Here is a 115,343-nt window from a genome sequence, read left to right as displayed (position 1 = left end):
CCGGACGGCCCGCAGACCGCCCGCGCACCGCCCCGGACACGGGCCGGGCCCGCCGGTGCCCTGTGCACCGGCGGGCCCGTCACCGGCCGGCGGCCGTCCGGCCGCGGTGTCCCGCGCCCGGCCGCCGTCGGCCGTCTGTCACCTCTGGACGGTCACTTCTGGACGAAGACCGCCACCGTCCGGGCCGGGACGGTGAAGGTGCCGTCCGCGGCGTCGAAGGACGCCCCCTTGACCACCGGGTCGGCGCCGCCGGCCTGCACCGGGTGCAGCGCCTGGTGCGTGCCCTTCAGGCCCGCCACGGTCTGCTTCTGGGCCTGCGGCGTGGCGTTGAAGACCACGGTGAGGCCCTTCTCGGCGCCGGCCAGCCCGGTGCCGTCCAGGTGCATCGTGATCACGCCGGGGGTCTCCCCCGCCGTGCCGGAGAGCGGGAAGGAGAGCCGCCGCTGGACCTGGGCCGCGGTGTCCAGCGCGAAGAGCGGCGAGGACTGGCGGATCTTCAGGAACTGCTGGTACTGCGCGCTCGCGCCCTCGATCGCGTCGCAGCCCGGCTTGAGCGCCGGGTTCGCGAGCAGGGACTTGGCGACCGGCCACATCGACTGGTTGTCGGCGGCCATCGGCAGGCCCCGGCCGAAGCCGTTGCCGTCCTTGCAGTCCCAGTGGATGGCGTTGAACCAGTCGCCGGAGTCGAAGGAGTTGGCGTCCAGCGACTTCGAGCGCATCAGGTCGCTGCCGGCCTGGGCGAAGCCCGGTCCCTGCGCGAAGGCCGTGGTGGCCAGCGCCAGCGCCTGCATCCGCGCCCGGTCGGCGGCCGGGGTGGCCGTCGGCAGCTTGTAGGCGAGGGCGTCGAACAGGTCGGCGTTGTCGTGGGCGTCCACGTACTCGACGGCCTCGCCCGGCTGGGCGGCGTAGCCGGTCGGCGAGCCGTTGTAGTCCACGCCGGCGCCGGTGGTCGCCTTTCCCGCGGTGTCGGTGAAGGAGTACCCGGCCAGGTTGCCGGTGAGGCCGACCTTCACCTGGTCCATCTGGTGCAGCAGGCGGGCCTTCTGCTCGGCGGGGGTGCCGTTGGCGTCGCTGCCGTTGGGGTCGGTGTAGAGGCCGGACGCGAAGCCCTGCTGCTGCGCCGAGGAGAGCATGAAGTTGCCGCCGCGGGCGGCGTCGCGGATGCGGTCGTTGAAGGTGGCGATGCCGGTGCCGGCCATGTTGGCCTGGGTGGCCTGCACGAACCGGGCGTCGTTGGCGACCGTGCCGAAGTTCCAGCCCTCGCCGTAGAGGAAGGAGTTCCGGCCGTCCACGCCGTCGCGGGCGGTGGTGAGCCCCGCCAGGCCGGCCTTGACGTCCAGCATGGTCTGCTTGGGGTCCAGGCCCATCAGGTCGAAGCGGAAGCCGTCCACCTTGTACTGCTTCGCCCAGGTGACGACCGAGTCCACGACGAGCTTGTTCATCATGGCGTGCTCGGGCGCGGTGTCGGCGCAGCAGGAGTCGGTGGTGACCTTGCCGGCGGCGGAGAGCCGCTGGTAGTAGCCGGGGACGACCTTGTCGAGCACCGAGTGGGCGTCCTGGCCGGAGGCGGCGGTGTGGTTGTAGACCACGTCCAGGACGACCCGCAGGCCGGCCCGGTGCAGGGCCTGCACCATCTGCCGGAACTGCACGGTGCGGGCGGTGCCGCTCGGGTCGGTGGCGTAGGAGCCCTCGGGGACCGTGTAGTGCAGCGGGTCGTAGCCCCAGTTGTAGGCGTCGTCGGCCTGGACGGCGGCCACGCACTCCTGCTGCTTGTCGCTGTCGGCGGCGAGCGCCCCCAGGTCGCAGGCGGGCAGCTTCTGGTCCGCGCGGTTCTCGCGGATGGTGGCGATGTCGAAGGTCGGCAGCAGGTGGACGGTGGTGACACCGGCCTTGGCGAGCGCCTTGAGGTGCTTCATGCCGGCCGACTGCGACCGGGTGAAGGCCAGGTAGGTGCCGCGCTCGGCCGCGGGGACGGTGGGGTCGGCCACCGAGAAGTCGCGGACGTGCAGCTCCTGGATCTGCTGCTGCGTGGGCTTGACGGCCTTCGGCGCCGGGGTGGTGTCCCAGCCGGCGGGCTTGAGGGCCCGGTCGGACAGGTCGGCGACGATGCTGCGGCCGGAGTCGGTGGTGAGGGCGACGGAGTAGGGGTCGGTGACGAGGTTGTCCACGACCTTCTGCACCGAGGGGGCCCAGACCTTGACCCGGTAGACGTAGGAGCGGCCCTTCCAGGACGCGGGGCCGGTCACCGACCAGACGCCAGTGGCGTCGTCGCGCTTCAGCGGCAGCACCTCCGGGGTGCCGCCCTTCGTGCCGTCGTACAGCTTGACGCTGACGGACTGCGCGGTGGGCGCCCAGAGCGAGAGGGTGGCCTTCCCGTCGTGGAGGACCGGGCCGAGCTGCGCCTTGGCGGCGGCGCCCGCGTACAGGTCGTCCAGGACGCCGGGGAGCTGCACGCCGGTGGCGGCGGCCAGGGCGCCGGAGGCGCTGTGCTGGGTGGCGACCACCTGGCCGCGCAGGGCGCGGGTGACGCGCCCGGCGTCGCGCGGGTCGACGGTGAAGGCGCTGTAGCCCTTGAGCTCGGGGTGCCTGGCGAGCTGGGCGTCGGTGAGGCCGCCGGCCTTGGGGAGCAGGCGGATCCAGTACCCGTCCTTGCTGAGGGCGCCGTCCTGGACGGTGAGGCCCCCGGCGGGGTCGTAGACGAGCTGGGCGCTGGCGCTCGCCGGGAGGTCGGTCTTCCAGGCGAGGGTGGAGGCGTCGATCCACTGGGCCTTGGCGGCGGTGACGTCGAGGTCGGCGCCCTTGGTGCCGATCTGCGGCAGGACGTAGCCGTCCTGGCCGCCGTTGATCCACACCTCGCGGCCGACGCCGTTCAGGTCCAGGGACTGGTCGGTGGGCAGGTCCTTGGTGTCGCCCTTGTGGATGATGTAGCTGAGCGAGGTCGCGCCGGCGGCGAGGGGGACCTCGAAGACGTCGCCGTAGGCGTCCTTGCGGACGGGCTGGAGCGGGCTGCCCCAGTCGGTGCCGGTGGCGGCGCCGGTCCAGACGTGCATGCCCCAGCCGGTGTAGTCGCCGTCGGCCCGGTGGTAGTGGATGACGGCCTTGGACGGGTCCGGGGCGACCGGGCCCGGGTTCTGGGTGGCGACGTCGCCGCTGCCCTGGGAGACCCAGACCTCGGGGCCCTTGGACAGGTCGATGCTGCGGTCGCCGTCCCAGTCCTTGGTGCCGTTCTTCTCCACGACGAAGCCGACGGAGGAGGCGCCGGGCTTGAGCTTGACGTACGCGAAGGCGCCGTAGGCGTCGCGGCCGGTGAACGGGTGGCCGTCGGGCCAGGTGGTGCCCTCGCCGTCGGCGATGTCGCCCCAGGTGTAGAGGTTCCAGCCGTCGTAGTCGCCGTCCTGGCGCTTGTAGTGGACGATCGCGTACGTGTAGGACGCGGCCGTGCCGCTGCCGCCGGTCTGCGGGGCGGGCGCACCGGTGGTGAAGCCGCCGGTGGCGGAGCGCAGGTGCCCGGCGGAGTCCTCGACGACGGCCTTGTAGCGCACGGGGGTGCCGGGCGCGACGGCGGAGAGGTCCTGGGTGACCTGGTAGGTCCCGTTGTCGGCGGTGCCGAGGGTCTGCCAGGCGCCGTCGCCGACCTGGGCGGCGAAGGTGACCCGGTTGAAGCCGCCGCCGGTGACGTCGGCGCCGACGGTGACGGTGCCGGTGGAGCCGTCGGCGGGGGCCCTGAGGGTGAGCGCGGGGGCGGCGGCGGGGGCGTCGGCCCTCCCGGCGGCCCGGTAGACCACGGCGGAGCCCGCCGGGACGGTCACGGTGAGCTTCCGGTCGGCGCCGCTGGTGGCGGTGGCGCCGGAGGCGGCCGGGTAGAGGGGGGCGAAGCCCATGCCGGCGGAGAAGGTGTCGAGGGTGACGGTCTTCTCGGTGGCGGCGTTGTTGACCGCGACGACGTACTCGACCTGCTGCTTCGCGTCGATGCGGGAGAAGGCGTAGACGCCGGGGCCGTCGGCGGCGTAGCGCTCGACCTGGGCGCCGTCGGCGAGGGCCGGGTTCTCCTTCCGCAGCTGGGCGAGCTTCGCGATGGCGGAGAAGAGGGGGCCGGAGGTGCCGTAGCGGTCCTCGGAGCCCTGGCCGCCGCCGAGCACGGTGTCGTCGTTGTAGGACGCCACCTTGGAGGCGAACATGTCCTGGCGGGCGTCCTTGTCGCCGCCGTCGCCGGTGAAGCCCTGCTCGTCGCCGTAGTAGACGACGGGCTGGCCGCGGGTGAGGAACTGCAGCTCGTTGGCGAGCCGGTCCTTCTTCAGCAGGTCCGCGGCGGAGGCGCCCTTGTCGTCGCCCTGCAGGAAGCTGCCGAACCGGCCCATGTCGTGGTTGCCGAGGAAGGTCGGCAGCTCGTAGGCGTCGGTGGCGGCGGTGGTGTACCGGTAGTCCTGCCCGTAGAGCTGGGAGAGCACCCGGGCGGAGCCGCCCTGGGAGACGTAGGTGCGGGCGGCGCTCTGGAAGGGGAAGTCCAGGGTGGCCTGCAGCCTGCCCTTGGTGACGTAGGGCGAGGTGACGGCGGTGTCGGCGGAGTAGACCTCGCCGAACATGAAGAACTTCTTGTTCCCCTGGCGGGTGGCGTACTCCTTGAGCGCGGTTGCCCACTGCTGCCAGAAGGCCATGTCGACGTGCTTGACCGTGTCGATGCGGAAGCCGTCGACGCCGGCCTCCTTGACCCAGTGCTCGTAGATCCGCTCCATGCCCTTGACGACCCGCGGGTTCTGGGTGTCGAGGTCGTCGAGGCCGGAGAAGTCGCCCTCGGTCGAGGACTCGCCGGCGAAGGTGGAGTCGCCGCGGTTGTGGTAGACCGTCGGGTCGTTGAGCCAGGACGGGGTCTTGGCCTTCGCGTCGGCGGCGGAGCCGTGGACCGGGGTGTAGGGGAACGAGTCCTTGGTGATCTTCGGCCAGGACGAGGTGCCGTGCGCCGCGTTGGCGTCGGCTATCGCGGTCTCGTCGACCGGGGCGCCGTCGGCGTCCAGGGTGGGGTAGGCGCCGCGGGAGCGGTAGGTGTAGGTCTTCTCGGCGTAGTCGACGACGTCGGCCGTGTGGTTGGTGATGACGTCGAAGAAGACCTTGATCCCGCGCGCGTGGGCTTTGCGGATCAGCTCCTTGAGCTGGTCGTTGGTGCCGAAGTGCGGGTCGACCTGGGTGAAGTCGGTGATCCAGTAGCCGTGGTAGCCGGCCGAGGCGTTGTCGCCGGTGCCCTGGACGGGGCGGTTCTTGAAGATCGGGGCCATCCAGATGGCGGTGGTGCCGAGCTTCTGGATGTAGTCGAGCCTGCCGATCAGGCCCTGGAGGTCGCCGCCGTGGTAGAAGCCCTTGTCGGCCGGGTCGTACCCGTGGTCGAGGCGGCCGCCGGTGATGCCGCCCTTGTCGTTGGCGGCGCTGCCGTTGGCGAAACGATCCGGCAGGACGAAGTAGAACTGCTCCCGGGTCAGGTCGTGCCGGGCGGCGGCGGCGGCCAGCGCGGCGTCCGACGGCGGGGCGGGCGGGGTGGCGGCGGGGGCCGCGGGGGCCGCCCATGCGGCGGGGACGGCGCCAACCGTGGAGGCGATCAGCGAGGCCGCCAGCAGCGCCGCGGCGCGTCCGGGTCTCCTGCGGGCGGTGGAACGGGGCTGCTGCGCGGGCGATGCGGCCACGGGTGGACTCCCTCTGAGGCGGATCGGTGGGAGGACCGTAGTGGCTTGCAATATGTTTCAGCAAGATGCAGAAAGTGTTGCAAACAAAGTCTTGACTCCCCCGCGCGGGAGGGGCAAGGTCGTCACAGCACCCTCCGCGACATCGCACCGCCGCAGGGCCTCCGGGCGCCCTGACCCCGCTCTGACCCGAGCGGCCCCGCGGCAGGCGGACGGGTGCACCACGCGGGTCCCCGGTGAGGGTCGGGGGCCGCGCGGAGAGATGGCCGCCCGTCGGATGCCCCCGAGGCTTCCGGCGGGCGTCGCTCGTTCCGGCCCGGTGCGCCCGGTGCCGATGCGCCCGGGTCAGGTGTGCCCGGGTCAGGTGTGCCCAGCTCCGGCACTCCCAGCTCCGGCACTCCCAGCTCCGGTGCTCTCAGGTCCGGTGCTCTCAGGTCCGGTGTGCCCGGGTCCGCTGCGGCGCCGCGGGCCCCCACGCCCCGGCCGCACCCGCCGGGAAGGCTCCTCACCAGGCACGACGGGACCCCGGCCGTCGGCAGAGCCGCCACCCCCGGATGAGAGGGCGGGGCCCGCGGGTGACAATGGTGCCCATGGCTTCCACCCCTTACCCCCTACCTGCGGCGGCGGCGCTCCCTGGCCCCAGAGGGGGACACCGGGTGAAGAATCCCCGACCGGAGGATGATCGGACGGCGGTGCGCCGTCTGGCAGACTACTCCCCCATGGGGGAGCCGACCGAGATCCACGCAGCGGGCGCACAGCGCACCGGAGCGGTGCGTCCGGACGGCTCCGTCGCCGGCCCGGACACCCCTGGAGGGGACCCTCGCGGAGGGGCCGGCCGTGACGGAGCCGGCCGCACCGCGGCGGCGCGCACCCTGCGGGAGCGCGTCGGCCACCAGCGGCGGTTCCCGGGCCGGCCCCGGCTCTGGTTCGAGCTGCTGCTGATCGGCGTCAGCTACTGGGTGTACTCGCTGGTCCGCAACGCCGTCCCCGAGCAGGCGCGCACCGCCCAGCGCAACGCCTCCCGGATCTGGGGCCTGGAGCACCACCTGGGCGTGGCGGTCGAACGGGGCTTCAACCACGCGGTCGACTCGGTGACCTGGCTGGTCACCGGCATGAACTACTACTACGCGACGCTGCACTTCATCGTGACCATCGCGGTGCTGGTCTGGGTCTTCCGGCTGCACCCCGGCCGGTACGCGGCGGTGCGCACCGCCCTGTTCACCACCACCGGCATCGCCCTGGTGGGCTTCTACTTCTTCCCGCTGGCGCCGCCCCGGCTGATGACGGGCGGCGGCTTCGTGGACACGGTGGCGGTGCACCACACGTGGGGGTCGATGGCCTCCGGCGACATGGCGCACGTCTCCAACCAGTACGCGGCGATGCCGTCGATGCACATCGGCTGGTCGCTGTGGTGCGGGCTGACGATCGCCTTCCTCACCCGGCACCGCTGGCTGCGGGTGCTCGGGCTGCTCTACCCGCTGGCCACCCTGACGGTCATCGTGGCGACCGCCAACCACTTCTTCATGGACGCGGTCGGCGGCGCCGCCTGCCTGGGCGTCGGGTTCACGGCCTCCCGGCTGCTGTACCACCGCTGGGCGTTCCGGCTGCCGCAGCTGCCGCACCACCGGCACGGCGCGGGCGCCGTGCTGCCCCGCCCGGCGGGCGAGGACGCGGAGCAGCCGAAGGTGCCCGCCGCCAGCCGCTGACCGCCGCCCGGCCCGTCATGGGCCGCGGACTGCCGCCGACCGCCGCCGGGCCCGCACGGACCCCGCCGTACCGGCCGGCCCGCCCGCGTGCACCACGGGGGCGGGCCCGGCCCGTCCACCCGGCCCGGGCCCGGCCCCGGCTCAGCCGTAGAAGACCCGCTCCACCACCGCCCGGGCCCGCCGCGTCGTCCGCCGGTAGTCGTCCACCATCTCCCCGGCGTGCCCGCCGCCGTAGCCCAGGTACCGGGCCACGCCGGCCAGCTCGCGCGCGTCGGCCGGGAAGCTGTCGCCGGGGCGCCCCCGCACCAGCATCACCGCGTTGCGCACCCGGGTCGCCAGCACCCAGGCGGCGTCCAGCACCGCGGCGTCCGCGGCGTCCACCAGCCCGGCGTCGCGGGCGGCGGCCAGGGCGGCCCTGGTCCGGGTGGTGCGCAGGGCGGGGAGCCGGTGGCCGTGCCGCAGCTGGAGGAGCTGCACCGTCCACTCGACATCGGCGAGGCCGCCCCGGCCGATCTTGGTGTGGGTGGTGGGGTCGGCTCCGCGCGGCAGCCGCTCGGACTCCACCCGCGCCTTGATCCGGCGGATCTCCCGCAGGTCGGCCTCCCCCACCCCCTCGGCCGGGTAGCGCAGCGGGTCGACCAGCTCCCGGAACCGCTCCCCCAGCCCGGTGTCGCCCGCGACCGGGTCGGCCCGCAGCAGGGCCTGGCTCTCCCAGGCGTGGGACCAGCGGCGGTAGTACGCGGCGTAGGAGGCGAGGGTGCGGACCAGCGGCCCCTGCCGGCCCTCGGGCCGCAGGTCCGCGTCGACCAGCAGCGGCGGCTCGGTGGAGGGGGCGGCGAGCAGGGTCCGCAGCTCGTTGCAGACGGCCTGGGCGGCGCGGGAGGCGGCCGCCTCGTCGGCGCCGGGCAGCGGGTCGTGGACGAAGAGGACGTCGGCGTCGGAGCCGTAGCCCAGCTCGCGGCCGCCGAAGCGGCCCATGGCGACGACCGCGATCCGGGTGGGCAGCGGCGCGCCGGACGCCGCCTCCCAGCCCGCCGCGGCGGCCTGCAGGGCGCCGGAGAGGGTCGCCGCGTTGAGGTCGGTGAGGGCCTGCCCGGCCGCGTCCACGACCGCGCCGGGGTCGTCGCCGAGCCGGCCCAGCACGTCGGCGGCGGCGGTGCGGAACAGCTCGCGGCGGCGCACCGACCGGGCCGCGGCGACCCCGTCGGCGGCGGTGGCGGCGCGGCCGACGGCGGCCGCCACCTCCTGCTGCAGGGCCTTGCGGCCGCGCGGCGCCAGTCCCTCGGGGTCGCCCAGCATGGCGACCGCCTCGGGGGCGCGCAGCAGCAGGTCCGGGGCCAGGCGGCCGGCGGAGAGGACCCGGGCGAGGTGCTCGGCGGTGGCCCCCTCGTCGCGCAGCAGCCGCAGGTACCAGGGGGTGGCGCCCAGGGCGTCGGAGACCCGGCGGAAGTTCAGCAGGCCCGCGTCCGGGTCGGCGGAGTCGGCGAACCAGCCGAGCAGCACCGGCAGCAGGGTCCGCTGGATGGCGGCCTTGCGGCTGACGCCGGAGGCCAGCGCGGTCAGGTGGCGCAGCGCCGCGGCGGGGTCGCTGTAGCCGAGCGCCTCCAGCCGGGCCCGGGCTGCCTGCGGGCTGAGGCCGGCCTCGCCGGGGGCGAGGCGGGCGACGGCGTCCAGGAGCGGCCGGTAGAAGAGCTTCTCGTGCAGGCGGCGGACCTCCATGGCGTGCCGCCGCCACGCCCGGTCCAGCTCCTTCACCGGGTCGGCGGGGCTGCTCCACCCGTAGTGCTGCGCCAGCGACCGGCCGAGGCGGCGCAGGTCCTCCTCGGCGCGGGGCAGCAGGTGGGTGCGGCGCAGCCGGTGCAGCTGGATGCGGTGCTCCAGGGTGCGCAGGAACCGGTACGCGTCGTCGAGGGCCGCGGCGTCGGCGCGGCCGACGTACCCGCCCGCGGAGAGGTCGGCGAGGGCCCGCAGGGTGTTGCCGCTGCGCAGGGAGGCGTCGGTGCGGCCGTGGACCAGCTGGAGCAGCTGCACGCAGAACTCCACGTCGCGCAGGCCGCCGGGGCCGAGCTTCAGCTCCCGGTCGACCTCGCCGCTGGGGATGGAGTCGACGACGCGGCGGCGCATCTGCTGCACGTCCGCGACGAAGTTCTCCCGGTCGGCGGCCTTCCAGACCAGGGGGGTGACGGCGTCGAGGTACTCCCGGCCCAGGTCGGGGTCGCCCGCGACCGGGCGGGCCTTGAGCAGGGCCTGGAACTCCCAGGTCTTGGCCCACCGCTGGTAGTACGCGAGGTGGCTGGCGAGGGTGCGGACCAGCGGGCCGTTGCGGCCCTCGGGGCGCAGGTTGGCGTCGACGGGCCAGATGGCGCCCTCGCGGGTGGTGTCGGCGCAGAGCCGGACCATGCGGGAGGCCAGGCGGGTGGCGGCCTTCAGCGCCTGGTGCTCGTCGGCCTCCCCCGCGGGCTCGGCCACGAAGATCACGTCGACGTCGGAGACGTAGTTGAGCTCGCGGCCGCCGCACTTGCCCATGCCGATCACGGCCAGCCGGCAGGCCCGGTCCGCCTCCGGGTCCTCCTCGGCGGCGATCTCCAGGGCGGTGCGGAGCGTGGCGCCGGCCAGGTCGGCGAGCTCCGCCGAGGTCTGCACCAGGTCGGCGGAGCCGGTGACGTCGCGGGCGGCGATGGTGAGCAGGCAGCGGCGGTAGGCGAGGCGGAGCGCGTCGGCGGCGTCGGCCGGGCCGCGGCGCGCGACGCCCTCGCGCAGCGCGGCGAGGAAGTCGTCGGGACCGGGGTGCATGTCGCGCACCTCGAAGGTGACCAGGGCGTGCCAGTCCCCGGGGTGCCGGGCCAGGTGGTCGCCGAAGGCGGCGGACGAGCCGAGGACGCCCAGCAGCCGGTCGCGCAGCGGCTTGCTGGTGGTGAGGGTGTCCAGCAGGCGGCGGCGCTCCCCGGGGCCGAGGGCCTCGGCGGTGCGGGACAGGCCCAGCAGCGCCAGGTCCGGGTCGGCGGTGGCGGCCAGGGCGTCCAGCAGGACGCTGTCGCCGGCCAGTCCGTTCAGGGCGGGCTCGCAGAGCAGCCGCAGGGCGGCCGCCGGGTCGGTGAAGCCCCGGCGCGCGAGGCGCACCTCGGGTCGGCTGATGCGGCTGTCACGCGGTGCTGCCGGGTTCTCCACGGGTGTTCGCCCCTCCGTTCCACCACCGTCCACGGGTCCGAGCGTAGGGCTTGCGGGGCCCTTTGCGCCGGTCGGGCGCGCGTCCGTCCGCGGGCCGGACCCGGCGCCGCGGTCCCGGAGGGGCCGGGGGCGGCGGGCGCGGGGGCCCGGACGCCCGGGTCCGGCCGGCTGCGGAGGGCCGGACCGGGACCGCCGGACCGGGACCGCCGGACCGGGACCGCCGGACCGGGACCGCCGGACCGGGACCGCCGGACCGGGACGGCCGGACGGCCGGCCGCGGTGCGCTCAGCGGTAGACGCCGAAGAAGCCCACCCGGAAGCGGAGCACCGCGTCGGGGTCCGGGCGGGGCAGGTACCGGCCGTCGTCCACGGAGAGGTTGATCACCGGGTGGGCCCGGAAGCCGCGGCCGACGCCCTTGCGGTCGGACCACACCGCCCGCATCCCGGCCCGCGAGGCCCCCGCGTACCAGGTCACGCTCCTCGCGCCCAGGTGCACGCCGAGCCAGAGCCAGGCGTTGGGCCGCACCAGGCGGTCCTTCCAGTAGTGGCCGGTGTTCGCGACGTGGTTGATGAACTCCAGCCGGTCCGGGTGCGCCGCGTGCCACTCGAAGAGGTCGAGCTCGTTCTTCCCGTCCCGCCACGACCACACGGCGGGCCAGCCGCCCTCGGGGCCGGGCAGCCTCACGTGGGCGACGACCAGGTCGCCGGTGCGCTCGGTGAAGCCGTTGCCGCCGCTGCCGCAGGAGTCGCCGGTGGTGAGCAGCCCCGTCTCCCACAGGCCGTCGTCCCGCTTGCGGGCGGTGATGTCCAGGACGCCGCCGTCGACGGAGACCGCGTCGGGCGAGAGGAGGTCGAGCTTGTGGTTCTTCTTGTTGCTGTCGCAGTCCGCGTACGCGCCGGACTGCCAGCCCCACCGTGCGCCCTCGCCGAGGCTGAGCCCGTCGAACTCGTCGCCGAACGCCGCGTGCCGGCCCGCCATCGGCAGGCCGGGCGCCTGCGGCCGCGCGGAGGCGGTGCCCTGCGCACAGACCGCCAGCGCCAGCAGCGGGCAGAGCAGCATTCCGGCGGTCCGGACAGGGCGGTGTCGCTTCCTCATGACTTCATGATTGCGGCGCCCGCCGGGGCCGCATCCCGGGTCGTCCATCCGTGACGGACCGTCGCCTGGCGGGCCGTCCGCCCGGCTCCGTGCCCTCGCCGCCCCGGGATCGTTCCGTCATGTGCGCATGCCGGTGCGGTGACCGGAGGCGTTCACCGGGCCAGGGGACGCTGCGGGTCGCGTTCCCGGGTCCGGGTGGCGACGGAACGGCCGCCGGGGGCGGGGCCGTGAAGGCCGAGCCGGTCCCGGCTCGACGGCCGGCCACGGCGTCCGCAGAGCAGGCGGGAAACTCCTTGAGAAAGTCCTCCGGGCGCGGCCGCGGAAACCCCTTTCCCGGCCTCTCGCGGGGGCGGGAGGGGCCCGGGGAGCCTGGGCGGGGCAGGGGCCCCGCCCGCTCCCCTCCAAGGCGTTCAGCGACGCCTCCAGGGGTTCCGCACCCATGCCCTGACCTGGTCCTTCTTGGATTCCGACACTATGCTCACGTCCTGTCGGAAGGGGGGGCCGGATGGACCGGACCGTACGCACCGTCGAGGATGTCCTTGCACTCCTGGACGGGCTGTTCACCCGTCAGGGCGGCCGGTGGACCACCGGCGACGGCGCGGACTTCTGGGACCGCTTCTACGCGGACCGGTCGAGGCCGGTCCCGTTCTTCGCGGCGAAGCCCGACGAGAGCCTGGCCGCCTACCTCGACCGGGGCCTGATCGCCCCGGGCCGGGCCCTGGATCTCGGTTGCGGACCGGGACGGAACGCCCTCTTCCTCGCGTCCCGGGGGTTCGAGGTGGACGCGGTCGACCTCGCCCCGGCCGCCCTCGCCTGGGCCGAGGACCGGGCGCACGAGGCCGGGGCCGATGTCCGCTTCGTCTGCGGTGACGCGTTCCGGCTCGCGGACACGGAGCTGACCGGCCCGTACGACCTGGTGGTCGACTCAGGATGCCTTCACCACCTGCCCCCGCACCGCCGGATCAGCTACCTGGCCCTCCTCGACCGGGTCCTGGCCCCCGGCGGCCACCTCGCGCTCACCTGCTTCGCCGCCGGCGCGATGGGCTCGGAACTCTCCGACGCGGACCTCTACCGCACACGTCAGTTGCAGGGCGGCCTCGCCTACACCCCGGAGTCGCTGCGCCGGATCTTCTCGGACCTGACCGAGGTCGAGCTGCGCCGGATGCGTGACGAGCCGCCCGAGTCGGCGCTGTTCGGTGAGGCGTTCCTGTGGACGGCGCTGTTCCGCCGGGACACGGAGGCGGGTTCCGGCTGACCGCTCCCAGGGGCGACGGCGGCCGCAGCGCCGGACCGGCGGCGCGGCCAGGAGCCGCGGGACCTGCCGCTACGGGGCGGTCAGCGCCGCCTCGACCGCCGGTCCGTTCCGCTCCAGCCAGGCCTCGCGCCGCCGGATCCGGTCGCCGGCGCCCTCCTGCCACATCCGCGCCCAGCCGCCGCCCAGCTCCTCGGCGGCCTGCCGCATCGAGAACCACGAGCGCCGGGCCCGCAGGACGGCCACCTCGACGAGCCGGGAGCGGTCCGTGTCCGACATGCCGTAGGCGTCGGCGAGGATCCGGCAGCGACGCGGGACGTCGACGCCCTGCAGCGGCGGGTCGGCGTCGGCCGGGTCGCCGAGCGGGGCCCAGTGGAGCATCGCGTTGTGCACCTCGTCGACCCGGGAGGCGGGCCGGGCCAGGTCGAAGTCGATGAGCGCGACGGCCTCGCCGCCGCGGAAGACCACGTTGTCCGGTGTGACGTCCATGTGGCCGACCAGGTCGGCCGGGTACGGGGGCGCGGGCGGCATGCCCGGCGGCGCGGTGAACCCCTGGGAGGGCCGGACCCCGTCGGGGAGGACGAAGCCGGCGGCCGCGTCGTCGTGGGCGCGCAGGAGGCGGCCGACGGAGGCGAGCCGCGTCTCGTCGGCGACCCAGGCGGGCTTCGGCCGGCCGGACACCTCGCCGGGGACGAACGTCAGCACCTCGCGCCCGGCCGCGTCGATCCCCAGGAACCGCGGGGCCCCCGGGAAGCCGACGTGCTCCAGGTGGCGGAGCAGCGCGTGGACGAGCGGGGCGTTGGGGCCGACCGGACGCCGGACCGTGGCGCCCACGCGCACGACGCCCTCGGTGACGTCGCCGCCGGGCAGCGGGACCTCGGGCCCGGCCCCGGCCGGTTCGGTGTACGTGGCGCGGCTCATCGCGTCCCCTCCCCGTGGGCAGGCTGCTGCACGCAGTGCACCGTACCGGCCGGGACCGACAGGCCGCGGCCGGTACGGCGGGTCCGCGGCGGGACGGGCTGACGGATCCCGGGACGGGCCTTCCGGGGCCGCCCGCCCGTCCTCCCCGGAGACGGCGGGCCGGGGCACGGCTCGGCGGCCGTTGTCAGTGCCCGGTGCTTCGATACGGGTACGGACGCCGGGCCGGTCCGACCCGGTCCGTGCAGTCGACCGCTCGAGCCTGCCCGCAGAAGGGACACCACCGCGATGACCACCCCTGTCAAAGGCCCCGCGAGCTACTTCCCCTCGATCGAGAAGAAGTACGGCCGCCCCGTCGCGGAGTGGAAGGACCTCGTCCGCTCCTCGCCGCTGACCCGGCACATGGAGCTGGTCGCCTGGCTCAAGGCCGAGCACGGCCTGGGCCACGGCCACGCCAACGCCCTGGTCGCCCACACCCTCGCCGAGGACAGCGCCGGGTGACCGTGCCCTGCCCCGCCGGGGACCGGTGACGGAACGGCAGGCCGGCAGCGCAGCCCGGAGGGGCCGCACAGGCCGGCGGGTCGCGACGGACCCGTACGGCGCGGGACGGGCGTCTCCGTCAGGGCGTTCCGACGGGCTGTCAGTGGCGTGGTCTACCGTCGGTGGACGCAGGACTCGGGAGCGGGCAACAAGGAGAGACCGTGACCACACTGGAGAACCGGCCGAACACCGCACTCCTCGTCGTCGACGTGCAGAACGACGTCGTCGCGGAGGCGCACGCACGTGACACGGTGGTGGCGAACATCGCCGACCTCGTCGGCAGGGCCCGGCGGGAGGGGGTGCCGGTCGTCTGGGTGCAGCACTCCGACGAGGATCTGCCGGAGGGGAGCGACGCCTGGCGGATCGTCCCCGAGCTCGTCCCGGGCGACGCCGAACCCGTCGTCGGCAAGCACTACGGCGACTCCTTCGAGGACACCGGTCTGGAGGAGGCACTGGCGCGGCTCGGCGTCGGGCGGCTGGTGGTCGTCGGCGCGGAGACCGACGCGTGCATCCGCTCGACGCTCCACGGCGCGTTCGCCCGCGGCTACGACGCGCTGCTCGTCCGCGACGCCCACACGACGGGCGACAAGACCGCGTGGGGCGCGCCCCCGCCGGACCAGGTGATCACCCACACGAACCTCTACTGGACCTACCAGTCCGCACCGGGCCGGACGGCCGGCACGGCCGAGACGAAGGACGTCGACTTCACTCCCGTGTCCTGAGCGGGCGGTGTCCTGGTCGGCCGGGGGCCGAGCATGGTCGGGGGGCCGCACCCCGGCCGCAGAACGGGCCGGCTCATGCCTGTCCGCGGCCAGGGCCTGTCCGGCGGATCCTGCCGGACAGGCCCTGGTCCCGAGGAGGGCTCAGCGCTTGAGCGTGAAGGTGAAGTCGCCGGAGAGCCGGCTGCTCAGCCGGACTGCCGAGACGAGCCTCCCCTCCGTGATCAGCCTCTCGACCTCGGCCCGCGAAAGACCGCAGCCCTCAGCGATCAGCCGCCCCGGCCGGACAGGGATCCGCGCGGCAAAGCGGACCGAGACGTCGACCACCTCGCGGTCCAGGCGGTCCGACCCGCCGGTGTCGAGGCGCCAGGCGTCGCCCCAGTCCAGGGCGATGCGGTTGCGGCGCCGCACGACCGGATCCTGGAGCAGCTCGGCCGTCAGGCCGGGGTCGTTGCCGTGCAGCCGGTCCAGCAGCTCGGGTCGCACGGAGCGCACGTTCGTCCGCTCCAGGACCGTGAGCTTTGCGGTTTCCCCGCAAGCGGTACAGAGCACGAGGAGCCAGGCGTCGATGAGCTTGTGGTTGGCATTGACGCGGAATTTGCCGCTCGCCCGGAAGCGCTCGGACGCGCACGTGTGGCAACGACGGAGAACGAGCGGCAGGCAGGTGGGTATGACCGCCCAGTTTTTGAGCACAGAAGTACACCGGTTCCAGTGAGAAGTCCGCAGCAGGAAGCAGCGCGGCGCACATGGGCGACGCGCGACGAATCAGCGCTCGGGAGGTCTCACAGGGTGTACAACGGCGTTTCCTTGCCTGGACGACTCGGTTCGGCAGCACGGTAGTGGCGCGCGGCGGCGCTGCTCCACCGGTTTTCGGGCGCCTCACCGCCGGGTTCCGTCCGGCGGATCACGGTCCGAGCCGTGGTCGTGCGGCTGCGAGGACCACGGTGCCGTGGAGGACGTGGGCCCGTTCGTCGTGGCGGGCGGCGACGGTACGGGCGTGACCGAGCCGGTGGATGGACCGGCCTTCCGGCCACCAGCGCCGCGCCCGGCCCGTCCTGGCGCACCAAGGCGGCGGCCGGTGCCTGACGGGCCCTGCCCGGCGGGAGCCGGGGTTCGGGACGTTCCCGGGCCGGGGCCGGGCGCACGGCTCGCTCCGGGCGCGGCGTCAGGGGCCCGGAGTGCGGGCGGCGCCCCGGTCCGCGAAGCGGTCGGCGCGGGTCGGCTCCCGCACCCGCTCGACCCCGGCTCGCAGCTCGGGCAGGCCGGCCGGGGTGGTGGGGACGCAGTCGCCGAGCAACCCGTCACGGTCCGGCCGATCTCGGCCGCAGGCCCGGCCGGACCGAAACCGCACTGCTTGCGGAGCCCGGCCGCCCGGGAACCGAACGCCCGGCGCTCCTCGGGTTCGTGCGGTCACCGGGTTCTTCCCCGGCAGGGCCTGGAGGAAGGCGGCCTGCATGCCTGACAGGTACTGCTCCCGCTCGGTCAGAACATGCCTGGTGTGCGGGGCTTCTGCGCGTGCGCGTCGCAGGCGGGGCGGTCCGGGGCCGACCGTGCGAACAGCCGGTCCCGGGCCGCTTCCCGCTGCGGCAACGTGCCTTCTGGCCTGCGGTTACAGGACCGGCAGGGACTTGCGCAGCTCGAAGGGGGTCACCTCGGAGCGGTACTCCTCCCACTCCTGGCGCTTGTTGCGCAGGAAGAAGTCGAAGACGTGCTCGCCGAGGGTCTCGGCGACGAGCTCGCTGCGCTCCATGAGGTCGATGGCCTCGCCGAGGTTCTGCGGCAGGGGCTCGATGCCCAGGGCGCGGCGCTCGGCGTCGGTGAGCGCCCAGACGTCGTCGTCGGCGCCGGCGGGGAGCTCGTAGCCCTCCTGGATGCCCTTGAGGCCGGCGGCGAGGACGACGGCGTAGGCGAGGTAGGGGTTGCACCCGGTGTCGAGGGAGCGGACCTCGATGCGGGTGGAGCCCTGCTTGCCGGGCTTGTACATCGGCACCCGGACCATGGCGGAGCGGTTGTTGTGGCCCCAGCAGATGTAGGAGGGGGCCTCGCCGCCGGCGCCGGCGGTGCGCTGGGAGCCGCCCCAGATGCGCTTGTAGGAGTTGACCCACTGGTTGGTGACGGCCGAGGTCTCGGCGGCGTGGCGCAGCAGGCCGGCGATGAAGGAGCGGCCGACCTTGGAGAGCTGGAACTCGGCGCCGGACTCGTGGAAGGCGTTGCGGTCGCCCTCGAAGAGGGAGACGTGGGTGTGCATGCCCGAGCCGGGGTGCTGGGAGAACGGCTTGGGCATGAAGGTCGCGTGGACGCCCTGCTCCAGCGCGACCTCCTTCATGACCAGCCGGAAGGTCATGATGTTGTCGGCGGTGGAGAGCGCGTCGGCGTACCGGAGGTCGATCTCCTGCTGTCCGGGGGCGCCCTCGTGGTGGGAGAACTCCACCGAGATGCCCATGGACTCCAGCATGGTGATGGCCTGACGGCGGAAGTCGTGGCCGACGCCGCGCGGGGTGTGGTCGAAGTAGCCGGACTGGTCGGCGGGGGTGGGCGCGGTGCCGTCGCCCGGGAGGTTCTTCAGCAGGAAGAACTCGATCTCGGGGTGGGTGTAGAAGGTGAAGCCGAGGTCGGACGCCTTCTCCAGGGTGCGCTTGAGGACGTACCGGGGGTCGGCGTACGACGGGGAGCCGTCGGGCATGAGGATGTCGCAGAACATCCGCGCGGTGCCCGGGGCCTCGGAGCGCCACGGGAGGATCTGGAACGTGGTCGGGTCCGGCTTGGCGATCATGTCGGACTCGTAGACGCGGGCGAAGCCCTCGATGGCCGAGCCGTCGAAGCCGATGCCCTCCTCGAAGGCCTGCTCCAGCTCGGCGGGCGCCACCGCCACCGACTTGAGGAAACCGAGCACGTCGGTGAACCACAGCCGGACGAATCGGATGTCACGCTCTTCGAGCGTCCGGAGCACGAACTCCTGCTGCTTGCCCATGAGGACAGTCTCACCTCTGCTCTTTACGTTCGTGTTACGCAAGGGAGGACCCCGGGTGGGTTCTGCCGGAAGCTCCACTCCCCATCATGGCGGACGCGACCGCCGCGCGGACGGGCCCATCATGGCGGACGCGACCGCCGCGCGGACGGGCCCATCATGGCGGATCGGCGCCGGTTCGCGGACACCCGGCCGACCCCCGGCCGACCCCCGGCCGGGACACGGCCGGGACACGGCCGGGACACGGCGCAGCCGCCCCGGCGCCGGGTCTGCGGCGGCGGGGCGGCGGTGTGCGGGGGCTGCGCCGGTCAGTAGCGCTGGGCCTTGGCGACCTTCGCGCTCAGCGGGGCCTTGAGCGACTCCTGGCTGACCACGACGAGCTGCTGGGACTGGCCGGCCGGCACGTTCTCCTTCAGGGCGTAGCCGGTGCCGACCTGCTTGCCGGAGCCGTCGAGGAACTGCACCTCGACCGCATAGTCGGCGGCCTGCGACTGCTTGTTGTCGATCTTCAGGCGGGCCGAGGCCCGGCCCCCGGCGGAGCGCGTGGAGACCGCCTCCACGGCGGCCTCGGCGGCGGCGTTCCCGGAGCCGCTGACGCCGGCCAGCTTGCTCTTGGCCGCGTCGGCCTGGGCCGCCGCCTTGGCACTGGCGCTGGCCGCGGCGCTCGACGCGGCCGAGGAGGCCTTGCCCGTCGCGCTCGCGACGGCGGACTTCGCCGCCGAGGCCGCCGACGTCGCGGCGGACTTCGCCGACTGGGCCGCGGAGGCCGCGGCGGTCGCCAGCGCACTGGCCTTGGAGGCGGCGGACGCGGCGGCCCCGGTCGCCTGGTTCACGGCCTGCTTGGTGCCGCTGCTGCACCCGGCGGTGCCCAGCGCGAGGGCGCACGCCGCCAGCACCGCCACCGCCGCTCCGACCGGCTTCTTCCGGCTGTCGCGCATCCGTCGTCCTCCGTTCAGGGATCGGGCGACACCTCTGCTGCGGCACCCGGTGCCTCCAGGCTGTCGCGGGGGCGTACCGCCCGCGATCCCTGCGCCGCCGGGCGGGTGAGAGGGCGGCGGGCGGGCGGCCGGGGGTCGCGGGCGGGCGCGCGAGGGGGCCGCTCCTCACGTCTCCCGACGTGCTGTCGCCACTCCGTCGCGGGCGGGCGCGCGAGGGGGCCGCACCCGGCCGGGCGCGGCCGGGCGGGGGCAGGCGCGGCCGGGGGGCCGGGCGAGGGCAGGCGGGCGGGCGGGGTCCGGACGGCCGGTGCGGCGCCGGGCCCGGCCGACATAGCGTCGAACAGACGATTAGGCTGGGGGCGTGCCTCATCTACGTCTCGCACTGAGCCAGATCGATCCCTACGTCGGCGACATCGCCCGCAACAGCGACGAGGTCGTGCGCTGGACCCGGCACGCCGCCGAGCGGGGCGCCCACCTGGTGGCTTTCCCCGAGATGGCGCTGACCGGCTATCCGGTGGAGGACCTGGCGCTGCGCCGGTCCTTCGTGGACGCCTCCCGCGCCGCCCTGGGGGAGCTGGCCGCGCGGCTGGCCGCCGAGGGCCTCGGCGAGGTCCCGGTGGTGGTCGGCTACCTGGGCCGCTCCGAGCAGGACTCCCCCCGGCTGGGCCGCCCGGCCGGTTCGCCGCAGAACTGCGCCGCGGTGCTGCACCGCGGCGCGGTGGCGACCCGCTTCGCCAAGCACCACCTGCCGAACTACGGCGTCTTCGACGAGTACCGCTGGTTCGTGCCCGGCGACCAGCTCTCCGTCGTGCGGCTGCACGGCACGGACGTGGCCCTCGCGATCTGTGAGGACATCTGGCAGGACGGCGGCCGCGTGGCGGCGGCCGGCGAGGCCCGCGCCGGTCTGCTGCTGGTGGTCAACGGCTCCCCCTACGAGCGGGAGAAGGACGACGTCCGGCTGGAGCTGGTGCGCCGCCGCGCCGCGGAGGCGGGCTGCGCGCTCGCGTACCTGAACATGGTGGGCGCCCAGGACGAGCTGGTCTTCGACGGCGACTCGATCGTGGTGGACGCGGACGGCGAGGTGCTGGCCCGCGCCCCGCAGTTCGAGGAGGGCTGCGTCCTGGTCGACCTGGAGCTGCCCGCCGTCCGGGAGGACGCCCCGGCCGAGGGCGCGGTCCTGGCCGACGGCCTGCGGCTGGTCCGCACCGACCTGGGCGGCGAGGTGCTGCCCGCGCCGGAGCAGCCCGTGGTGGCGGGCGTCGCGCCGCGGATGGGCGACGAGGAGGAGATCTACGCGGCGCTGGTGGCCGGCACCCGCGCCTACGTGCGCAAGAACGGCTTCCGCTCGGTGCTGATCGGCCTCTCCGGCGGCATCGACTCGGCGCTGGTCGCCGCCATCGCGGTGGACGCGGTGGGCGCCGAGAACGTGTACGGCGTCTCCATGCCGAGCGCGTACTCCTCGGAGCACTCGAAGGGCGACGCGGCCGAGCTGGCCCGCCGCACCGGGCTGAACCTCCGCACCGTGCCCATCGCCCCCATGTTCGACGCCTACATGGGGCAGCTGGGCCTGACCGGCCTCGCGGAGGAGAACCTGCAGTCGCGGCTGCGCGGCACGCTGCTGATGGCGGTCTCCAACCAGGAGGGGCACATCGTGCTCGCGCCCGGCAACAAGAGCGAGCTGGCGGTGGGCTACTCCACGCTGTACGGCGACTCGGTGGGCGCGTACGGGCCGATCAAGGACGTCTACAAGACCCTGATCTTCCGCCTCGCCCGCTGGCGCAACAAGGCGGCCGAGGAGCGCGGCGAGACCCCGCCGATCCCGGAGAACTCCATCGCCAAGCCGCCGAGCGCCGAGCTGCGCCCCGGCCAGGTGGACACCGACTCGCTGCCCGACTACGACCTGCTGGACGCGGTCCTCCAGGCGTACGTGGAGAACGACCAGGGGCGGGACGCCATCGTCGCGGCGGGCTTCGACCCGGCCGTGGTGGACCGGGTGGTGCGGCTGGTGGACACGGCCGAGTACAAGCGCCGCCAGTACCCGCCGGGTCCGAAGATCTCGGTGAAGGCCTTCGGGCGCGACCGCCGCCTGCCGATCACCAACCGCTGGCGCCGGGGCTGAGCCCCGCGGGGCCGCCCGCGCCAGGCCGGGCGCGGGCGGCCCCGCGCCCCTACAGCCGGACGCGGGCGGCGACGGGGAGGTGGTCGCTGCCGGTGGAGGGGAGGACCCAGGAGCTGACCGGGGTGACGCCCTTGGTCATGATCTGGTCGATGCGGGCCAGCGGGAAGGACGCGGGCCAGCTGAAGCCCATGCCGTCGCCCGCCGCGCCCTGGGCCGAGCGCATCTGCGAGGTGATGTCGGCGAGGCTGCGGTCGTTCATGGTGCCGTTGAGGTCGCCGAGCAGCACCACGCGCCCGAGCCGCTCGTCGGCGATGGCCTCGCCGAGCGCATCGGCGCTGTTGTCGCGCTGGTCCGCGGTGAACCCGGCGTCGAACTTCACCCGCACCGACGGCAGGTGGGCGACGTACACGGCCAGCGGGCCGCGCGGGGTGCGGACCTCGGTGCGCAGCGCCCTGACCCAGCCGATCTTGATGTCCACGGCCCGCGTCCCGGTGACGGGGTAGCGGGACCAGAGCGCCACGGTGCCCCGGACGGTGCGGTACGGGTAGGCGGCGGCCAGGGCCCGCTCGTACACCGGCAGTGCGGTGGCGGTCAGCTCCTCCAGCGCGACGACGTCCGCGTGCGAGGCGACGATGGCGCGGGCGGTGGCGGCCGGGTCGGCGTTCTGGGCGTCGACGTTGTGGCTGAGGACGGTGAGGTCGCCGCCGGCCGCGCTGCGGTCCGACAGCAGGCCGCCGAAGAGGTCCGCCCAGAGCAGCACCGGCAGCAGCAGGACCGCGAGGGCGAGGGCCGAGCGCCGCAGCAGGCCCCAGACGAGCAGGACGGGCAGGGCGAGGCCCAGCCACGGCAGGAAGGTCTCCAGCAGGCTGCCGAGGTTGCCGACCCGGTTGGGAACCTCGGCGTGGAGGACCAGCAGCACGGCGGTGGCCGCGGCGAGCAGCGCCGGGACGAGGCCGCGCCGCCAGGTGCCGCGGCCGCGCGCGTCCCGGCCCCAGCGGCCCCAGCGGCCCCGGCGGCCGGCGGCGGCGGAGGACCCGTCGGCGGAGCCCGCCGCCGGGGGGCCGTACGCCGTGGGCGGGCCGTACCCCGCGTGCGGGTCGTGCGGGTCGTGCGGGTCGTGCGCCGCGTGCGGGCCGCCGGGGACCCGGGGGTCGGGGGAGCCGTGCGGGGCGGACCCGCCGCCCAGGCGCGCCAGGCCGGGGAGCCCGGGCAACCCGGCCGGTCCGGACAGGCGGCGGGAGAGGCGGGACAGCCGGGGCCGGGGACCGCTCCGGTCCGGCTGCCCGCCGTCGGCCTGCGTCCGCGCCCTCGCCGCCTGTGCCATGCCCTGTTCCCTCGCGCCGTGCCGTGTGTCCGTACCGTGCCTGGCCGCGCGGCGGGCCGGGACCGGCCGCCCGCGGCTCCGCTGCTCGGCCCAGCGTATGCCGGGACAGACGTCCGGGACCGCGCCGGAGGTTCCGGGAGCCCGGGCGGCGCCGCGCTCCGGCGCGGGGAGGACCGCCGGGGGCCGGGCGGCGCGGCCCCCGCCCGACGGGCCCTCAGGATCCCCCGGCCGCCGCGGGTTCCGCCTCCCGCTCCCCCGGCCGGGGCCCGCCCTGCGCCGCGGCCGGGCGCCCCGGCATGAAGAGCAGGGCCACCAGGGCCCCGGCCAGCACCACCCCCGCGGACACCGCCGCCGCCACGTGCATGGCGTGCACGAACGCCTCGCGGGCGGGGACGGCGAGCGCGGCGCCGCGCGGGCCGAGGCGGGCGGCGGCCCCGAGGGTGGCCTCCACGGACTCGCCGGCCCGGTCGCGCAGGTCCGCGGGGAGGCCCGCCAGCCGCTCCGAGACGCCGGAGCGGTAGACGGTGGAGAGCAGCGCGCCGATCACGGCGACGCCGAGCGAGCCGCCGAGCTGGCGGAAGGTGTTGTTCAGCGCCGAGCCCGCCCCGGCCTTGCCGCGCGGCAGCGCGGACATGATGGTGACGGTCACCGGCGGCGACACGTGCGCCATGCCCGCGCCCATCACGAACCCCGCGGCGCCGGTCGCCCAGAGCGGCGTGGCGGTTCCGAGCAGCAGGTAGCCGAGGAAGGCCACGGCCATCAGGGCGAGGCCCGCCGCGCAGGTCGGTCCCGCGCCGATGCGGTCCACCACCAGGCGGGCCCGGGGGGCGAGCACCATCTGGGCCGCCGCGAGCGGCAGCATCACCAGGCCCGCCGCCAGGGGGCTGAGGCCGCGCACGCTCTGCAGGTAGAAGGCGGTGAAGAAGGTCACACCCATCAGGCCGAAGAAGACCGCGCAGCTGACCGCCATCGACGCGCCGAAGCGGGAGTCGCGGAACCAGGTGACGTCGAGCGCCGGGTGGTCGCTGCGCCGTTCGTGGAGGAGGAAGAGGCCGAGGACGGCAAGGCCCGCCAGGGAGGGCACCCAGGCGGCGGGGGCGGTGAGATCGGCCCGCTCGCCGGCCTCGATGATGCCGTAGACCAGCAGCACCAGGCCGACGACGGAGAGCAGCACGCCGGGGACGTCGGGGCGGCCGGGGTCCGGGTCGCGGGAGTCGGGGACGAGGAGCGCCATGCCGACCAGCGCGACGGCGACGACGGGGACGTTCACCAGGAAGACCGAGCCCCACCAGAAGTGCTCCAGCAGCACGCCTCCGGTGATCGGCCCGACCGCGATGGCGACGCCGGCCGCGCCCGCCCAGATGCCGATCGCCCGGGGCTGCTCGGCGCGGTCGAAGACGTGCATGACGACGGCGAGGGTGGCGGGCATCACCAGCGCGCCGCCGACGCCCATGACCGCCCGGAAGACGACGAGCTGGACGGGCGAGGAGGCCATCGCGGAGAGCAGCGACCCGGTGCCGAAGACCGCCATGCCCGCGAGGAGGGTCCGCTTGCGGCCGATGCGGTCGCCGAGGAGGCCCGCGGTGAAGAGCAGGCCGGCGAAGACCAGGGTGTAGGAGTTGATCGCCCACTCCAGGTCGCTCTGGCTCGCGCCGATGCCGGTGGGCGCGGGGGCGGCGATGGTCTTCATCGCGACGTTGAGGATGGAGTTGTCGAGGACGACGACCAGCAGGGCGCAGATCAGCACCCCGAGGATCGCCCAGCGGCGGCGGTGGACCGCGCCGGGCACCCTCTGCGGGTCGGCGGGCTGTCCGGCCTTCACGGCGGTGGACATGGTGCTCCCGTCGGTGGGGGCCGGGCGGGTCCCGGGGGGCGGGCGCCCGCGTCGGCCGGGTGGGGGTACGGGTCCGTCCCGTACGGCGGAGCCGCGGCAGAGCCCCGTGCGGGGCGGTTCGCATCCTGACCGGTACGCACCCGCCTCTTTGCGCACCGCGCGGGGCGTGTCAGCATGGGGGGTGATCCGGGGACGCCCGTACGGGCGCCACGAGACCGCACACCCACAGGAGCCTGTTCGATGAACGCTTCCTCTCCGCTCCCGCCTGTCCAGGACCAGGGGCAGGGCCAGGACCGCCCGGCGAACTCGCTGTACGGGGGCACCCGCAACCGCCGGGTGACCGTGCGCGACATCGCCGCCGCCAAGCAGCGCGGCGAGCGCTGGCCGATGCTCACCGCCTACGACGCGCTCACCGCCGGGGTCTTCGACGAGGCGGGGATCCCCGTCCTGCTCGTCGGCGACTCGGCGGGCAACTGCCACCTCGGCTACGACACGACCGTGCCGGTCACCATGGACCAGATGGTGATGCTCTCCGCCGCCGTGGTGCGGGGCACCGAGCGGGCGCTGGTCGTCGCCGACCTGCCCTTCGGCTCGTACCAGGAGTCGCCCTCCCAGGCGCTGCACAACGGCGTCCGCCTGCTGAAGGAGGCGGGCGCGGGCGCGGTGAAGCTGGAGGGCGGCGAGCGGGCGGCGCCCGCGATCGAGCTGCTGGTGCAGGCCGGCGTGCCGGTGATGGCGCACATCGGCCTGACCCCGCAGTCGGTGCACGCGCTGGGCGGCTACCCGGTGCAGGGCCGCGGCGAGGAGGCGGCCCACCAGCTGATGCGGGACGCCAAGGCGGTGCAGGCGGCCGGCGCGTTCGCGGTGGTGCTGGAGGCGGTGCCGGCCGAGCTGGCCGCGCAGGTGACCGCCTCGCTGGCGATCCCGACGGTGGGCATCGGCGCGGGCGTCGGCTGCGACGCGCAGGTGCTGGTGTGGACGGACATGGCCGGGATGACGGCCGGGCGGGTGCCGAGGTTCGTCAAGCAGTACGCGAACCTGCGGGCGGTGCTGGGCGACGCGGCCCGGGCCTTCGGCGAGGACGTGGCGTCGGGGGCCTTCCCCGGCGAGGAGCACTCCTTCCACTGAGGCGCGGGGCCCCGTGACGGGGCGCCGGGGCGGGCGGGTCGCGACCCGCCCGCCCCGGCGCTTTCCGGGGTCCGTCGGCGCTCCGCACCTGGGAGCGCTCCCATACATGCCCGCGGCGAGACGCACCGAAACGGCGCGGCGGGAATCGCCTCCGGCCGCGCCGGGCGGGCCGGGCGCGGCGGTCCGCGTTCAACAGGTGAAGCCGGTGCGGACCATTGACAGGCCAGGCCAGCGGTGGCTTCATGTGATCTGTCGCCGCGTCGCCCCCGCCCCGCACCATGTGCGGGCCCGGCAGCCGACGCCACCACGCATCGTGGTGCCCCCGACTCCCGACCTCTGCGGCCCCGTGGGCCGGCGCTCCGTGGGAGCGCTTCCACGAAGGGCCCGTCGGGACCGCCCGCCCGGCAGCATCAGCCGGAGGCGCCCCACCCCACCCCCGGCCGGCCGGCGACCACCCATCCCGGCCGGCGCCTCCCTCCCCTTAGGAGCCGACGTGACCACACCCCCAGCGCGCGGAGAGCGCCGCTCTCGCCTCCGCCGCAGCCTCGCCGCGCTGGGCGCACTGGCGCTGGCCTCCGGGCTCGGCGTCGCCGCGGGCGGCACGGCCCGGGCCGCGGCCGCCGCCCGCGTGGACAACCCGTTCGCGGGCGCCAGGATGTACGTGAACCCGGACTGGGCCGCCCACGCGGCGGCCGAACCGGGCGGCAGCGCCGTCGCCGGCCAGCCCACCGCGGTGTGGCTGGACCGCATCGCCGCCATCAACGGCACCGGGGGCGCCATGGGCCTCAGGGCCCACCTGGACAAGGCGCTCGCCCAGGGCGCGAACCTGGTCCAGTTCGTCATCTACGACCTCCCCGGCCGCGACTGCGCCGCCCTGGCCTCCAACGGCGAGCTCGGCCCCACGGACCTCGCCCGCTACCAGACCGAGTACATCGACCCCATCGCGGCGATCATGGGCGACCCCGCCTATGCGAACCTGCGCATCGTCAACGTCATCGAGCCCGACTCGCTGCCGAACCTGGTCACCAACGCGGGCGGCACCGCGGGCTCCACCGAGGCCTGCGCGACCATGAAGGCCAACGGCAACTACGAGAAGGGCGTCGGGTACGCGCTGCACAAGCTGGGCTCGCTCGGCAACACCTACAACTACGTCGACGCCGGCCACCACGGCTGGCTCGGCTGGGACTCCAACCTCGGCCCCTCCGCCCAGGAGCTGTACAAGGCCGCCACCAGCAACGGCGCCACCGTCGACGACGTGACCGGATTCATCGTCAACACGGCCAACTACAGCGCCACCGTGGAGAAGAACGTCAAGGTCACCGACTCGGTCAACGGCACCACCGTGCGCCAGTCCAAGTGGGTGGACTGGAACCAGTACGTCGACGAGCAGTCCTACGCGCTCGGCCTGCGCGACAAGCTCATCGCCACCGGCTTCCCGGCGAGCATCGGCATGCTGGTCGACACCTCCCGCAACGGCTGGGGCGGCAGCGCCCGGCCGAGCGGCCCCGGCCCGCTGACCTCCGTCGACGCGTACGTCGACGGCGGCCGCCTCGACCGCCGGATCCACGCCGGCAACTGGTGCAACCAGAGCGGCGCCGGCCTCGGCGAGCGGCCCGCCGCCTCCCCCGCCCCGAACATCGACGCCTACGTGTGGGTGAAGCCCCCGGGCGAGTCGGACGGCGCCAGCTCCGCCGTCGCCAACGACGAGGGCAAGGGCTTCGACCGGATGTGCGACCCGACGTACACGGGCAACGCACGCAACGGCAACAACCTCACCGGCGCCCTGCCGAACGCGCCGCTGGCGGGACACTGGTTCTCCGCCCAGTTCCAGGAGCTGCTGAAGAACGCCTACCCGCCGGTGACCGGCGGCGGGGGCGACACCCAGGCCCCGAGCGTGCCGACGGGCCTGAGGTCCACCGGCACCACCTCCTCCAGCGTCTCCCTCTCCTGGACCGCCTCCACCGACGACACCGGCGTCACCGCCTACGACGTCTACCGCGGCGGCACCAAGGTCGGCACCACCGCCGGCACCTCCTACACCGACACCGGCCTCACCGCCGCCACCGCCTACAGCTACACCGTCAAGGCCCGCGACGCGGCCGGCAACACCTCCGCCGCCTCCACGGCGCTCTCCGTCACCACCGCCCCGTCCGGCGGCGGCAGCGGCTGCACCGCGGCGTACACGGTGACCAACTCCTGGGGCACCGGCTTCACCGCCGACGTCACGGTGAAGGCGGGCGGCAGCGCCGTCACCTCCTGGAAGGTCACCTGGACGTTCGCCGGCGACCAGCGGATCACCAACGCCTGGAGCACCACCGCCACCCAGAGCGGCCAGGCGGTGAGCGCGGTCAACGTCGACTACAACGGCAGCCTCGCGGCCGGCGGCTCGACGACCTTCGGGTTCCAGGGCACCTACAGCGGCACCAACGCGGTCCCGACGCTCACCTGCACCGCGGGCTGAGCCGCCCGCACGACCCGCACCCCGCACGCACGCCCGGAGCGCCCGCCCCGGGACCGGCACCCGCCGGTCCCGGGGCGGTGCCGGTCCCGGGGCGGTGCCGGGCGGTGCGCCGCAGAGGTGACAGCGGTATGACGGCGGGACGGGAGCGGCGCGGCGGCGGTGACGGCGGGATGACGGCGGGACGGGAGCGGCGCCGGGGAGCGTGGGGGCATGACACCGACCACCACCGCCCCCGCAGCGCCGGGGCCCGCCGTCGACGTGCGCGGCATCGTCAAGCGCTACGGCGCCACCACCGCCCTGGACGGCGTCGACCTGCAGGTCCGCCAGGGCACCGTCCTCGGCGTCCTCGGCCCCAACGGCGCCGGCAAGACCACCCTCGTCCGGGTGCTCTCCACCCTGGTCCGGCCCGACGCGGGCACCGCCGTCGTCGCCGGGTACGACGTGGTGCGCCAGCCCCGGCAGCTGCGCCGCGCGATCGGGCTCACCGGCCAGTACGCCTCCGTGGACGAGGCGCTCTCCGGCTTCGAGAACCTCTACCTCATCGGCCGCCTCCTCGACCTGCCCCGCCGCACGGCGCGGGCCCGCGCCGAGGAGCTGCTGGAGCGCTTCTCGCTCACCGAGGCGGCCCGGCGCCCGGCCCGCACCTACTCCGGCGGCATGCGCCGCCGCCTGGACCTCGCAGCGAGCATGACCGGGCGCCCCCGCGTGCTCTACCTGGACGAGCCCACCACCGGGCTGGACCCCCGCACCCGCGGCGAGGTGTGGGGGGAGGTGCGGCACATGGTCGCCGAGGGCTCCACCGTGCTGCTGACGACCCAGTACATGGAGGAGGCCGAGCAGCTGGCCGACGAGCTGACCGTGATCGACCGCGGCCGGGTGATCGCCTCCGGCGGGATCGCCGAGCTGAAGGCGCGGGTCGGCGGCCGCACCCTGCGGGTGCGCCCCGCCCGGCCGGGGGACCTGCCGGAGATGGCGCGCTGCCTGGCCGCGGCCGGGGTGGCCGGCGCCGCCGCCGACCCCGCCGGGGGCGTGCTGTCCGTCCCGGTGGCGGGCGAGGAGCAGCTGACCGCGGTGGTCGGTGTGCTCGGCACCCGCGGCTTCCCCGTCGCCGACCTGGAGGTGCGCCTGCCCAGCCTGGACGACGTGTTCCTGGCCGTCACCGGGCGGCCGTCCGCCGCCGCCCCCGCGCAGGACCCCGTGCAGGACCCGGCCCAGGACAGCGCCGAGGACACCGCGCACCCGCAGCCCGCGAAGGAGTACGCAGCATGAGCACCGCCGTCCTCACCTCCCCGTACGACGACACCCCGTACGACGGCGCCCCGCCCGCGGGCGACGGCCGGATCGGGCCCCGCGCCCAGCTCCGCCACGTCGGGGCGCTGACCCGCCGCAACCTGCTGCGGATCAAGGCCGACCCGGAGTCGATGTTCGACGCCCTGCTGATGCCGGTCGTCTTCATCGTGCTCTTCGTCTACGTCTTCGGCGGCGCGATGTCCGGCGGCCGGGGCGACTACATCCAGTACCTGGTCCCCGGCCTGCTGGGCCAGACCGGCATCAACCTGGCGATGGCCGTCGGCACCGGCCTCAACTCCGACTTCGCCACCGGCGTGATGGACCGCTTCCGGACCCTGCCGATCGGCCGCGCCTCGGTGCTGGTCGCGAAGCTCCTGGCGGAGACGCTCCGCGGGCTGGTGTCGTTCACCGTCCTCATCGCCTTCGCGCTGCTGCTGGGGCTGGAGGTGCGGACCGGTCCGCTGCAGGTGCTGGCCGCGGTCGCGCTCTCGCTGCTCTTCGGCTCGGCGATGGTGTGGCTGTCCATGCTGCTCGGCATGTCGCTGCGCAGCGCCCAGGCGGTGCAGGGGGTCTCCGCGCTGGTGCTGATGCCGCTGCAGTTCGGCAGCTCGACCTTCGCCGACCCGGCGACCATGCCGGGCTGGCTGCGGGCGTTCACCCGGCTCAACCCGATGTCGGCGCTGGCCGACGCCTCCCGCGCCCTGTTCAACGGCGGGCCGCTGGCCCACCCGGTGCTCATGGTGCTGGCGTGGACGGCGGGGATCACGGCGGTCGCCGCACCGCTGGCGGTGGCCCGGTTCCGGAAGCGGACCTGATCAGCCCGCCTCCCCGCCCCACGGCTCCAGCAGGGCGGCGGCCCCGGCGATGCCGAGGCCGCCGCCCTCGGCGTGCGCGGCCGCGTACCCGGCGTCGCCGAGCACCCCGCGCAGCAGCCGCTCGTGGTCGGCGACCTCCTGCCGCGCCAGGTGGTTGCCGGGGTGCTCGCGGCCCAGGGCGGCGTGCGCCCCGAGGAGGGCGGCGCCGCGGCGGGCCGCCTCCCGCCGGTCCTGCTCCGGCTCCGCCGGGTGGACGGCGAGGCGGGCCAGCGCGCAGGCGGCCATCGACAGGAGCGCGACGGCCATGAGGTCGGCGAACCACCGCGCGGGGCCCGAGGCGCCCCGCATCCGCCGGACGCCGTCGCGGACCAGGGCCACCCCCCGGCGCGGGCGGCCGAAGCGGGCCTCCGACCAGCCGCGGGCGGCGTCGAGGATCCCGCGGAAGACGTCCTGCCCGGGGAACCCGACCTGGGAGAGGCCCTGCGCCAGCCTCCCGACCAGGGCGTCCGCGCCGTCACGGTCGCCCCGGCGGACCGCCAGCATCAGCAGGAGCAGCTCGCCGAAGAAGGCGGTGCCCGCGCCGTCCCGGCCGAGGGCGACCGCCTCCCGGACACCCTCCCGGACGAGCCGCTCCGCCTCCCCGGGGTCGCTGCCGAACAGCGCCTCGCCCCGGCGGACCAGCAGGCCGGGCACGTCGTGGCGGGCTCCCAGCTCCCGGGCGAGCCCCAGGGCGCGGGCGTAGCCGTCGGAGGCGAGGGCGGCGTCGCCGCGCCTGGCGGCGGCCTCGGCCAGGGCGGAGAGCGCCTCGGACAGGCCCCAGCGGTCGCCCAGCCGTTCGAAGGTGCGCAGCGCCTCCTCCGCGTCGGCGAGGGACTGCTCCGGGCCGCCGGGCCGGTCGTTGGCGAACTTGGCCCGGAACTGCAGGGCGAAGGCCAGGTCCCACGCGCCGCCGTGGCGGCGGCAGCCCTCCACCATCGCGTCCAGCACGGCCGGGACCGCGTCCAGGTCGCCCGCCACGAGGGCGGCGAAGACGCGCACCTGGGCCGGGAAGCGGGCCGAGCGGGGCAGTTCGGGCGGGTAGGCGGCCAGGACGCGGCGGCCGAGCTCGGCGGTGGCCTCCGGGGAGAGGGCGGCGAGGTCCTCCTCGACCCCGGCGACGAGCCGGTAGAGGAACGCCTGCCGCCTCGCCTCCCGCAGCACGGCGGGCGGCCAGGGCGGCGGGAGGTCCAGCGGCGCGGGGGCGGCGGCGGCCGCGTCGTGGAGGCCGCCGCCGTGCGGGTCGGCGTCGCGCAGGTCGGCGTCGTAGGGGTCCGCGTCCAGCGGGTCGGGGCCCAGGGCGGCGACGGCGTCGCACCAGGCACGGGCCTCGGCCCGGTCGTTGCGGACGGCCCAGAGCCAGCCCATGCCGAGGACCAGGCAGAGCGCCTCCTGCTCCTCCCCGGCGTCGACGGCGCGGCGCAGGGCGGCCCGGATGTCGTCCTTCTCGCGCTCCAGCAGGTCCAGCCGGCGCAGCTGCTCCCGGCCGCGCAGCAGCGGCTCGGTGCGGCGGACCAGTTCGCGGAAGAAGCGGAGGTGGCGCTGCCGCGCCCGGTGGAGTTCGGCGTCGCCGGCCTCCCGCAGCCGCTCGGCGGCGTACGCGTGGACGGTCTCCAGGAGCCGGTACCGGGCGCCGCCCTCGCCGCCGTCGAGGTCCGCGACCACCAGGGACCGGTCGACCAGGGAGAGCAGGAGGCCGGCGACGTCCTCCTCGGCCAGGTCCGCGCCGTCGGCGCAGACCTGTTCCGCGGCCTCCAGGGTGCAGCCCCCGGCGAAGACGGAGAGGCGGCGCAGGACGGCGCGCTCGCCGTCGCCGAGGAGGTCCCAGCTCCAGTCGACCACCGCGCGCAGCGTCTGCTGACGGGGCAGCAGGGTGCGGCTGCCGCCGTCCAGGAGCCGGAAGCGGCGGTCCAGCCGGTCCGCGACCTGGCGCAGTGTCATGCCGCGCAGGCGGGCCGCCGCCAGTTCGAGGGCGAGCGGCAGCCCGTCCAGGCGGCGGCAGACCTCGGCGGCGGCGGCCGGGTCCTCGGCGGGGTCGAAGCCGGGACGCGCCGCCGCCCCGCGTTCGGCGAGCAGCCGGAGCGCCTCCCGCTCCGGCAGGGGGTCGAGCGGCCGCACCGCCTCGCCGGGGACGCCGAGCGGCTCCCGGCTGGTGGCGAGGACGGCGACGCCGGGGCACTCGGCCAGCAGGCGGTCGGCCAGGTCGGCGCTCGCACCGACCAGGTGCTCGCAGTTGTCGAGGAGCAGCAGCATCCGCCGCCCGGCGCAGTGCTCGACCAGCCGGCGCACCGGGTCGGCGGACCGCGCCTCCAGGGCGTCGGCGACCTTGCCGTGGTGCAGCACCGTCTCGCGCAGGCCCAGCGCGGCGAGGACGGCGCCGGGGACGGCCGCGGGGTCGTCGAGCGGCGCGAGTTCGGCGAGCCAGACGCCGTCCGGCCAGGCGCCGGCGGCCTGCTGGGCGCGGGCCGCCTCCAGCGAGAGCCGGGTCTTGCCGGAGCCGCCCGGGCCGGTGAGGGTGACCAGCCGGGCGGAGGAGAGGGCGGCCGCCAGCCCGCGCAGCTCGTCCTCGCGGCCGACGAAGCTGGTGAGGCCGGACCGCAGGTTGCCGGGCGGGCGGGCGGGGGCGGCGGGCACGGCCGGGGGCGCGGGCGGGGCGGGGGCGCGGGCCGGATCCCCGGCGGGGGCCGGGTCCCCGGCAGGCGGCGGGGCGAGCAGCTCCCGGTGCAGCGCCCGCAGCTCCGGGCCCGGGTCGGCGCCCAGCCCGTCGGCCAGGGCGCGCCGCGCCTCCTCGTACGCCTGCAGCGCCTCGGCGGCGCGGCCCTCGGCGCGCAGGGCCCGGATCCGCAGCGCGTGCAGCGGCTCGTCCAGCGGGTGGTCGCGGACCAGCCCGGCGAGCTCGGGGACGAGCGGCGCGGTGCGGCAGAGGGCCAGGTCGGCGGCGATCCTGGCGCGCAGGGCGGCGAGCCGCTGCGCCTCGCAGCGGGCGGCGGGGGCCTCCCGGTCGGGGAGGTCCGCGAGGGCGGGCCCGCGCCACAGGTCCAGCGCCTCGCGCAGCAGCCCGGCGGCCTCCCCGGCCCGGCCGGCGGCCAGCGCCCGCTCCCCCTCGGCGGCGAGCCGCCGGAAGCGGCCGAGGTCCACCTCGTCGGCCCCGGCGCGCAGCCGGTAGCCCTCGGGGCCGGAGCCGACCGCGTCCCGGCCGAGGGACCGGCGCAGCCGGCCGACCAGGGTCTGGAGCGCACCGGTGCCGTCCTGCGGCGGGTCGCCGTCCCACACCTCACCGACCAGGACGGCGGCGGGCACCGGACGGCCCTCGCGCAGGGCGAGCGCGGCGAGCAGGGCGCGCAGCCGGGCACCGCCGAGGGGGACGGGGGTGCCGTCGTCGTGGTGGGCCAGGGTGGTGCCCAGGATGCCGTAGCGCACGGCCCCATTCTGGTGGAGGGCTGCCCGCGGCGGGGCGGGGGGCGGGACGGCGGCCGGAGGAGGGGCGTTCCGGACGGGGCCCGGGCGGGGCTCGGGCGGGGCTCGGGCGGGGCCGTGGAACGGCCGGGGCCGCGCATGCGTTCTCCCAGCGCCGCTTGTGGGTGCGATCCGCGGGCGGGCATGATCGGTCCCCCTGCCGTCCCGAGACCCCGGAGCCCTTCCGCCATGACGTTCGCCGAAGCCCAGCGCCCCCGCAGCGAGGAGCGCCGGATCAGCCCGGTCTTCTGGGTGCTGCTCGCCGTCCTCGGCACGTCCGCATGGGCGGTGTGGAGCGGCTTCGGGGAGAACGCCCGCTTCGGCGTCTTCCTCCTCGTGGTCTCGGGCTGGGTCGTCTCGCTCTGCCTGCACGAGTACGCGCACGCCCGCACCGCGCTGCACGGCGGCGACCTCACGGTGGGCGCCAAGGGCTACCTGACGCTCAACCCGTTCAAGTACGCCAACACGCTGCTCAGCGTCATCCTGCCGGTGGTCTTCGTGATCCTCGGCGGGATCGGCCTGCCGGGCGGCGCGGTCTTCATCGAGCGGCACCGGATCAGCGGCCGCTGGAAGCACAGCCTGATCTCGGCGGCGGGCCCGCTGGTGAACCTGGCGCTGGCGGTGGCGCTGCTCGCCCCCATCGGGGCGGGCCTGCTGGACGCGGCGCCGCCCGCGTTCACGGTGGCGCTGTCCTTCCTCGCGCTGCTGCAGATCACCGCGACGGTGCTCAACCTCATACCCGTGCCGGGCTTCGACGGCTACGGCATCATCGAGCCCTGGCTGTCGCTGAGGGCGCGGCGGGCGGTGGAGCCGTTCGCACCCTTCGGCATGCTGGCGGTCTTCGCCCTGCTGTGGCAGACGCCGGTGGGCGACTGGTTCTGGCGGCTGGCCTACCAGGTGATGGAGCTGCTGGACGTGCCGCCGGCCTACGCCGCGCTCGGGTACCAGGCCTTCCGGTTCTGGGAGGGCTGATCCCGGGCCGCGGGGGCCGGACGCCGGGGCTCAGCCCCGGGAGGCGCGCTGCCGGCGGATGTAGTACCAGGCCATGTTGCTGGTGACGGCGGCCAGCAGGACCCAGACGACGCCCAGCCAGTTGCCCTGGACGAACGAGACCACGGCGGCGGCGACCGCCAGCAGGCAGGCGACGAGGGCGAGGACGGCGTTGCGCGGCATGGCGGCGGGCTCCCGGCGGGCGGTGGCGGTGCGGTCGGACGCCTCCCATTGTCCCCGACGCCGGGGACGCGGCCCCGGCGGGGCCGCGTCCGGGCGGTTCAGACGTCGGTGACGCGCAGGCCGGCGTGGGCCTTGTAGCGGCGGTTGGCCGAGATGAGGTTGGCGGTCAGGGACTCCACCTGGTGCGCGTTGCGCAGCCGCCCGGCGTAGATGCCGCGCATGCCGGGGACGCGGCCGGCCAGGGCCTGCACGGTGTCGGTGGCGGCGCGGTCGTCGCCGAGGACCATCACGTCGGTGTCGATCCGCTCGACCGCCGGGTCCTGGAGGAGCACCGCGGACAGGTGGTGGAAGGCGGCGGTGACCCGGGAGTCGGGGAGCAGCGCGGCGGCCTGCTGGGCGGCGCTGCCCTCCTCGGGCCTCAGGGCGTAGGCGCCCTGCTTGTCGAAGCCGAGCGGGTTGACGCAGTCGACGACGATCTTGCCCGCGAGTTCGGCGCGCAGCGACTCCAGGGTGGCGCCGTGGCCGTCCCAGGGCACGGCGACGATCACGACGTCGGCCTCCCGGGCCGCGGTGGCGTTGTCCGCAGCGCGCACGCCGTGGCCGAGCTCGGCGGCGGCCTCCTCGGCGCGGTCGGCGCTGCGGGAGCCGAGGACGACCTGCTGGCCGGCGAGGGCCAGGCGGCGGGCCAGGCCCTTGCCCTGCGGGCCGGTGCCGCCGAGGACGCCGACGACCAGGCCGGAGACGTCGGGCAGGTCGTGCGGTCCGGGCTTCGGGGCGGCGGCGGGCGCGGCGGGTGTCACTGCATCGGGTGTAGTCATGCCGTGATCCTCCCAAAGCGGTCGGCGGCTGCGGCAGCATGGGGCCGCATGGACGCGATCCGGGTGTCGGCACTGCGCGAGGTCCTGACCGGCACGGGCTGGCTGGAGGCGACCAGGGACTTCGCCTGGGCGCTGCGCTCCAGCGTGTCGCGCGGTCCGGGCGGGCCCGGGGGCGCGGGCGGGCTCCTGCTGGTCGGGACGGAGGGGCAGGAGCCGTGGCACATGGCCGCCCACCTCGACGACGAGGCCGCCTGGTCGGCCCTGCCGCAGCTCTCCCCCACCCTGGTGCGCTGGCGGGTGCCGCCGGGCGCCCCCGGCCACCTGGCGGTGGACCTGCGGCGCCTGGAGCGGGCCCGGCGGGGCGAGACGCTGCTGGTGGTGGCGCCGGAGGCGGCCGGGGCGCCGCTGCTGGAGCGGGTGGACGGCGCCCGGCGGACGGGCGCGACGGTCCTCGCCCTGGAGACGGGCGACGCCGAGCTGCGGGGCCTGGCACACGAGGCGCTGACGGTGCCGGTGGACGGGGCCGCCGAGGAGGCGGCGCCCGCGTTCGACGTGGTGCAGCACCTGGTGACGGCGGCGGCGGGCGAGGAGCCGCCGCGCGGCCGCCGCCGAGTGGTCGACCGGATGGCCCGGCTGGCGGAGCGGCTGACGGCCCCGCCGCCGCTGCGCTGGTGAGGCCGGGGCCCGCGCACCGGTGCCGGCCCCGCCGCCGCTCCGGCGAGCGGCCGGATTAATCGTTTGTGCACCGCGGCACGGCGGCGCATCATCACCCTCCGTGCCACCCGAACAGCCCGCGCCGCCCGAACGGCCCGCCCCGCCCGCCCCTCCCGGGCAGCCCGCGCCGCCCGGCCGGCCCGCGTCCGCCCCTGCCGACCGCCTCCGCGCCCTCGCCCGCCGCGTCCGCCCCGACCTCGCGCCCTGGCGCTCCTCCCGCGACTTCCGCCTGCTGTGGAGCGCCGGACTGGTCACCACCTTCGGCAGCTTCCTCACGTACGTGTCGGTGCCGCTGCAGATCAAGGACCTCACCGGGTCGTCGCTCGCGGTCGGCCTGGTCGGCGCGGCGGAGCTGGTGCCGCTGGTCGTCTGCGGCCTGTGGGGCGGCGCGCTCGCCGACGCCCTGGACCGGCGGCGGATGGTCCTCGCCACCGAGGCCGGGCTGGGCCTGCTGTCGCTGCTGCTGCTGGCGAACGCCCTGCTGCCGCACCCGCTGCTGTGGCCGCTGTACGCCGTCGCCGCCCTCACCGCCGCACTGGACGGCCTCCAGCGGCCGTCGCTGGACGCGCTGACCCCCCGGATCGTCGCCCACGACCAGCTCACCGCGGCCGCCGCGCTCAACTCGCTGCGCTGGCAGGTCGGCGCGATCGCCGGGCCGTCGCTGGCCGGGGTGGTCGCGGCGACGGCGGGGGTGCAGGTGGCGTACGCGCTGGACGCGGCCACCTTCGCGGTCTCGCTGCTGCTGCTCGCCCGCATGCGGGCGGCGCCGCCGCCGACCGGGGCGGAGCGGCCCTCCCTGGCCGCGGTCGCCGAGGGGCTGCGGTACGCGTGGAGCCGCAAGGAGCTGCTGGGCACCTACGCGGTGGACGTCGTGGCGATGCTGTTCGCCTTCCCCAACGCGGTCTTCCCGTTCCTCGCCGACCGGCTGCACGCGCCCTGGGCGCTGGGCCTGATGTACGCCGCGTCCTCGGCGGGGGGCCTGGCGGTGTCGGCGACCAGCGGCTGGGCGTCCCGCGTGCACCGGCAGGGCCGGATGGTGGTCGCGGCGGCGGCGCTCTGGGGCGCGGCGGTCGCCTGCGCCGGGCTGGCCGGCCGGGTGTGGGCGGTGCTCCTCCTCCTGGCCCTGGCCGGGGGCGCCGACATGGTGAGCGGCCTGGGACGCTCCACGATGTGGAACCAGTCGATCCCGGACGCGCTGCGCGGGCGGCTCGCCGGGGTGGAGCTGCTCAGCTACTCGCTCGGCCCGCAGCTGGGGCAGGTCCGGGCGGGCGGCACGGCGGCGGCCTTCGGGGTGCGCACGTCGGTGTGGTCGGGCGGCCTGCTGTGCGTGGCCGGGGTGGCGGCGCTGGCCGCGTCGCTGCCGCGGCTGCTGGCGTACGACGACCGCACCGACCCGCACGCGGCGGCCGTACGGGCCGAGCGGGGGCGCCGGGCCGCGGCGGAGGCGGAGGCGGCCGAACCGGCCGCGGTGTAGCCGCGCCCCCGGCTCCCGCACGTGCGGGGGCCGGGGGCGCGGCGGCGGGCGCCGTCAGGCGCCGTCGTCGGCGGGGCGGTCGTGCCAGCGGGGGTCGGTGTCCCACGTCGCGTTGCGCTCGGCGGCGGTCTGCAGGGCGTGCTCGGCGTCGGCCCGGGTCGCGTAGGGGCCGAGACGGTCGCGGGCCGGGCACTCCGGGCCCTCCTCGACCTTGCGGTGCTGCACGCAGTAGAACCACTCGCCGGGCTTCCCCTGCGGCTTGCGTCCGAACGGCATCGGGCGGCCTCCTTCGTCCGGGGCCGTCGTCCTCGGCCCTCCCTGGGGGGATCATGCCCCGTGCCGGGGCGGGCACGCGGGGGAAGCCCGCCGCGGGCCGGGGGACGGCGGATAGACTGCCCGCCATGGCTCCCCTGGTTCCCGGCCGGCTCTCCCCGACCCGCAGCGTCCCGTCGCACATCGCCCGCCCCGAGTACGTGGGGAGGCCGGCGCCGCAGCCGTACACCGGCCCCGAGGTGCAGACCGCGGAGACGATCGAGAAGATGCGGGTGGCGGGCGCGCTGGCGGCCCGGGCCATGGACGAGGCGGCCCGGCACATCGCCCCCGGCGTGACCACCGACGAGCTCGACCGGGTCGCCCACGAGTACCTGTGCGACCACGGCGCCTACCCGTCGGACCTGGGCTACCGGGGCTTCCCCAAGTCGATCTGCACCTCGGTCAACGAGGTGATCTGCCACGGCATCCCGGACTCCACGGTGCTGCAGGACGGCGACATCGTGAACCTCGACGTCACCGCCTACATCCACGGCGTGCACGGCGACCTCAACGCCACCTACCCGGTGGGGGACGTCGACGAGGAGTCGAAGCTGCTGGTCGAGCGGACCCGCGAGTCGCTGAACCGGGCGATCAAGGCGGTGCGGCCGGGCCGGCAGATCAACGTCATCGGGCGGGTCATCGAGTCGTACGCCAAGCGGTTCGGCTACGGCGTGGTCCGCGACTTCACCGGACACGGCATCAACACGTCGTTCCACTCGGGCCTGGTCGTCCCGCACTACGACAGCCCGCGGGCCACCGAGGTCATGCAGCCGGGGATGACCTTCACCATCGAGCCCATGCTGACCCTGGGCACGTACGACTACGAGATCTGGCAGGACGGCTGGACGGTCGTCACCAAGGACCGGAAGCGGACCGCCCAGTTCGAGCACACCCTGGTGGTCACCGCCGACGGCGCGGAGATCCTGACGCTCCCGTAGGGGCGCCCCGGGCCCCGCGCCCCGGCCCGGCGGCGGCCGGGGCGGCCCGGCCGCCGGGCGGAACGGTTCCTCAGCCGATCCGCCACTGCTCCTCGGCGACCGCGCCGACCGTGCTGCAGGCGTCGGTGAGGACGTCGAGGACGCGCAGCGGGTCCGGCAGCGGGTGCTCCGGGCCGCGCACCCAGCGCACCGCGCCGCCGCCGGGCAGCGCGGACGGCGGCAGCAGGACGTAGGAGCCCCGGCAGTGCCAGCGCAGGCCGGGGTGCTCCTCCAGGGTGTCGGGGTGGCTGTCGAGCTCGCAGGGCCACCACTCGTCCTCGTCGGCCGGGGTGCCGCGGGTGGCGGTGAAGAAGAGGTAGCGGCCGTCGCCGGCGGCGACCGGGCCGGCCGCGTCCAGGCCGAGCAGCTGCTCCAGGGCGATCCGGCCGGCGTCCTCCGGGACGTCCAGCACGTCGTGGCTGCGGCCGGTGGCGGTGACGAAGTTGGCCAGCGGGTCGCGGGCGAGCCAGCGGGCGACCTGCTCGGTGTCGGTGGTGGCCTGGCTCTGCCAGGCGAAGGAGACCGGGTGGCGGGCGGGGGCCGGACAGCCGACGCGGTCGCAGGAGCAGCGGTAGCCGGCCGGGCGGGCGGCGGGCGCCACCGGGAGGCCGGCGCGGACGGCGCCGAGCAGCAGGTCGAGCCGGCCCGCGGCCGCCGCGTCCCGGGCGGCCGGGGCGTCGCCCGGGCGCGTCCGGCTCCGCCACCAGTCCGTCCACCTGCTGCCTCTGGCTTCCATCGAGCCCCTTCTTCGCACGTCCCTGCACCCGGTCCGGGGTCGCCGGCCGACTGCTGCCGAGGTCCACGGTACGGAGCGGCGGCGGCGCGGGGGGGCGGAAACCCCGTCAGGTCACCCCTGCGGGCCGCTCCCGCCGGGCGGATCGGGCCGGGCGCCGTGCGACCGGTCCGGCCGCGCCGGGCGCGCCCCTGCCGGGCATGCGGCGCTCCGGGCCGCGCGGTGAGGCGGGTCCCGGGCGTCCCGTGGGCGTACAGAGCAGGATAAGACCCCGCGGACCGTGCGGACGACCACGGGGCGGGAGCCGGCGGCGGGCCGGGCGCCGGGCGGGGCGGCGGGCCGGGCGCCGGGCGGGGTCCGGTGCCGGGCGCCCGGACCGGGGCGGCTCCGGGCCGGGGTGCCGCGGGCGGGGCCGGGGTGCGAAGCTTGCGGGTATGAGGAGTGCGGAGACCGAGTTCGTGGGCGGGCCCCTGGACGGCAGGGTGCTGCCGATCCCGGTGGGCCCGTTCAACGGCGTGCCGAAGACCTACCGGGTGCCGGTGCCCGCACACCTCGGCCGGCCCGCCTCCGTGCTGGTGTACCACCGGGCGAAGCAGTACGACGCCCGCGGCCGGTGGCGCTGGCGGTACGAGTACGCGGCGACCGACGGGGAGGCCGCCGCCGGATAGCGCGCCGCGTCCCGGCCGGGACCTGCGGCGACGCGCGGGACTGCAGGACCCGCGGGACTGCGGGACCCGACAGGACGGGCGAGACCTGCGAGACCTCAGGGAGGCACCGCCGTGGCACCAGCTCCCCGCGACCGCCGGGCCGTGACCGGGCAGGCCCGCGTCATGGCGTTCGTCACCCTCGCCTGCCTGGTCCTGGTGAGCCTGTACAGCGCGGTCCTCCGGTCGGAGCCGGGGCTGTGGCTGGCCTGGTCCGTGCTGGCGGCGGCCACCGGGGCGCTGCTGGTCCGGGCCCGCCGGACATGAGCGACGGCCCCCGGCGCGGGGCGCCGGGGGCCGTGCGGCCGTGGTGCGGTGGTGCCGGACGGGGTCACGCCGTCTCGGCGGCCATGCCCTCGCGGAGCCGCGCGAGGATGCGGGAGAGCAGCCGGGAGACGTGCATCTGGGAGATGCCGAGCTCCGCGCCGATCTCCGACTGGGTCATCTCGGCGCCGAAGCGCAGCGACAGGATCCGGCGGTCGCGGTCGGGCAGGGCGGCGATCAGCGGCTTGAGCGCCTCGTGGTCGAGGACGCCCTCCAGGCCGGTGTCCTCCTCGCCGAGGCGGTCGGCGATGGAGCCCTCGCTCTCCTCGTCGTCGCTCTGCGCGTCGAGGGAGTAGGCGGTGTAGCCGGCGGAGGCGACCAGGCCCTCGCGGACCTCGTTCTCCGGCATGTTCAGCTTCGCGGCCAGCTCGGCGGCGGTGGGCTCGCGGCCGAGGGTGAAGGCGAGCTCGTCGCTGGCCTTGGCCAGGTCCAGGCGCAGCTCCTGCAGGCGGCGCGGCACGTGGACGGCCCAGCTGGTGTCGCGGAAGAAGCGCTTGATCTCGCCGATGACGGTGGGCAGCGCGAAGGTGGGGAACTCCAGCCCGCGCTCCACGTCGAACCGGTCGATCGCCTTGATCAGGCCGATGGTGCCGACCTGGACGATGTCCTCCATGGGCTCGCTGCGGGTGCGGAAGCGCGAGGCGGCGAAGCGCACCAGGGCGAGGTTCAGCTCGACCAGCGTGTTGCGGACGTACGCGTACTCGTGCGTGCCCTCCTCCAGCTGCGCCATCCGGCGGAAGAGCACCTTGGACAGCGCGCGGGCGTCGTCGGTGTTGATCTCGTCGGCGCGGGGGATGGGGGGCAGGTCGGCGAGCGTGCCCGGCCGGTCGATCGCGGGCGCGCGGTGGTCGGCGGGCGCCGCCTCCGGCGCGGCGGGGGCATGGACTTCTGCTGCGGCTGCGACGTCGACCCTCACGGGTGGAATCCCTCCCTCGGATGTCCCGCGCCTCGGGGGTGGCGCGGGGCAGTGGCCACCGCCTACCCCGGCCGCACGACCTCATGCACGGCAAACGGGCGAATTTTTCGGCCCTCCGAGGATCCTGCGGGGATCGCGGATTTTTCCTGCTCATCGACCAATCCACCCGTTCGGGCGTACCGAATGACCTTCGTCTGTGTCGAGTCGGCCGCATCTGGAGCGGCCCGGGCAGGGAGGTGGCGTGGGGATCTCGGACGGTCGTCGCATGGCGGTGGTCGGCAGCGGGGTGTCGGGTCTGACGGCGGCGTGGGAGCTGCGGCGGGCCGGGTGCGAGGTGGTGCTGTACGAGGCCGACAAGCGGCTCGGCGGCCACGCCCACACCCAGGACGTCATCGCGGACGACGGGAGGCTGCTGCCGCTGGACACCGCGTTCCTCGTGCACAACGAGCGGACCTACCCGGAGCTGATCCGGCTCTTCGGCGAGCTGGGCGTGCGCACCCGCGACTCCGACATGTCGATGAGCGTGCGCTGCCGCGGCTGCGGCCTGGAGTACGCGGGGGCGCGCGGCCCGGTGGGCCTGTTCGCCCGGCCGTCGGCGCTGCTGCGCGGCCGGTACCTGCGGATGCTCACCGAGGTGCCGCTCTTCCACCGGCGGGCGCGGCGGCTGCTGGAGTCGCAGGACCCGGAGGCGGACGCGGTGACGCTGGGCCGCTTCCTGGACGAGGGCGGCTACTCGCCGTACTTCCGGTCGCACTTCGTCACCCCGCTGGTCTCCGCGGTGTGGTCCTGCGCCCCGCACCTGGTGGGCGAGTACCCGGCCCGCTACCTCTTCGCCTTCCTCGCCAACCACGGCTACCTCAGCGTCTCCGGCTCGCCGCAGTGGCGCACGGTGGTCGGCGGCTCCCGCACCTACGTGCAGGCCGTCGCGGAGCGGCTGACGGCCGTTCACACCGGCGCCCCGGTGCGCGCCGTGACCCGCTTCGGCGACCGGGTGGAGGTGACCGCCGACGACGGCGGGACCTCCGAGTACGACGGCGTCGTGGTGGCCACCCACCCGGACCAGGCACTGCGGCTGCTGGCCGACGCCACCCCGGCCGAGCGGGAGGTGCTGGGCGCGATCCCCTACTCGCGCAACCCCACCGTGCTGCACCGGGACGCGAGCGTGCTGCCGCGCGCCCGCGGCGCCCGCGCCTCCTGGAACTACCTGCTGCCGGCGTGCGGCTCGGACGCCGGGCAGGTGCGGGTCAGCTACCACCTCAACCGGCTGCTGGGCCTGGACACGGCCGAGGACTACCTGGTGACCCTGAACGAGGAGGAGGGCGACCGCCGCGTGCCCGAGGACCTGGTGGTCTCCCGCATGGTGTACGAGCACCCGCTGTACACCCGGGAGTCGGTGGCCGCCCAGCGGCGGCTGCCGGAGCTGTCGGCCGGCCGCACCGCGTTCGCCGGGGCGTACCACGGGTGGGGCTTCCACGAGGACGGCTGCCGCTCGGGGATCGCCGCGGCCGCGTCCCTGCTGGGCCTGCCGGCGCCGGCCGGGGCCTCCGGGGTGTCCGCGGGCGCGGGCGGCGGCGCGGGGGTGCCCGCAGCGTGAGCACGGCCGCCCTGTACGACTGCCGGGTCTCCCACGTGCGGACCCGGCCGCTGCGGCACTCCTTCTCCCACCGCACCTACCTGTGGCTGGTGGACCTGGACGAGCTGCCGCGGCTGCCCCGCTGGGCCCGCGCCCTGGCCCGCTTCGAGGCCCGCGACCACGTCGGCGACCCGGGCCGGACTCTGCGCGCCAACCTGGAGGGGTGGCTCGCGGAGCAGGGGGTGGAGCTGGGCGGCGGGCAGGTGCTCATGCTGGCCCACGCCCGGGTGCTCGGGTACGTCTTCAACCCGCTGACCGTCTACTGGTGCCGGTACGCCGACGGCACCCCGGCGTGCGTGGTCGCCGAGGTGCACAACACCTACGGCGGGCGGCACCGCTACCTGCTGCACCCGGACGCGGAGGGAAGGGCGGAGACCCGCAAGGAGTTCTACGTCTCGCCGTTCTTCCCCGTCGACGGCGGGTACCGCATGAGACTGCCGGAACCGGGGGCAGGGTTGAACCTGACCGTGCACCTGGAGAGGGACGGCGGACGGCCGTTCACCGCGACCGTGCGCGGCGTGCGCCGCCCGGCGACCACCGCCGGGCTGCTGCGCGCCGTGCTGCGGCACCCGTGGTCGACGGCTGCGGTGTCGGCGCACATCCGCCTGCAGGGCGTCCTGCTGTACCTGCGGGGGCTGCCCGTCGTCCCGAGGCAGACGCGGCACGCGGACCACGGAGGAGAGAAGTGAACCAGCGCATCGAAGAAGAGACGGCGGCCCGGGGAGCGGCGGACCGGGCGGCGCCCGCCGCAGGGTCCGTGCCGGACGGCCCCGGCCGGATCGACCCCGAGCAGTGGCCCGACGTCGCGCGGGTCCCGCGCTCGCGGGTGCGGGCCGCGCTCGCGCGGGTCCTGCTGCGGCAGGTCGCCCGCCGCACCGGCCTCGGCCTGCAGCTGCCCGGCGGGCCCGCCCCCGCCCCGGGCCTGCCCGTGCTGCGGGTGAACCGCCCCGACGCCTTCCACCGGCGGCTCGGGGTGGGCGGCCTGATCGGCTTCGGCGAGGCCTACCAGGCGGGCGACTGGGACGCCGACGACCTCGCCGGGGTCCTCACCGCCCTCGCCCGCTCCCCGCAGACCCTGGTGCCGCCGCGGCTGCAGTGGCTGCGGCGCCTCTACGTCCCCCGGCACCCCGTCTCCGAGCACAACACCCCGGACGGCGCCCGCGACAACATCCGGCGCCACTACGACCTGTCCAACGACCTCTTCGCGCTCTTCCTCGACCCGACGATGACGTACTCCTCGGCGCTCTTCGAGGAGGACGCCGCCGGCCGGCCCGTCGCGGAGTGGGGGCTGCTGGAGGCCGCCCAGCACCGCAAGATCGACCGGCTGCTGGACCTGGTCGGCGTCGGCGAGGGCACCCGCCTGCTGGAGATCGGCTCCGGCTGGGGCGAGCTGGCGCTGCGCGCCGCCCGCCGCGGCGCGACCGTCCTCACCCTGACCCTCTCCGAGGAGCAGCGCGACCTGGCCGTGGCCAAGCTCGACGCGGCCGGGGTCGGGGACCGGGTCGAGGTGCGGCTTCAGGACTACCGGGCGGTGGACGGGGAGTTCGACGCCGTGGTGAGCGTGGAGATGATCGAGGCCGTCGGCGCGCAGTACTGGCCGGCGTACTTCGCCACCATCGACCGGGTGCTGGCGCCCGGCGGGAAGGCCGCCGTCCAGGCCATCACCATGGCCCACGAGCGGGTGGAGGCCACCAAGGACACCTACACCTGGATCCACAAGTACATCTTCCCCGGCGGGATCATCCCGTCGCGGGAGGCCGTGGAGCAGGTGACCGCCGAGCACACGGGGCTGCGGGTGGTGCGCGCCGACCGCTTCGGGCAGCACTACGCGGAGACGCTTCGGCTGTGGCGGGAGCGGTTCGGCGCCCGGCGCGGCGAGGTCGCGGCCCTGGGCTTCGACGGCGTCTTCCGCCGCATGTGGGACCTGTACCTCGCGTACTCCGAGGCCGGGTTCCGCACGGGCTACCTGGACGTGCAGCAGCTGCTGCTCGCCCGCGGCTGACCCGGGCGCGCCCGGGCAGGACACCACCGACCAGGACACGCACGGCCCGGACCCGCGCGGTCCGGACGAGGCAGACGGGGCGCGGACGGCCGGACAGGACCGGCCGGGCGCGCCCCACCAGAGAGGGGAAAACACACCGTGACGTCCACCCGACCGCCGTCCGCCGCCCGCACCGCCACCGGGGCGGCGGGGCGGCTGGCCCCGCTGCTGGAGGAGCTCCTCGGCGGCGCACTCCCGATCCGCATCCGGGCCTGGGACGGCAGCGAGGCCGGCCCGGCGGACGCCCCCGCCGTCGTGCTGCGCTCCCGCCGCGCCCTGCGTCGGCTGCTGTGGTACCCGGGCGAGCTGGGCATCGCCGAGGCGTACATCACCGGCGAGCTGGACGTCGACGGCGACCTCGGCGAGGGCCTGAGCCGGGTCTGGCGGGCGGCGCGCGAGCGGGGGGTCGCGGGGCCGCCGCGCCTCGGCCCCCGCGAGCTGGCCCGGGCGGCGGGCACGGCGCTGCGCCTCGGCGCGGTCGGCCCCCGCCCGGCCTCCCCCTCCGGCCGGGCGGGCCTGACCGGCGCCCTGCACAGCAAGGCCCGCGACCGGGCGGCCATCAGCCACCACTACGACCTGTCCAACGACTTCTACGCGCTGCTGCTGGACCGGCACATGGCGTACTCCTGCGGCTACTGGACGCAGGAGGAGGGCCCCGGCTACGGACTGGAGGACGCCCAGCGCGACAAGCTCGACCTGGTCTGCCGCAAGCTCGGCCTGCGCGAGGGCATGCGCCTGCTGGACGTCGGCTGCGGCTGGGGCGCGCTCGTCGTGCACGCCGCCTCGGAGTACGGAGTGCGGGCGACGGGCGTGACGCTGTCGGCGCAGCAGCACGCGTACGTGTCCAAGCGCGTCGCGGACCTGGGGCTCGCCGACCGGGTCGAGGTGCGGCTGCAGGACTACCGGGACGTCTCCGACGGCCCCTACGACGCGGTGTCCACCATCGAGATGGGCGAGCACGTCGGCGACGCGCAGTACCCGGCGTTCGCCCGGCAGCTCGGCGGGCTGCTGCGGCCCGGCGGGCGGCTGCTGGTGCAGCAGATGTCGCGCGGGTCGCGGGCGCCGGGGGGCGGCGCGTTCATCGAGACGTACATCGCCCCCGACATGCACATGCGGCCGGTGGGCGACACGGTGGCGCTGCTGGAGGACGCCGGGCTGGAGGTCCGCGAGGTCCACGCGATGCGGGAGCACTACGTGCTCACCGTGGACGCCTGGCGGCGCACGCTGGAGGAGCGCTGGGCGGAGTTCGCGGCGCTGGTCGGCGAGGAGACCTGCCGGGTGTGGCGGCTCTACCTGGTCGGCGGGGCGCTGGCGTTCGCCGAGCGGCGGATGGGCGTGGACCAGATCCTCGCGGTGCGGCCGGCCGCGGACGGCACCAGCACCTTCCCGGCGACGCCGGGCGGCTGGCACGGCGCCGCGTACGGCGGCGGGCGGGGCTCCGGGGACGGGGCCGGGGACGGCAGCGGCAGCGGCAGCGGCACGGGCAGCGGCAACGGCACCGGGGAGGGCGCCGCGTGAGCGGGGTCGACGGCGGCGCGTTCGCCGTGAACGTGGCCGCGTCGGCCGGGGCCGCGCTCGTGGTGCTGCTGGGCGCCGCCGCGTTCGGTGTCCGCAAGGGCCTGCACCGGGTGGTGGACATCGCCTGGGGCCTGGGCTTCTGCGCGGTGGCGGGCGTCTCGTACGCGCTGTCCGCCGGGCACGGCGACGGCGGGCGGCGGCTCCTGGTCCTGGTGCTCGTCCTGGTCTGGGGGCTCCGGCTGTCGGGGCACATCGCGGCCCGCTCGCGCGGCCACGGCGAGGACCCCCGGTACGAGAAGCTGCTCTCCAAGGCGCCGCCGGAGCGGCGCACCGCGTACGCCCTGCGGATGGTCTACGGGCTCCAGGCGCTGCTGGTCTGGTTCGTCTCGCTGCCCGTGCAGTTCGCCTGCTACGTGCCGCACCCGCCGGGCGTCCTCGCCTGGACCGGCACGGCGGTCTGGGCGGTCGGGGTGTTCTTCGAGGCGGTGGGCGACTGGCAGCTGACCCGCTTCCGGTCCGACCCGGCCAACCGCGGCCAGGTCATGGACCGCGGCCTGTGGCGGTTCACCCGGCACCCCAACTACTTCGGCGACGCGTGCGTGTGGTGGGGCCTGTTCCTGCTCGCGGCGGACGCGCCGGCGGGGTGGGCCACCCTGCCCTCGGTGCTGGTGATGACGTACCTGCTGGTCAACGGCAGCGGCAAGCCGATGCTGGAGAAGCAGATGCACGCGACGAAGCCCGGCTACGCCGAGTACGTCGCCCGGACCAGCGGCTTCTTCCCCCTGCCGCCGCGCCGCGCCTGACCCGCGCCGCGCACCGCCGGTTCCCGGACCGTCCCGGACCGTCCCGGGCCGTTCCGGACCGTCGGCCCCCGCCACCACGGCGGGGGCCGACGCGTGTCCGGGTGCGGTCCGGAACGGCGGGGCGGACGCACCGGCCGGACCCGGCCCGCGCGCGCCCGCGCGCGCCCGGACGCGTGCGGGCGGGGCGGCGCAGGTATGGGATCAGGCGCATGGTCATGTCCCCCGCGCGCCTGCGCGCGGGCGGGGCGGCGGCCCGCCGGACGGCCCCGCCAACGGCGGCCCGCCCGTGCCCGGGCGCGCGCGGGCGGGCGGGTCGCCCCGGTCCGTGGCTGGTCGGGGCGTGGGGCCCGTGCCCGGGCGCGGGCGGGCCGCCGGGAGGGCGCCGGGCCTCCGGGGGCGCCGCCCCGGACACGCGTCGGCCGCCCCCGGGGGGAACCGGGGGCGGCCGGGTGGAGCGGGCGGGTCGGGCCGGCCGGGCGGGCGGGCGGGGCCGGTCGGCTCAGGTGAAGGGGAGCAGGAGCACCGGCTGGCCGCTCGGGCGGGCGGAGCCGCCGGACGGCTCCACGGTCACCCCGATCCCGGCGGCGCCGTCGACGGCGCCGTCCAGCATCCGGGCGGCGCCGCCCGGCGGCAGCAGACCGGCGGGCCGCATGGTGCCGGCGTCGTTGTACCAGAGCTCGTACACCTTGCCCTCGGGCAGGTGGGGCAGGCCGCTGGTCAGGAAGGCGGCGCGGTTGGCCCCCGCCGACCAGACGACGGCGGCGGACGCCGCGCCGGTGCGGGCGGTGGCGGTACGGGCGTCGGGGGCCGCCATCAGCCGGGCGAACTCGTCCTGCTGCTGCCGGGCGACGGCGGCCCGCCGGTCGGCGCGGTCCGCGTCCTGGTGGAACTGCCAGGCGAGGCCGCCCAGCACGGCGGCTCCGGCGACGGAGGCGGCGAGCGCCAGACGCGGCCACTGCCGGGCGAGGCGCGGCAGGACGCCGGACGGCCGCTCGTCGAGGCCGGTCTGCGGGACCTGCGGGGGCATCTGCCGCACGGTGGCGATCTCGGCGAGGACCCGGCGGCGCAGGTCCGGCGGCGGGGAGACGGCCTCGGCCTCGCCGAGGCGGGCGGCGGCGGCGCCGAGCTCGCGGACCTCCTGGGCGCAGGCCTCGCACCCGGCGAGGTGCTCCTCGAAGCGGGCGCGCTCCTCGGGGTCGAGGGCGTGCACGGCGTAGGCGCCGGTCAGGGTGTGCAGGTCGGGCGCGTGGTTCATGCGGTCACCCCCAGGCAGTCGCGGAGGCGGATGAGGCCGTCCCGCAGGCGGGTCTTGACGGTTCCGAGCGGCACCCCGAGGAGTTCGGCGACCTCCCGGTAGGTGCAGCCGCGGTAGTAGGCGAGGTTGACGGACTCGCGCTGGAGCTGGGTGAGGCCGCGCAGGCAGCGCCGGACCTGCTCGCGCTCCAGCCGGGACTCCACCTGCTCGGCGACCTCGTCGAAGGCGGTGGAGTGGCCGAGGGCCGCGGCCTTCTGCTCGCGGTCGGCGGCGGCCTGCGCGCTGCGGACCCGGTCGACGGCGCGGCGGTGGGCGAGGGTCATCACCCAGGCCATCACGGTGCCCTTGTCGCGGTCGTAGCGGGCGGCGGTGCGCCACAGCTCGACCATGACCTCCTGGGCGACCTCCTCGGACTGCGCCGGGTCGCGCAGGATGCGCCGGACCAGGCCGAGCACGGGGCCCACGACCGCGTCGTAGACCTGCTCGAAGGCCTGCTGGTCCCCACGGGAGACCCGCCCGACCAGCTCCTCCAGACCAGGCCCCCTGCGGCTGGGTCCGGCCAGGTGCACGACCTCGCTCACAGCGCGGCCTCCCCGCGGAGGCGGGGCGCGGTGCGCCGGGGGGCGGCGGACGGATGGGCCGGGCCGCCGGCGCGGCGCCGGGCGGGGTGGTGGCGGTGGGGCGGCATGCTGTCCCTCCGGGACGTCGGACCGGTCGGATGCGGGCAGGGGGCGCGGTGGCCGTGCCGTGGCACGGGCCCGCCGCTCCCTCTGTATTCGGGGCCGGTCCGCCTGCGGATTGGCCGCCCGCGGATCCCCGGGTCAGCCGCCCGAGGTGAGCTGGCCGGTCGACGGCACCTGGTCGGTGACGGTCGCCCCGGCGGACTGGCCGGCCTGCTTGAAACTGTCGATGACTCCCTGGAACTGGCCGGCGCCGCTCTCCGGGTCGCTGCCGTTGCGGATGTTCGCGGCGGCCTGCTTGAGCTTCTCCACCCCCCCGGTGAGCGGGGCGACGGCCTTGGACAGCAGGGGGTCGCCCTTGGCGTCGTTGATCGCCGCCTTCAGCCGGTTGTAGGTGAAGGCGCCGGCCAGGCCGGCCTTGACCAGGGCGAGCTTACGGCCGTCGGCGCCCTTCTTGAACTTCCCGGCCTTGTAGGGCTTGTACAGCCACTGGTAGGTGGCGCCGGCGGCCAGGCCCGCGTTGGCGACGAACTTGGCCTTGGCCAGCTTCACCTTCTCCTGGCTGCCGGTCGGCGAGGGGGAGGCGGGGTTGGCCGCGGAGGTGGCCCCGGGGCTGCTGCCCGACGACGACGAGCCGGAGCTGGAGCAGCCCGACACGAGGAGCAGCGCCGCGAGGAGCGGCGCCGCGACGAGGGCGGGCAGGCGGCGGGATCGGGGCATCGGATGTCCTCCCGGGACGGGCCGGCGCGGGGGTGCGCCCGGCGGGTGCACGACTCGGCCCCAACGTCGCACCGGGCGGACGCCGCCGCGACGCGGCGGCGTCCTTCGGGTGACCGGCACCCCGGCTCCCCGGGCCGCCCGCCGCCCGCCCGCCGCCTCCTGCCGTGCCGCGGCCTCCTGCCGTCCCTCCGGCTCCTGCCGCCCGGGCCCGGCGCCCCGGGCGGGCCGCTCCGCGCGGAGGCCCGTCAGCGGCCGCGCCAGTCGACGACGAGGACGACGGCGTCGTCGGCCGGGCCGCGGGCAGGCTCGGCCGCCTCGTGCGCGGCGACCTCGCGGACGATCAGCCGGGCGGCCTCGACCGGCGGCGCCATCCGGCTGCCGCTGATGGTGTTGAGGAGCACCCGGTCGCCGAAGACCTCCCCGCGGGGGGAGCGCGCGCCGTGCACGCCGTCGCTCACGACGACGAGCCGGTCCCCGGGGAGCACCGGCAGCTCCTGGGAGATGTAGGGCGTCTCCTCGAACATGCCGAGGGGCAGCTGCGCCTCCAGCTCCAGGACCTCCACCCGGCCGTCGCGCAGCCGCAGCAGCCGGGGCGAGCCGGCGTCCACCGCCGTCACCCGGCCCGTCGCCAGGTCGAACTGGATGAGCAGCGTGGAGACGTGGCTCTTGCCGCCGTGCATGCCGAAGATCGCCTGGTCGGCGAGGCTGGCCTGGTGGGCGATGGGGACGCGGGGGCCCAGCCGGCGGGCGTTGCGCAGGGCCCCGACGGCCAGGCCGGTGAGGGAGGCGGCGCGCTCGCCGCGGTCCATGCCGTTGGTGACCGCGACGACGAGCCGGTCGGCCTCCGCCGTCCAGTCGTAGTGGTCGCCGTGGACGCCGTAGGCGGGCTCCAGGTGGGCGCCGAGGCTGAACTCGGGGCGTTCGCAGGAGCGCGGGGGCAGGAGCTGCCACTGCATCTCGGCGGCGAGGGTGAGCCGCCTGCGGCGGCGGGTCCGCAGGTAGCGGTCGGTGTCCCGGTCGGCCACGACCAGGGCGTGGCCGAGGGCGGTCGCGGTCTCGGCGAGGTCGGCGAGGTCGGCGGCGCCGGGGAGCCGGGGCAGGCGCACCTCCAGGACCCCCTGCCGGTCGCCGCGGACGGTGACCGGCAGCAGCACGGTGTGCGCCGCAGGGCCGGCGGCCGGGTCCCGGAGGACCTCCGGCCGCTGGGAGGAGAAGACGCGGCCGGCCGGCGAGTCGTTGACCGGCTCGGCCCCCTCCGGCACGCCGCGGGACCCGGCCTCCTCGGGCGGGGGCGCGTCCTCGGCCCGGAGTCCCCGGCCGGGGGGGTCGCACGCGGCGGGGCCGCCGAGGAGGGTGCCGCCGTACGGGGCGCGGGGGTCGCCGGACCGTACGGGGCACAGGAGTGACATGCTGTGGTCGACGAGCAGCAGGCGGCTCCCGGCGGCCTGGTAGTGCTCCGCCAGTACGCCGTCGAGGGCGCCCGCCAGGGCGTCGGGCGCCGCGTCCTGCAGCGCGCGCCGGGCGGTGCAGACCCGGTTGTGGACGGTCATCGCCCCTCCCGGGCGGAGCGCGCTGCGGCGGTTGCCGCGGAGCGGTCGGACGGGTGAGGCACACTGTTGTGCAAAGCTCGGAGTTGGGAGGAGTGTTCCCGCATGACGTACCTGCGCCCCGGCTCACGGACCGCCCACCTGACGTCGCCGGACGAGGTGGCCGCCGCCATGCTGGCCGCGGTCGAGTCCCTGGTGGTGCTGTGGGGCAGGGCGCACGAGGCCCTGGGCACCACGGTCTCGACGTCGCAGATGCGCGCACTCATCGCCATCGACCGGCACCGCGGCATCCACCTGCGCAGGCTCGCGGAGGAGCTGGGCACCGCGGCCTCGGTGACGAGCCGGCTCTGCGACCGGCTGCAGGCGGCGGGGCTGATCGACCGGGACGCCGGGGAGTCGGACCGCCGGCAGGTGATCCTGCACCTGACCCGGGAGGGCGCCGAACTGCTGGCGGAGCTGCGGGAGCTGCGGCGCGAGGACCTGCGCGCCACCCTGGCCGGCATGCCGCCGTCCGCGCGGGCGTCGCTGCTGGTGGGGTTGGAGGAGTTCCACCGGGTGGCGGAGGGCGTCCCCGTCCCGGAGCCCGCCGCCGGCACCGACCGGGCCGTGGCGGACCGGGAACCCGCCTGAGCGCCACCGAGGGGCGCGCGGTGCGCCGCGCGCACCAGGAGGCGTCGGGCGCCCTGTGGGGCCCCGTGCAGCCTCGCTTCCTGACCAGCTGTGAACATGGGGGAAGGCTATAGTTTACCTAGGGCAACGGTCCAAGCGAGTCACTCCCGAACAGCAGGGCCGGGGCTCTCGCAATTAGTTGTCCTATGGCACGAATAGCGCGGCGGGACCCTCCCGCTCGGACGGCAGGCCGCGCCGCCGCTCCCGGGCCACGGCCCGGCCCTCAGGCGGTGACCTCGAAGCCGTGCGCCCGGCCGAGCCGGGTCAGGCTGTCCCGGCCCGGGATGCCGTCCGCGGCGGCGCCGCTGTAGCCGTACCGCCGCTGGAGCGCGGCGTACGCCGTCACCGTCCGGGTGCCGAAGCTGCCGTCCACCCAGGCCGCCGCCAGCAGCCCCTCCGCCCGCAGCGCCCGCTCCACCACCAGGACCTCGGCCCGGTGCGTGGTGTGCCCCTGTCCGGCCGCCGGGTCGCGCCGGGCCGCGTCCACGACGTGCGCCAGGCTCACCGAGGCGCCCCCGGCGCCGCCGCCGAGGATCTCCGCCGCGCGGGCGATGACCGCAGGACGCTGCGCCCGGCGCAGCGTCCCGGGGCAGCCGGGGTGGTTGCCCCAGGCCCGGCCGCCGGCGCCGTGGTAGGTGAAGCCGTGCTCGGTGGTGGAGTCCACGACGGCCAGCGGCCAGCCGAAGACGGAGTGGCCCCAGGCGTAGATGTGCGCCACCGCCTCCACCTGCGCGGCGGTGAGGGCGGTGTCGGGGTGGCCCTCGGTCTCCACCGAGGCGTAGTACGGGTTCCCCGCCCCCTGGGCCCAGGCGTAGTCGGTGCCGGTGTCGCAGTACTGCTCGACATGGCCGTCGCGGCGCACCCAGAAGTCGCTGCTGGCCTGCGACGCGGGGTTGTCGAACCAGCCGTACGGGCTCCCGGTGTCGTCCTGCACGTGCAGGACGAGGCCGCGGCGCTCGCGGACGCCGTCGGGGTGGACGTTGACGACGGGGCGCCACTGCGCTCCGGGCATGCGGACCATGGCTCGGTCCCTTCGCGTGGTGCTCGGCGGGGGAGCCGGGCCCGCGGCCCGGCACACGGAGATCGTTCCCCGCCACGGCCCGCCGACGACGCGGCGGGCCCGGCGCGCGGAAGCGGTGGTCCGTGCACGGAACGACGCGCGCGCCCCCCGGTCCGTTCGCGGGGAGGCCCGGCCGGCCCGGCGCCGCGGAGGGACGGACGGGCCGTTCGGGGGGCGCGTCACCGGATCGGGCGCCCTCGACCTGCCGCTCCCCCGGCCCCGGGGTAACAAGGGGGGAAAGCGCCGGTGCACGCCTTCCGGCGCTCCCCTCCCCGAGGAGGCATCCGCATGGATGCAGCACCTTCGACCCCGCCGGCCCCGGCCCCCGCGGCCTCCGGCGAGGAGGCCCCGATCCACATCCTCTGGATGAACGCGGGCCTGAGCTGCGACGGCGACTCGGTGTCGCTGACGGCGGCGACCCAGCCCAGCATCGAGGAGATCGCGCTGCGCGCCCTGCCCGGGCTGCCGCCGGTCGCCGTCCACTGGCCGCTGATCGACTTCGAGTCCGGCCCGGTGGGGGGCGCGGACACCTTCATCGAGTGGTTCTTCAAGGCCGAGCGCGGTGAGATCGACCCGTTCGTGCTGGTCGTCGAGGGGTCCATCCCCAACGAGGAGATCAAGTCCGAGGGGTACTGGAGCGGCTTCGGCGACGATCCGGAGACCGGGCAGCCCATCACCAGCAGCGCGTGGCTCGACCGCCTGGCGCCCAGGGCGCTGGCCGTGGTCGCCATCGGCACCTGCGCCACCTACGGCGGCATCCACGCCATGGAGGGCAACCCCACCGGAGCCATGGGCGTCCCCGACCACCTGGGCTGGAACTGGAGGTCCCGGGCGGGCATCCCGATCGTCTGCGTGCCGGGCTGCCCGGTCCAGCCGGACAACTTCGCCGAGACGCTGACCTACCTGCTGTACCAGGCCGCCGGGTCCGCCCCGATGATCCCGCTGGACGACAAGCTGCGCCCGACCTGGCTCTTCGGCGCCACCGTCCACGAGGGCTGCGACCGCGGCAGCTACTACGAGCAGGGGCAGTTCGCCGACGCGTACGACTCCCCCACCTGCCTGGTGAAGCTGGGCTGCTGGGGGCCGGTGGTGAAGTGCAACGTGCCCAAGCGCGGCTGGATGGACGGCATCGGCGGGTGCCCCAACGTGGGCGGCATCTGCATCGCCTGCACCATGCCTGGCTTCCCCGACAAGTTCATGCCCTTCATGGACGAGCCGCCGGGGGCCAAGGTCTCCAGCGCCCTGAGCGGCGCGTACGGGGCGGCGGTCCGCCGGCTGCGCGGGATCACGCTCGACACCGTGGACAAGGAGCCCAGGTGGCGGCGGACCGGCCGCCGGCTCACCACCGGCTACCGGCCGCCCTGGTGACGCTCCGCCGCACCTGACGGCCCGCCGGTTCGGGACCGGCGGGCCCGCGCCGCCGGCACCACCCCGCCGGCACCGGCCGCCGACGACGCCGACCACCGCCGGCACCGACCACGCCGCGCCGATCCGCCCGGCGCCGGCCGGCCCGGCACCGACCAGCCCAGTGGAAGCCCGCTCGACGAAGGACGAACAGCAGACATGACTCAGACGACGCGGCAGACGACGCCGCACGCGGGCGCCGACGGCCTCACCGAGATGTCCTGGGACCCCATCACCCGGATCGTGGGCAGCCTCGGCATCCACACGAAGATCGACTTCAAGCAGAAGCGGGTCGCCGAGTGCTGGAGCACCTCGTCGATCTTCCGCGGCTACAGCGTCTTCATGCGCGGCAAGGACCCCCGCGACGCGCACTTCATCACCAGCCGCATCTGCGGCATCTGCGGGGACAACCACGCCACCTGCTCGGTGTACGCGCAGAACATGGCCTACGGGGTGAAGCCGCCGCACCTCGGCGAGTGGATCATCAACCTGGGCGAGTCGGCCGAGTACATGTTCGACCACAACATCTACCAGGAGAACCTGGTGGGGGTCGACTACTGCGAGCGCATGGTCCGGGAGACCAACCCCGGCGTCCTGGAGCTGGCCGAGCGCACCGAGGCCCCGCACGCCGCCGAGCACGGGTACCGCACCATCGCGGACGTCATGCGGTCGCTGAACCCCCTGGAGGGCGCGTTCTACCGTGAGGCGCTGCAGGTCAGCCGGTACACGCGGGAGATGTTCTGCCTGATGGAGGGCCGCCACGTGCACCCCTCCACGCTCTACCCCGGCGGTGTCGGCACGGTGGCGTCCGTGCAGCTCTTCACGGACTACCTCAGCCGGCTGATGCGGTACGTGGAGTTCATGAAGCGCGTCGTGCCGCTCCACGACGACCTCTTCGACTTCTTCTACGAGGCGCTGCCCGGCTACGAGGAGGTCGGCCGCCGCCGGATCCTGCTCGGCTGCTGGGGCTCGCTCAACGACCCGGAGCACTGCGACTTCACGTACCGGAACATGTCCGACTGGGGACGGAGAATGTTCGTCACCCCGGGCGTGGTGGTCGACGGGAAGCTCGTCACCAACGACCTCACCGAGATCAACCTCGGCATCCGCATCCTGCTCGGCAGCTCCTACTACCAGGACTGGGAGGGCCAGGAGCTGTTCGTCACCCACGACCCGCTGGGCAACCCGGTCGACCCGCGCCACCCGTGGAACCAGCACACCATCCCCCAGCCGCAGAAGCGCGACTTCGGCGGGAAGTACAGCTGGGTGATGTCGCCGCGCTGGTTCGACGGCACGGACCACCTGGCGCTGGACACCGGCGGCGGCCCCATCGCCCGGCTCTGGTCCACCGCCCTGTCCGGGCTGGTCGACACCGGGTACGTGAAGGCCACCGGCAGCAGCGTCGTCATCAACCTGCCGCGGACCATGACCAGGCCGGAGACGACCTTCGAGTGGAGGATCCCGCGCTGGAGCAACGCCCTGGAGCGCAACCGGGCCCGCACCTACTTCCAGGCGTACGCGGCCGCGATGGCGCTGCACTTCGCCGAGAAGGGGCTGGAGGAGGTCCGGGCGGGCCGCACGCAGACCTGGGAGAGGTTCGAGGTGCCGGACGAGGCCGTCGGCTGCGGCTTCACCGAGGCCGTGCGCGGCGTCCTCTCGCACCACATGGTGATCCGCGACGGGAGGATCGCCAACTACCACCCGTACCCGCCGACGCCGTGGAACGCCAGCGTCCGCGACACCTACGGCACCCCCGGCCCCTACGAGGACGCGGTGCAGAACACGCCGATCTTCGAGGAGAACCCCCCGGAGGACTTCAAGGGCATCGACATCATGCGGGCCGTGCGCAGCTTCGACCCCTGCCTGCCGTGCGGCGTGCACATGTACGTCGGCGGCGGCCGGACCGTGGAGAAGCTCCACGTGCCCACCGGGCTGAGCGGAATGGCCGGATGAGCGCCGCCGAGGCGGCCGGGCGGCGCGTCGAGGAGGCCCTGGACCGGCTCGCCGCGGACGGCGGCCCGGCGGCGGCCGCCGCCGGGGAGGACCTCGTCCGCGCCCTGACCGGGTTCTACGGCGCGGGCCTGGCCCGCGCCGTGGCGCTCCTCTCCGGACCGGACGGCGCCCTGCCGCCCGCGCTGCTCGAGGACGACCTGGTCTCCGCCCTGCTGGTCCTGCACGACCTGCACCCCGAGGACACCGCCGCCCGCGTCGGCCGGGCGCTGCGCGCGGCCCGCGCCGCGACGGCGGTCGAGGTCGAGTCGCTGGACGAGGCGGAGGGCGTGCTGCGGCTGGCCCCGCGCGAGGGCGGCGGCTGCGGCTGCCCGAGCACCGCCGAGGCGACCCGGCAGCGGATCGAGGAGGCGCTCGCCTGCTTCGCGCCCGAGGTGGCCGCGGTGGAGCTGCGGCCCGCCGGCCGGCAGCCCGCCCTGCTGCAGATCGGCAGCCGCCCGGCGGGTGCGCCGTGACGGGGCACCGCGCCCCCGGCCCCCCGGCCGTCCGGCGGGGCGCGGGGCCGGGCGCCGGGCTGGGCGTGCTGCGGCGCCTCACCGCGCCGCGGCCGTCGGGGCCGCCGCGGTGCGAGCTGTGCGGCGGCCGCCTGGCGGAGGACCACCGGCACCTGGCCGACACCGAGCGGCGCGCCCTGGCGTGCGCCTGCACGGCCTGCGCGCTGCTCTTCGACCGGCCGGGGGCCGGGGGCGGCCGGTTCCGCACCGTGCCCGACCGCCGGCTCGCCGACCCCGGGATCCGGCTCGACGCGGCCGCCTGGGAGGCGCTGGGCGTCCCCGTCGCGGTGGCGTTCTTCTTCCGCAACTCCGCGCTGGGCCGCCTGGTGGCCTGTTATCCCAGCCCCGCCGGGGCCACCGAGGGCGCGCCGGACCCGGAGGCGTGGGAGGCCGTCCTCGGCTCCTCCCCGCTGGCCGGGCTGCTCCAGCCCGACGTGGAGGCGCTGCTGGTCCGCCGCACCGGCGACCGCGGCGACTGCTACCTGGTGCCGGTCGACGACGCGTACGGGCTGGTGGGCCGGATGCGCCTGCACTGGCGGGGCTTCGACGGCGGCGCCGAGGCCCGCGCGGAGCTCGACGCGTACTTCGGCCGGCTGGCGGAGCGCGCCGTCGCCGTGACGCGGCAGGACGGGGCGGCACGGCAGGACGGGGCGGCACGGGAGGGCGGGGCGGCACGGGAGGGCGGGGCGGCACGGGAGGGCGGGGCGGCAGGGCAGAGCGGGGCGGCACGGGAGGGCGGGGCGGCAGGGCAGAGCGGGGCGGCACGGGAGAGCGCCCAGGCGGGGCGGGAGGGCGGGCGGCCGTGACCGGACTGGACTTCGCCTGCACCGGCGTGCACGCCGACCGGTACGCGGCCGGGCCCACCCTGGTCTTCCGGCTGCGTGTCACCGCCGCCGGCGGGGAGCGGGTCCACGCCCTCGCCCTGCGCTGCCAGATCCGCATCGAACCGGCCCGCCGCCGCTACTCCCCCGCCGAGGCCGACCGGCTGCACGACCTGTTCGGCGGGCGGGAGCGGTGGGGCGAGACCCTGCGACCGCTGCACTTCGCGCAGGTGTCGGTGGTGGTGCCCGGGTTCACCGGCGAGACCGAGGTGGACCTGCCGGTGCCCTGCACGTACGACATGGACGTGGCGTCCGCGCGGTACTTCGCCGCCCTGGAGGACGGCGAGGCGCCGCTGCTGCTCCTCTTCTCCGGCACCGCCTTCAGCGGTCCCGGGGGCTTCCGGGTGCACCCCGTGCCGTGGGACCGGGAGGCGGTCTGCCGGATGCCGTCCGGGGTGTGGCGAGAGGCCGTCGACCTGCACTTCCCCGACTGCGGCTGGATCCGGCTCCCCCGGGCCGCCCTGGACGCCCTGCTCGCCTACCGCTCCCGGCGGGCCCTCCCGTCCTGGGAGGCCGCCGTCGGGGACCTGCTCGACGCGGCCGGAGGGCCGGACCGGCCCGCCGCCGCACCCGCGGCGGCACCGGCCACCGCGTCGGCCGCACCGCCCGCTACCGCCGCCGCCGCCGCCGAGGGGACCGCACCGTGACCACCGCCGACCTGCCGCCCGCCGGACCCGGAGCCGGACCCGGAGCCGTGACCGCGCCGGGCCGGACCGGGGCCCCCGCTCCCTGCTTCGCCGCCGCCCGCGCGGTGGCCGACGCCGTGCTCCTGGAGGGCTACGTCCTCTACCCCTACCGCGCCTCGGCGGCGAAGAACCGGCTGCGCTGGCAGTTCGGGGTGCTCGTCCCCCCGGCCTGGGCCGGGGGCACGGACTCGGGCGAGCACTCCGCGCTGCGCACCGAGGTCCTCGCGGAGCCGCGGCGCGGCGCGGTCCTCCACGCCGAGCTGCGGTTCCTGCACGCCCGGCGCCGCACCGTCCAGCGGGCGCTGCCCGGCGGCGGCTTCGAGGACACGGACGCGCTGGAGCTGCCGGACCGGGTGCTGGTGCCCTGGGACGAGGGCGTGGAGGAGCGGGTCGAGGTGCGGGTGGACGTCGCCGGGCTCTGCGAGGAGGGCGCCGTCCTGCCGTTCCGCCGGGAGGCCGGCGAGGAGGCGGAGACCGTCCGGGACGCCTCCGGCGCCGTGGCCGGGCGGCTGCTGCGGCGGCGCGAGCGCGTGGACGGCGTGCTGCGGCTCGGCGCGGTGGAGGTGCCCGGCCCCTGCCGGGTGCTCCGGGTCACCGCGTCGGTGGAGAACACCTCCGCCTGGACCGGTGACGGGGACGGCGTGGACGGCCGCGGGTACGGCGGCGCGGAGGACCGGGGCCGGAACACCGCGGACGGCGGCCGGGAGGAGGCGCTGACCCGCTCCCTGGTCTCCGCCCACCTGGTGCTGGGCCTGACGGCGGGCTCCTTCGTCTCGCCGACGGACCCCCCGGAGTGGGCGCGGGCGGCCGTCGCCGAGTGCCGCAACGAGCACGCCTGGCCGGTCCTGGCGGGCACCGGGGGCACCGCCGACGTGGTGCTCGCCTCCCCCATCGTCCTGGAGGACCACCCGCGGATCGCCCCGGAGAGCCCCGGGGCGCTGTACGACGCGACCGAGATCGACGAGATCCTGGCGCTGCGCACCGCCGCCCTCACCGAGCAGGAGAAGCGGGAGGCGCGCGGCACCGACGACCGGGCGGCGGCCGCCGTCGACCTGGCCGACTCGCTGCCGCCCGAGGTGCTGGACCGGCTGCACGGCGCGGTGCGGGCGCTGCGGGAGGCCACCGGGCCCCGGCAGCCGTCCCCGCCCGCGCCGGACGGCCCCCCGGGTGCCCCCGGGCCGCCGCCCGGCGTGCCGTGGTGGGACCCGGCGGCCGACCGCTCCGTGGACCCGTCCCGCGACCGGGTGCTGGTCGACGGCGTGGCGGTGGCCGCGGGCAGCCGCGTGGTGATCCGCCCCGGGCGGCGGCGCACCGACGCCCAAGACCTCTTCCTGCACGGCCGGGGCGCCCTGGTCGAGGCCGTGGTGCACGACGTGGACGGCGGCGTGCACCTGGCGGTCACGGTCGACGGCGACCCGGGGGCGGAGCTCCGCCGCGTGCAGGGCCGCTTCCTGTACTTCCGGCCCGACGAGGTGGCCCCCCTGGAGGACGCGTGAGCACCGACGGCACCGGCGCGGCCGGGGAGGTCCTGGTCGCGGGCATCGGCAACGTCTTCCTCGGCGACGACGGCTTCGGCGTGGAGGTGGTCCGGCGGCTGGCCGCGCAGCGGCTGCCGGAGGGCGTCGAGGTCGTCGACGCCGGGGTGCGCGGGGTCCACCTGGCGTACCGGCTGCTCGACGACTGCCGCACGGCGGTCCTGGTGGACGCCCTCGCGCGGGGCGGCCCCCCGGGCACCCTCCGCCTCGTCGACGCCTCCGCCGAGGGCGCGGCCGGGCCTCCGGGCGCGGTCCTGGACGGCCACCGGATGACCCCGGACGCCGTCCTGTCGCTGCTGGACACCCTCAGCGCGGGCACCGGCTGCGGCAGGCCGCGCCGGGTGCTCGTCGTGGGGTGCGAACCCGCCTGCCTGGAGGAGGGCATCGGCCTGAGCGCACCCGTCGCCGCCGCCGTGGACGAGGCCGTCCGCCTCGTCCTGCGGGTCGTGCGGGACGAGCTGCGCCGGCCGGCGCCCGCCGCCGGCTGACGGCCCGCGGGCGGCCGGACCGCGGTCCGGCCGCGGCGGGACACCACCGGACGGGACCTCCGTACCGGACGAGACCGAGGAGCAGAGCACCATGCGGAAGCCCACCGTCGCCGTGGCCGCCCTGGCCGCCGTCGCCGCCGTCGCGGCCGTCGTCGCCGTCAACCTGCCGGACCTGAGGCGCTACCTGAGGATGCGTGCGATGTGAGCCGCCGCCCCGGGCCCGAACGGCGGACGCCGCCGCCCGGCGGCGGCGTGGCGGGACGGGCCCCCCGCAGGTCCGGCCTGTAATGGACCGGTCGGGCCGCCCACCGCAGAGAGGCCGATCCCCCGTGCACGAGATGTCGATCGCGCTGGCCGTGGTGGGGCAGGTCGAGGAGGTTGCGCGGGCCGTGGGGCCGGAGGCGGACGGACGCACCGTGGAGCGCGTGCACCTGCGGGTCGGCGAACTCGCCGGGGTGGTGCCCGACTCCCTGCACTTCTGCTTCTCGCTCGCCTGCGAGGGCACCGTCCTGGAGGGCGCCGAGCTGCGCACCGAGGCCGTGCCCGGCCGGGCCCGCTGCGGCCCCTGCGGCGGGGAGTGGGACACCGGCATGCCGCCGCGGCTCGGCTGCCCGCGGTGCGGCGGCGCCGCGGCGGAGCTGCTGTCCGGGCGGGAGCTGCAGATCGCCGCCGTGCGCTGGGCCGACCGCCCGGCCCGTCCCACCGTCCCCGAGGAGGGCTGATCCCCCGTGTGCCGTGTCGCCGAACTCCAGCAGGCCGTGCTCGCCGAGAACGACCGCGGCGCGCAGCGGCTGCGCGCCGCCCTGGCCGCGCGCGGGACCGCCGTGGTCAACCTGCTCTCCAGCCCCGGCAGCGGCAAGACGGCGCTGCTGGAGGCCGAGCTGACCCGCGCCCGCGAGCGCGGGGTGCCGGTCGCGGCCCTCACCGCGGACCTGGCCACGGAGAACGACGCGCGGCGGCTGGCGCGCTCCGGCGCGCCCGTGAAGCAGGTGCTCACCGACGGGCTGTGCCACCTGGAGGCGGGCATGCTCGGCCGCCACCTGGACGGGTGGCTGCCGGACGGCGTGCGGCTGCTGTTCGTGGAGAACGTCGGCAACCTGGTCTGCCCGGCCTCCTACGACCTGGGCGAGTCGCTGCGGGTGGTCCTGGCGTCGGTGACCGAGGGCGAGGACAAGCCGCTGAAGTACCCGACGGCGTTCGGGCTCGCCCAGCTGGTGGTGGTCACCAAGGCGGACCTCGCCGGTCCGGCCGGCTTCGACCGGGAGGCGTTCCTGGCGGCGGTGCAGCAGGTCAACCCGGGGGTGGAGGTGGTCTTCACCTCCGTACGGCGCGGCGAGGGGGTCGGGCTGCTGCTGGACCGGGCGGTCGCGGTGCAGCGGGGTGTCCCGGCGCACCGGCCGGTGATGGCCCGCCTGGCGGTGGGCGGGGCGCACGGGCACGGGACCGGCCGCGACCACGGACACGACCACGACCACGACCACGACCGCGACCACGGACACGACCACGGCCACGGGCGCGACCAGGGCGACCACCACGGCCGCGGACCCGGCGACGACGGTCCTCCGGCCGGGGAGCACGCCCACGGGACGGCCCCCGGCCACCACGGCTCCGCCGTCCGCGACGACCCCGCCCGCACCCGCCCGTGACGGGGGCCGGGGGAGCCGCCCCCGCCGTCGCACCCGCCGCGGCCGAGCGGCGGCGGGTGACCGTGCGCGGGGTGGTGCAGGGTGTCGGCTTCCGGCCGTTCGCACACGCGCTGGCCGTCGGACTGGGCCTGTCGGGCCACGTCGCCAACACCGCCGAGGGCGTCGTCGCCGAGGTGGAGGGCCCGCCGGAGGCCGTCGCCGCCTTCTGCGCCCGGATCGGCGCGGAGGCGCCGCCGCTGGCCGCCGTGGAGTCCGTCGTCCACGAGGAGCTGCCCGCGACGGGCGCCGCCGGCTTCGCCGTCGCCGCCTCCCGCGGCGGGGGCGCCGCCCGCACCCTCGTCCCGGCCGACACGGCCGTCTGCGGCGCTTGCCTGGCCGAGGTGCGCGATCCGGCGGACCGGCGCCACCGGCACCCCTTCGCCGTCTGCACGCACTGCGGGCCGCGCTTCACCGTCGTCACCGGCCTGCCGTACGACCGGGCGGCGACGACCATGGCCGGCTTCCCGATGTGCCCGCGCTGCGCGCACGAGTACCGCGACCCGTCCGACCGCCGCTTCCACGCGCAGCCGGTCGCCTGCCCCGACTGCGGCCCCCGGCTGCGGCTGGTGGGCCCGGGCGCGGTGCCCGGGGCGGACCCGGTGGCGCAGGCCCGGCGGCTGCTGGCGCGGGGCGCGGTGGTGGCGGTCAAGGGCGTGGGCGGCTACCACCTGGCCTGCGACGCCGGCGACGGGGCGGCCGTGGCCCTGCTGCGCCGCCGCAAGGCGCGCGGGGACAAGCCGTTCGCCCTGATGGCCCGTGACCTGGCCGACGTGGAGCGGCTGGTCCGCGTCGGACCCGCCGAGCGCGCCCTGCTGACCGGCGCCGCCCGCCCGATCGTGCTGCTGCGACGCCGCACCGGCGCCGCCCTGCCCGCCGACGCGCCCCCGGTGGCGGACGCCGTCGCGCCCGGCAGCGCCGACCTGGGGGTGGTGCTGCCGTACACGCCGCTGCACCACCTGCTGCTGGGCCTGCCCGGCGACCCGCCCGGCCCCCGGCTGCTCGTCATGACGAGCGGCAACCGCGCCGGGGAGCCCATCGCCACCGGCGACGACGAGGCCCTGGAGCGGCTGGCGGGGATCGCCGACGCCTGGCTGGTCCACGACCGGCCGATCGCGGTGCCCTGCGACGACTCGGTGGTGCGGGTGGTGGACGGCGAGGCGCTGCCGGTGCGCCGCTCGCGCGGGTACGCGCCGCTGCCGGTGGCGCTGCCGGTACCGGTGGCGCCCGCACTCGCGGTGGGCGGGGACCTGAAGAACGCGTTCTGCCTCGGCGAGGGGCGCCGCGCCTGGCTGTCGGCGCACGTCGGCGACATGGACGGCCTGGCGGCCCTGACCGCCTTCGGCGCCGCCGAGCGGCACCTGGAGGCCCTGACCGGCGTCTCCCCCGGCCTGCTGGCTGCCGACCGGCACCCCGGCTACCGCTCGGCGCGGTGGGCGCGCGAGCGGGCGGCGGGCCGGCCGCTGCGGCTGGTGCAGCACCACCACGCGCACGTCGCGGCCTGCATGGCGGAGAACGGCCTGGACGGCACCCGCCCGGTGGTCGGCGTCGCCTTCGACGGCACCGGCCACGGCGACGACGGCGCGGTGTGGGGCGGCGAGTTCCTGCTGGCCGACTACGCGGGCTTCCGCCGGTTCGCGCACCTGGCGTACGTGCCGCTGCCGGGCGGCGACGCGGCGGTGCGCCGCCCGTACCGGATGGCGCTGGCGCACCTGCGGGCGGCGGGCCTGCCCTGGGCGGCCGACCTGCCGTGCACCGCCGCCTGCCCGGAGGAGGAGCGGCCGGTGCTGGCGCGGCAGCTGGAGCGCGGCACGGGCTGCGTGCCGACCTCCAGCATGGGCCGCCTCTTCGACGCGGTCTCCTCGCTGGCCGGGGTGTGCCACCGGGCCGGGTACGAGGCGCAGGCCGCCCTGGAGCTGGAGGCCGCCGCGGCGGCCTGGGGCGGCCCGGCCGGGCCGGGGTACCGCTTCGCGCTGCGGGCGCCGGGCCCGGGGCGGCCGCTGGCCGCGGACCCGGCGCCCGTGCTGGCGGCCGCCGTCTCCGACCTGCGGCGCGGCGCGCCGGCGGGGGTGGTCGCGGCGCGCTTCCACGCCGCCGTGGCGGGCCTGGTCCGGCGGGTCTGCGCCGAGGCCCGCGCCCGGCACGGGCTGGACACGGTGGCGCTGAGCGGGGGTGTCCTCGCCAACGCGCTGCTGGCCGCCGACTGCGCGCGGGGCCTGCGCCGCGACGGTTTCACGGTGCTGCGGCACCGCCTGGTCCCGCCGGGCGACGGGGGGCTGGCCCTGGGCCAGCTGGTCGTCGCCGCGCGCACGGCCTGACCGGCCGGGGCTCCCGGGTCTCCCGGGGGCCCCGGCCGGCCGGGCGGCCCGGCGCCCGACGACGGGACGACCGGACGACACCGACAGCGACACCACGACACGACACGACACGGCGACGGAACGGCCGGACGCCCCGGCGGACGAGAGGAGACAGCCCGATGTGCCTGGCGGTACCCGGCAGAGTGCTGGAGATCGAGGAGCGGGACGGCGTGCGGATGGCGTCCGTCGACTTCGGCGGCGTGGTGAAGGACGTCTGCCTGGAGTACCTGCCGGACCTGCGGGTCGGCGAGTACGCCATCGTGCACGTCGGCTTCGCGCTGCAGCGGCTGGACGAGGAGTCGGCGCGGCAGACGCTCGCCCTCTTCGAGGGCCTCGGGCTGCTGGAGGAGGAGTTCGGCGACGTCTGGGAGCAGGCCGCCCGCGAGCACGAGGGGGAGGCGCAGGCGTGAGGTACGTCGAGGAGTTCCAGGACCCGGCGGCGGCCCGGCGCCTGCTGGAGGACATCAGGGCGGCGGTGACCCGGCCGTGGGCGCTGATGGAGGTGTGCGGCGGGCAGACCCACTCGATCATCCGGCACGGCATCGACCAGCTGCTGCCGGAGGAGGTCGAGCTGATCCACGGCCCCGGCTGCCCGGTGTGCGTGACGCCGCTGGAGGTCATCGACAAGGCGCTGGAGATCGCCTCCCGGCCGGGGGTGGTCTTCTGCTCCTTCGGCGACATGCTGCGGGTGCCGGGCACCGGGCGCGACCTGTTCCGGGTGCGCGGCGAGGGGGGCGACGTCCGCGTCGTGTACTCGCCGCTGGACGCGCTGCGGATCGCACGGCGGAACCCGGACCGCGAGGTGGTCTTCTTCGGCATCGGCTTCGAGACCACCGCGCCGCCCAATGCCATGGCGGTGCTCCAGGCCCACCGGCTCGGCGTCCGCAACTTCAGCATGCTGGTCTCGCACGTGCGGGTGCCCCCCGCCATCGAGGCGGTCATGCGCTCCCCCTCCTGCCGGGTGCAGGCGTTCCTCGCGGCCGGGCACGTGTGCAGCGTCATGGGGGTGGCGGAGTACCCGCCGCTGGCGGAGCGGTACCGGGTTCCGGTCGTGGTCACGGGCTTCGAACCGCTGGACATCCTGGAGGGCGTCCGGCGGGCCGTGCGGCAGCTGGAGCGCGGGGAGCACACCGTCGACAACGCGTACGCCCGTGCGGTGCGGCCCGAGGGCAACCCGGCGGCGCGGGCCGTGCTCGCCGACGTCTTCGAGGTCGTCGACCGGGCGTGGCGCGGCATCGGCACCATCCCGGACAGCGGCTGGCGGCTCTCGGAGCGGTACCGGGCGTACGACGCCGAGGCGCGCTTCGCCGTGGAGGGCATCGCCACCCGCGAGCCGGCGGAGTGCCGCAGCGGCGAGGTGCTGCAGGGCCTGATCAAGCCGCACGAGTGCGAGGCCTTCGGCACCGCGTGCACCCCGCGCACCCCGCTGGGCGCCACGATGGTCTCCAGCGAGGGCGCCTGCGCGGCGTACCACCTGTACCGGCGCCTGGGCGGGCCGGCGGCCCGGTCCGCCGCGCCCTCCCCCGCCGCACCGCCCCCCGGCACACCGTCCCCCGTCACGCCGTCCGTGGAGGCGAGCCCCGTTGTCTGACACCGAGACCGCCCCCGCCGCCCCCGCGGGGGCCGGAGCGCCCGACGTCTCCGGCTGGACCTGCCCGGCGCCGCTGCGCGACCACCCCCGCGTCGTGATGGGCCACGGCGGCGGCGGGGCCCTCTCCGCCGAGCTGGTGCGGCACGTCTTCGCCCCCGCCTACGGCAACGGGACGCTCGCCGCCCTCGCCGACTCGGCGGTGCTCGACCTGGGCGGGGCCCGGCTGGCGTTCTCCACCGACACCTTCGTGGTGCGGCCGCTCTTCTTCCCCGGCGGCTCCATCGGCGACCTGGCCGTCAACGGCACCGTCAACGACCTGGCCATGAGCGGCGCCCGCCCCGCGTACCTGTCCTGCGCCTTCGTCCTGGAGGAAGGGGTCGGGACCGCGGTGGTGGCGCGGGTCGCCGAGGCGGTCGGCGCCGCCGCCCGCACGGCGGGCGTGCAGGTCGCCACCGGGGACACCAAGGTGGTCGAGGCCGGGCACGGCGACGGCGTGTACCTGTGCACGTCCGGGATCGGGCTGGTCCCGGACGGCGTGGACATCCGCCCGCAGCGGGCGGTCCCCGGCGACGTGGTGATCGTCAGCGGCCCGGTGGGCCTGCACGGGGTGGCGGTGCTGAGCGTGCGGGAGGGCCTGGAGTTCGGGGTGGAGGTGGAGAGCGACTGCGCCGCCCTGGGCGGCCTGGTGGAGGCCATGCTCGCCGCCACCCGGGACCTGCACGTGCTGCGCGACCCGACCCGCGGCGGCCTGGCGGCCGCGCTGTGCGAGATCGCGGCGGCGGCGGGCGTCGGCGTGGTGGTGCAGGAGCGCAGCGTGCCGGTCCCGCCGGAGGTGGCCAACGCCTGCGGGATGCTGGGCCTGGACCCCTGGTACGTGGCCAACGAGGGGCGGCTGGTGGCGTTCGTGCCCCGGGCGGAGGCCGACGCGGTGCTGGCGGCGATGCGGGCGCACCCGCTGGGCGCGGGCGCGGCGGTGGTCGGCGAGTGCACGGCGGACCACCCGGGCATGGTGGTGGCCCGGACCGGGCTCGGCGGCACGCGGGTGGTGGACCTGCCGCTGGGCGAGCAGCTGCCGCGGATCTGCTGAGGGGCGGCCCGGGACCCCGCCGGCGCGCCCGGCGGGGTCCCGCCGTCCGCGCACACCGCGGGGACGGATCGTGGAGATTCGGGGTCGGGCCGGACTAGACCAGCATGATCTTGCCTGCCTACCCTGGTGGGACGGTCCCAACCATTCCCTGGGGTAAGTCACATGACCACCGCTCAGCAGGCTCCCGACATCCTCTCCCCCGCTTTCGCGGCCGACCCCTACGCGGCCTACCGCATCATGCGGGACGAGTTCCCCCTGATCTGGCACGAACCCATGCAGAGCTGGATCGTCTCGCGGTACGAGGACGTCGAGCGCGCGTTCAAGGACAGGGAGTCCGCCTGGACGACGGACAACTACGGCTGGCAGCTGGAGCCGGTGCACGGCCGCACGATCCTGCAGCTCAGCGGCCGGGAGCACTCCGTGCGCCGCGCCCTGGTGGCCCCCGCCTTCCGCGGCAGCGCCCTGCAGGAGAAGTTCCTCCCGGTCATCGAGGGCAACTCCCGCGACCTCATCGACCGCTTCCGCGCCACCGGCGAGGCGGACCTGGTCACCGACTACGCCACCCACTTCCCGGTGAACGTCATCGCCGACATGCTGGGCCTCGACAAGGGCGACCACGCCAGGTTCCACGGCTGGTACACCTCGGTCATCGCCTTCCTCGGCAACCTCAGCCAGGACCCGGAGGTGACGGCGTCCGGCCTGCGGACCCGCGAGGAGTTCGCCGAGTACATGCTTCCGATCATCCAGGAGCGCCGGGAGAACCCCGGTGACGACCTGCTCTCCTCGCTCTGCGCGGCGGAGGTCGACGGCACCCGGATGAGCGACGAGGACGTCAAGGCGTTCTGCAGCCTGCTGCTGGCGGCGGGCGGCGAGACCACCGACAAGGCGATCGCCTCGATCTTCGCGAACCTGCTCCAGCACCCCGAGCAGCTCGCCGCCGTGCAGAAGGACCGCAGCCTGATCGCGCGGGCGTTCGCCGAGACGCTGCGCTACACCCCGCCGGTGCACATGATCATGCGCCAGGTGTCGGCGGACGTCGAGGTCAGCGGCGGCACCATACCCGCGGGCTCCACCGTGACCTGCCTGATCGGCGCGGCCAACCGGGACGACCGCCGCTACGCGGACCCGGACCGCTTCGACATCTTCCGCGAGGACCTGACGGCGACCAACGCGTTCTCCGCGGCCGCCGACCACCTCGCCTTCGCCCTGGGCCGGCACTTCTGCGTGGGCGCGCTCCTCGCGAAGGCGGAGGTCGAGGTCGGCGTCGACCAGCTGCTCGACGCCATGCCCGACATCCGCCTCGCGGACGGCTTCACCCCCGTGGAGACCGGCGTCTTCACCCGCGGGCCCCAGTCGGTGCCCGTGCGCTTCACGCCCGTCGGCCGGACCGGCGCGGCCGGCGCCGCGCAGTAGCGGGCGGGCCCCCCGGGGCCGGGGCCGCCGGCCCCGGGCGGCCGGCGCGGGCACGGCGGCCGCCCGGGGGGTGTCGGCGCTCCGGACTCCGGGGCACGCGGGGCCGGGGCACGCGGGGCCGGGGCACGCAGTGCCGGGGCGCCGGATGTCAGTGCGTCCGAGCGGCCGGCGCGGGGGAGAACTCCACCGGCAGGGCGGCCAGTCCGCGCATCCACACCGACGGACGCCACATCAGCTCGTCCGCGTCGACCGCCACCACCACGTCGGGCAGGCGGTCCAGCAGCACCTCGACGGCGGCCTTGGCCATCACCTCGGCCAGCTCGGGCGCCGGGTAGGGGCACTGGTGCTCGCCGTGGCTGAACGACAGGTGCGCCTGGTTGCCGGCCGCGCCCGCGGCGGCGTCCGGGCGCACCTGCGGGTCGGTGTTGGCGGCGGCCAGGCCCAGGATCAGCAGGTCGCCCTGGCGGATGCGGCGGCCGCCGAGCTCGGTGTCGCGGGCGGCCCAGCGGCCGATGAAGTTCTGCGTGGGCGTGTCCTCCCACAGCACCTCGTTGAGGGCCTGGCCGACGCTGCGGCGGCCGCCGGACAGGCTCACCGCGAACCGCTCGTCGGTGAGCATCAGCCGCAGCGTGTTGCCGATCCAGTTGCCGGTGGGCTGCTGGGCGGCGGCGATCACCGAGATGAGGTCCTGGACGATCTGCTCGTCCGTCAGGCCCGCCGGGTGGAGGACCAGCCGGGACGGGATGTCCGCGCCGGGCCGCTCGCGCTTCTCCTCCACCAGGAGCTGGATGCGCTCCTGGACGCGCCCGTACGCCGCCACCGGGTCGTCGTCCGGCCCCGCGTCGAGCGAGGCCGCCAGGTCGCGCACCAGGGCGTCGGTCTCCCCGCCGGGCAGGCCGCACATCCGGACGACGGCGAGCAGCGGCAGCTGGTGGGCGTACTCGGCCATCAGGTCGGCGTGGCCGCGCCCGGAGAAGGCGTCGATCAGCTCGTCGGCGATCTGCTCGCAGGTCGCCTGCAGCTCGAACTGGTCGACGCCGAAGAGGGCGTCGCTGATCGCGCCGGAGCGGCGCCGGTGCTCGGCGCCCTCGGTGAACAGCACCGACGGCTGGTAGCCGACGTACGGCAGCAGCGGCCAGTCCTCCGGGATGACGTCCCACGCGTGCCAGCGCCGCGAGTCGCGGGCGAACAGCTCGTCGTTGCTGGTGACGTAGTGCACCTCGCGGTAGCCGAGCACCAGCCAGGCGGGCACCCCGCCGTCCAGCTCGACCGGCGCCACCGCGCCGTGACGGCGCCGCAGGTCCCGGTACAGGTCGGCGGGCGCCTGCTGGAACTGCAGCCCGCTCAGCACCACGGCGCCGTCGTGGGCCGGGCAGCCCGCGGGGGCGGCCGGGGCGCCGGCGGGGGTGAGGCTGTCGGTCATCGGGTCATCTCCCGGACGGAGGACAGGGCGTAGAGGTGGTTCACGAGGGCGATCAGCACCGCCTTGCTGGACTCCCGGTCACGGGCGTCGCAGTCGACCAGCGGGATGTCGTCGGAGAGCGACAGCGCGTCCCGCACCTGCTCCAGCGAGTGCGTGGGGTCGCCGAAGTTGTTGCGGGCCACGATGAAGGGCGTGCCGTGGTGCTCCAGCCGGTCGATGGCGTACCAGGAGTCCTCCAGCCGGCGGGTGTCGACGAGGACGACGGCCCCCAGCGTGCCCGCGAACAGCCGGTCCCAGAGGAACCAGAACCGCTCCTGGCCGGGGGCGCCGAACAGGTAGAGGACCATCTGCTCGTTGAGGCTGATCCGGCCGAAGTCGAACGCGACGGTGGTGGTGGTCTTGGACCGGACCCCCGCCGTCTCGTCGATGCCGAGGCCGGCCTGCGTCATGGTCTCCTCGGTGTTCAGCGGGCGGATCTCGCTGATCGACCGGACCATGGTGGTCTTGCCCACGCCGAAGCCGCCGGCTATGACGATCTTGAGAGCGTTGTCCGCGGTGGCCGGCAGCGGGACGCGGGCGGCGCGCTCAGAGGTTCTGGAGTCCAACGAGCACCTGCTTCAGGAGTTCGGGGTCGGGCAGCTCCGCCCGGGAGTGGGCCGCCCTCGGATGACGGGCGCTGACACGGCCCGTGTCGTGGAGGTCGGCGAGCAGGATCTTCACGATGCCCACGGGCAGGCCGAGCTCCGCGGCGACCTCGACGACCGCCGTGGGCCGCCGGCACAGGGTGAGGATCCGGACGTGCTCGGACTGCATGCCCGGGGACGGCTCGGACTCGCTCACGATGAGCGTGACCAGGTCGAAGGCGCTGTCGTCGGCCCGGCTCCGCCCGCCGGTGACGGTGTAGAGCCGGTCCGGGTCCTCGCTGTGGACGGGTCGTCGGGTCATGGCGTCCCGCTCGACGCGTCCGGCATGCGCGGCGGCGCGCTCAGGTGCTCGCCGAGCTGCTCCACCAGCTCGTCCATGTTGTGGCCGATGATCCCCGGGTCGGCGTCCTCGGCGGCGACCAGGGCGAGGTGCGCGCCCTCGCCGGCCTCCACGATGAACAGCAGGCCGCCGTGGAACTCGGTCATCGACTGGCGGACGCCGCCGGTGCCGTCGCCGAACTCGATCGACGCACCGTGCGACAGGCTCTGGATGCCCGAGGCGATCGCCGCCAGCTGGTCGGCCTGGTCGGTCGACAGGCCGGGCGACCAGCAGAGCTTGAGGCCGTCTCTCGACAGCACGAGGGCGTGCCGGGTGCCCGGAGTCTTCTCCAGGAGGTTCTGCAGCAACCAGTCGAGGTCGCGGTCAGTGGTCTGCATGGGTGTCACGGGGCCGGGCCCGGCGGACGTGCCGCCGGGCGGGTCCGACCCCCGCCTCCAATCTGTTGTCCGGTGCCGGTCCCGTCCCGGAGGGTCCCCGGGTTCCTCCGGGACGGGCCGGCGGGCGTCGAAGGGCGTCACGTCCGCGGGCGCCAGGCCCCGGGACGCCCGGAGGGAAGTCCGCTCGGGAAGGAAGGGTCACTCCCGGCCGGCGGGGCCGCCGTCGCGGGGTCCGCCGTGGGAGCCGGTGTCGTCGAAGCCGGTGTCGTCGAAGCCGGTGGGGTCGAAGCCGGTGGGGTCGAAGCCGGTGGCGCGGACCCCGGCGTCGCGGGAGCCGAAGGTGTGGGAGCCCGTGCCGCCGGGGCCGAGGGCGTGGGAACCGGTGTCCTCGGAGCCGCCGCCCCTGACGGCCTGGCGGAAGGCGCGGAAGCGCTCGCCCGCTCCCGGGCGCGGCTGCTGCCGGACGGGCTCGGACGGCCGCTCGTGGCGGGACGCGGCCGCAAGGGTCTGCCCCCGGGGCCGCTTGGGCAGCCCGTGCACCTCCGCCTCCGCGCCCTCGACGCCGCGGGCGGCGGCCGGGGCGGGCGCGACGGGAGCGGACTCGGCCGGGGCGGGGACGGCCGGGGCCGTCCGGGGCATCGGGGGCGCCTGGGGGGCCGGGGCCGTCCGGGCCGCGTGCGGGGCCCGGGGGGTCCGCTCGGCGCGCGGCTCGCCCGCGGCGGGCCGCGGCAGCACGGCACGGGCGGCGGCCGGGGCGGGCACGGCCGCGGGGGCGGCGCCCTGCTCCTGCCGCTGCTGGGTCACCAGCTCGCGCGGGATGAGGACCACCGCGCCCGTGCCGCCGCGGGAGGAGGGCCGGAAGGACACCGTCAGCCGGTGCTTGCGCGCCAGGCAGCCCACCACGGCCAGGCCCAGCCGGGTGCTCGACATCGTGGTGAAGTCCAGCGGCTCGGTCGCGGAGACGGCCCGCTGGGCCCGGCCCAGCTTCTCGGGGTTCATCACCAGGCCGCCGTCCTCGATGGTGACGACCACGCCCGCCGCGACCTCCTCGACGTAGACGTGCACCTCCTCCGTCGGCGCGGAGAAGCTGGTGGCGTTGTCCATCAGCTCGGCCAGGGCGTGCATGACGCCCTCGGCGGCGTAGCCCGCCACCGCGGCGGAGCAGGTGGAGTGCAGGCGCACCCGCTGGTAGGCGCTGATCCGGCCCATGGCCCCGCGCAGGATGCTCTCCATGACGATGGGCTTGGTCCAGCGGCGGCCCGAGCGCGCGCCCGTCAGCACCGCGATGCTGTCCGCCAGGCGGCCGGCCTGCGCCGTGGCGTGGTCCAGCTTCATGAGGTCCCCCATGACCTCCTCGCCGTGGCGCTCCTCCATCCGGCGCAGGTCGGCGAGCATGCTCGTGGCCAGGGCCTGGACGCGGCCGGCGGCGTTGGCGCACGCCGACATGGCGGCCGCGCGGGACCGCTCGCTCACGGAGAGCTCGTGGGCCACCACCTCCAGGACGCGGCGGTGGGCGGTGTCGGCGGGCAGGTGCAGCTCGGCCAGCGCCGTCCCGGCCGAGGCGCCGTCCCGGACCCGCTTGACCAGGGACGGCAGCAGGTCGTCGGCCAGCACGGCGGCGTGGGCGTCCAGCTGGGCCGTGTGGGAGCGCAGCCGCGCCGTCTCCGCGTCGAGGTGGGCCAGGCGGTCGCGGAGCCGGAAGGCGTCGGACTGCGTCTGCGCCAGCTCGGCGCGGGACCGGGCCGCCTCCTCCTCCGCGGTCCGGGCGCGCAGCCTCAGCTCCTGCGCGGACTGCGCCGCACGGGCGGCGGCGGTGGCGGCGGCGGTCAGCAGGACCGCCGCGACGGCGGCGGTCACGGCGACGGCGGCCCTGGCCGCGTCGGCGGCGGCGAGGGCCGCGCACAGCACGGCGACGCCGGTGACGGCCGCCGCCAGGAGCAGCACGGGCAGCACCCGCCGCACGGGCGGACGGGCCCCCGGCCGACGGGTGGCGAGGGAGGATGGCATCAGGAGGTCCTCGTCGGGGGAGGGTGCGGCAGCGGGCTGGTCGCGCGGGGGTTCCTGCTGCCGGGTCTTCGCGGCTGGACACGTCACAGACCACGCCGATTGACGTAGTGTCAGACCGCGCGCGGGCATGAACATGTTACCCATGGGGCGGAGCACCAGGTCCAGCGGAGGTTTGCGAACTCCTCGCCGATCTCCGGCAATTCACCGCACTCCGCCCCGCCCCGCGGGCACTTCGGGGCAGTCCCGGTGCCCCGTCGGCCCTTCCTCCGGCGGTTCGCGCGGTGCGGCCGGGCCGTCGGGGTGCAGGCCGGGACGGGCAGGCGGGGGTCAGCCGGCCGGCCGGTGGACCGACCAGTGCCCGGAGGCGTGGCGGCTCAGGGTCAGGCCGAGGTCGGCGTCCGCGGACGTCCGGTGCTCCTGGCGGACGCGGAGCCGCCAGGTGCGGGAGGCCCCGGGGTCCGCACCGGCCGCGGACGCCGGGACCGCGAAGGTGAGCACCGCCAGGTCGGGAGCGCCGTTGGGCCCGATCAGGGCGGGGAGGTCGAGGGGATCGGCGGACTCTCCCGCCAGGGAGACCGTCAGCGGCACCGGGTGGTGCAGGGGGCCGACCTCGACCGGGACGGCCACCTCCACGAGGTCGCCGGCCCCGCGGACCCAGGAGCGGCCGGGCTCGCGCACCGCGCCCTTGAGCGCGCCCAGCGAGGCGGGGGCCACCCGGACGCTGAGGTTGCCGCTCTTGGTCCAGTACGGCGCGCTGAAGGTGCCGTCGGGCCCGAACGCGGGCCGGAGCCCGGCGTCGGCCAGCGGGCTGCGGTCCTCGCCGACGCGCCGGGCCTTGGACCAGCCGCAGGCCTCCACCAGGACGCTGAGGTCCCACAGGCCCGTGACCGGGCTGCCGTGGTCGGCGGCGGCGGGGTCGAAGGCCAGGGACGCCTCCAGGCGGAGCGCGACGGTGGACAGCCCCGCGGCGTTGCGCCCCAGGGGGAGGCTGACCGCCCGGTGGCGGGTGGGGACGTAGAGGTCGGTGTTGTCGTCGCGGAGGCGCACCAGGCCGCGCACGGACGCCGCACCGAGGACGTCGGTGACGTCGGAGGCGGCGGCGGCGCCGGGCACCGCCAGGACGTCGGCGGGCAGGTCCCAGCGGATGCGCTCCCCGTCGAGCACGAACCGGACCGGCCGGCGGCTCCCGTCCTTCCCCAGGTGCACCAGGTCGCTGGTCAGCGTCGCGGTGAGCCGTCCGTCGACCCAGTCCAGCGCCTCCACGCGCGTCTGGTGGGTGACACCCGCCTCGTGGCGGGCGAGGGACCTGAGCGTGTCCGTGCCGCCGGCCCTCAGCACCGCGGAGCGGACCCGCAGGTTGGCGGGCAGGTACTCGTCGACGGCCGGGGGGATGCACTGCTCGACGAGGTCCAGCAGGGTCCGGTGCGTCCGGCGCAGGGCGTCGTCGCGCTGGCCGAGGATCCGCTCGTCGAGCCGGCTGAGCACCTTGACCTGGTACCAGCGGGCGACGAGGCGGTCCTGGTCCGGCCCGGGCGGGACGTGCCGGCGGATGACGTCGAGGATCGCGGCGACCGAGCGGCAGTGGTCCGCGAGGCCGGTGCCGGCGTGCGGCGGCGGGCCCGGGTCCTCGGGGCGCACCCAGTGGTAGCAGGTGTAGTCGTGCAGGACGCTCACCGAGCGGGCGAGCAGGTGCGCCTGCAGGGTGAAGAGGTGGTCCTCCAGCGGGACCCGGCCCTCGGGGAACCGCAGGCCGTGCTCCAGCAGGAACGAGCGGCGGAAGAGCTTGAGCGCCGTCATCGACCGGAGCAGGACCGGGTGGGTGAGGAGGTGCCCGCGGTCCAGGGGCGCGGCGGTGGCCTCGCGCGGGGCCGGCCGTCCGTGGCCGGCCGTCCGCGGCAGGACGATGTCCGCGTCGTACCGGACGGCGCGGTCGTACAGCCGGGCGAGCGCCTCGGGGGCGAGCCGGTCGTCGTCGTCCATGAAGAGCACGAACTCGCCCCGGGCGTGGTCCAGGCCCACGTTGCGCGGACGGCCGGGGCCGCCCGTGTGCTCGGCCTCGACGACGCGGACCCACCGGTCGAAGGCGGTGTCGCCCCTCAGCGACTGCAGGGTGGAGTCGGTGGACCCGTCGTCGACGAAGACCACCTCGAAGTCGGAGCGCGCCATCGTCTGGTCGCGCAGCGACCGCAGGGCGGGCAGGTAGCCGTCCCCGCAGTTGTACACGGGGACGACGACGGTGACCTTGACGGTCATGCTCAACCTTCCGCTTCCGGCGGCCGGGTCAGGCCGCTCACATCGACTCGGGGTAGCCGGGCTCCCTGCTGAACCAGCCGAAGGAGAGGCCGGCGACGGCGGCCTCCTCCGGGAAGTCGTGGTGCTGGGGACCGCCCCCGAGGTACTGCTCCCACCGCTGCACGGCGGCCTTGTTGGCCAGCGCGTTGACGGCGGCGTTGAAGCGCTCCATGGACGTCGGCTGGTCGGGGCCCAGCACGTACTCCTTGAGGGTCCGCCGGTGCGGGCGCATGGGGTCGCGCCAGGGCGCGCGGACGGAGTCCAGGATCTGCGGCAGGCGCGTGCACTCCCGGTCGAGCAGGTAGGCCCCGCCCGCGGTGGTGTAAGCGGCGCGGAACTCGTCGTCGGGCAGGTTGTCCGCGTTGGTCAGCACGTAGGGCTTGAGGCTGGCGACGAAGTCGGCGACGACGCTGGAGACGTCGCTGATGAGGATGTCGGCCTGGTTGAAGCACTCGTACAGGGTGGGCAGCGTCTTGAGGATGACGTTGTGCCGCACCGGGCCGCGGGTCTCCCAGAAGACGCGGTGCCACTCGGCGTGGAGCTCGTGCCACTCGTCGGAGCCCTCGTGGCCGGCGGGCCGCGCGGAACGCGTCTGCTCCGCGTCGTCGCCCGTGCGCATGCGGCCGGAGAGCGCGTCGATCCGGGCCTGGAGGGCCTGGAGGCGGGGCCTGGCCTCGGCGACCGCTGCGGCCGTCCGCTTGGCCTCGCGGGAGCGGTTGTCCGCACGCAGCATCGCCTGGATCGCCTGGTCGGCGGCGGCGGCCTTCGCGGAGCGCCGTCCCGTCAGCGGGTGGGGCTTGTAGATGACCCGGACGCCCTGCTCCAGCAGCATCCGGACCAGGGTGACGCCCATCGGGATGAGCGAGGTGTGGCAGTCGTCATCGCTCCAGCCCTCCCAGGTCGGCGCGTAGAGCACCACAGGCACCGGGCCGGGGCGGTGGTCGGCGTGGAGCCGGATCGGCGCCAGCTGCGGGCGGCCCACCTCGACGATCGCGTCGTCGCTGATGGCGTGGCGGACCCGCTGGTAGCGGTCGCGGCCGGCGCGGCCGGCGACCCAGATCTCGTCGAACACCTTGCTGACGCGGTTGCTGCTGGCGAGCTTGTCGCTGTCGCCGTGGCCGATGAAGACGTGCTTGGCCTCCGCCACGCGCAGCATGTGGACGTTCTTGCCGGCGTTGCCCGGGTAGAGCACGACCTTGAGGTCGGGGAGGTCGAGCTCGGCCAGGTCGTCGGCCTTGGGCACGCAGACGACCGGCACCCGGGTGCGGCTGAGGAAACGGAAGGAGGCGCGCTCGCGCAGGATGATCAGCGGGCGCAGGTCCAGGCTCTCCAGGGTCTCGATCCACATGTTGACCTGGTACATGAAGTCCTGGGAGACCGCGGCGAAGCTGAAGTACAGGGCCACCTCGGGACGCTGCACGGCCAGCTGGCGGTTGACCTCGGCGATGATCCGCTCGCGGCCGGGGGTCCTGCGGGCGCGCCGGAACTGGAACGACAGGGCGAGCAGGGCCAGGGCCGGCAGGGCGAGCGCCAGCGCGTACCCGGCCTTCACCAGCTCCCACTCCCCCGTGGCCAGCCCCGCGAGCAGGCCGGCGTGGAAGGCCAGGTCGAAGTGGAGCAGCTTGCGCAGGTAGCGGTGGTACAGGAACGCCGGCGGGCTCTTCGGCAGGCGCAGGGCGCTCATGTCCATGTTGCGCACGACGACCGGCAGGACCCGGCTCAGCCGGATGCTGCGGTGCAGCGCCGTGTACAGCATGAGGAGGGAGAACTGCGCCCCGCAGACGACCAGTCCGCCGATGACCACGGGGTCGGGGGCGTCGAGGCGGTCGGCGAGCACCAGCAGCATGGCCGACCGGGCCAGGAACCGCATGATGCGGTTGAGCCGGAAGGCCGCCAGGCGGCCGATGAACTCCGGCTCCCTGGAGTGCAGCCACTCGTCGACGAGGTAGCTGACGGCGGACGCCGCGACGAAGCCCCACAGGGACGGCAGCAGCGCGCACACCGGTATCGCCGCGAAGGCGGCGCCGAGCAGCAGGGCGAGCAGGAACCCGAAGGCGGTCCTGATGCGGAGGATCCCGCGCAGGCGGCGGATCATCCGGCCACCTGCCCGAGGAGGGCCTCGGACACCGCCCCGGGGGCGTCGGCGGTCCGCTGGGCCGGGATCGGCCCGGGGCGGGTCGGGTCCTCGCGCCGCACGTCGATCACGTGGCCGGTGAGGGAGGAGATGAGGGTGTCGACGGAGATCCGGGCGACGTCCTCGGAGAGGAGCAGCGACTGGGCGGGCTCCTCGCCGAAGGCGCGCTCGCGCATGGGCGTGCGGGTGCGCTCGGGGTTCACGCAGTTCACCCGGACGCCGTGCGGCGCCCACTCCTCGGCCAGGGCCTGCGTCAGGTTCACCACCGCCGCCTTGGCCGACGAGTACAGGCTGTACAGCGCCCGGCCCCGGGTGTACGAGCTGGAGGTGTAGAGCAGCAGCTGGCCACGGCTGCGGCTCAGGTAGGGGAAGGCGGAGCGGGCGATGTGCACCGGGCCCAGGTAGTTGACGCGCACGGCCTCGTCGATGGCCGCGTGGTCGGTCGCGGAGAGCTCCCCGATGCGCAGCACGCCGGCCGTGTTGACGACGAAGTCGATCGAGCCGGCCTCGGCCTCCACCTCGGCGAGGGCGCGCGCCACGTCCGCCGGGTTCTCGACGTTGACGCCGTTCATGCTGCGGCTGAAGCGGAAGACGCGGGCGCCGTGCCGCTCGGCGAGGTCGGCCACGTCGGCGCCGATGCCGCAGCTGCCGCCGAAGACGACGAGGGTGCGGCCGCGCAGGCCCCGCTCGTAGGCCTCGGTGTCGGCCGGCGCGGGGGCGCTGTGCGAGGCGAGCTGGAAGAGCTTGTCCGCGATGAAGAGGTCGACCGGCTCGGTCACCTTCATGTTCTGCTCGTCGCCGTGGACGAGCATGATCGGGGTGTCCGGCAGGTACCGCAGCACGACGCCGCAGTCGTCGGTGGCGGCGAAGTCGGGGTCGTCCGCGGCGAGTTCGTAGGCCTTGCGAATGGTGGAGAGGCGGAAGCCCTGCGGGGTCTGGCCGCGGCGCAGGCTGGCGCGCCGGGGGATGCCGGACAGCAGGTCGCCGTCGGCCACCACGATCGTGTCGGCGGAGGGGATGACCACGTCCACCGCCTCGTGGGCGGCCAGCGCCCGGACGCAGTCGGCGATGATGCGGTGGGTCACGAAGGGGCGGACGGCGTCGTGGAAGAGGACGTTGCACTCCCCGTCGCCCAGCACGGCGAGCGCCCGCTCGGTGGACTCGTTGCGCGTCGCGCCGCCCTGCACCACCCGGCTGACCTTCGCGAAGCCCGCCCGGCGCACGATCTCCTCGACCGCGTCGAGGTGGCCGCCGGTCATGACGACCACGATCTCGTCGACGTCCGGGCTGGACTCGAAGACCGCGAGCGTGTGCTCGATGATCGGCTTGCCGGCGATCTTGACGAACTGCTTGGGGATCGGCAGTCCGAGGCGCTGGCCGACACCTCCCGCGAGGACCACGGCGACGGTCCTCACGGACGCCTGTACTTCGAACACGCGCACTACCTGCCAGGGCTCAGGAAAGTTAACAAAAGGTGGAGGGATCGTAGCCACGCGACGTATCGCGCAGGTCACAGCCGTGGCGGCAGGCCGCACAGAAAGCTTCCATGTCAGATGTTCGCGCCAGAACCGATCAATCGCCCATCTCGCCCATCACGCCCTGCCAGGCAGTGCGACATGCGGCTTTTGTTGCCCTCTGTGCGCCCCGACGCCCGTCGCGGCGGCGAAACCCGATGGTGACGAGGATCACGCCGGGTGGCACCTCCTCCGCCCTGCGTCCCGGACGGCGCCGGGACCCGGCACGCCGTGCCCGCGGAGGCCGTGCCCGCGGAGGCCGGAGGCCGTCCCCACCGTGCACACCCGGGCGCCGGAGCGGCTGCCGCACGGCGGGTCGCGCAGGGAGACGGAGCGGACGCCCGGTGCGGCCGCAGCGGAAGTGCCGGGAACGGGCGAGAATGGCCTGCAGCACGGCATGTCCAGGAGAATCCGGACGGAGAATCATGAAAGCAGAAGGACTCGCCCGGCAGGAAGGAACGGCCACCGTACTGGGCGGCCCCACGGTGGTCATCGACATCGGCGGCCTGCGCTTCCTCTCCGACCCCACGTTCGACCCGCCCGGGCCGCACGGCTTCCTCACCAAGTCGGAGGGGCCGGCCTTCCCGCAGGAGGCGCTGGGCCCGGTGGACGTCGTGCTGGTCAGCCACGACGCGCACGCGGACAACCTCGACGACCAGGGCCGCCGGTTTGCGATGTCCTCCGGCCTGGTGCTGACGGGGCCCCTCACGGCCGGCCGGCTCGGGGCTCCCGCCCGCGGGATCGCCCCGTGGAGCCACCACCGCGTGCCGCGCGCCGACGGCGGGGGCGACCTGACCGTCACAGCGGTCCCGGCCGTCCACGGCCCCGAGGACGGAGCCCGCGACGCGGACGGCAACATCAACTGCGAGGTCATCGGTTTCGTCCTCTCCGGAGAGGGACTGCCCACCGTCTACGTGAGCGGCGACAACGCCTCGATCCGCACGGTGGCGGAGATCTCCCGCCGCGTCCCGGACATCGGTGCGGCCGTCCTCCACGCGGGGGCGGCCCGGGTGCCGGCCAAGTTCGACGGCCGCCCGCTCTCCCTCGACAGCCGCCGGGCCGCAGCCGCCGCCGCGGTCCTGAACGCGGCCGTGGTCGTCCCGGCCCACTACGACGGGTGGTCCCACTTCTCCGAGGGACTGGCGGACATCGAGCTCGCCTTCCACGAGGCCGGCCTGTCGTCCGTCCTGCAGACCGCACCCCACGGCACCCCGGTGCCCCTGGTCCCCGGGAGCGCACGGTAGGGCCGGCCCGACCGGCCCGATGACGGCCCGGGCGGCGCTCAGGCGGCTCGGGCGGCCGGGCCGGCGGGAACGGCCTCCGGCGAACCGGAACGGCCCGCCGGGGAGCCCGGCGGACCGTCACGGGGGATCGGGGCTGTTCAGGCCGACAGCTCCGCGGCGGGCCTCCGGCGCCGGAAGAGAAGGCCCGCGACGACGAGTCCCACGGCGAAGAACACCGCGGCACAGAGGAAGACCGCCCGGTACCCCTCGACGGTTGCGGCGGACCGGACACCCGGGATGCCGCCGTGGTGACGGGCGAGGTAGCCCGCGGCACGGGAGGCGAAAACGGTGTTGAGCAGTGCGGGCCCGAGGGAGCCGCCCGTCTGCTGCATGGTGTTCACCAGGGCGCCGGCCACTCCTGCGTCCTGGGGGGCGACGCCGGTGGTGGCCTGCCCCATGGCGGTGGCGAAGACGGCGCCCATGCCGAGCCCCATGACGATCAGCGCCGGCAGGACGTGCACGGAGTAGCCGGTGTGGGCGCCGATGGTCGTCAGCCACAGGGCTCCGCCCGCGCTGAGGATCATGCCGCTGCTCATCACGAGCCTCGGCCCGAAGCGCGGGACCAGGACACCGGCGCCGCTCGCCGCTGTGAGCATCATCGACAGGTTCATCGGCAGGAAGGCGAGTCCGGTCCTGACCGGGGAGAAGTGCTGCACCTGCTGCAGGTAGTAGGTCAGGAACAGGAGCAGGCCGAAGAGCCCGGCGCCCAGGACGAGCAGTGCCGCGAAGGCCGCGCCCCGGTTGCGGTCGAGAAGGATGCGCGGGGGCATCAGGGGGTGCGTGGTCCTCGTCTGCCACAGGGCGAAGAGGGCCAGCAGGACGACGCTGCCGACGAGGAAACCCCAGGTGTCCGGCGAGGACCAGGAATGGGTCCCGGCGGCGGCGAAGCCGTAGACGAGGCAGAACAGGCCGGCGCTGGCCAGCAGCGTTCCGGGAATGTCGAGGTGGGTGCGGCTCCGCGGGGTGCGGCGCAGCAGGACCAGCCCGCCGGCGAAGGCGACGGCGGCGAAGAGGACGTTGACGTAGAGCGTCCATCGCCAGTCGACGTTCTCGGTCAGGAAACCGCCCAGCAGGAGTCCGACGGACGCTCCGGATCCGGCGACGGCGCTGAAGATGCCGATGGCCTTGCCGCGTTCCGCCGGGTCGGTGAAGGTCGTGGTGAGCAGGGAGAGCGCGGCGGGGGCGAGCAGGGCGCTGAAGACGCCCTGCACGAGACGGGCGATGATCAGCGTCCCGAAACCGTGCGCCGATCCGCCGAGGACGGAGGCGAGGGCGAAACCGGCCAGCCCGACGAGGAAGGCGTTCTTGCGGCCGAACAGGTCGGCCACCCGGCCGCCGAGCAGCAGCAGCGAGCCGAAGGCGAGCGCGTAGGCGGTGACCACCCACTGCCGGTCCGCGTCGGAGAAGTGCAGGTCCAGCTGCGCGGTGGGCAGGGCGATGTTCACGACGGTCGCGTCGAGCACCACCATGAGCTGCGCCACACCTATGACGGCGAGGATCAGCCAGCGGTGCGGCATGCGGTGGTCCGCCCGGGCTGGAGCACTCTTCGCGGGGGAACTCGTGGCAGGGGGATTCATGGGTGCGGTGCTTCCTGGTTCTTGCGGGGAAAAGGCACGACGCCGCCCCGGGCCGGCGGAGGCGGGCCGGGGGTGCGGCGGTGAGCGCGGACGGCCGGCGTGCTGCCGCCGGTTCCGGGGGCGAGACCGGCCCGGGACCGCAGCCGGTCCCGCTGCGCGGGGCCCGGCGGGGCACACCCGGCCTCGGGGCCCGGAGGCAGGTGCAGGCGGCGCCGGGCGAGGGAGTGCGCGATCCGCGGCGGGTACGGGATCCCGCCGGCACGGTGCACCTCGTCGGGGGTTCTCGCACGTCCCCGGGACGCCGGCGGGCGGAGCGGCAGGGCCGGGAGGCCGCCCCTGCGGGCGGTCGGCACCGCTGTGACGGCACCGCACGAGGCGGCACCGGGGACACGGGCGGCCCGTCGGCACGGGCAGTCCGCCCACCGCTCGGGCGGTCCCGTCGCGCGGTCCGCGGTACGGGTCCCGCCAGGCGTCCCCCGACCAGGTCGGGGACGCACGGGTGCGGGGCGCCCCGCCGCAGGTGGCAGGACGCCCGGCCGGGCGTGCCGCCGGGCGGCCCCGGGCCCGCCGTCGGATGCGGGTGGCAGCGGGAGGGGTCCGAACCCGGTGCGGCCCGCGTCCGCCGTCACGGCGACGGGCCGCACCGGTCCGGACGAGCGCCGGGACGACGGACGCGGGCCGACCGCCGCTGAGCCGTCGGCCGGTGCACAGGATCCGCGGGACGACGCCCTGCCCGGGCGAGGGCCGGGCGGGTGGCGCATCCGGGTTCCGCACTCCGGCCCCCGGAGGACCGCGCGGGGCTGCGAGGCCCACCGGTTCGGCCTCGCAGCCGGTACGGCTCCCGGGCGGCCGCCGGCGGCCGCGGAACGGTCAACCGGTCGGCCGCTGGCGGCCGCCGTGGCGGAGGCCTCCGCGGTCGGCGCATCCGCCGTACGGGGCCGCCCGGCCGGCGAGGAAGGTCAGGCGCGGTCCCCGCGGAGGACCAGCAGGTCCTGCGCGGCCTGCTGGCGCATCATGGGCATGAGCTCCTGGACCGGGGCCGGAAGCGCCGAGAGCATCAGCCCGACCTCCTCGGGCGTGCCCACCTGGTCGAGGAACCCGACCATGAGGTGCCCGGCCACCGTCGGGCTGGTGGCGATGACCTTCTGGGAGAAGTCGTTCCACTGCGCGGGGCTGATGTGCTCACGCAGGGCGGGGAGGAGGATCGGCTCCTCGTGGGACAGGTGGCTGTGGATGATGTCGCGCACCACGGCGGCCGCGTCCTCCAGCTCGGCCCGGACCTCTGCGGCGGAGCCGGCCGTCGCGGCGCCGTCGGCGGTCCCGCCGTCCAGCGCGACGGCGGAGAGGCGGTCGAGGGCTCCGTCCAGCTGCTCGTGCTCACCGGTGAGCTCGTTCATCGAGTCCGCCACGGCGGGCACGGCAGCGATGATCTGCGGCCACAGGTCGTGGTCCTCGGTCTCGTGGTGGTGGTGCAGGTTCGCCACGAGGAAGTCGCGCAGCTGCGCGAGGGCGTTCAGCGGCACCGAGGGGTCAGCGGCAGCCTCTGCCAGCAGGGTGGTCGCTGCGCGGTGGACGCCGTGGGCGAGCCGGGTCTCGAGGACCGACATGGGCTCGGGAGAAGTGTGTGCCTTCATGAAGGGGACAATATTCATCAGAAACAACTATTGTCAATATGGATACTTATCGTGATGAGAGGGGATTCCTGCGTGACCACCCGGAAATGCCGCCCACCCCGCCGCACCGGGTCGGCAGACGCCCGTGAGGCCGCCCCCGGAGGCGCGCACGCGCCGGCTGTCGCGCCGAGGCGGCGGGTGGTCGTCCTCCAGGCCGTCGAGCACACCCGGAGCGATCCCGGCAATCCGTTCGAGAACGTCACCCGCGCGCTCAAGCGGGATCAGCAGCGCCCCGACGCACTGGAGTCGGGCATCGCCGGTGCCCTGGTACGCCTGTCGGCACTGGGGATCCCAGGCCCGAACGGTCTGCCACCCGTCTTCACAGCCGGTGGAGTCGATCGCCCCATGAGTGCGGCACACCGGCTTCACCAGCCGGGCGACGGCGTCACGGCCAGCAGCCGCACGGCGGACGCGGCGATGGAGATCGCCCGCGACAAGGACGGCTCGACGGTCGTGTTCCCTGCGCTGCCCGCGTAGGCGCAGGTGCGCTCGCACTCCTTTTCCGCACCCGCAGCCCGACGGCGGCCTCGCCCAGCGGCTGTGCCGGGTCGGCGACCTGGGCCTCCAGCTGCTGTTCGCAGCTGCCGGGACCGGATCTCCCGGCCGTCAGCCCGGCCCGGCCGGACTCCGGGAACCGGCGCTTCCCGTTGCCCGCGGACCGCTCGGAGACCCTCGCCCGGCGGGCGGCCTCCGCGACGGCCATCTCGCCGGCCGGGACCGACAGCACGAGCCGGGCCTTCTCCTCCGGCGGCACCGCCGGCGGCCTCACCGTGATCGACCGGACTCCTTCGCCGACGGCCGGACCCGCAGGAAACCGGTCCGGCCGCAAAGCCTGACGCGCGACACGGCCATCGGCTCGCCTCCCTCGCCGTCGGGCGCGCACCCTGGGATGTGCGGGGACCAACGGAGCGGGTCGGAGCGCACGACAAGGACCGCCCGGACGGGAACGCCGCCCATCCGGCCGACGGCTGGAGGCCGACATGCCGGCAGCACACCGACGCGCCCGGCACGTGCTGCCTGCGCGGCCGGGTGAGTGGCGTGGTTGACACCGGCGGACTGCCCGGTCCACTGGCCGGGCTGCAGCCGCTGCTGGACCACTACGGCTACGCGGCGCTCGCGCTGCTGGTCGCGCTCGACAACATGCTGGTGCCGGTTCCGGGGCAGACGCTGCTGATCGTCGCGGCGGTCTACGCCGGAACCGGTCGCATGAACATCTTCGCGGTGACCGCCGTCGGGTGCATCGCAGCGATCGCCGGGGCCGAAATCGCGTACGTGCTCGGCAGGCGCGAGGGAACGCGGTTGATCACCCGGTTCGGACGCTGTGTGCGGCTCACCCACGAGCGTTACGCCAAGGCCGAGGACTTCTACCGGCGCGGCGGAGCCAAGGTCGTCGTGGTCGCGCGGTTCATCGACGTGCTGCGCCAGACCAACGGCCTCCTGGCCGGTTCGAACGAGATGCCGCACCGCCGATTCACGCTGTGGAACGCCGTCGGCGCCGCAGCATGGGTCGCGGCGTGGACGGCGCTCGGCTACACCGCCGGCACGGACATCGGCCCGCTCTACCGCCAGGCGCTCCGATACCAGCTCGTCCTGCTTGCCGCTGCCCTGCTGGCGATCGTCTGCCTTGTGCTGCGCACCTGGTGGCGCGCACGCAGGCGGGCGCGAAAGGAATCGTGATGTCCCCGGCTTCCGGGCCGCGCGGCACGGGCGAGCAGGCGAGGCACTTCCTTCCTCGGCCGGCTCATCGGCCCCGGCGCGTCAACGGGCGGAGCCGGAGGTGACCTCGGGGGCCGGGCCATCCCGCCTGACCCTCGCGCTGACCGCGGCGACCCCCGACACCGCGTCCGGAGCGCGCCGATCCGCCGTGCACGCGAGCGCGGGATCAGCCTGGCAGCGGACGGTGCCGCCCTGCGCGCCGTCGCCCGCAGCGAAGGAGTCCCCGCCTTCGGCGACCTGCTACTGCTGGAAGCCCTCGTCCAGGACGGGCGCCTGCCCGTCGACGCGGTCCGGCAGGCACGCCGCCGCTCGATGCCGCTCCCCGCGGCCTCCTCAGCGCCTGCCTCCAGGCGGTCGTCCCCCGGCCGCTCCGCCCCCTCGCGCGTTCGGGACGCTCCGTGGCATCGCTCTCCGTCCTGGCGAGGGTGCCCAGGCCCAGCGCGACCGGCGTGCCGAACCCGCTCGGAGAGCACGGCGTCAGCACCCCGTCCCGGGGACTTCCCAGGGACTTTCCGTGCACAACCGCGCAGCACCTGAAAACCCGGAAAGGGCCTCCGACGCAGGCCGGAGGCCCTTCCCAGGGCAAAGTCGCAGGTGGCGGCGGACGAGTCGGCCTGTACGCCGGGTTCACTGGCCCGCTGACGGGAAGAGCGGTCCTGACCTGCGTCTTTGCAGGTCAGGGCCGCTGTCTCGGCGAGAGGGACGTGCGCGGCATCCGCCGCTTCTGCGCATCGTTTCGCACTCTCGCGTGGGGCAGATGTGGGCCACCGAGGGCCGGCAGGTACGGCCGCCGCAGCCCCGGTGCGGCCGCGGCTGCGGCGACTCGGAGTGACCGGTCGCGGCTCCGTCCGGTACGTCCCACCGGACGGAGCCGCGCAACCGGGAAGGTCCTCTTTGGCGCTGCCAACAACGCTGGGTACGGTCATCGCTCCGCGCCTACCCGACTTGGAGGTCGCCCCTTTGCGTTCCGCCCCTGCCGCCTCCCCCGCCACCACACGCCGCCCGCTCGCCACCCCGGAAGAGCTGGCCGCCCACCTGGGCGTACCGATAGCCACCCTGTACGCATGGAGCTACCGCCGCCAGGGCCCCACCGCCCTCAAGATCGGCCGCCACCTCCGCTACCGCTGGCAGGACGTCGACGCCTGGCTGGAAAGTCAGTCGGCCGACCGGCGGCCACGCCGGTGAACGGTACCGGCGTGGCCATGCCGTTCTGCCCGGGTCGATTCATCGTCCCGGACGCCGCACCTCCGCCAGGACGCCCTCCAACAGCCCCTTGACCTCGCTTCCGCCCAGGAGCAGTTGCCGGTCCAGCAGCCGATTACCGGTCTCGCACGAGGTCTCACTCACCAGCGCGCAGCCGTGGCAGGCCGAGAGGTTCAGGTGGGAGGCCCCCTGTCGGTCGCTCTCGATGCAGACGGGGTCGTTGGAGCAGAAGTCGGCGTCGTCGAGGGCGGCCACCAGGAGCGGGATCAGCTTGTCGGGTTCACCGAGCCTGACCAGTCCCCCGAGGGTGCCCTGGGCGTCCCCCGCCGCAGTGTAGATCAGGATGCCCGCGGTCCTGTCCTCGCGGTCCGGGTTGGCGTAGATCCGTTCCTGCAACGCGGCGGACGCGTAGCCGCTCCCGAAGGCCAGCCGGCGGACGAGCAGGTGCGCCAACGTGTGGAGCGCGATGTACCTGGGTTCCGGCACGTCGAGGCGGCCCGCCCAGGGGGAGTCGCCGCGACGCTTCTTGAGGATGGCGGCGCGCGCCTGGACGTCCGGCCGCGCCTCCCATTCGGCGACGCGCCCCTCGTCGAAGCGCAGGAAGACGCCCTCGCCGAACAACTCGACCGCGGGGTAGGTGGGGCGGCGCCACTGGTCCGGACCGAGATCCGCGTTGATCATAGCGGCTTCGGCCTTGTGGCGGCGGAATCCGCGGAGGGCCCGGACCTCGCGGACCCGTCTGACCTGCCCGATGCCGGCGATCACGTCGAGTAGGGCTCGCGGCCCCTTGAAGCCGTCGAGGCTCCGCCCGTCGACGACGAAATCGCCCCCCTCACGGTCACGCCCGGCGTCGAGCTTCTTCAGGAAGGCGGCCCACTCGCCGTCCTTGAGGTCGAGCAGCATCTCGTCCGCGCGGACCTCCGCTCCCCCCGCGACGGCCAGGACGGTCTCCGGCGTGACGCCGAGTTCATCGGCGATCCACCCGGCCACCAGCTGTGCCTGGGGACCGCCGTTGTCCGTGACGATCTTCTCGAAGTAGACGTGGCCGCGGATCGCGTCCACCGCCTCGACGGACCGGGGGCGTTCCTCCGGGATGTCGAGGGCCGAGATCCTCTCGGTGATGTAGTTGCCCGTGGCGCCGCGCTGCACGGCGGACAGGGGGTGCTCGCAGGGCTCCTTGACCGCGCCCTCGGGCTCCCAGGGCTGCCGTCCGGCGCAGCGGAGGCCGTCCCGTTGAAGGACTCCCTTGGAGACGAGTTCGGCGAGGCTGCGCGAGTTCCCGCAGCCATGACAGGTGACCACGAGCGAGGCGAGACCTTCACCGCGCTTCGCCGTCTTCCTGAACCTGAGCGACTTGTAGTCGCGACAGTGGCGTACCGCCTCGTTCAGAGACGCCTGCCTCCCGCGGTGAGTCCACTTGAACCAGTTGACGTCCTGGATGTGACTGCCCTTCTCGCAGACGGCGACGTATCGCATGGGAACCAGCAAACCACCGCATTCACAGGTGTTGGTCCACTTCCCCTTGCTCTTCCCGGTCAGCTTCGAGAGCCTGTCGCAACGCTCACAGAACCTCCAGGCGGGGAAGCGCCAGTAGGGCAGTGCGGGAGTGTCCTTGGCGCTGCGCCCGGCGTGTGCGGGCGGCTGACGCAGCACGCCAGCACCGAGGCGGGCCATCAGACGGTCGCAGCTGATCTCGTGCGCGGTCCTCCTGTCCCACCAGGAGGTGTCCGGCGCCATGAGGGACTCCCCGCGGACGTCGACGATCGCACCGACGCCGAAGGGTGAGATCGTCTCGGAGAGCCGGAGCTCATGCCTGATCCTCTCCACGGTCCACCTCCTCGTGGGGCTCCTGGACCTCGACGGTCACGTTGGGCTCGACGGACCTCATCGAGTCCCCGACGGACCACCCTTCCCCCGGCTGACCGAATCTCTTCAACAGAGCCGCCTGCTCCTTCTTTGCGCGCTCGTAGTAGAACGGCTCGCCGGACTCACGCGCCTGCACCGCCCGACGGTCCCAGTCGCGTAGGAGACTCCATACGGCGTCGGCCGTCTCCTCGGCCTCGCCCCGGTCGGCGCGCGTCACGCGGTCGAGGAACCGTTCGACCAGTCGCTCGACGGCGTCGGCGATCCTCTCGTCCCCGAGGTCGAACCGACCCGCCGCGTCGTTCTCCGCGAGCGGACGGAACGAGTGCCTGGCGAGGGCGACGAGCGCCCCGGCGAGGGACCGGTCGCGTGAGGCCAACGACCACGGCGTCACACTGGTGGGCTCCACACTGCGGTAGAGCGCCTCGTGGTAGCCGCGGAAGGTCTCGAAGTGCGACCGGTCGCGGGCCCTGCTCGACCTGAAGAGCGTGACGACGACGCCCTTGGTGTCGCCGCGGCCGACTCGGCTGGTCGCCTGGATGTACTCGGCGGTGGTCTTGGGCTGCCCCACCATGAGCATCAGGGCGAGCCTCGGGATGTCGATGCCGACCGAGAGCATGTTGGAGGAGAGCACGACGTCGACGGCGTCCGGCGACTGGTCAATCCCGATCCTGAGGGCGCGGAGATCGTTCGGCAGTTCCTCGGCCTCGCGCCGGCTCGTCAGTTCCAGGACTTTGCCAGCCCTGACCGGACGCAGCGGAAGGCCGAGGCGATCGGCGCGTGGTTCTAGGCGACCGTTGACGTCGTCGACGACCAGCGTCCCGGTGCGGCCGAGTTCGCGCAGGCTGTTGTGGTAGACGACCAATGTCCAGTAGGCGTCGCGGGACGCGGCGGAGGGGACGGAGGCGGTGAGCACCTCCGGCGTCTCCACCATCGGGGTGACCGCCGAGATGACGGCCGAGGGCTGGGAGACGGACTGGGGCATGAGGCCCACGTAGAGGCGGCCCTCACCGCTCTCCACGGGGCGCGAGAAGAAGGTACGGTCGTCGTCAAGACCCGAGGGCGGGTACAGGGCGACGTCACGCCCGTACAGCCCTTGAACCTGTTCGTCGGAGGCGCGGATGGTGGCCGTCGACGCAACGATCTTGGGGGTCTCCCCGAATCGACCCGAGAGCATCTGGATCACCGCGTCGAAGACCGCCACGGTGGTCCCGAGCGGCCCGGAGAGCAGGTGGAGCTCGTCCTGGATGATCATGGACGGCTGCCTGTAGGACGTCTCGATCCCGAGCAGCCGGCCAGCTCGAGGCTTGAACTGCAGACGTGCGAACTTGTCCACGGTGGCCAGCAGGATGGTGGGCGGTTCGTCGTAGAGGACCTCGTCGACGACCGCCAACGGGAGTCCGCCCGCGAACGCGCAGGCCTCGTCCACGCAGTGGATCACGACGTCGTTCCCGACCATCCGCATGCCGTAGTCCCGCGGCCTGTTGCTCTTGAGCCGCGGGATCGACGGGGTGAGGCACCACGGACAGCTCTCGACTTGGAACTGGTTCGCCTCCTCGGGACGCGCCGCCTTCATCAGGCGCTCGAGTGCCTTCTTGGCCTCTCCGCGAGTCCCGGGGGTGACCTCGTTGCCGACCCAGAGACCGATGGAGAAGGGCGCCATGCCCTTCACGCGCTCGTCGGTGGCCCGCATCAGCTCCATCGCGCAGATCAGCGAGGCGGCGCGCTGGAACTGCTGCGAGGTGAGGAGGCGCAGGGTGTACCGGGTGATCACCGCGGTCCCCCCGCCCTCCAATCCGTGGGCGATGCGGCGGCGGAAGATCTCGACGGCCGCGAGACCGAGGTACGCCTCGGTCTTGCCGCCACCCGTCGGGAACCAGATCAGATCGACGGTGTCCCGGTGCCGGTGCGCCGGATCGACGGTGGACGCCAGGGAGACGAGCAGGAAACCGAGCTGGAAGGGACGCCACTCGGGCTCGGACACCCCCTCGTCGTTTCCACGGTGGTTGATCGACGACTGGCGCAGCTGGAGTCGCATCGCCGCCATGCCGAGTGCGAAAGCGGTCCGTAGGTCGTTCCGGCCGGGCGTGCGGAGGAGGGCCACCCCTTCACGCATCCTGTCAGCGGCCTCCCGGGAACGCGCGACGATCCGCGTCGCGACGACCCTGTCGTCGCCGAAGGTCTCGGCGCGTTCGGTCTGCACGGAGACCCAGTCGGCGAAGGCGTCGACGAAGGCGTCCAACGACCGGAGCACCGCCTCGGGATCCTCGTCGATCCGCTGGAGGTGTGACAAACTCAGCGCCTCCGCCTCGGCAGTCCCCTTCTCGAACCCGGTGGTCTCGACGGCCGGCACGACGAAGGCCGGCACCGGGTCCAGGAAGACCCTCACACAACGGCCGCCGACGAGCTCCCAGTCCGCGGCCATACCGTGTCCGACCGCGTAGACCCTCCTGTTGCGGTACCGCAGACGCAACTCCGCGGTCTCCGGGTCGGTGTCGAAGGATCGCGTGGTGTCGTACTCCAGGATCTCCGCGTCCGCGCAGGGCGCGACGGACAACCCGACCTGGAACAGCATCAGCGGGATGTCGAGGCGGTCGTCCCCCGTGGACTCGCCGAGGACCCGGACGTGCACCGTGACCAGCGAATCGCCCTTGAAATCACGCCAGCGGGACCCGATCTCGACGGGTACGCCGCTGATCACTAGGGCGACGGGGCCCTGCCCCCGCCGGAGTGCCAGGCCCTCCTCGACGAAGGGGGTGCGGCGCCAACGGGGAGGCCCGTCGTCCGCCACGGGCGCGTAGGTGCCGCAGGACAGACCGACCACGACGGAGTCGCCGTCGGTGACGAAGGAGATCGCCACCGACGAGGGCTGCCAGTCCTCGGCCAGGGGGACGCCGGCGCCGTCCTCCTCGACGTCCTTCTGCGGGACGTCGGGGTCAACCTCGCCCCCGGGCTCCCCGTCCCCGCCGGAGGCGGGACCGGTGGCCGCGGCCGGGAACAGCATGCCGACGGCGTACTGCCGGTGCGGCAGGTTGGTCGTGACTTCGTCCTCGGCCTCCGGCCCCGTGTAGGAGGTGCGGAGGTGTTCCAGCGTCCTCCTCTGTGCCGTCGTGAGGTTCATGCGCCGGCCTGCTTCCGGAGGAGGTCCTGGAGTCGTCTCTTGTCCTGCCTGGACGCGACCACGTGAAGAGTCACCCGTGCCCTCGTGACGGCCACGTAGAAGGCGGCCAGCCCGCGGCCGTCGTACTCCTCGGGGAGACCGCAGACGACGACGTGCTCGGCCTCGAGGCCCTTGGCGAAGCGCGGGCTCGTCACGAGAAACCCCGCATCGCCCGTCCGCGGGCCGGCGTCCGAGGAGACGTCGATGATCCAGACGTCGCCGCGGCGGGCGCCGTCGGCAACGAGGTCCCGCGCCACCGCCTCGGCGGCCTTTACGTCCGCCTTCCCGTCGGGCCACCGCCACTCGACCCGGTCGCCGTGGACGATGCCGGGATCGCCAACGTCGGCGCCGAGGTACTCCTGGACGACGTGGACGATCGCCCTGGTGTTGCGGACATTCCGGTCGAGGTCGTACTCGAGCGCCTCCTCCCGAACCAGCTCGCAGACATCCGGGTCGAACTCGCCGTCCACGTGGGCCTGGTTGTTGGGATCGAGGAACATCCTCCACCTGCCGCGTGCGCGCCCTCCGCGGATCACGGCGTCCAACGCGTCCATGCCCTCGGCGTTCATGAGGTCCTGGGCCTCGTCGACGAAGACCACGTCGTACTGCTCGCCGCCCGACAGCTCGGCGAACGGGAGGAGGTCGATGTCCCTCCCCTCGATCCGCCTGGTGAAGAAGTCGACCAGCGAGGGCGAGCGGAAGGTGATGAGGACCGACCGTCCCTCTCCGGCCTCCTGCTTCGCACCCTCCACGAGTACCAGGGACTTCCCCGTGCCGGCGCCGCCGAAGACGAGCATCCGCGGGTTGCGCGAGAGCGCGGCGAGCACCCTGGCCTGACCGTCGGTGGCGCGGTTCTGCTCCTCAATGACGGCACCGCGCTGGGCGTCGATGACCGGCATCCGTGTGAACTCGCCGAACAGGCGGGCACGGAGGTTCTCGGAGCGCGCGACCCTGACCCCGAAGGGGGCCGTCCGGGCCTCGCCGGCGACCTTCTCGAAGGCCTCCGTCATCGCCTCGGCGGTCATCCGTTCCCGAGCCCACCAATGGCTGCCCTTCCACTCGACGGCGGGCGGCGGGGCCTCGATGTCGGGCGTGACGGCGACGGCCTCGGTCGCGTACCAGCCGACGCCCTCCTCCTGGAGAATGTCCCGCAGCGCGAACATCGCGGACTGTGCCTGGTCCATCGGAGACTCTCTCAGCTTCTTCCAGTCGCCGCGGCGGTCGATGCTGTACCAGACGCCGTCGTACTTCCTGACTCCTCCACCCTTGACCTCGAGGAGGATCACGACGCCGTCCCACAGGACGACGAAGTCCACCTCCCCCTGCTGTTTGACCTTGTGGCTTCGCAGCTTGACGGAGTGGAAGGCCACGGCGTCACGGGGCCCGTCGATCGCATGGAGCAGACGCGCCACCCGCCGTTCGGCGTCGCTGGTGGTCGTCTTCTCGATGGTGGTGAGGTCAGGGATGAGGATCATGCTTCCTGCTCCAGCCAGAGGTCTTCGTAGGCGCGGTATCCCAGGAAGTCGTTGACCGCACCGAAGTTGTCGGCGACGTCGACGATGAGGCACTCCTCCTTGCCGCCGTTCTTGGGACCGCGAAGCCCACGACCGGCCATCTGGATGTACGCACTGGGGCTGAACGTCGGCCTCGCGATGTACAGGGCGCGGACTCCGGGGGCGTCGAAGCCCTGGACCAGCAGATCGCAGTTGGCCAGGACCCGGATCTCGCCGCGCTTGAACCTCTCGATCACGTCGCGGCGGGTCCGCTGCCCGGTCTGACCGCTGACCGCCTCGGCCGTCACACCGCGATAACGCAACGTCGCGGCCAGGACCTGGGCGGACAGGATGCTGGGGGTGAACACGAGGACGGGCCACTCGGGATTCTGCCGCATGATGTGGTCCACCAGGATCCTCATGCGGGCCTGGTCCTGACCGATCCGGTCCATCACGCCCTGTTCCAGTCTGCGCTTGGACTGGACCTGCAGGATCTCTCCATCGTTCAGGACGACGTCGACACCGGGCAGCACCTCGTGCCGGACCCGGGCGAGGACCTCGATCCTGGACAGCTCCTCGTAGGCGTTGTCGTCGAAAGCCTTGATCTTGCGGTTGCCGAAGCGTGCGGCGAGCTCCCTGGTGGGCTCGCCCTCGTCGATCCTCCCCTTGAAGGGGGTGGCGGAGAGGCCCACGAGCGGTCGCTTCCAGGTACGACCGTCGACACCGAGCCACCTGAGGATCTTCGTGTACCGCTTCGAACCGCCGGCGCGGTGCGCCTCGTCGACGAAGACGGCGGAAGCACGACTCAACCATTCGTACGCGTCGGTGCCGGCCACGACGTCCAACTTGGCGTCGGTGGCGACGACCACGCTGAACTCGGTGTCGGGCTCGTGGACGACGTTGTTGTCCCAGAGCCGGCCGATCGTCAGCGGACTTTCGTCCTCGAGCCCGCGCCAGACCTTGACGAAGGTCTGCACCGCCTGCTCGCAGAGCTCGGCCGACTGCGCGATCCAGAGGATCGGCCCCTTCATGGAACCGTCGATGAAGAGACGCAGCACGGTCTCGATGGCGACCCGGGTCTTCCCGGCACCCGTCGGGAGTTCGACCATGCCCTTGAGCGCGTTCCCGTTCGCCTCCTTCAGCAGAAGGACGTCTCGGAGCTGTCGGCTGATGCGCTTCTGGAAATCATGCAGGGGATCGAACCTGGCGGTGCCGGGAACGACGAACTCGTTCTCCTGAGAGCGGTCGCGTCGTCCGGCGTATTCGGCGCCGAAGCCCATCTTCCGCAGCCAGGCGATCGTGGTCGCCCCGCCCGCCCACGTGGTGGGGACATCGGTGTAGCCCTCGTTGTCGAACTGCCCTTTGAGGTGTTGGACCGAGTCGTAGCGGTAGACGGTGAGGAAGAGTTCCGCGACGGACGTGGAGCCGTCGACCAGGCCTTGCGCCTCCAGAGCCTCCCAGAGCCCCTTCGGCAGGTTGTCCTTGAGCGTGTCGTCTCCGAAGAAGACGGCGAGACGCTCCGCGTCGTCGACCGCCGCGCGGGCGGCCTGTCGCTGTTGCTCGAGACGCTGGTCGACGCCTTTCTGAAGGACGTCGCGGAGATCGGAGTTCGACAGCCGCAGGGCCAGCGCTTCGTTGAGGTTCTCGAGGACGCGTCGCTCGTCGAGCTCCGCACGGACCAGGAACGTCCTACCGTCCAGGTGCCAGTCGAGCGACTGGTCCTCGACACCGTCATCGGTGGTCGTCCGCTTCGCAAGGTACACGGCCTTCGCGACGATCACGTCACCCACCTTGTCCGCCGCGTACGTCGAGCGGAGCCCGGTGTACAGATCGATGGCGGGCTCGCCGTCCTGCCGGCCGTCGATCAGCAGGGAGAAGGAGAAACTCTCTTCGAAACGGCGGCACCCGACGACCTCGACGAGCAGGTCGGCCTGACCCCGGTCTGCGAGCAGATAGGGCTTCTGCTTGTCGTGCAGGAACTTGCGCTCCTCGTCGCTGGTCGCCACGTAGACGGTGTTCGGGCTCCTGCTCTCGAACCCGTTCCCCACTCTCGCCGGGATCGACGTCGGACGTCCGTCGGGGAACGCCCGGCTCGCGGCGCCAAGGACGAAGGCCGTCACCGTGGCGTCTCTGACGCGCGGGGGGAAGACCTCCGCTCCGAGCGCCTCCCGGAGTAGTTGCGGAGGGACCTGCTCCAATTCCTTCGGCAGTTGCAGATAGTCCTCGACGGGACGAGGTCCGCGGAAGAGGGGAAGGAGGTCCTCGAACCCGACGAGAGATGCGGACACGACACGCGCCGGAACCCGGTGACCTCGAGTCGAGTTCAACCATCCCGCTCGCTGCACGGCCCACCGGACGGGGGAGACGACGCGATAGGTCCGCCCCGTGTCGATGTCCTCGCAGGTCCAGTACCCCTCCTTGTCGGAGGCGACCAGATCGATGGTCCACGTCTGACGGAGTGCGTCGGAGGCGCCGCCCTCCTCCAGCATGCGGAGCACCGAGAACGGACCGGGCCCTTGGTACCTGTCGAACTCGATCCGCTCGACGGGACGCTCCCCGGGGCCGAGGCGTCGGTTGATCTCCTCCAGCACGTGACGCCGGTAGTCCTCGAAGTCGACCTCATCCTCGATCGGGTAGGCGGAGACCGGAGCGCTCACGACGCCCGCCGCATGAGCGACCTGCGGAGCACATCGCTTCCGATCGAGCCTGCGCTCAGGGGCTCCATCGGCGAGGCCGTCCACGTCCAGCACACGACCGGGTCGGGACCAGCCACCGTCCATGGTGGGCACCTTGACGCGGCCCCTCGTGTCGTGGGCGACGACCTTCTGGGCGGCGATGGTGGGCACGTCCAGGACGGCGTCCCAGAATTTCGAGAACTCCTCGTCCCCGGCGTCGATCGACAGCTTGGAGAGACGGGCCTCGAGAACGGCGACCGGGTCGAGCTCCCGCAGGCGGACCCTTTCGGAGAGCAGTTTCGCCACACCACGAAAGGCCAGGAAGGACGGGTCGACGAAAACGGCGCCCTCGATGTCGATGTCGTCCTGACCGGTGAGGAACACCTCGTTGCGGTCCTCCAGGGACCTCATCCCACCGGTCGTGGGTACGACCTTCGCGGACCTGATCCCCTCGACCTTGGGGTTTTCCAGGACGAAGCGGAGAGCCTCGGCGGCGGACTCCAGGTCGTCGCCCTCGGCCCATTCACGCAGCCAGGTCCGGATTCCACGCTTCGGCATCCTCTCCAGGGCCTTGGCCTCGTCTCGGGCCCGCTGGTCCGCGAAGTCGGGAGACGCGCTGTAGACGCAGAGCTGACGCAGACGCGCGGTTCGCTGGCCGGTGACATAGCAACGCCAGTGCGGGACGTCGCCGGCGGTATGGGGAGACCTGCTCCACTTCTCGTGCTCGCGCGCCGACACGTCGGCAACGGTGAAGTCGAGGGGCCGGAGATCCGAGGGCATGCGCATGACGCCGTCCGCGTCGGGGACGAGGGCCGCCTTGGAGGCGATCTCGGGAACGTGGTTACAGAGAATCCTGTCGCCATACGAGAGGACTTCACGCCCGCGGGCCGGCATGTAGTCCAGATGAGCGGCCGGATCGTCGGTGGAGGAAACCCTGGGCAGGATGTCGACGAACATCCGGGAGAGGGTCGCGAGGATCTCACGATTGTAGATCTTGTCCAACAGTGTGGTCCGACTTTCGTCCACGCTCCAGGGGGCGTTGAAGAGGGCGGACGCGGACGTCCTGTCCTGAAGGGGAAAGTACGACCAGAACTCGCCGGTCTTCAACTGCGCGAAGCGGGTGGGCACGGCGACGGTCACCTTGACCCGGTCGCGCGAAACCGCCTCTCCCACCTCGGCTCGGGCCTCACGACTGCTTTCATGCATCCGGTTCTCGACGTACCACTCCTCGTGGTCACCTTCGGGGTTCTCGATGCGGAACCTACCGTCACCCAGATCGCGCGACACGTGGCTGGTGACGAAGTCCTCCTCCCCGCCGATCACACGGAGCCGGATCTCGCGCACGGCGCCGACGAAGAGGAGGAACTCGGAACGGAAGCCCCGGATCTCATCCTGGAGACTGTCCAGCCTGGATGCGGACGGCAGCCGGACGACCGTGACGGCCCATTCCGCGAGCTCGGCCAGGACCGGGTCCTGCTCGAACTCGGCCCGGGCGTCGAGGAGGGTCGCCGTGCGCAAGACCGGGAACCTCTTGGCGGTCGATCCGACCGATGCCATCGCGGCGTTCGCCTCGGGGGAGTTGAAGCCGAACGAGACCGACCGGCTGAAGACCTGGGGGGTCCCGGTGATAGCGAGCACCGACTTGAAACCGAGTCCGAACCGCCCGATCTCGTCCCCTCTCTTGCCGCTGAGGTGCGCATGGGCGATGGCGGTGAGGCCGTTCCGCGAGAACGGTCGACCGGCGTTGGCGCAGTACAGGACCTGACGTCCCAGGTCGAGGACGATCTCGACGCGGCCACCCCCCTCGCCGCCGCCGTCGGCTCCCGACATCGCGTCGGCCGCGTTCTGGACGAGCTCCAGGAGGGTACGGTTGGAGTATCCGCCGACGCGGATGGACTCCTCGTGGTTGGCGTGTTCGACGACCAGGTTCGGATTCGCGCGGTACGCCTCGATCGCACGCTCGAAGAGACCGTCGACCTCGTTCGCGAGTCCCTCGTCGGGGAGCCATCTGGTGTCCATCGTCGTCACGGCCACATCCCCCCGGTCACCGACACCGCGCCACACCCCTGCCAGCCCTGCACCTACGTGGCTCCCGAACGTCGATCGCAGATTACCGACGAGACTTGAACTGATGCACCGTCGATCTTCTACGGACTGTGGGCCCGACCGCCGATGCGATCGACCGTTTGTCGACGGATCGTTACGTTTTGCGCGATCCAGACAAACTGCGGGCTCCGACCCGAATCCGATTCGGAAGATCAAGCGTAGGACCCGTGCGCCTACGACGCAATAGCCGAAGATTCCGTGAACACGCAGGTCGAAGCCGCGAGGTCGGGGAGGAGCCCGACAAGAGAGGCGTGGCCCGCGACGCCCCCTGAGGAGGAGAGGACTCGACCAAGAGACGGCAGGGCGCGAGAACCGCTCAGGTGCCTACTCGGGGAGACGACGAGACGAGCACACGAAAGCTCGGACAGATGGTAAGCGAACGGCCATGCCGGCAGGACATCTCACGCCCGCCCGGTCATGGCGCCGAGGGACTCCCCTACGAGCACCTCGAGTTCCACCGCCAGGTCGTCGGCGGACAGCGAGTCGAAGGAGATGAACGCCTGTAGGCGCAGGATCCGTTTCAGCAGGTCGCGCAGCAGGTCGCGTTCGCTCACCTCGTCCCGGGGCACGTCGACCTTCTCCCACACCCGGAGCAGTCCACGCACCAGGTGACGGCTCCCGCCGATGGAGGTGCGGCGTGCGTAGATCTGGTCGAAGGCCGCCTCGCCGAGGACGGAGAGGGCCGCGTACAGGTCCTGCGGGCCGGCCTCGTCGTCGTGGACGAGGTGGGCCCGCCACCAGAGGCGCCCGAATACGTGCCGGGTGACGTCGCCGCCCAGTACGCGGTCGCGGTGCAGGTCCGGGTAGCGCCACGCGGCGACGTCGGGCATGGCCACCAGGGAGAGGAAGGCCCAGAGATCGCCGGTGACCGCCTCGGCCGGGATGATCCCGGAGTCCCGGTGGAGGATCTCGGCGGCCGTCACGTCGAACGTGGCGGCCTGCTTACGACCGGGCGGGGCCGGGAAGCCGTTCGCCTCCGCGGCCCGGACGATCGCGGCCCGGAGGGCCGACAGCCGCTCCGAGGGCAGCCGGACGCCGCCGGTCGCGGCGTAGAACACGCCCGGGTGGGAGGAGTCGACCCGGTCCCGGAGCTCCTCCGCCGACCGACCGAGGTACGCCTCCCGCAGGTCGGCGGCGGCCTTGGGGAGGAGACGCGGGAAGAGGTGGGCCATCACGGCTCCTTGGCGAAGAGACCGACGGCGCTCTGGATGCGGGCCGAGAACATCGAGGATTCGCCCCGGTGCATGTTCCTGAGCGAGGCCAGGGGCGTGTCGGGGAGGTGGTTTCGCACGACGCCCAGGAGCAGGTGCCCCAGGGTGTCGGGATCGAACTCCGAGTCGTCGTGGACGTCGTCGTTGTCCACCGCGTGTTCGATCAGCAGGCGTACGACGTCGTGGCGAAGCGCCGAGTGGATCAACCGTTCCGCCTGTCCGGCCTTGTCGGCCTTGCGCACTGCCTCCATGACGAGGGGACTGCGGCTGTTGACGAGCAGGAGGAGGGCCCCCATCGTCGCGGACTCCGGGTTCGATCCGACGTCGAGGTACCAGGGGGCGTCCTCGGGATAGCCCGCCTCCTTGAAGTCCAGGACCGCCATGGGGAACTGGGAGGCGTCGCCCTGCAGGTGGACCCGGTCGCCCCACTGCCACAGGATGGAGCCTGCCCTGCGGGGGCCTGTGGGATCCGGGTTGTCCAGGGAACGGGCGAGGACGAGTCGGGTGTCGACGGAGAGCACGCCGCCGGCGTCACGTCCGGGGACCGTGAAGTCGAGGTGCACCGAGCGGGTCCCGGCCCCCTCCAGCGGCTGCCTGACCGCGAGTACGCGCAGTCCGGAGCCCGACGAGCTCCAGACGACGGTCAGGGCGAGTTCGGCCTCCGGCGGCAGGGCGCCGGTACGGCGGACCTCGTCCAGATCGACCTCGACCGTGCACTCGAGTTCCAGGTCCCGCTGGTAGTCCCAGTCGGGAACCGAGGGTGGGAGGGGAACGCCCCGGCCGTCCTCCGTCCCGAGGATCCAGCCCTCGGTCGTGACGGTGTCGGCTCGGGGCCTGCGGTACGGGTAGGCGCGACGGTTCATCCGATGTCCTCCCGCTCGGCGACGACGACGATCTCGGTGACGGTGTCCGGGGCCGGTGCGACGACGCAGGACCAGGTGCGCCCATCGCCTCCCTGCACGCTGAGTTCGGGCGCGCGCGACAGGTCTCCGGCGTCCGAACGCCACCCGAGCACCGTCGGGACGGACGCGCCCCACGGGGGTTCGTTCTCGCGTCCCGTGCCGTCGCTCAGGGCCACGGCGAGACGACCGCGGACCGTCTGCGTCCCCGGGTCGAGCAACTGGAAGCGTTGGACGAGGACCGCCCTGCCGTCGAGGGTGTCGTGAAGGGGCTCATCGAGGTAGCGCAGTCGAGAGCCCCGTCCGCCCCGAGCCCGGTCACCACTCTGGACCGTGCCTCCGGTGACCGGACCGCCGCCCTTCTCGCCCCCGAGGCCGCCCGTCGATCCGAGTGCACCCCCCGTTGCCGTCGCGAAGACCGCCGAACCGCCCTGGCCGGGGGTGCCCGCCATGAGGCCGGCCATGAGCCGACTCATGCCCGCGAGGGAGACGCCGTCACCGACCCTGTCGGCCGGTGAGGCGGGGGTGGACGCCTCCTTCATCCGGTCGACGATCTGCTTCAGGGCATGTCTCGCCAGCAGCCGATCCTCCCCCTGGAGCCGATCGACCATCCAGTCGTCATGGCTGGCCGGCTCGGTCGCGGCGAAGATCCTGTCCATGCCGGGGTCGGCCCGGAAGACCGCGGCATAGCCGAAGTGTTCCTCGGGGAAGGGCGGCCCTTCGAGGTAGCGGACGACGAGGTCGACGGGCCGCATCAGACAGGTGTGGTGCAGGCGCTCGCCGATGCCGCCCTCCCGGGCCACCTCGGGTGGTGACCCGGACGGCGCGAGGAACTTGTGCAGACCGATGCGCCCGAGGGTCCGTCGCTTCGTCTTGTGCTCGACCAGGCGGTCCATCCTCTGGTACGCCCACAAGAAGGGGCGAAGATGGGGGACGTCGGACGGCCCGGGAATCGGGACCTCTGCCCCCTCGTGGGAGACCGAGAAGCGCATCGGCGCGTCCCCGCCCTCCGGAAGCATCTTGGGCCACAAGTTCCACACCAGGGCGTCGACTATCCAGCGCACGGCCTCGGCGTCGCTCCGGCCGCCGAAGTCGGGGTCGACCACCACGACGCTCGTCCCGGTGGCATCGGCCGGGAAGGGCTTGAGTCCGAGCCTGCGGGCGGCCGCCTCGGCCTCCTCCCCCGTCAGCGGTTCGACGTAGCCGTCCCGGACGCGCCCCCAGTAGTGTCGACCGGTGAACGAGCGCGGCCCGTCCACGGTGTCGGTGTCGTAACTGTCGTGCACGGCCCAACCGATGAGCCGCGTCTCCGGACGGTCGTCGACCCGGCAGCGGGTGTGGACGAGGACGGTGTGGGCGGCGGAGACAAGGTGGAAGACGATCTTGCCATAGCCGTAGGTGCCACCGCGGTTGGCCAGGTCCTGGGAACTGCCGGTTTTGCGGACGAAGGAGACGAAGTCGGCGGGCCCGTCGGCGACGACGTCGGCCCGGGTGGGACCGCCGAGCCCCTTGGTCCCGGCGTCCGTCACGGTCAGGACGCGCAGGACGGGGCGGGCCAGCGAGGAGCGGAGGCGCAGGTGCCGGTCGGTAGGGGCGTTCTCCAGCAGGAGCTCGCGCCAGGCGGGGGCCTCGGTGGGGCCCAGGGTGCGCAGCGCGATCCGGTAGTCGACCGGGCCGGCATCCCCCGTGCGGGCGTCCCAGCTGTTTTGGGCGGACTCGCGCACGAGCAGCGTCAGAGGGTCGAGCTCGGTGGCGTCGAGGTGCCGGAGGATCCCCTCCCCCGCGCCGCCCCCGCCGGGCCCGTACGACTCGGACAGCCATCGCGGCGGCGGGGTCGTCACGACTCCCCCAGGGCCGCGAGGAGGTCGGCGACGGCGGACGTCTCAAAGGGCTTCGAGCGGACGGCCGCCAGGTCGACCGTGTAGCCGACCTCGAGGACGCCCTCCGGGACGGATCCGTCGCGAATCGAGGAGACGATGAGGCGGGGGAACGCATCGTCGACGTGGTACCAGCGGCTCTCGACGGGCACGAACCGCGGTTCACCGGTGTGGTCGCCGGAGGGGCGGTAGCCGACGGCGGCGAGCTTGGAGAGCAGGACGACCTCGTCGTCGCACAGGTCGGCGGCCCGGGCGACGAGCTCGCCGACCGTGGTCCCGTCCGGGCGGGTCTCGAAGCGCTGCCAGGCGAGGAGGAGCGTCCCGCCGTCCGGCCCGTCGAGCTGGTCCAGGCCGTGGACGCGGACGGTGCGGCGCTCGGAGTGGTCGACGGTGCTCTTCACCTCGACGGCCAGCCGGCCGTCGGTGAAGTCGTGACGGTGGCCGTCGGGCCCGGTCCAATGGTGCACGGCCCCGGCGTCCTCCTGCAGGAGCTCCAGAAGGACGGTCAGCTCGCCGAAGAGGCCGACGGACTGTTCGAGCGTCAGTCCGCTGTGGTCGCCGGTGAACAGCCGCCGCCATCTCGCCACGACGGCGCGGGCAGTGTGGTAGGGGCGTGTGCCGTCGGCCTCCAGGGCGACCAGGACGTCCCGGCAGAGGCCGGTGAAGACGTCGCCGAGTTCGCGCCTGGTGCACACGACGTCGGCGAAGCGTCCGTACCCCTCGTCGTCCTCCAGGGGGCGTTCGGATATTCGCAGTGCAGTGCTGACCGCTGCCGTGGACACGCGCTGGCGCGGGCCGAGGGGGATCAGCAGGTGGCGCAGCCCGTCGTGGTCGATGGCGGCCAGGGGCGGCCCCTGCACGGTGTGCACGGGCAGGGCGGAGGTCCGTACGGCGTTCCGGTCGGACACCGGCGCGGCGGCCAGCCGGGACCAGTGCCCATCCAGGACCGCGCGGAGGTCGGCGGCGTTCACCGGGCGCCCTCCTCCAGCAGCAGCTCCAGCTCCTCGCTGTCCGGTTCCTCCTCGTCCAGGACGACGCCGGAGAGGTCGGCGCTGTACCACTCGACCTCGCTGTCCCGGCCGCGGGGCAGCGGGAAGACCAGGCCGACGCCGATGACTTGGTCGACCGCGTCGAGGGGCTCGCGGAGGGCGCGCCGGGTGGGCGACTGCCGGTCGATCGGATAGAGGGCGAGCAGCCCCGTCTCCGGACACTGGACCCGGCGGGCCTCCTTGAGGGCCGCCTCGCTGATCTCCCCGATCGAGCTCAGGTCGAGGTCGACGCCGGCGTCCCTACGGCTCATGAGGGTCTTGATGTTGGCCGCGTCGGGGCTGCCGGGGAGCTTGGCGCGCAGGACCCGGTCGACCGCTACACCGGGGGCGAACTCATAGCGCGCGTCCGGGGAACCGCCGAGCGGGTTGCCGACGACCGCCACGTTCCAGCGCTTCAGGGCGCCACCGCCATGGGCCTTGACCCGCCGTTCCACGTACTCGCTCAGAAGGGCGGCGTCGCACTCCATCGACTTCTCGTGGAAGCGGTATTCGCCGAGGAAGTCGAGGATCATGTCGTACGGCACGTCGCGGAGCACGTGCCGGCCTTCGTGGGAACGGTCCTCGTGGCGGGCGCCGGCCACCCGGAGGGCGCGGTCGACGAGCCGCCCCGCGGCGACCCGGTTCGTCCGCAGCCACTCGGCGTCCTGGGTGTGGAAGTAACTGGTCTGGACCCGCTGGCCGCCGTAGGAGGCGCTGGCCTTGACCGCGTCGCGCATCTTGGCGGCGGCGGTGATCCGCAGGGCGGGGTGGTTGCGGAGCCTGACGGCGAACGACATGGGCGTCTTGTCCTCGACCATGTAGAGGTCGATGTCCCGCCGCATCTCGGACTCGACGGTGGCGATGTGGCGGAACCAGTCGCGCAGTTCAGCGGTCATCCAGATGCGGGGCAGGTCGGCGTAGCCGTCCCGGAAGCCGAACCAACGGCCCATCTGCAGCAGGGTGTCATAGGTGGAGGCACCGCGCACGAAGTAGCTGACGGCGAGACCCTCGAGGGTGAGCCCGCGGGACAGGGTGTTGCCGCCCACCGCGATGGCCACGACCGGGCCGGTCTCGTAGTCGAGCCGCTCGACGCTCTTGGAGTTGTCCAGGACGATCCGGCAGTCGTCGACGACGCCGACCAGCTCCCCGAGGAGCAGGTCGAAGGGGACCTTCTCCTCACCGAAGTCGGGCTCCGATCCGGGCACGCGCGCCGTCTCGGTCTCCCACAGCTGGTCCAACTCGTCGAGCAGGTCTTCGTCGTCGGTCGCGATCAGCTCCGCGACCTGGGAGCGGAAACGCTCCAGCGGCTCCCGGAAACTCTGGTGGACGATGGTGCTGACGCTGGTGTGCACCAGCATCGTGGAGTGCGGGACACCGGTCCCCCGGACCCGGCGCGCGGCGGTGACCAGCCAGAAGTAGAGGACGGCGGTCCGCAGGGTCCCGTCGACTTCCGGCGTGAAGTCCTCGATCTCCTCGCGTCCCGGCCGGACCAGCGGGACCTCCTCGTCCGGGACGATGCGGATCATGTCGTAACCGTCGGGGACGTCCTGGGGGTCCTCGCCGTCGAGCGGCTCGCGGCCGAAAAGGACCTCGGTCCCGAAGTGCCCGCGCGGTTTCGGGAGGTTGACGACGAAGTCCTTCGGATAGAGGTCGGCCGCCGTGGGATCGACGAGCAGGTTCGCGAACGGGGTCGCGGTGTAGCCGACGTAGCCGCCCCGGGGGAAGAGTTCGATGATCTCGCGGATCAACGGGTTCGTCTTCTTCGAGGCGATGCCTGCCTGGTCTGCCTCGTCGTCGATGATGAGGGTCGGGCAGTTCTTCAGGTAGTCGGGGGCCTTCGCGAGCCAGTCCTTGAGTTTGGCGAGGCGGGGGACGTTCTTCTTCACCACGCAGAGCACGTGTTGCTGGCTCCTGTTGGTGAAGAAGGCCGCGGGGTTGCCGGCCGGGGGCTCGAAGTCCCCGTCCGGACCGGTGAGCGGGTGCCACTGGTCTATCACCGGCTCGACCAGCTGGCGCTCGAGACGCAACTGGGTCTGCCGCCGGAGGCCGTTGTGGATGCCGGCGAGGACGATGAAGAACTTGTAGCCGGCATCGGCGGCCTTGGCGATGAGGGCGGTGAAGTTCGTCGTCTTGCCGGACTGGACGTAGCCGACGACGAGTCCACGGGTGGAGAACTCCTTCTCCTTGGGGTGGTCGAGCATCGAGACGACCTTGGTGGACGCGGCATCGAGCGACGCGAGCCCCTCGTCGTCCCAGGAGGGCTGCCTCTTCAGCAGGTCGTACAGAACGGGCCAGCAGCGATCGCCCTGCTGCGGCCCCAGGTACCAGGTCACCCGATTGTCGCGGACGACGGAACCGGGCTGGCGCTTCTCCCTGATTTCGACGGCCTCGCGCTGGTAACGATGGGCGATGCGACCGGCGAGTTCCTCGCTCATCCCGAAGAGCCTGATCATCGCAAGGGCCTGTTCGGGCGTCTTGATCTTGATCAGCTGCCGGAACTGCTCGTACTGCGCGTCGAACTCGTCCACGGGCCCCCTGTCCACCCCAACCCCGGCCCGGATCCGGGATGCGCCCCGGTCGGACACATGACGGGAAGACCGTACATCAGCGACGCGATGGTCAGGGCCCGTACGGCCTTCACGGGAGAAGACCGGAGACGATGGAGTCCGTCTCCCGCCGACGGCGGAAACACTATTCCAGCATATGTTCGAGACGTGAAGGTCGCATGTTCGATCCGTATAGGTGGGCGCCGTACGGGTTCAGACGGCCACCAGGACGCGCTCGTCGACGCGGCGCGGCTCTTGAACCGGTACGGCGGAGAGGGGGGCGACCTGGGCGACGAGGAGCGGCGCGAGGTGCTCGGCGATGGCGCGGGCGAGACCCACGGGGACGGCGTTGCCGATCTGCCTGGCGATCTGGCTGCGGGTACCGCACCACTCGAAGTCCACGGGAAAGCTCTGGAGCAGCGCGGCTTCCAGGTGGGTGATGGGGCGGTGGAGCCAGGGGTGGAGGTAGCGTCCCTTCTCGGGCTTGAAGAACTCCGTGCGGATGGTGACGGAGGGCCTGTCCTTGTACAGCCGGCCCATGACGTCGGCGGAGCCGGTCTTGTGCTTCTTCCAGCACGGCGAGAGCAGGTCATAGGGGATGTCGAACCGGTTTCCACCCTCGGGGATGTTCCTGTACCGCTCCATGGACTCCTCCTTGATGCCGTTACGACGCAGGTGGAGTTCGTCCATACGGAACGGGCCCTGGATCGCCCCCCCGTCGAACTCGGAATTCCTCTTGGGGAGCTCGGGATCGAGCTTTTTGAGGACGAGGTGGGAGATGGCCTGCCAGACGGTTCTGGGCTTGTCCACGGTGGGGGTGGGGATCAGGAGGGCCTGGAGTTCGACCTCGGAGACCTCACCGAGTCGCCTGTCCGTGCCCGGGACGACGAGGTCCTTGCGCGCGCCGACGAGGATGGTCCTCTTCCGTCGCTGCGGCACGCCGTGGTCGTCCGCGGCAATCAGGGAGTGCCGGATGAGGTAGTCCTCCAGCATTCCGCCCGGACGGGTCTCGTCGACGAGCAACCGGAATTCCGGGGATTGCCTGAATGCGTCCACGTTCTCCATGACGAAGAGCTTCGGTCCGACCTCCCGGACGACCGTCAGGTAGTGACGCCACAACTTGTTGCGCGAATCACCCGGGTCCTGGTTTCCCAGCCGCGAAAAGCCCTGGCAGGGCGGGCCCCCGAGGACGAGGTCGGCCTGGGGGAGACCGCCGTCGCGCTTCACCCAGCGTGCGATGTCGCCATTGTAGACGTGAGGACCGAAGTTGGCCGCGTACGTGGCGGCGGCCGCGCGGTCCATCTCGACCGCGGCGACGGGACGGTAGAGCGATCGCCCCCCGTGACGGGCGTCGACGAAGCCCTTGGTCAGCCCGCCACACCCTGCGAAGAGGTCGATCATGCGGAACTCGGCAGGGCCCGGGATGGTGTCACCGGTCGCTTTGAAGGCGCTGATCGTCGAGGGGGTGTCGGTCATGCGGGAACTTTAGCCGGCCCGCCGATCCGATACAACACAGACCACAAAAGCACAGTACCGTGCCAGCCCTGTATCGCGCCGGCCCCGGTTCCGGCCGTCCGGAGGGGGTACGGTGCCTTCCCGCCACCGGGCCCGACGGCCGTATGGTCGGCGTGGAAGATCATCGTCGACGGACCGGACGGGATGGGCAATGGCGACCGGAAGCGGGGCCGGGGCGACGGGGAGGGGTCCGTCCGACCGTTCGTGGCGTCCTCGCCCCGGGATGGACAGGGCGCAGCGCGCCAGGGAGCAGGACCGCGCCGCCGGCGGCGCCGAGTACCGCTCGGTGGACGTCGGCGAGGGGCTGCTGCGTCCCGCGAGCGTGGTGTTGAAGGGGTCCGCCCGGACCGGACGGATCGCGGCCGTCCTCCGCTGGTCCGTCGGGGGACGGTCGACCACCCGCCCCCTCGGGTACGTCGACGGCCCCACCCGATCCGAGAACCTGCGCGCGGGGTGGCGCCTGGCGACGCAGGCCGGACTGCTCGCGGAGGTACGCGTGCCCGAGGGCTCGTGGGCGTCGTCCACGGGGGCGCGGAAGTCGATGCGCGCGAATAAGGGTAGAGACACCGAGCCCGAACTGCGGCTCCGCTCGCTGCTGCACCGGGCCGGACTGCGGTACCGAGTCGGGATCAGACCGGTCCCCTCCTTGCGCCGTACGGCCGACGTGGTCTTCACCAGGGCGAAGGTGGCGGTGTTCGTGGACGGCTGCTTCTGGCACGGCTGCCCGGAGCACCGGACCGTCCCCAGGACGAACCGGGAGTTCTGGAGCGCGAAGATCGAGAGCAACCGGGCCCGGGACGCCGAGACGGTCGATCTGCTGCAGCAGGCGGGCTGGCACGTGCTCCGCATCTGGGAGCACATGCCAGCCGAAGAGGCGGCCCGTCTCGTGATCGAGACGGTCACCAGGGCCCGAGCCGGCGGCGGCGTCGAGCGGTAGGAGTCGAATCACCAACGATCGTCTCCGACCGTCCGCACCGGGGCGACCCGGGGTTCTGTGACACACTGCGCGCGTGACCCGCACTCCGGTAGAACTGACCATCGACGAAGACGGACACCTCACCGTCCCGATGGGCCTCCTCGCGGAGGCCGGTCTCGACCCTGGCAGTCGGATACTCGCCTATAGCAACGGGGACGGCCGCCTCGTCCTCCGACGCGAGGAGGACGCCCTCCGCGACCTGCTGGAACGGGGCACGCTGTAGCGGAGCCTCGGACCGGCTCCGGACTCAGTTCAACGCCTATGCTACGACCGACGGCCCACCGTATGAGGGCGTCAGGGCCGACCATCCGGACGGACCTCGCCTTGCGAGTCCGCCCCGAGACGCCCGGCGCACGCACAAGATCTGCCGATGCACTCGCCGCTCGCACCTACTCAGGGGACGAAGCCCACCCGCAGGCGCTGGTCGCGGGTAGGGAGGTGGAGGTTGCCGATGTCGTCGTGGTGGTGGACGGTGTCGAGGGCGAGCAGCGGTCGCAGGGCGGGGTCAGGGTCGTGCCGGGCGCCAGCGAGGTAGACCGGGGCGATGTGGACCTCACGTCCGAGATGCCGCGGGCGTGGATCGTGTCCGCCCAGGTGTCCGGGTTCCGGCCGAACCACGGCGGCGGTCCCCAGGGCCCGGCGACCGCGTCCCAGAAGTCGTCAAGGGATCCGATCGGCCGCCTCCCAGATCGACGACAAGTTCCTTACCTTCTTGGCGGGCTCGTCCTGGTCCTTCGCACGGTCGGGAGACACAGGGGTCCGGGTGTGGCTCAAAAAGCCCCTGCCGAGGGTTGTGGCTCTCAGTAAGCATGGGAGGCTGGCGACTCCCGGTCTACGCTGCCGGACCGGTCGGCTCCGCCAGGGCCTGAGCGGTATCGGTGAGGCGCCGGTGGGCGGTGTGCCAGTAGCGGTCGGACAGCTCGCTGCCGACGAAGCGGCGACCCTCCTGGAGGGCGGCGACGCCGGTGGTGCCGGAGCCGGCGAAGGGGTCGAGGACGGTGCCGCCCGGCGGGCACAGCCGTACCAGCTGCCGCATGACCTCGACGGGCTTCTGGGTGATGTGCAGGCGGTCCTTGCGCGGCTGGGAGGCGGTGTACAGGCCGGGCAGGTAGACGGGGTTGCGCTCGGCGTCGACGGGTCCCTTGGTGGCCCACAGGACGAACTCGCAGTCCTGCTTGAGGCCGCCCTTGCACGGGCGGGCGGCGGGCTTGTGCCAGGGGGCGACGCCGCGCCAGGTCCAGCCGGCGGCCTGGAGGGCGTCGCTGGTGACCGGGAGCTGGCGCCAGTCGGTGAACACGAGCGCGGTGCCGGATTCGACGGTGGCCCGGTGGGCCTCGGTGAGCAGCAGGGTGAGCCAGTAGCCGTAGGAGCGCTGGTCGCGCTTGTCGCCGGGGAAGTCCGCCAGGGTGTGGGCCGGGTCGCCGGAGGTGTACTTGGCGCGGGCGGTGCGGGCGGTGCGCTCGACGCTGGTGCGGCCGCCGGAGTTGTAGGGCGGGTCGGTGACCAGGGCGTCGACGGAGGCGTCGGGCAGGGTGCGCAGGAAGGTCAGGGCGTCGCCGTGGTGGAGGGTGAAGGTCATGGCGCGTCTCTCCCGGAGTGGGCGGTGGCGGGGTCGGTGCGCCGGACGGTAGGCGGGGCGCGGTGACGGCGCGCAATCCGCGGCCGCTATAGCAACGGCGCTGCCCGTGGGCCGTCCGGGGCGTTTTTGGCGTTGTCACGCCGGGTGCCTAGGGTCGGCGCCATGCCCTGCGGGCGGGAGTTCCGGTCCTGCGGGCGGTTGCCGTTCGGCACCTCTCCCCTCCTTGCGTGCGCGCTTCCGTGCGCTCGTTGCGGGGAGAGCCGTGCCCTGGTCAGGGATCCGAGCCGTGGGAGGAGGGAGCAGACCGTGGTGGCGGCGCTGAGATTACGCGGGCGGCGGGAGGCCGCCGTCGCGGCGAGGCGGCGCGGCCGGGAGCGGGAACTCCCGGCCGCCGCCGGCCCCATCGCTCCCGGAGTGTGGTGGGCCCGCCGTGCAGGACGTGGAGCAGGTGAAGCAACGGCGCGGTGCGGTGCGGCCTTTCGACGGGAGAGCACGCGACTGCGCTCCCCTACCGTGTGAGGAGACCTCGATGCAGCATGCCCGTGGACGGACCGGCCCGGTGCCGACCGTGCTCCCCGGGGCGGGTGACGTCCGTGCCGGCCGGGACAGATGAGGAGGGGCGCCGCGCTGGCGGCGGTGACGGTACTGTTGCCGGCGGCGCTGGTGGGGACGGCGGTGCTGGGGATCGCCGGCGCAGCGACGGCCGGGTGCACCGCCGGGGGCACGGGCGCGACGGGCGCGGCCGTGAGCGCGGACACCGCCGCAGTGGCCTCGGCGGTGCGCACCGTGCTGGGGAACGGGCCCGCAGAGCGGGTGCACGTCCCGGGGCTGTCTGACCCTGCGCAGCAGGTTCCCAACGCCCGCACGGTGCAGGCGACCGGCGTGGCGATGCACGTCCCGGCCCGCGGCCAGGTGGTGGCGCTGGCCACCGCGCTGCAGGAGAGCGGTCTTCGCAACCTGCCGTACGGGGACCGGGACTCGCTCGGCCTCTTCCAGCAGCGGCCCTCGCAGGGCTGGGGGACGGCCGGGCAGATCCTGGACCCGGTGCACGCCTCGGCCCGCTTCTACGCGGCGCTGCTGAAGGTGCCGGGCTGGCAGCGGCTGACGGTGGCCCGGGCCGCGCAGGCGGTGCAGCGCTCCGCCTTCCCCGGCACGTACGCGAGGTGGGAGCCGCTGGCCGGCGCCCTGCAGCAGGTGATCGCCCCCACCCTCGCCCCCGTCGGCTCCGAGGGCGGCTCCAGCAGCGGCCCCGTACAGGTGGCAGACCTGGGGCCGCTCGGCTGCGCGGACGGGACGAACGCCGCGGGCCCCGAAGGGGTGCCGCCGGGGTCGCTGCCGGACGGCTACACCGTCCCGGCCGACGCCCCGCCGCAGGTGCAGGCTGCGATCCGGTGGGCGCTGGGCCGCCTCGGCACCCCGTACCAGTGGGGCGGCAGCTGCACCGCACCCCGCGGCGCCGACCCGATGGGCCGCTGCGACTGCTCCTCGCTGGTGCAGCAGGCCTACCGGGCGGGCGGCGTCCCGCTGTCGCGCACCACGTACACGCAGGTCGGCGAAGGCCGGGCGGTGTCCGTGGACGCCCTGCGGCCGGGCGACCTGCTGTTCACCGAGGGCACGGCCGCCGCACCCGGCCACGTGGGGATGTTCATCGGTGCGGGCCTGGTGGTGCACGCCCCGCACACCGGCGACGTGGTGCGCATCGCCACCCTCGCCTCCTGGCGGCCGCGCGTCCTCGCGGCCCGTCGCGTCACCGGTCCCTGACTCCCCTCCCCCTCAAGTCCCCGCCGCGGCCCGACCGGTCCGCTGTGCCCCCCAGCCCCTCCCTCCTGATGCAAAGGAACCCCTTCGTGCCCCTGCTCGACCATGCCCTCGGCCGCGCCCTGATCCTCGCCTACGACCCCGGGGTGGCACCGAAGTCCGGCGGTCTGCCGGGCCTGGACGTCGTGAGGAACACCATGGGCTCGCTCAACCTGTTCGGCATCATCGCCGTGGTCGGCGCGCTGTGCGCCTCGGCCGTGGTGTGGGCCTGGGGCCACCACTCCGGGTCGCACGCGGCGGAGGCCAAGGGCAAGCAGGGCGCGGTGGTGTCGGCCGGCTGCGCCGTCCTGCTGGGCGCGGCCAACGGCATCGTGTCGTTCTTCTCCACGCTCGGCACCCAGGTCCACTGATGGACGGCACACCTGCCGGCGACGCCCTCAGCCGGCGCCGCCGGGCCGGCATCGGGCTGGTGCTGCTGCTCGTGCTGACCGGACTGGCGGCCCTGTCGGCCTGGACGGTCCGCGACGACAGCCGGGCCCCACAGCGCGCCGCAGAAGGCCGCCCGGCTGGTCACGGACGTGCTGGCCCCGGCGAACCTGGTGATCGCCCTGCTGCTGGTGATCGGCTGGCACAGCACCGGCGGCATCGTCGGCGTCGGATGGGGCCTGCTCGCCGCGCTGTTCTGCGGCGTCGTCCCGCTGGGCATCATCCTGCGCGGGGTGCGCCGCGGCCGGCTCACCGACAAGCACATCCGCGTCCGGCGCCAGCGCCTGGTGCCGATGGGCCTGAGCCTGCTGTCGGTGGCCGCCGGCATCGTCCTGCTGTACGCGCTGCATGCGCCCGCCGAGGTCTCCGCCCTGGTGGTGGCCATGCTCGTCGGACTGGTCACCTCGCTGGCGGTGACGACGGGGTGGCAGATCTCCATCCACAACGCGGTGGCCGGCGGCACCGTGATGATCCTGCTGCTCGCCTACGGTCCCGCCGCGCTGCCCGCCGCCCTCGCCGCGGTCGGCATCGGCTGGTCGCGGCTGGTCCTCAGGGCCCACACCCTGCCCCAGGTCCTCGCCGGCACCGCCCTGGGCGGCGTCTCCGCCCTGGTCTTCGCCCTGCTGCGCTGAGCCCCGGCCGGTTCGGTGCCCGTGGCGTCCGCCCGGACTGGCGTGGCCGCTCCGGGGCATGATCGGGCCATGGAGATGCAGACGTGGGCGAGGTCGGTGGCCCGGGCGGAACTCGCCGACACTCTGCCGCGCCGGTGGGCCCATTCGTGCGGTGTGGCGCGCCGGGCGGCCGAGCTGGCCCCGGTGCTCGGCAGCTCGGCCGACCTGTTGGCGGCGGCCGCCCTCCTGCACGACGTGGGATACGCCCCCCGACTGGCCACGACGGGCTTCCACCCGCTCGACGGGGCGCGCTTCCTGCGCGACGCCCACCGGGCCGACGAGCAGCTGGTGCGGCTGGTGGCCCACCACTCCTGCGCCCTGCTGGAGGCCGAGGAACGCGGACTGCGCGAGGTGCTGGAGGCGGAGTTCCCGCTGCCGCAGGAAGGGCTGCTGCTGGACGCGCTGGTGTGGTGCGACATGACCACCACCCCGGGCGGGGACTCGACGGACGCCGGCGACCGGGTGGAGGAGATCATCGGCCGCTACGGGGCGGACAGCTTGGTGGGGCGGTTCATCCGGCGCGCCGCGCCGCAGCTGTTCGCGGCGGTGGCGCGCACGGAGTCGGTGCGGGCCGCTCAGCCCAGATAGGGATAGGAGCCGGCAAGGTAGTCGGCGATCTGACGGCGCATGCTCGGGTGGATGTCGTAGCCGTCCAGGTCCGCGGGGTGCACGAAGCACACGCCGTCGGCCTCGTCGTTGACCGTCGGCTCGCCGCCGACCGGCCGGCCCAGGTAGGTGTTCTCGTACTGCTGGCGGATCTCCCCGTCGCTGTAGGCCACGATGTGGCACGGGTCGCTGTACACGCCGAGGAAGCCGGTGATCTCCGCCAGGATGCCCGTCTCCTCCCGGCATTCGCGCACCGCGCACTGGGCCGCGGTCTCGCCGATGTCCTGTGCCCCGCCGGGCAGCGCCCACTGGCCGGTGTCACGTCGGCGCTGCAGCAGGATCGCGCCGGCCTCGTCGACGACCAGCAGGTTGCTGGCGGGGATCAGGGTGTTGGCCTTCGGCGCGTCCGGGTCGTGGTAGTACTCGGTCCTGCCCATCGGCGGCGCTCCCTACTGGTGCTGGTCGGACGTCCAGGGCCGGGCTCCGGCCCACACGGCTTCGAAGCTCTGAGCGTAGGTGGCGAACCAGCCGGCGTCAGCGGTTCGCCGGAGGTGCAGCAGGGGGTTGGCACTGGCGGGCTGACCGTAGACGTGCGGGTTGACGAGCAGGTTGTCGTCGTAGCGGAAGAGCGAGTTGTACAGCGTGGTGTCGTGCAGCCGGACCTCGCAGCCGGCGACGGGCAGCAGTGGCCGGTAGTAGGTGAGGGAGGCGCGGATCTTCGCCGCGAGGGTGTCGCCGATGCCCTCCTCCCGGCCGCGCAGGGCAGCCGCCCCGCCGCCCGGATCTCCGAAGCACAGGCGGATCTGCACACCGGCGGCCGCGCGTTCGGCGAGCATCCGGGCGACGTGCGGATTGGACTGGGCGAAGAAGGTGCCCGAGAAGACGAGGACGTCGATCTGCCGCCGGGCCTCCCGCAGGAGGGCCAGCCAGGTGTCGCGGGGCACACTCGCACGGTCCTGGTGGATCCCGACCAGTTCGCCGTCCGGCCCGGCGGCGGACGGAGCGGACCGGGCGCGGGGCGGGGGCGGCCAGAGCGAGCCCTCCTCGACGCCGAGGTACTGGGCGACCCGGAATCTGTGCCGCGGATGGGGCACCCTCCCGCCGAGCCAGCGGCCGACGGTCTTCGGATCGACCCCGCAGGCCTCGGCCAGCGACTCCGGGAGGACACCGCACCGGGTGAGTACGGAGTGAAGCCGCTCGTTCACGGAGGCCATACAAGCCGACTTCCCGGCGGACCTGCAAGGGTGCGGCCGGGCCTCCGGTGCCGGCCGCGACGGAGCGGTGCCTACGCTGGCGTCATGCGCCTCATCGTCCTGTGGGACATCGACCACACACTCGTCGAGAACGCAGGGGTGAGCAAGGAGATCTACGCCGCGGCGTTCACCGCCCTGACCGGGCTCGCGCCGACGGCCCCCGCCTCGACGGAGGGCCGGACGGACCGCGCGATCATGCGGGACATGTTCCGGCGGCAGTCCGTGCCGGAGCCGGACTGGCCGGAGGTCGAGGCAGCCCTGGCCGCAGCCGGGCGGGAGCGGTTCGGCGAACTGCAGCGGCGCGGAAAGGCCCTTCCGGGGGC

The 115,343-nt window shown here is 74.5% G+C and carries 89 protein-coding genes and 3 pseudogenes (1 of these 92 only partly in view); 47 read left to right on the top strand and 45 right to left on the bottom strand.

Annotation, left to right across the window (positions count from 1 at the left end):
* Positions 1 to 152: 152 nt before the first annotated feature.
* On the bottom strand, positions 153 to 5,672 hold the full coding sequence (pulA, locus tag ACFY07_RS11780; RefSeq protein WP_390868503.1) for a pullulanase-type alpha-1,6-glucosidase: 5,520 nt from the start codon (positions 5,670 to 5,672) through the stop codon (positions 153 to 155).
* A 716-nt stretch (positions 5,673 to 6,388) separates the two neighbouring features.
* Between pulA and ACFY07_RS11775 the strand changes: the two genes are divergently transcribed.
* Complete coding sequence (locus ACFY07_RS11775) at positions 6,389 to 7,375, top strand: phosphatase PAP2 family protein (RefSeq protein WP_390868519.1); 987 nt, start codon at positions 6,389 to 6,391, stop codon at positions 7,373 to 7,375.
* A gap of 141 nt (positions 7,376 to 7,516) precedes the next feature.
* Here the strand turns inward: ACFY07_RS11775 and ACFY07_RS11770 are convergent, their stop codons facing one another.
* Positions 7,517 to 10,543, bottom strand: a complete 3,027-nt coding sequence (locus tag ACFY07_RS11770; RefSeq protein ID WP_390868518.1) for a bifunctional [glutamine synthetase] adenylyltransferase/[glutamine synthetase]-adenylyl-L-tyrosine phosphorylase — start codon at positions 10,541 to 10,543, stop codon at positions 7,517 to 7,519.
* 285 nt (positions 10,544 to 10,828) lie between these two features.
* Positions 10,829 to 11,638: a beta-glucanase gene (locus tag ACFY07_RS11765; protein WP_390868502.1), complete on the bottom strand. Its 810-nt coding sequence runs from the start codon at positions 11,636 to 11,638 to the stop codon at positions 10,829 to 10,831.
* A gap of 505 nt (positions 11,639 to 12,143) precedes the next feature.
* Between ACFY07_RS11765 and ACFY07_RS11760 the strand changes: the two genes are divergently transcribed.
* The gene (locus tag ACFY07_RS11760) at positions 12,144 to 12,893 is read left to right on the top strand and encodes a class I SAM-dependent methyltransferase (RefSeq protein ID WP_390868501.1); all 750 of its coding nucleotides are present in this window, start codon (positions 12,144 to 12,146) and stop codon (positions 12,891 to 12,893) included.
* A gap of 69 nt (positions 12,894 to 12,962) precedes the next feature.
* Here the strand turns inward: ACFY07_RS11760 and ACFY07_RS11755 are convergent, their stop codons facing one another.
* Entirely contained in the window at positions 12,963 to 13,811 is an 849-nt protein-coding gene (locus tag ACFY07_RS11755; RefSeq protein ID WP_390868500.1) for an aminoglycoside phosphotransferase family protein, read from the bottom strand.
* A 285-nt stretch (positions 13,812 to 14,096) separates the two neighbouring features.
* On the opposite strand from ACFY07_RS11755, the gene ACFY07_RS11750 reads away from it, so the two are divergent.
* Complete coding sequence (locus ACFY07_RS11750) at positions 14,097 to 14,309, top strand: DUF4287 domain-containing protein (RefSeq protein WP_230745482.1); 213 nt, start codon at positions 14,097 to 14,099, stop codon at positions 14,307 to 14,309.
* 200 nt (positions 14,310 to 14,509) lie between these two features.
* Complete coding sequence (locus tag ACFY07_RS11745; RefSeq protein ID WP_390868499.1) at positions 14,510 to 15,070, top strand: isochorismatase family protein; 561 nt, start codon at positions 14,510 to 14,512, stop codon at positions 15,068 to 15,070.
* Between the two features lie 141 nt (positions 15,071 to 15,211).
* Here the strand turns inward: ACFY07_RS11745 and ACFY07_RS11740 are convergent, their stop codons facing one another.
* The 4 genes from ACFY07_RS11740 to ACFY07_RS11725 form a co-directional block, all read right to left on the bottom strand.
* Positions 15,212 to 15,760 carry a DUF1062 domain-containing protein gene (locus tag ACFY07_RS11740; protein ID WP_390868498.1) on the bottom strand — a complete coding sequence of 183 codons (549 nt, stop codon included), beginning with the start codon at positions 15,758 to 15,760 and terminating at the stop codon, positions 15,212 to 15,214.
* 472 nt (positions 15,761 to 16,232) lie between these two features.
* Positions 16,233 to 16,364, bottom strand: a complete 132-nt coding sequence (locus ACFY07_RS11735) for a hypothetical protein (RefSeq protein WP_390868497.1) — start codon at positions 16,362 to 16,364, stop codon at positions 16,233 to 16,235.
* Between the two features lie 312 nt (positions 16,365 to 16,676).
* Entirely contained in the window at positions 16,677 to 18,038 is a 1,362-nt protein-coding gene (locus ACFY07_RS11730) for a glutamine synthetase family protein (RefSeq protein ID WP_230745471.1), read from the bottom strand.
* A gap of 305 nt (positions 18,039 to 18,343) precedes the next feature.
* Positions 18,344 to 18,973, bottom strand: coding sequence for a hypothetical protein (locus tag ACFY07_RS11725; RefSeq protein ID WP_390868496.1), 630 nt, complete (start codon positions 18,971 to 18,973; stop codon positions 18,344 to 18,346).
* Between the two features lie 361 nt (positions 18,974 to 19,334).
* Between ACFY07_RS11725 and ACFY07_RS11720 the strand changes: the two genes are divergently transcribed.
* Complete coding sequence (locus tag ACFY07_RS11720; RefSeq protein WP_390868495.1) at positions 19,335 to 21,092, top strand: NAD+ synthase; 1,758 nt, start codon at positions 19,335 to 19,337, stop codon at positions 21,090 to 21,092.
* Positions 21,093 to 21,141: 49 nt separating this feature from the next.
* On the opposite strand, the gene ACFY07_RS11715 is transcribed toward ACFY07_RS11720, so the two are convergent.
* Positions 21,142 to 22,032 (bottom strand): endonuclease/exonuclease/phosphatase family protein, encoded by an 891-nt coding sequence (locus tag ACFY07_RS11715; protein ID WP_390868517.1) that lies wholly within the window; start codon positions 22,030 to 22,032, stop codon positions 21,142 to 21,144.
* Between the two features lie 598 nt (positions 22,033 to 22,630).
* Positions 22,631 to 24,250 (bottom strand): MFS transporter, encoded by a 1,620-nt coding sequence (locus ACFY07_RS11710; RefSeq protein ID WP_390868494.1) that lies wholly within the window; start codon positions 24,248 to 24,250, stop codon positions 22,631 to 22,633.
* Between the two features lie 240 nt (positions 24,251 to 24,490).
* Between ACFY07_RS11710 and panB the strand changes: the two genes are divergently transcribed.
* The 4 genes from panB (at position 24,491) to ACFY07_RS11690 (ending at position 29,944) form a co-directional block, all read left to right on the top strand.
* Entirely contained in the window at positions 24,491 to 25,378 is an 888-nt protein-coding gene (panB, locus tag ACFY07_RS11705; protein WP_390868493.1) for a 3-methyl-2-oxobutanoate hydroxymethyltransferase, read from the top strand.
* A gap of 553 nt (positions 25,379 to 25,931) precedes the next feature.
* Positions 25,932 to 27,839 carry a glycoside hydrolase family 6 protein gene (locus tag ACFY07_RS11700; protein ID WP_390868516.1) on the top strand — a complete coding sequence of 636 codons (1,908 nt, stop codon included), beginning with the start codon at positions 25,932 to 25,934 and terminating at the stop codon, positions 27,837 to 27,839.
* Between the two features lie 210 nt (positions 27,840 to 28,049).
* Positions 28,050 to 29,108 carry an ATP-binding cassette domain-containing protein gene (locus ACFY07_RS11695; RefSeq protein ID WP_390868492.1) on the top strand — a complete coding sequence of 353 codons (1,059 nt, stop codon included), beginning with the start codon at positions 28,050 to 28,052 and terminating at the stop codon, positions 29,106 to 29,108.
* Positions 29,105 to 29,944: an ABC transporter permease gene (locus ACFY07_RS11690; protein WP_390868491.1), complete on the top strand. Its 840-nt coding sequence runs from the start codon at positions 29,105 to 29,107 to the stop codon at positions 29,942 to 29,944. The genes ACFY07_RS11695 and ACFY07_RS11690 overlap by 4 nt, the downstream gene beginning before the upstream one ends.
* Here ACFY07_RS11690 and ACFY07_RS11685 read toward each other — a convergent pair whose 3' ends face one another.
* Positions 29,945 to 33,400 carry a BTAD domain-containing putative transcriptional regulator gene (locus tag ACFY07_RS11685; protein WP_390868490.1) on the bottom strand — a complete coding sequence of 1,152 codons (3,456 nt, stop codon included), beginning with the start codon at positions 33,398 to 33,400 and terminating at the stop codon, positions 29,945 to 29,947.
* 225 nt (positions 33,401 to 33,625) lie between these two features.
* On the opposite strand from ACFY07_RS11685, the gene ACFY07_RS11680 reads away from it, so the two are divergent.
* Positions 33,626 to 34,408: a site-2 protease family protein gene (locus ACFY07_RS11680; RefSeq protein WP_390868489.1), complete on the top strand. Its 783-nt coding sequence runs from the start codon at positions 33,626 to 33,628 to the stop codon at positions 34,406 to 34,408.
* 30 nt (positions 34,409 to 34,438) lie between these two features.
* Here ACFY07_RS11680 and ACFY07_RS11675 read toward each other — a convergent pair whose 3' ends face one another.
* The gene (locus tag ACFY07_RS11675) at positions 34,439 to 34,609 is read right to left on the bottom strand and encodes a hypothetical protein (RefSeq protein ID WP_230745439.1); all 171 of its coding nucleotides are present in this window, start codon (positions 34,607 to 34,609) and stop codon (positions 34,439 to 34,441) included.
* A 98-nt stretch (positions 34,610 to 34,707) separates the two neighbouring features.
* Entirely contained in the window at positions 34,708 to 35,427 is a 720-nt protein-coding gene (gene npdG, locus ACFY07_RS11670) for an NADPH-dependent F420 reductase (protein WP_390868488.1), read from the bottom strand.
* Between the two features lie 48 nt (positions 35,428 to 35,475).
* Between npdG and ACFY07_RS11665 the strand changes: the two genes are divergently transcribed.
* Together ACFY07_RS11665 and ACFY07_RS11660 are read left to right on the top strand one after the other, a co-directional pair.
* The gene (locus ACFY07_RS11665) at positions 35,476 to 36,102 is read left to right on the top strand and encodes a hypothetical protein (RefSeq protein WP_390868487.1); all 627 of its coding nucleotides are present in this window, start codon (positions 35,476 to 35,478) and stop codon (positions 36,100 to 36,102) included.
* Between the two features lie 100 nt (positions 36,103 to 36,202).
* Positions 36,203 to 37,615, top strand: a complete 1,413-nt coding sequence (locus ACFY07_RS11660) for an MFS transporter (protein ID WP_390868486.1) — start codon at positions 36,203 to 36,205, stop codon at positions 37,613 to 37,615.
* Positions 37,616 to 37,669: 54 nt separating this feature from the next.
* Here ACFY07_RS11660 and ACFY07_RS11655 read toward each other — a convergent pair whose 3' ends face one another.
* Positions 37,670 to 37,891 (bottom strand): hypothetical protein, encoded by a 222-nt coding sequence (locus ACFY07_RS11655; protein ID WP_390868485.1) that lies wholly within the window; start codon positions 37,889 to 37,891, stop codon positions 37,670 to 37,672.
* Between the two features lie 125 nt (positions 37,892 to 38,016).
* Here ACFY07_RS11655 and map point away from each other — a divergent pair, with 125 nt between their 5' ends.
* Entirely contained in the window at positions 38,017 to 38,865 is an 849-nt protein-coding gene (gene map / locus ACFY07_RS11650) for a type I methionyl aminopeptidase (protein WP_374228218.1), read from the top strand.
* Positions 38,866 to 38,935: 70 nt separating this feature from the next.
* Here map and ACFY07_RS11645 read toward each other — a convergent pair whose 3' ends face one another.
* Positions 38,936 to 39,640, bottom strand: a complete 705-nt coding sequence (locus ACFY07_RS11645) for a bifunctional DNA primase/polymerase (RefSeq protein ID WP_230745417.1) — start codon at positions 39,638 to 39,640, stop codon at positions 38,936 to 38,938.
* A 431-nt stretch (positions 39,641 to 40,071) separates the two neighbouring features.
* Here ACFY07_RS11645 and ACFY07_RS11640 point away from each other — a divergent pair, with 431 nt between their 5' ends.
* Positions 40,072 to 40,305 (top strand): hypothetical protein, encoded by a 234-nt coding sequence (locus ACFY07_RS11640; protein ID WP_390868484.1) that lies wholly within the window; start codon positions 40,072 to 40,074, stop codon positions 40,303 to 40,305.
* Between the two features lie 111 nt (positions 40,306 to 40,416).
* Positions 40,417 to 40,608 (top strand): hypothetical protein, encoded by a 192-nt coding sequence (locus ACFY07_RS11635; protein ID WP_390868483.1) that lies wholly within the window; start codon positions 40,417 to 40,419, stop codon positions 40,606 to 40,608.
* Between the two features lie 64 nt (positions 40,609 to 40,672).
* Here ACFY07_RS11635 and ACFY07_RS11630 read toward each other — a convergent pair whose 3' ends face one another.
* Positions 40,673 to 41,497 (bottom strand): RNA polymerase sigma factor SigF, encoded by an 825-nt coding sequence (locus ACFY07_RS11630; protein ID WP_230745530.1) that lies wholly within the window; start codon positions 41,495 to 41,497, stop codon positions 40,673 to 40,675.
* A 349-nt stretch (positions 41,498 to 41,846) separates the two neighbouring features.
* On the opposite strand from ACFY07_RS11630, the gene ACFY07_RS11625 reads away from it, so the two are divergent.
* The 5 genes from ACFY07_RS11625 to ACFY07_RS11605 all read left to right on the top strand — a co-directional run bounded on the left by ACFY07_RS11625 (position 41,847) and on the right by ACFY07_RS11605 (position 47,576).
* Positions 41,847 to 43,175 carry an NAD(P)/FAD-dependent oxidoreductase gene (locus tag ACFY07_RS11625; RefSeq protein WP_390868515.1) on the top strand — a complete coding sequence of 443 codons (1,329 nt, stop codon included), beginning with the start codon at positions 41,847 to 41,849 and terminating at the stop codon, positions 43,173 to 43,175.
* Positions 43,172 to 43,903: a DUF1365 domain-containing protein gene (locus tag ACFY07_RS11620; protein ID WP_390868482.1), complete on the top strand. Its 732-nt coding sequence runs from the start codon at positions 43,172 to 43,174 to the stop codon at positions 43,901 to 43,903. The genes ACFY07_RS11625 and ACFY07_RS11620 overlap by 4 nt, the downstream gene beginning before the upstream one ends.
* Positions 43,900 to 45,216 carry a class I SAM-dependent methyltransferase gene (locus tag ACFY07_RS11615; RefSeq protein ID WP_390868481.1) on the top strand — a complete coding sequence of 439 codons (1,317 nt, stop codon included), beginning with the start codon at positions 43,900 to 43,902 and terminating at the stop codon, positions 45,214 to 45,216. Before ACFY07_RS11620 ends, ACFY07_RS11615 begins: the two co-directional genes overlap by 4 nt.
* Positions 45,217 to 45,354: 138 nt before the next feature.
* Positions 45,355 to 46,773 (top strand): class I SAM-dependent methyltransferase, encoded by a 1,419-nt coding sequence (locus ACFY07_RS11610; protein ID WP_390868480.1) that lies wholly within the window; start codon positions 45,355 to 45,357, stop codon positions 46,771 to 46,773.
* Positions 46,770 to 47,576 carry a DUF1295 domain-containing protein gene (locus tag ACFY07_RS11605; RefSeq protein WP_390868479.1) on the top strand — a complete coding sequence of 269 codons (807 nt, stop codon included), beginning with the start codon at positions 46,770 to 46,772 and terminating at the stop codon, positions 47,574 to 47,576. Before ACFY07_RS11610 ends, ACFY07_RS11605 begins: the two co-directional genes overlap by 4 nt.
* A 499-nt stretch (positions 47,577 to 48,075) precedes the next feature.
* On the opposite strand, the gene ACFY07_RS11600 is transcribed toward ACFY07_RS11605, so the two are convergent.
* The 4 genes from ACFY07_RS11600 to ACFY07_RS11585 form a co-directional block, all read right to left on the bottom strand.
* The gene (locus ACFY07_RS11600; protein ID WP_390868478.1) at positions 48,076 to 48,831 is read right to left on the bottom strand and encodes an anti-sigma factor domain-containing protein; all 756 of its coding nucleotides are present in this window, start codon (positions 48,829 to 48,831) and stop codon (positions 48,076 to 48,078) included.
* The gene (locus ACFY07_RS11595; RefSeq protein ID WP_230745382.1) at positions 48,828 to 49,412 is read right to left on the bottom strand and encodes a sigma-70 family RNA polymerase sigma factor; all 585 of its coding nucleotides are present in this window, start codon (positions 49,410 to 49,412) and stop codon (positions 48,828 to 48,830) included. Before ACFY07_RS11595 ends, ACFY07_RS11600 begins: the two co-directional genes overlap by 4 nt.
* Positions 49,413 to 49,652: 240 nt before the next feature.
* Positions 49,653 to 50,231, bottom strand: a complete 579-nt coding sequence (locus ACFY07_RS11590; RefSeq protein ID WP_390868477.1) for a hypothetical protein — start codon at positions 50,229 to 50,231, stop codon at positions 49,653 to 49,655.
* A 245-nt stretch (positions 50,232 to 50,476) separates the two neighbouring features.
* The gene (locus ACFY07_RS11585) at positions 50,477 to 51,781 is read right to left on the bottom strand and encodes a PP2C family protein-serine/threonine phosphatase (RefSeq protein ID WP_390868476.1); all 1,305 of its coding nucleotides are present in this window, start codon (positions 51,779 to 51,781) and stop codon (positions 50,477 to 50,479) included.
* 102 nt (positions 51,782 to 51,883) lie between these two features.
* Here ACFY07_RS11585 and ACFY07_RS11580 point away from each other — a divergent pair, with 102 nt between their 5' ends.
* The gene (locus ACFY07_RS11580) at positions 51,884 to 52,408 is read left to right on the top strand and encodes a MarR family winged helix-turn-helix transcriptional regulator (RefSeq protein ID WP_230745376.1); all 525 of its coding nucleotides are present in this window, start codon (positions 51,884 to 51,886) and stop codon (positions 52,406 to 52,408) included.
* 262 nt (positions 52,409 to 52,670) lie between these two features.
* Here the strand turns inward: ACFY07_RS11580 and ACFY07_RS11575 are convergent, their stop codons facing one another.
* The gene (locus ACFY07_RS11575) at positions 52,671 to 53,468 is read right to left on the bottom strand and encodes an N-acetylmuramoyl-L-alanine amidase (RefSeq protein ID WP_390868475.1); all 798 of its coding nucleotides are present in this window, start codon (positions 53,466 to 53,468) and stop codon (positions 52,671 to 52,673) included.
* 327 nt (positions 53,469 to 53,795) lie between these two features.
* Here ACFY07_RS11575 and ACFY07_RS11570 point away from each other — a divergent pair, with 327 nt between their 5' ends.
* From ACFY07_RS11570 to ACFY07_RS11500, 15 genes and pseudogenes are all read left to right on the top strand, one after another.
* Positions 53,796 to 54,875: a hydrogenase expression protein HypE gene (locus ACFY07_RS11570; RefSeq protein WP_390868474.1), complete on the top strand. Its 1,080-nt coding sequence runs from the start codon at positions 53,796 to 53,798 to the stop codon at positions 54,873 to 54,875.
* Positions 54,876 to 55,070: 195 nt separating this feature from the next.
* A complete protein-coding gene (locus ACFY07_RS11565; protein ID WP_390868473.1) occupies positions 55,071 to 56,864 on the top strand; it encodes a nickel-dependent hydrogenase large subunit in 1,794 nt (597 codons plus the stop codon).
* Positions 56,861 to 57,376 carry a hypothetical protein gene (locus tag ACFY07_RS11560; protein ID WP_230745355.1) on the top strand — a complete coding sequence of 172 codons (516 nt, stop codon included), beginning with the start codon at positions 56,861 to 56,863 and terminating at the stop codon, positions 57,374 to 57,376. The genes ACFY07_RS11565 and ACFY07_RS11560 overlap by 4 nt, the downstream gene beginning before the upstream one ends.
* Before the next feature lie 68 nt (positions 57,377 to 57,444).
* A pseudogene (locus tag ACFY07_RS11555) lies at positions 57,445 to 58,023 on the top strand (DUF5947 family protein); the annotation flags it as partial.
* Positions 58,024 to 58,217: 194 nt separating this feature from the next.
* Positions 58,218 to 58,943 carry a DUF6084 family protein gene (locus tag ACFY07_RS11550; protein ID WP_390868472.1) on the top strand — a complete coding sequence of 242 codons (726 nt, stop codon included), beginning with the start codon at positions 58,218 to 58,220 and terminating at the stop codon, positions 58,941 to 58,943.
* 47 nt (positions 58,944 to 58,990) lie between these two features.
* Positions 58,991 to 60,478: a hypothetical protein gene (locus ACFY07_RS11545; RefSeq protein ID WP_390868514.1), complete on the top strand. Its 1,488-nt coding sequence runs from the start codon at positions 58,991 to 58,993 to the stop codon at positions 60,476 to 60,478.
* On the top strand, positions 60,475 to 61,005 hold the full coding sequence (locus ACFY07_RS11540; protein ID WP_390868471.1) for a hydrogenase maturation protease: 531 nt from the start codon (positions 60,475 to 60,477) through the stop codon (positions 61,003 to 61,005). Before ACFY07_RS11545 ends, ACFY07_RS11540 begins: the two co-directional genes overlap by 4 nt.
* Before the next feature lie 91 nt (positions 61,006 to 61,096).
* A complete protein-coding gene (locus ACFY07_RS11535; protein WP_374228216.1) occupies positions 61,097 to 61,210 on the top strand; it encodes a DUF6893 family small protein in 114 nt (37 codons plus the stop codon).
* 124 nt (positions 61,211 to 61,334) lie between these two features.
* A complete protein-coding gene (locus ACFY07_RS11530; RefSeq protein WP_390868470.1) occupies positions 61,335 to 61,727 on the top strand; it encodes a hydrogenase maturation nickel metallochaperone HypA in 393 nt (130 codons plus the stop codon).
* A gap of 6 nt (positions 61,728 to 61,733) precedes the next feature.
* Positions 61,734 to 62,651 carry a hydrogenase nickel incorporation protein HypB gene (gene hypB / locus ACFY07_RS11525; protein WP_390868469.1) on the top strand — a complete coding sequence of 306 codons (918 nt, stop codon included), beginning with the start codon at positions 61,734 to 61,736 and terminating at the stop codon, positions 62,649 to 62,651.
* Positions 62,648 to 65,005, top strand: coding sequence for a carbamoyltransferase HypF (gene hypF / locus ACFY07_RS11520; protein WP_390868468.1), 2,358 nt, complete (start codon positions 62,648 to 62,650; stop codon positions 65,003 to 65,005). Before hypB ends, hypF begins: the two co-directional genes overlap by 4 nt.
* A gap of 158 nt (positions 65,006 to 65,163) precedes the next feature.
* The gene (locus ACFY07_RS11515) at positions 65,164 to 65,454 is read left to right on the top strand and encodes a HypC/HybG/HupF family hydrogenase formation chaperone (protein WP_390868467.1); all 291 of its coding nucleotides are present in this window, start codon (positions 65,164 to 65,166) and stop codon (positions 65,452 to 65,454) included.
* Positions 65,451 to 66,635: a hydrogenase formation protein HypD gene (gene hypD / locus ACFY07_RS11510; protein ID WP_390868466.1), complete on the top strand. Its 1,185-nt coding sequence runs from the start codon at positions 65,451 to 65,453 to the stop codon at positions 66,633 to 66,635. The genes ACFY07_RS11515 and hypD overlap by 4 nt, the downstream gene beginning before the upstream one ends.
* 97 nt (positions 66,636 to 66,732) lie before the next feature.
* Positions 66,733 to 67,722 (top strand): hydrogenase expression/formation protein HypE, encoded by a 990-nt coding sequence (gene hypE / locus ACFY07_RS11505; RefSeq protein WP_390868513.1) that lies wholly within the window; start codon positions 66,733 to 66,735, stop codon positions 67,720 to 67,722.
* Between the two features lie 162 nt (positions 67,723 to 67,884).
* Positions 67,885 to 69,135 carry a cytochrome P450 gene (locus ACFY07_RS11500; RefSeq protein ID WP_390868465.1) on the top strand — a complete coding sequence of 417 codons (1,251 nt, stop codon included), beginning with the start codon at positions 67,885 to 67,887 and terminating at the stop codon, positions 69,133 to 69,135.
* A gap of 148 nt (positions 69,136 to 69,283) precedes the next feature.
* On the opposite strand, the gene ACFY07_RS11495 is transcribed toward ACFY07_RS11500, so the two are convergent.
* From ACFY07_RS11495 to ACFY07_RS11460, 8 genes are all read right to left on the bottom strand, one after another.
* A complete protein-coding gene (locus ACFY07_RS11495; RefSeq protein WP_390868464.1) occupies positions 69,284 to 70,558 on the bottom strand; it encodes a cytochrome P450 in 1,275 nt (424 codons plus the stop codon).
* Positions 70,555 to 71,163, bottom strand: coding sequence for an ATP/GTP-binding protein (locus ACFY07_RS11490; protein ID WP_230745334.1), 609 nt, complete (start codon positions 71,161 to 71,163; stop codon positions 70,555 to 70,557). Before ACFY07_RS11490 ends, ACFY07_RS11495 begins: the two co-directional genes overlap by 4 nt.
* Entirely contained in the window at positions 71,144 to 71,503 is a 360-nt protein-coding gene (locus ACFY07_RS11485) for a DUF742 domain-containing protein (RefSeq protein WP_390868463.1), read from the bottom strand. Before ACFY07_RS11485 ends, ACFY07_RS11490 begins: the two co-directional genes overlap by 20 nt.
* A complete protein-coding gene (locus ACFY07_RS11480) occupies positions 71,500 to 71,919 on the bottom strand; it encodes a roadblock/LC7 domain-containing protein (RefSeq protein ID WP_230745330.1) in 420 nt (139 codons plus the stop codon). The genes ACFY07_RS11485 and ACFY07_RS11480 overlap by 4 nt, the downstream gene beginning before the upstream one ends.
* A 198-nt stretch (positions 71,920 to 72,117) precedes the next feature.
* On the bottom strand, positions 72,118 to 73,926 hold the full coding sequence (locus tag ACFY07_RS11475; RefSeq protein ID WP_390868462.1) for an ATP-binding protein: 1,809 nt from the start codon (positions 73,924 to 73,926) through the stop codon (positions 72,118 to 72,120).
* Positions 73,927 to 74,253: 327 nt separating this feature from the next.
* A complete protein-coding gene (locus ACFY07_RS11470) occupies positions 74,254 to 76,179 on the bottom strand; it encodes a glycosyltransferase family 2 protein (RefSeq protein ID WP_390868461.1) in 1,926 nt (641 codons plus the stop codon).
* 37 nt (positions 76,180 to 76,216) lie between these two features.
* Positions 76,217 to 78,313: a hypothetical protein gene (locus ACFY07_RS11465; RefSeq protein ID WP_390868460.1), complete on the bottom strand. Its 2,097-nt coding sequence runs from the start codon at positions 78,311 to 78,313 to the stop codon at positions 76,217 to 76,219.
* Positions 78,310 to 79,788 carry a D-ribitol-5-phosphate cytidylyltransferase gene (locus tag ACFY07_RS11460; RefSeq protein WP_390868459.1) on the bottom strand — a complete coding sequence of 493 codons (1,479 nt, stop codon included), beginning with the start codon at positions 79,786 to 79,788 and terminating at the stop codon, positions 78,310 to 78,312. The genes ACFY07_RS11465 and ACFY07_RS11460 overlap by 4 nt, the downstream gene beginning before the upstream one ends.
* 503 nt (positions 79,789 to 80,291) lie before the next feature.
* Here ACFY07_RS11460 and ACFY07_RS11455 point away from each other — a divergent pair.
* Positions 80,292 to 81,110 (top strand): MBL fold metallo-hydrolase, encoded by an 819-nt coding sequence (locus ACFY07_RS11455; RefSeq protein WP_390868458.1) that lies wholly within the window; start codon positions 80,292 to 80,294, stop codon positions 81,108 to 81,110.
* A 137-nt stretch (positions 81,111 to 81,247) separates the two neighbouring features.
* Here ACFY07_RS11455 and ACFY07_RS11450 read toward each other — a convergent pair whose 3' ends face one another.
* Positions 81,248 to 82,726: an MFS transporter gene (locus ACFY07_RS11450; RefSeq protein WP_390868457.1), complete on the bottom strand. Its 1,479-nt coding sequence runs from the start codon at positions 82,724 to 82,726 to the stop codon at positions 81,248 to 81,250.
* Positions 82,727 to 83,685: 959 nt separating this feature from the next.
* Positions 83,686 to 84,360: a hemerythrin domain-containing protein gene (locus tag ACFY07_RS11445; protein ID WP_230745318.1), complete on the bottom strand. Its 675-nt coding sequence runs from the start codon at positions 84,358 to 84,360 to the stop codon at positions 83,686 to 83,688.
* A gap of 156 nt (positions 84,361 to 84,516) precedes the next feature.
* On the opposite strand from ACFY07_RS11445, the pseudogene ACFY07_RS11440 reads away from it, so the two are divergent.
* The 3 genes and pseudogenes from ACFY07_RS11440 to ACFY07_RS11430 form a co-directional block, all read left to right on the top strand.
* A pseudogene (locus ACFY07_RS11440) lies at positions 84,517 to 84,876 on the top strand (hypothetical protein); the annotation flags it as partial.
* Between the two features lie 561 nt (positions 84,877 to 85,437).
* Positions 85,438 to 86,076, top strand: coding sequence for a DedA family protein (locus ACFY07_RS11435; RefSeq protein ID WP_390868456.1), 639 nt, complete (start codon positions 85,438 to 85,440; stop codon positions 86,074 to 86,076).
* Positions 86,077 to 87,075: 999 nt separating this feature from the next.
* Complete coding sequence (locus ACFY07_RS11430; protein ID WP_390868455.1) at positions 87,076 to 87,300, top strand: helix-turn-helix transcriptional regulator; 225 nt, start codon at positions 87,076 to 87,078, stop codon at positions 87,298 to 87,300.
* Between the two features lie 39 nt (positions 87,301 to 87,339).
* Here the strand turns inward: ACFY07_RS11430 and drmB are convergent, their stop codons facing one another.
* The 10 genes from drmB to ACFY07_RS11380 all read right to left on the bottom strand — a co-directional run bounded on the left by drmB (position 87,340) and on the right by ACFY07_RS11380 (position 107,652).
* Positions 87,340 to 89,145, bottom strand: coding sequence for a DrmB family protein (drmB, locus tag ACFY07_RS11425; RefSeq protein WP_390868454.1), 1,806 nt, complete (start codon positions 89,143 to 89,145; stop codon positions 87,340 to 87,342).
* Positions 89,126 to 92,302, bottom strand: coding sequence for a helicase-related protein (locus ACFY07_RS11420; RefSeq protein ID WP_390868453.1), 3,177 nt, complete (start codon positions 92,300 to 92,302; stop codon positions 89,126 to 89,128). The genes drmB and ACFY07_RS11420 overlap by 20 nt, the downstream gene beginning before the upstream one ends.
* The gene (locus ACFY07_RS11415) at positions 92,299 to 93,816 is read right to left on the bottom strand and encodes an NERD domain-containing protein (protein ID WP_390868452.1); all 1,518 of its coding nucleotides are present in this window, start codon (positions 93,814 to 93,816) and stop codon (positions 92,299 to 92,301) included. The genes ACFY07_RS11420 and ACFY07_RS11415 overlap by 4 nt, the downstream gene beginning before the upstream one ends.
* On the bottom strand, positions 93,813 to 98,528 hold the full coding sequence (locus ACFY07_RS11410) for a DEAD/DEAH box helicase (RefSeq protein WP_390868512.1): 4,716 nt from the start codon (positions 98,526 to 98,528) through the stop codon (positions 93,813 to 93,815). Before ACFY07_RS11410 ends, ACFY07_RS11415 begins: the two co-directional genes overlap by 4 nt.
* A 488-nt stretch (positions 98,529 to 99,016) precedes the next feature.
* Entirely contained in the window at positions 99,017 to 99,787 is a 771-nt protein-coding gene (locus ACFY07_RS11405; protein ID WP_390868451.1) for a DUF6339 family protein, read from the bottom strand.
* Entirely contained in the window at positions 99,787 to 100,689 is a 903-nt protein-coding gene (locus ACFY07_RS11400; RefSeq protein ID WP_390868450.1) for a hypothetical protein, read from the bottom strand. Before ACFY07_RS11400 ends, ACFY07_RS11405 begins: the two co-directional genes overlap by 1 nt.
* Complete coding sequence (locus ACFY07_RS11395; protein WP_390868449.1) at positions 100,686 to 102,566, bottom strand: hypothetical protein; 1,881 nt, start codon at positions 102,564 to 102,566, stop codon at positions 100,686 to 100,688. Before ACFY07_RS11395 ends, ACFY07_RS11400 begins: the two co-directional genes overlap by 4 nt.
* The gene (locus tag ACFY07_RS11390) at positions 102,563 to 103,573 is read right to left on the bottom strand and encodes a PD-(D/E)XK motif protein (RefSeq protein ID WP_390868448.1); all 1,011 of its coding nucleotides are present in this window, start codon (positions 103,571 to 103,573) and stop codon (positions 102,563 to 102,565) included. The genes ACFY07_RS11395 and ACFY07_RS11390 overlap by 4 nt, the downstream gene beginning before the upstream one ends.
* Positions 103,570 to 106,158 carry a Z1 domain-containing protein gene (locus ACFY07_RS11385; protein ID WP_390868447.1) on the bottom strand — a complete coding sequence of 863 codons (2,589 nt, stop codon included), beginning with the start codon at positions 106,156 to 106,158 and terminating at the stop codon, positions 103,570 to 103,572. The genes ACFY07_RS11390 and ACFY07_RS11385 overlap by 4 nt, the downstream gene beginning before the upstream one ends.
* Positions 106,159 to 106,389: 231 nt before the next feature.
* Complete coding sequence (locus tag ACFY07_RS11380) at positions 106,390 to 107,652, bottom strand: DNA cytosine methyltransferase (RefSeq protein WP_390868446.1); 1,263 nt, start codon at positions 107,650 to 107,652, stop codon at positions 106,390 to 106,392.
* 262 nt (positions 107,653 to 107,914) lie between these two features.
* Between ACFY07_RS11380 and ACFY07_RS11375 the strand changes: the two genes are divergently transcribed.
* Together ACFY07_RS11375 and ACFY07_RS11370 are read left to right on the top strand one after the other, a co-directional pair.
* Positions 107,915 to 108,628, top strand: a complete 714-nt coding sequence (locus ACFY07_RS11375; RefSeq protein WP_390868445.1) for a very short patch repair endonuclease — start codon at positions 107,915 to 107,917, stop codon at positions 108,626 to 108,628.
* 73 nt (positions 108,629 to 108,701) lie between these two features.
* Positions 108,702 to 108,890 carry a hypothetical protein gene (locus ACFY07_RS11370; RefSeq protein WP_390868444.1) on the top strand — a complete coding sequence of 63 codons (189 nt, stop codon included), beginning with the start codon at positions 108,702 to 108,704 and terminating at the stop codon, positions 108,888 to 108,890.
* A gap of 170 nt (positions 108,891 to 109,060) precedes the next feature.
* Here ACFY07_RS11370 and ACFY07_RS11365 read toward each other — a convergent pair whose 3' ends face one another.
* A complete protein-coding gene (locus ACFY07_RS11365; protein WP_390868443.1) occupies positions 109,061 to 109,285 on the bottom strand; it encodes a hypothetical protein in 225 nt (74 codons plus the stop codon).
* Positions 109,286 to 109,499: 214 nt separating this feature from the next.
* Complete coding sequence (locus ACFY07_RS11360) at positions 109,500 to 110,246, bottom strand: DNA-methyltransferase (RefSeq protein WP_390868442.1); 747 nt, start codon at positions 110,244 to 110,246, stop codon at positions 109,500 to 109,502.
* A 609-nt stretch (positions 110,247 to 110,855) separates the two neighbouring features.
* Between ACFY07_RS11360 and ACFY07_RS11355 the strand changes: the two genes are divergently transcribed.
* From ACFY07_RS11355 to ACFY07_RS11340, 4 genes are all read left to right on the top strand, one after another.
* The gene (locus ACFY07_RS11355; RefSeq protein ID WP_390868441.1) at positions 110,856 to 112,007 is read left to right on the top strand and encodes a C40 family peptidase; all 1,152 of its coding nucleotides are present in this window, start codon (positions 110,856 to 110,858) and stop codon (positions 112,005 to 112,007) included.
* Positions 112,008 to 112,093: 86 nt separating this feature from the next.
* Entirely contained in the window at positions 112,094 to 112,414 is a 321-nt protein-coding gene (locus ACFY07_RS11350; RefSeq protein WP_390868440.1) for a DUF6112 family protein, read from the top strand.
* 168 nt (positions 112,415 to 112,582) lie between these two features.
* Positions 112,583 to 113,122, top strand: coding sequence for a phosphatase PAP2 family protein (locus tag ACFY07_RS11345; RefSeq protein WP_390868439.1), 540 nt, complete (start codon positions 112,583 to 112,585; stop codon positions 113,120 to 113,122).
* Between the two features lie 69 nt (positions 113,123 to 113,191).
* The gene (locus ACFY07_RS11340) at positions 113,192 to 113,749 is read left to right on the top strand and encodes an HD domain-containing protein (protein WP_390868438.1); all 558 of its coding nucleotides are present in this window, start codon (positions 113,192 to 113,194) and stop codon (positions 113,747 to 113,749) included.
* Here ACFY07_RS11340 and ACFY07_RS11335 read toward each other — a convergent pair.
* Complete coding sequence (locus tag ACFY07_RS11335; RefSeq protein WP_390868437.1) at positions 113,737 to 114,204, bottom strand: NUDIX hydrolase; 468 nt, start codon at positions 114,202 to 114,204, stop codon at positions 113,737 to 113,739. The genes ACFY07_RS11340 and ACFY07_RS11335 overlap by 13 nt on opposite strands.
* 12 nt (positions 114,205 to 114,216) lie before the next feature.
* Positions 114,217 to 114,972, bottom strand: a complete 756-nt coding sequence (locus ACFY07_RS11330; protein ID WP_390868436.1) for an XRE family transcriptional regulator — start codon at positions 114,970 to 114,972, stop codon at positions 114,217 to 114,219.
* Positions 114,973 to 115,065: 93 nt separating this feature from the next.
* Between ACFY07_RS11330 and ACFY07_RS11325 the strand changes: the two are divergent.
* Positions 115,066 to 115,343: pseudogene (locus ACFY07_RS11325) on the top strand (HAD family hydrolase) (it continues 413 nt past the right edge of the window).

Source organism: Streptomyces sp. NPDC001380 (genome assembly GCF_042895785.1).
Classification (GTDB): domain Bacteria; phylum Actinomycetota; class Actinomycetes; order Streptomycetales; family Streptomycetaceae; genus Peterkaempfera.
Note: the sequence above shows the minus strand (reverse complement) of the source record. Positions and strands in the feature narration are given on the sequence as shown.

Coding starts and splice junctions, on each gene's coding strand:
- ACFY07_RS11690 (WP_390868491.1), top strand. CDS start 29,105: ATGAGCACCGCCGTCCTCACCTCCCCGTACGACGACACCCCGTACGAC.
- ACFY07_RS11655 (WP_390868485.1), bottom strand. CDS start 37,891: ATGCCGTTCGGACGCAAGCCGCAGGGGAAGCCCGGCGAGTGGTTCTAC.
- ACFY07_RS11445 (WP_230745318.1), bottom strand. CDS start 84,360: ATGAAGGCACACACTTCTCCCGAGCCCATGTCGGTCCTCGAGACCCGG.
- ACFY07_RS11760 (WP_390868501.1), top strand. CDS start 12,144: ATGGACCGGACCGTACGCACCGTCGAGGATGTCCTTGCACTCCTGGAC.
- ACFY07_RS11575 (WP_390868475.1), bottom strand. CDS start 53,468: ATGGTCCGCATGCCCGGAGCGCAGTGGCGCCCCGTCGTCAACGTCCAC.
- ACFY07_RS11695 (WP_390868492.1), top strand. CDS start 28,050: ATGACACCGACCACCACCGCCCCCGCAGCGCCGGGGCCCGCCGTCGAC.
- ACFY07_RS11495 (WP_390868464.1), bottom strand. CDS start 70,558: ATGACCGACAGCCTCACCCCCGCCGGCGCCCCGGCCGCCCCCGCGGGC.
- ACFY07_RS11585 (WP_390868476.1), bottom strand. CDS start 51,781: ATGACCGTCCACAACCGGGTCTGCACCGCCCGGCGCGCGCTGCAGGAC.
- ACFY07_RS11340 (WP_390868438.1), top strand. CDS start 113,192: ATGGAGATGCAGACGTGGGCGAGGTCGGTGGCCCGGGCGGAACTCGCC.
- ACFY07_RS11380 (WP_390868446.1), bottom strand. CDS start 107,652: ATGACCGACACCCCCTCGACGATCAGCGCCTTCAAAGCGACCGGTGAC.
- ACFY07_RS11665 (WP_390868487.1), top strand. CDS start 35,476: ATGGACGCGATCCGGGTGTCGGCACTGCGCGAGGTCCTGACCGGCACG.
- panB (WP_390868493.1), top strand. CDS start 24,491: ATGAACGCTTCCTCTCCGCTCCCGCCTGTCCAGGACCAGGGGCAGGGC.
- hypE (WP_390868513.1), top strand. CDS start 66,733: ATGGGCCACGGCGGCGGCGGGGCCCTCTCCGCCGAGCTGGTGCGGCAC.
- ACFY07_RS11730 (WP_230745471.1), bottom strand. CDS start 18,038: ATGGGCAAGCAGCAGGAGTTCGTGCTCCGGACGCTCGAAGAGCGTGAC.
- ACFY07_RS11450 (WP_390868457.1), bottom strand. CDS start 82,726: ATGAATCCCCCTGCCACGAGTTCCCCCGCGAAGAGTGCTCCAGCCCGG.
- ACFY07_RS11765 (WP_390868502.1), bottom strand. CDS start 11,638: ATGAGGAAGCGACACCGCCCTGTCCGGACCGCCGGAATGCTGCTCTGC.
- ACFY07_RS11560 (WP_230745355.1), top strand. CDS start 56,861: ATGAGCGCCGCCGAGGCGGCCGGGCGGCGCGTCGAGGAGGCCCTGGAC.
- ACFY07_RS11580 (WP_230745376.1), top strand. CDS start 51,884: ATGACGTACCTGCGCCCCGGCTCACGGACCGCCCACCTGACGTCGCCG.
- ACFY07_RS11640 (WP_390868484.1), top strand. CDS start 40,072: ATGAGGAGTGCGGAGACCGAGTTCGTGGGCGGGCCCCTGGACGGCAGG.
- ACFY07_RS11420 (WP_390868453.1), bottom strand. CDS start 92,302: ATGAACCTCACGACGGCACAGAGGAGGACGCTGGAACACCTCCGCACC.
- ACFY07_RS11355 (WP_390868441.1), top strand. CDS start 110,856: ATGAGGAGGGGCGCCGCGCTGGCGGCGGTGACGGTACTGTTGCCGGCG.
- ACFY07_RS11675 (WP_230745439.1), bottom strand. CDS start 34,609: ATGCCGCGCAACGCCGTCCTCGCCCTCGTCGCCTGCCTGCTGGCGGTC.
- ACFY07_RS11480 (WP_230745330.1), bottom strand. CDS start 71,919: ATGCAGACCACTGACCGCGACCTCGACTGGTTGCTGCAGAACCTCCTG.
- ACFY07_RS11570 (WP_390868474.1), top strand. CDS start 53,796: ATGGATGCAGCACCTTCGACCCCGCCGGCCCCGGCCCCCGCGGCCTCC.
- ACFY07_RS11375 (WP_390868445.1), top strand. CDS start 107,915: ATGGACAGGGCGCAGCGCGCCAGGGAGCAGGACCGCGCCGCCGGCGGC.
- npdG (WP_390868488.1), bottom strand. CDS start 35,427: ATGACTACACCCGATGCAGTGACACCCGCCGCGCCCGCCGCCGCCCCG.
- ACFY07_RS11645 (WP_230745417.1), bottom strand. CDS start 39,640: ATGGAAGCCAGAGGCAGCAGGTGGACGGACTGGTGGCGGAGCCGGACG.
- ACFY07_RS11475 (WP_390868462.1), bottom strand. CDS start 73,926: ATGCCATCCTCCCTCGCCACCCGTCGGCCGGGGGCCCGTCCGCCCGTG.
- ACFY07_RS11565 (WP_390868473.1), top strand. CDS start 55,071: ATGACTCAGACGACGCGGCAGACGACGCCGCACGCGGGCGCCGACGGC.
- ACFY07_RS11485 (WP_390868463.1), bottom strand. CDS start 71,503: ATGACCCGACGACCCGTCCACAGCGAGGACCCGGACCGGCTCTACACC.
- ACFY07_RS11710 (WP_390868494.1), bottom strand. CDS start 24,250: ATGTCCACCGCCGTGAAGGCCGGACAGCCCGCCGACCCGCAGAGGGTG.
- ACFY07_RS11625 (WP_390868515.1), top strand. CDS start 41,847: ATGGCGGTGGTCGGCAGCGGGGTGTCGGGTCTGACGGCGGCGTGGGAG.
- ACFY07_RS11455 (WP_390868458.1), top strand. CDS start 80,292: ATGAAAGCAGAAGGACTCGCCCGGCAGGAAGGAACGGCCACCGTACTG.
- ACFY07_RS11400 (WP_390868450.1), bottom strand. CDS start 100,689: ATGAACCGTCGCGCCTACCCGTACCGCAGGCCCCGAGCCGACACCGTC.
- ACFY07_RS11590 (WP_390868477.1), bottom strand. CDS start 50,231: ATGCCCCGATCCCGCCGCCTGCCCGCCCTCGTCGCGGCGCCGCTCCTC.
- ACFY07_RS11360 (WP_390868442.1), bottom strand. CDS start 110,246: ATGACCTTCACCCTCCACCACGGCGACGCCCTGACCTTCCTGCGCACC.
- ACFY07_RS11470 (WP_390868461.1), bottom strand. CDS start 76,179: ATGACCGTCAAGGTCACCGTCGTCGTCCCCGTGTACAACTGCGGGGAC.
- ACFY07_RS11335 (WP_390868437.1), bottom strand. CDS start 114,204: ATGGGCAGGACCGAGTACTACCACGACCCGGACGCGCCGAAGGCCAAC.
- ACFY07_RS11750 (WP_230745482.1), top strand. CDS start 14,097: ATGACCACCCCTGTCAAAGGCCCCGCGAGCTACTTCCCCTCGATCGAG.
- ACFY07_RS11515 (WP_390868467.1), top strand. CDS start 65,164: ATGTGCCTGGCGGTACCCGGCAGAGTGCTGGAGATCGAGGAGCGGGAC.
- ACFY07_RS11410 (WP_390868512.1), bottom strand. CDS start 98,528: ATGGACACCAGATGGCTCCCCGACGAGGGACTCGCGAACGAGGTCGAC.
- ACFY07_RS11755 (WP_390868500.1), bottom strand. CDS start 13,811: ATGAGCCGCGCCACGTACACCGAACCGGCCGGGGCCGGGCCCGAGGTC.
- map (WP_374228218.1), top strand. CDS start 38,017: ATGGCTCCCCTGGTTCCCGGCCGGCTCTCCCCGACCCGCAGCGTCCCG.
- ACFY07_RS11500 (WP_390868465.1), top strand. CDS start 67,885: ATGACCACCGCTCAGCAGGCTCCCGACATCCTCTCCCCCGCTTTCGCG.
- ACFY07_RS11405 (WP_390868451.1), bottom strand. CDS start 99,787: ATGGCCCACCTCTTCCCGCGTCTCCTCCCCAAGGCCGCCGCCGACCTG.
- ACFY07_RS11465 (WP_390868460.1), bottom strand. CDS start 78,313: ATGATCCGCCGCCTGCGCGGGATCCTCCGCATCAGGACCGCCTTCGGG.
- ACFY07_RS11725 (WP_390868496.1), bottom strand. CDS start 18,973: ATGCGCGACAGCCGGAAGAAGCCGGTCGGAGCGGCGGTGGCGGTGCTG.
- ACFY07_RS11775 (WP_390868519.1), top strand. CDS start 6,389: ATGGGGGAGCCGACCGAGATCCACGCAGCGGGCGCACAGCGCACCGGA.
- ACFY07_RS11600 (WP_390868478.1), bottom strand. CDS start 48,831: ATGAACCACGCGCCCGACCTGCACACCCTGACCGGCGCCTACGCCGTG.
- ACFY07_RS11680 (WP_390868489.1), top strand. CDS start 33,626: ATGACGTTCGCCGAAGCCCAGCGCCCCCGCAGCGAGGAGCGCCGGATC.
- ACFY07_RS11415 (WP_390868452.1), bottom strand. CDS start 93,816: ATGATCCTCATCCCTGACCTCACCACCATCGAGAAGACGACCACCAGC.
- ACFY07_RS11535 (WP_374228216.1), top strand. CDS start 61,097: ATGCGGAAGCCCACCGTCGCCGTGGCCGCCCTGGCCGCCGTCGCCGCC.